This is a genomic window from Aestuariivirga litoralis (assembly GCF_003234965.1).
Classification (GTDB): domain Bacteria; phylum Pseudomonadota; class Alphaproteobacteria; order Rhizobiales; family Aestuariivirgaceae; genus Aestuariivirga; species Aestuariivirga litoralis.
Genome location: NZ_QKVK01000009.1, coordinates 113195 through 216143, shown reverse-complemented (window position 1 = coordinate 216143; position 102949 = coordinate 113195). Strand labels below are relative to the sequence as shown.

113 protein-coding genes and 1 pseudogene are annotated in these 102949 nt (G+C 66.7%); 52 read left to right on the top strand and 62 right to left on the bottom strand.

Annotation, left to right across the window (positions count from 1 at the left end):
• Window positions 1-594: nucleotide sugar dehydrogenase (locus tag DK847_RS17885; RefSeq protein WP_146256181.1), on the bottom strand; the 594-nt coding region annotated here is incomplete at its 3' end.
• A 298-nt stretch (window positions 595-892) separates the two neighbouring features.
• Here DK847_RS17885 and DK847_RS20460 point away from each other — a divergent pair.
• The 4 genes from DK847_RS20460 to DK847_RS17870 are packed head-to-tail and all read left to right on the top strand — an operon-like array spanning window position 893 to window position 3007.
• Window positions 893-1120, top strand: a complete 228-nt coding sequence (locus DK847_RS20460; protein WP_146256180.1) for a NepR family anti-sigma factor — start codon at window positions 893-895, stop codon at window positions 1118-1120.
• A gap of 1 nt (window position 1121) precedes the next feature.
• On the top strand, window positions 1122-1712 hold the full coding sequence (locus DK847_RS17880; protein ID WP_111199904.1) for a sigma-70 family RNA polymerase sigma factor: 591 nt from the start codon (window positions 1122-1124) through the stop codon (window positions 1710-1712).
• Window positions 1713-1757: 45 nt separating this feature from the next.
• On the top strand, window positions 1758-1916 hold the full coding sequence (locus DK847_RS17875) for a DUF3309 domain-containing protein (protein ID WP_111199903.1): 159 nt from the start codon (window positions 1758-1760) through the stop codon (window positions 1914-1916).
• Window positions 1913-3007, top strand: coding sequence for an AI-2E family transporter (locus DK847_RS17870; protein ID WP_161957364.1), 1095 nt, complete (start codon window positions 1913-1915; stop codon window positions 3005-3007). The genes DK847_RS17875 and DK847_RS17870 overlap by 4 nt, the downstream gene beginning before the upstream one ends.
• Here the strand turns inward: DK847_RS17870 and DK847_RS17865 are convergent.
• From DK847_RS17865 to DK847_RS17835, 8 genes are all read right to left on the bottom strand, one after another.
• Entirely contained in the window at window positions 3004-5124 is a 2121-nt protein-coding gene (locus DK847_RS17865) for a PAS domain S-box protein (RefSeq protein ID WP_161957363.1), read from the bottom strand. The genes DK847_RS17870 and DK847_RS17865 overlap by 4 nt on opposite strands.
• 229 nt (window positions 5125-5353) lie before the next feature.
• The gene (locus DK847_RS20715; RefSeq protein ID WP_161957362.1) at window positions 5354-5521 is read right to left on the bottom strand and encodes a hypothetical protein; all 168 of its coding nucleotides are present in this window, start codon (window positions 5519-5521) and stop codon (window positions 5354-5356) included.
• Complete coding sequence (locus tag DK847_RS17860; RefSeq protein ID WP_111199900.1) at window positions 5521-5973, bottom strand: patatin-like phospholipase domain-containing protein; 453 nt, start codon at window positions 5971-5973, stop codon at window positions 5521-5523. The genes DK847_RS20715 and DK847_RS17860 overlap by 1 nt, the downstream gene beginning before the upstream one ends.
• Before the next feature lie 103 nt (window positions 5974-6076).
• Window positions 6077-7144 carry an ABC transporter ATP-binding protein gene (locus DK847_RS17855; protein ID WP_111199899.1) on the bottom strand — a complete coding sequence of 356 codons (1068 nt, stop codon included), beginning with the start codon at window positions 7142-7144 and terminating at the stop codon, window positions 6077-6079.
• Between the two features lie 7 nt (window positions 7145-7151).
• Window positions 7152-7979 carry a carbohydrate ABC transporter permease gene (locus DK847_RS17850; protein ID WP_111199898.1) on the bottom strand — a complete coding sequence of 276 codons (828 nt, stop codon included), beginning with the start codon at window positions 7977-7979 and terminating at the stop codon, window positions 7152-7154.
• Complete coding sequence (locus tag DK847_RS17845) at window positions 7979-8929, bottom strand: carbohydrate ABC transporter permease (protein WP_111199897.1); 951 nt, start codon at window positions 8927-8929, stop codon at window positions 7979-7981. Before DK847_RS17845 ends, DK847_RS17850 begins: the two co-directional genes overlap by 1 nt.
• Window positions 8930-8981: 52 nt before the next feature.
• Window positions 8982-10238 (bottom strand): ABC transporter substrate-binding protein, encoded by a 1257-nt coding sequence (locus DK847_RS17840; protein ID WP_111199896.1) that lies wholly within the window; start codon window positions 10236-10238, stop codon window positions 8982-8984.
• A 32-nt stretch (window positions 10239-10270) separates the two neighbouring features.
• Window positions 10271-11161 (bottom strand): N-acetylmuramic acid 6-phosphate etherase, encoded by an 891-nt coding sequence (locus DK847_RS17835; RefSeq protein WP_111199895.1) that lies wholly within the window; start codon window positions 11159-11161, stop codon window positions 10271-10273.
• Window positions 11162-11237: 76 nt separating this feature from the next.
• Here DK847_RS17835 and DK847_RS17830 point away from each other — a divergent pair, with 76 nt between their 5' ends.
• Genes DK847_RS17830 through DK847_RS17810 form a run of 5 tightly spaced genes read left to right on the top strand, consistent with a single transcriptional unit; the run spans window position 11238 to window position 16150 of the window.
• The gene (locus DK847_RS17830) at window positions 11238-12119 is read left to right on the top strand and encodes a glucosamine kinase nucleotide-binding domain-containing protein (RefSeq protein WP_161957361.1); all 882 of its coding nucleotides are present in this window, start codon (window positions 11238-11240) and stop codon (window positions 12117-12119) included.
• Window positions 12116-13117 (top strand): SIS domain-containing protein, encoded by a 1002-nt coding sequence (locus DK847_RS17825; protein WP_111199893.1) that lies wholly within the window; start codon window positions 12116-12118, stop codon window positions 13115-13117. The genes DK847_RS17830 and DK847_RS17825 overlap by 4 nt, the downstream gene beginning before the upstream one ends.
• A complete protein-coding gene (nagA, locus tag DK847_RS17820) occupies window positions 13117-14247 on the top strand; it encodes an N-acetylglucosamine-6-phosphate deacetylase (RefSeq protein WP_111199892.1) in 1131 nt (376 codons plus the stop codon). The genes DK847_RS17825 and nagA overlap by 1 nt, the downstream gene beginning before the upstream one ends.
• Entirely contained in the window at window positions 14244-15308 is a 1065-nt protein-coding gene (locus DK847_RS17815) for a Gfo/Idh/MocA family protein (protein ID WP_111199891.1), read from the top strand. The genes nagA and DK847_RS17815 overlap by 4 nt, the downstream gene beginning before the upstream one ends.
• A complete protein-coding gene (locus DK847_RS17810) occupies window positions 15305-16150 on the top strand; it encodes a protein phosphatase 2C domain-containing protein (protein ID WP_111199890.1) in 846 nt (281 codons plus the stop codon). Before DK847_RS17815 ends, DK847_RS17810 begins: the two co-directional genes overlap by 4 nt.
• Before the next feature lie 13 nt (window positions 16151-16163).
• Here the strand turns inward: DK847_RS17810 and DK847_RS17805 are convergent, their stop codons facing one another.
• Entirely contained in the window at window positions 16164-18485 is a 2322-nt protein-coding gene (locus tag DK847_RS17805) for a Tex family protein (RefSeq protein ID WP_111199889.1), read from the bottom strand.
• 186 nt (window positions 18486-18671) lie between these two features.
• Between DK847_RS17805 and DK847_RS17800 the strand changes: the two genes are divergently transcribed.
• A complete protein-coding gene (locus DK847_RS17800) occupies window positions 18672-19259 on the top strand; it encodes a prepilin peptidase (RefSeq protein ID WP_161957360.1) in 588 nt (195 codons plus the stop codon).
• A 117-nt stretch (window positions 19260-19376) separates the two neighbouring features.
• On the top strand, window positions 19377-21575 hold the full coding sequence (gene gspD, locus DK847_RS17795; protein WP_111199887.1) for a type II secretion system secretin GspD: 2199 nt from the start codon (window positions 19377-19379) through the stop codon (window positions 21573-21575).
• Window positions 21576-21584: 9 nt separating this feature from the next.
• Here the strand turns inward: gspD and DK847_RS17790 are convergent, their stop codons facing one another.
• A complete protein-coding gene (locus DK847_RS17790; protein WP_146256179.1) occupies window positions 21585-22256 on the bottom strand; it encodes a hypothetical protein in 672 nt (223 codons plus the stop codon).
• Entirely contained in the window at window positions 22253-22831 is a 579-nt protein-coding gene (gene gspM / locus DK847_RS17785) for a type II secretion system protein GspM (RefSeq protein ID WP_111199885.1), read from the bottom strand. Before gspM ends, DK847_RS17790 begins: the two co-directional genes overlap by 4 nt.
• A 66-nt stretch (window positions 22832-22897) precedes the next feature.
• On the opposite strand from gspM, the gene DK847_RS17780 reads away from it, so the two are divergent.
• Window positions 22898-23308 (top strand): hypothetical protein, encoded by a 411-nt coding sequence (locus DK847_RS17780; RefSeq protein WP_111199884.1) that lies wholly within the window; start codon window positions 22898-22900, stop codon window positions 23306-23308.
• 11 nt (window positions 23309-23319) lie between these two features.
• Here DK847_RS17780 and DK847_RS17775 read toward each other — a convergent pair whose 3' ends face one another.
• The 9 genes from DK847_RS17775 to DK847_RS17735 all read right to left on the bottom strand — a co-directional run bounded on the left by DK847_RS17775 (window position 23320) and on the right by DK847_RS17735 (window position 31146).
• Window positions 23320-24411, bottom strand: coding sequence for a PilN domain-containing protein (locus tag DK847_RS17775; protein WP_111199883.1), 1092 nt, complete (start codon window positions 24409-24411; stop codon window positions 23320-23322).
• Between the two features lie 2 nt (window positions 24412-24413).
• Window positions 24414-25343 carry a general secretion pathway protein GspK gene (locus tag DK847_RS17770; RefSeq protein ID WP_111199882.1) on the bottom strand — a complete coding sequence of 310 codons (930 nt, stop codon included), beginning with the start codon at window positions 25341-25343 and terminating at the stop codon, window positions 24414-24416.
• The gene (locus tag DK847_RS17765) at window positions 25340-26032 is read right to left on the bottom strand and encodes a PulJ/GspJ family protein (RefSeq protein WP_111199881.1); all 693 of its coding nucleotides are present in this window, start codon (window positions 26030-26032) and stop codon (window positions 25340-25342) included. The genes DK847_RS17770 and DK847_RS17765 overlap by 4 nt, the downstream gene beginning before the upstream one ends.
• A complete protein-coding gene (locus DK847_RS17760) occupies window positions 26029-26403 on the bottom strand; it encodes a prepilin-type N-terminal cleavage/methylation domain-containing protein (protein ID WP_111199880.1) in 375 nt (124 codons plus the stop codon). Before DK847_RS17760 ends, DK847_RS17765 begins: the two co-directional genes overlap by 4 nt.
• Window positions 26387-26836, bottom strand: coding sequence for a type II secretion system protein (locus tag DK847_RS17755; protein ID WP_111199879.1), 450 nt, complete (start codon window positions 26834-26836; stop codon window positions 26387-26389). The genes DK847_RS17760 and DK847_RS17755 overlap by 17 nt, the downstream gene beginning before the upstream one ends.
• Window positions 26817-27272, bottom strand: a complete 456-nt coding sequence (gene gspG, locus DK847_RS17750) for a type II secretion system major pseudopilin GspG (protein WP_111199878.1) — start codon at window positions 27270-27272, stop codon at window positions 26817-26819. The genes DK847_RS17755 and gspG overlap by 20 nt, the downstream gene beginning before the upstream one ends.
• A 17-nt stretch (window positions 27273-27289) precedes the next feature.
• Window positions 27290-28501, bottom strand: coding sequence for a type II secretion system F family protein (locus tag DK847_RS17745; RefSeq protein ID WP_111199877.1), 1212 nt, complete (start codon window positions 28499-28501; stop codon window positions 27290-27292).
• Window positions 28501-30156, bottom strand: coding sequence for a GspE/PulE family protein (locus DK847_RS17740; protein WP_161957359.1), 1656 nt, complete (start codon window positions 30154-30156; stop codon window positions 28501-28503). Before DK847_RS17740 ends, DK847_RS17745 begins: the two co-directional genes overlap by 1 nt.
• Before the next feature lie 66 nt (window positions 30157-30222).
• Window positions 30223-31146 carry a hydrogen peroxide-inducible genes activator gene (locus tag DK847_RS17735; protein ID WP_111199875.1) on the bottom strand — a complete coding sequence of 308 codons (924 nt, stop codon included), beginning with the start codon at window positions 31144-31146 and terminating at the stop codon, window positions 30223-30225.
• 144 nt (window positions 31147-31290) lie between these two features.
• Between DK847_RS17735 and katG the strand changes: the two genes are divergently transcribed.
• Complete coding sequence (gene katG, locus DK847_RS17730) at window positions 31291-33462, top strand: catalase/peroxidase HPI (protein ID WP_111199874.1); 2172 nt, start codon at window positions 31291-31293, stop codon at window positions 33460-33462.
• Between the two features lie 67 nt (window positions 33463-33529).
• Here katG and DK847_RS17725 read toward each other — a convergent pair whose 3' ends face one another.
• From DK847_RS17725 to DK847_RS17710, 4 genes are read right to left on the bottom strand one after another with little or no spacing between them, the layout of a single operon-like run.
• Window positions 33530-34351, bottom strand: coding sequence for an LssY C-terminal domain-containing protein (locus DK847_RS17725; RefSeq protein WP_111199873.1), 822 nt, complete (start codon window positions 34349-34351; stop codon window positions 33530-33532).
• 5 nt (window positions 34352-34356) lie between these two features.
• Window positions 34357-35256: a PP2C family protein-serine/threonine phosphatase gene (locus DK847_RS17720; RefSeq protein WP_146256178.1), complete on the bottom strand. Its 900-nt coding sequence runs from the start codon at window positions 35254-35256 to the stop codon at window positions 34357-34359.
• The gene (locus DK847_RS17715) at window positions 35253-35591 is read right to left on the bottom strand and encodes an STAS domain-containing protein (RefSeq protein ID WP_161957358.1); all 339 of its coding nucleotides are present in this window, start codon (window positions 35589-35591) and stop codon (window positions 35253-35255) included. Before DK847_RS17715 ends, DK847_RS17720 begins: the two co-directional genes overlap by 4 nt.
• Window positions 35592-35616: 25 nt before the next feature.
• Window positions 35617-36039, bottom strand: a complete 423-nt coding sequence (locus tag DK847_RS17710; protein ID WP_146256177.1) for an ATP-binding protein — start codon at window positions 36037-36039, stop codon at window positions 35617-35619.
• A 192-nt stretch (window positions 36040-36231) separates the two neighbouring features.
• Here DK847_RS17710 and DK847_RS17705 point away from each other — a divergent pair, with 192 nt between their 5' ends.
• Window positions 36232-36882 carry a GOLPH3/VPS74 family protein gene (locus tag DK847_RS17705; protein WP_161957357.1) on the top strand — a complete coding sequence of 217 codons (651 nt, stop codon included), beginning with the start codon at window positions 36232-36234 and terminating at the stop codon, window positions 36880-36882.
• Window positions 36883-36937: 55 nt separating this feature from the next.
• Here DK847_RS17705 and budA read toward each other — a convergent pair whose 3' ends face one another.
• Window positions 36938-37663 carry an acetolactate decarboxylase gene (gene budA, locus DK847_RS17700; RefSeq protein WP_204508376.1) on the bottom strand — a complete coding sequence of 242 codons (726 nt, stop codon included), beginning with the start codon at window positions 37661-37663 and terminating at the stop codon, window positions 36938-36940.
• Between the two features lie 204 nt (window positions 37664-37867).
• Between budA and DK847_RS17695 the strand changes: the two genes are divergently transcribed.
• The 5 genes from DK847_RS17695 to DK847_RS17675 are packed head-to-tail and all read left to right on the top strand — an operon-like array spanning window position 37868 to window position 42802.
• Window positions 37868-38359: a ubiquinone biosynthesis methyltransferase UbiE gene (locus DK847_RS17695; protein WP_146256176.1), complete on the top strand. Its 492-nt coding sequence runs from the start codon at window positions 37868-37870 to the stop codon at window positions 38357-38359.
• Complete coding sequence (locus DK847_RS17690) at window positions 38356-39525, top strand: class I SAM-dependent methyltransferase (protein WP_111199867.1); 1170 nt, start codon at window positions 38356-38358, stop codon at window positions 39523-39525. The genes DK847_RS17695 and DK847_RS17690 overlap by 4 nt, the downstream gene beginning before the upstream one ends.
• A 14-nt stretch (window positions 39526-39539) precedes the next feature.
• Window positions 39540-41894 carry a SpoIIE family protein phosphatase gene (locus tag DK847_RS17685; protein WP_111199914.1) on the top strand — a complete coding sequence of 785 codons (2355 nt, stop codon included), beginning with the start codon at window positions 39540-39542 and terminating at the stop codon, window positions 41892-41894.
• Between the two features lie 3 nt (window positions 41895-41897).
• Window positions 41898-42443, top strand: a complete 546-nt coding sequence (locus DK847_RS17680) for a slr1658 superfamily regulator (RefSeq protein ID WP_245414662.1) — start codon at window positions 41898-41900, stop codon at window positions 42441-42443.
• Window positions 42444-42463: 20 nt separating this feature from the next.
• Complete coding sequence (locus DK847_RS17675) at window positions 42464-42802, top strand: slr1659 superfamily regulator (protein WP_111199866.1); 339 nt, start codon at window positions 42464-42466, stop codon at window positions 42800-42802.
• On the opposite strand, the gene DK847_RS17670 is transcribed toward DK847_RS17675, so the two are convergent.
• The gene (locus DK847_RS17670; RefSeq protein ID WP_111199865.1) at window positions 42803-43783 is read right to left on the bottom strand and encodes an NAD(P)H-binding protein; all 981 of its coding nucleotides are present in this window, start codon (window positions 43781-43783) and stop codon (window positions 42803-42805) included.
• Window positions 43784-43825: 42 nt separating this feature from the next.
• Window positions 43826-44383, bottom strand: a complete 558-nt coding sequence (locus tag DK847_RS17665) for a UPF0149 family protein (RefSeq protein ID WP_111199864.1) — start codon at window positions 44381-44383, stop codon at window positions 43826-43828.
• Window positions 44384-44514: 131 nt separating this feature from the next.
• Between DK847_RS17665 and DK847_RS17660 the strand changes: the two genes are divergently transcribed.
• The 4 genes from DK847_RS17660 (at window position 44515) to DK847_RS17640 (ending at window position 49816) form a co-directional block, all read left to right on the top strand.
• Complete coding sequence (locus tag DK847_RS17660) at window positions 44515-44973, top strand: hypothetical protein (protein WP_111199863.1); 459 nt, start codon at window positions 44515-44517, stop codon at window positions 44971-44973.
• Between the two features lie 93 nt (window positions 44974-45066).
• The gene (locus tag DK847_RS17655) at window positions 45067-46461 is read left to right on the top strand and encodes a cytochrome ubiquinol oxidase subunit I (RefSeq protein ID WP_111199862.1); all 1395 of its coding nucleotides are present in this window, start codon (window positions 45067-45069) and stop codon (window positions 46459-46461) included.
• Window positions 46462-46464: 3 nt separating this feature from the next.
• A complete protein-coding gene (gene cydB / locus DK847_RS17650) occupies window positions 46465-47469 on the top strand; it encodes a cytochrome d ubiquinol oxidase subunit II (RefSeq protein WP_111199861.1) in 1005 nt (334 codons plus the stop codon).
• Window positions 47470-47809: 340 nt separating this feature from the next.
• Complete coding sequence (locus tag DK847_RS17640; RefSeq protein WP_111199859.1) at window positions 47810-49816, top strand: hypothetical protein; 2007 nt, start codon at window positions 47810-47812, stop codon at window positions 49814-49816.
• Between the two features lie 7 nt (window positions 49817-49823).
• Here the strand turns inward: DK847_RS17640 and DK847_RS17635 are convergent, their stop codons facing one another.
• A complete protein-coding gene (locus DK847_RS17635; protein WP_146256175.1) occupies window positions 49824-50096 on the bottom strand; it encodes a hypothetical protein in 273 nt (90 codons plus the stop codon).
• A 287-nt stretch (window positions 50097-50383) separates the two neighbouring features.
• Between DK847_RS17635 and DK847_RS17630 the strand changes: the two genes are divergently transcribed.
• Window positions 50384-50734 carry a hypothetical protein gene (locus tag DK847_RS17630; protein WP_111199857.1) on the top strand — a complete coding sequence of 117 codons (351 nt, stop codon included), beginning with the start codon at window positions 50384-50386 and terminating at the stop codon, window positions 50732-50734.
• A 19-nt stretch (window positions 50735-50753) separates the two neighbouring features.
• On the opposite strand, the gene DK847_RS17625 is transcribed toward DK847_RS17630, so the two are convergent.
• A complete protein-coding gene (locus DK847_RS17625; RefSeq protein ID WP_161957356.1) occupies window positions 50754-51170 on the bottom strand; it encodes a cupin domain-containing protein in 417 nt (138 codons plus the stop codon).
• Window positions 51171-51360: 190 nt separating this feature from the next.
• On the opposite strand from DK847_RS17625, the gene DK847_RS17620 reads away from it, so the two are divergent.
• Window positions 51361-52059: a cyclic nucleotide-binding domain-containing protein gene (locus DK847_RS17620; protein ID WP_161957355.1), complete on the top strand. Its 699-nt coding sequence runs from the start codon at window positions 51361-51363 to the stop codon at window positions 52057-52059.
• On the opposite strand, the gene DK847_RS17615 is transcribed toward DK847_RS17620, so the two are convergent.
• The 4 genes from DK847_RS17615 to DK847_RS17605 form a co-directional block, all read right to left on the bottom strand.
• Window positions 52053-53147: an AI-2E family transporter gene (locus DK847_RS17615; protein ID WP_161957354.1), complete on the bottom strand. Its 1095-nt coding sequence runs from the start codon at window positions 53145-53147 to the stop codon at window positions 52053-52055. The two genes, DK847_RS17620 and DK847_RS17615, sit on opposite strands and share 7 nt — an antisense overlap.
• Window positions 53148-53214: 67 nt before the next feature.
• Window positions 53215-53382, bottom strand: a complete 168-nt coding sequence (locus tag DK847_RS20710) for a hypothetical protein (protein WP_161957353.1) — start codon at window positions 53380-53382, stop codon at window positions 53215-53217.
• A gap of 128 nt (window positions 53383-53510) precedes the next feature.
• Window positions 53511-54683: a patatin-like phospholipase family protein gene (locus DK847_RS17610; RefSeq protein ID WP_146256174.1), complete on the bottom strand. Its 1173-nt coding sequence runs from the start codon at window positions 54681-54683 to the stop codon at window positions 53511-53513.
• 41 nt (window positions 54684-54724) lie between these two features.
• Entirely contained in the window at window positions 54725-55504 is a 780-nt protein-coding gene (locus DK847_RS17605; RefSeq protein ID WP_245414661.1) for a hypothetical protein, read from the bottom strand.
• A 212-nt stretch (window positions 55505-55716) separates the two neighbouring features.
• On the opposite strand from DK847_RS17605, the gene DK847_RS20815 reads away from it, so the two are divergent.
• The gene (locus tag DK847_RS20815; RefSeq protein ID WP_193548210.1) at window positions 55717-56043 is read left to right on the top strand and encodes a hypothetical protein; all 327 of its coding nucleotides are present in this window, start codon (window positions 55717-55719) and stop codon (window positions 56041-56043) included.
• A 91-nt stretch (window positions 56044-56134) separates the two neighbouring features.
• On the opposite strand, the pseudogene DK847_RS17595 reads toward DK847_RS20815, so the two are convergent.
• A pseudogene (locus DK847_RS17595) lies at window positions 56135-56617 on the bottom strand (YciE/YciF ferroxidase family protein); the annotation flags it as partial.
• Window positions 56618-56708: 91 nt separating this feature from the next.
• Window positions 56709-56864 carry a hypothetical protein gene (locus tag DK847_RS20700; RefSeq protein WP_161957352.1) on the bottom strand — a complete coding sequence of 52 codons (156 nt, stop codon included), beginning with the start codon at window positions 56862-56864 and terminating at the stop codon, window positions 56709-56711.
• Window positions 56865-57009: 145 nt separating this feature from the next.
• Here DK847_RS20700 and DK847_RS17590 point away from each other — a divergent pair, with 145 nt between their 5' ends.
• From DK847_RS17590 to DK847_RS17580, 3 genes are all read left to right on the top strand, one after another.
• Window positions 57010-58302, top strand: coding sequence for a family 1 glycosylhydrolase (locus tag DK847_RS17590; protein ID WP_111199851.1), 1293 nt, complete (start codon window positions 57010-57012; stop codon window positions 58300-58302).
• A 69-nt stretch (window positions 58303-58371) separates the two neighbouring features.
• Window positions 58372-59259 carry an NAD-dependent epimerase/dehydratase family protein gene (locus DK847_RS17585; RefSeq protein WP_111199850.1) on the top strand — a complete coding sequence of 296 codons (888 nt, stop codon included), beginning with the start codon at window positions 58372-58374 and terminating at the stop codon, window positions 59257-59259.
• Entirely contained in the window at window positions 59259-60359 is a 1101-nt protein-coding gene (locus tag DK847_RS17580) for a pyridoxal phosphate-dependent aminotransferase (RefSeq protein ID WP_111199849.1), read from the top strand. The genes DK847_RS17585 and DK847_RS17580 overlap by 1 nt, the downstream gene beginning before the upstream one ends.
• 56 nt (window positions 60360-60415) lie before the next feature.
• Here DK847_RS17580 and wrbA read toward each other — a convergent pair whose 3' ends face one another.
• A complete protein-coding gene (gene wrbA, locus DK847_RS17575) occupies window positions 60416-61018 on the bottom strand; it encodes an NAD(P)H:quinone oxidoreductase (protein WP_111199848.1) in 603 nt (200 codons plus the stop codon).
• Window positions 61015-61521, bottom strand: a complete 507-nt coding sequence (locus DK847_RS17570) for a VOC family protein (protein WP_111199847.1) — start codon at window positions 61519-61521, stop codon at window positions 61015-61017. The genes wrbA and DK847_RS17570 overlap by 4 nt, the downstream gene beginning before the upstream one ends.
• Window positions 61522-61689: 168 nt before the next feature.
• Here DK847_RS17570 and upp point away from each other — a divergent pair, with 168 nt between their 5' ends.
• Together upp and DK847_RS17560 are read left to right on the top strand one after the other, a co-directional pair.
• Window positions 61690-62337 (top strand): uracil phosphoribosyltransferase, encoded by a 648-nt coding sequence (upp, locus tag DK847_RS17565; RefSeq protein ID WP_111199846.1) that lies wholly within the window; start codon window positions 61690-61692, stop codon window positions 62335-62337.
• A gap of 92 nt (window positions 62338-62429) precedes the next feature.
• Window positions 62430-62888, top strand: coding sequence for a response regulator (locus tag DK847_RS17560; RefSeq protein WP_146256173.1), 459 nt, complete (start codon window positions 62430-62432; stop codon window positions 62886-62888).
• Between the two features lie 53 nt (window positions 62889-62941).
• On the opposite strand, the gene DK847_RS20695 is transcribed toward DK847_RS17560, so the two are convergent.
• Complete coding sequence (locus DK847_RS20695) at window positions 62942-63103, bottom strand: hypothetical protein (RefSeq protein ID WP_161957351.1); 162 nt, start codon at window positions 63101-63103, stop codon at window positions 62942-62944.
• A 215-nt stretch (window positions 63104-63318) separates the two neighbouring features.
• Here DK847_RS20695 and DK847_RS17555 point away from each other — a divergent pair, with 215 nt between their 5' ends.
• Complete coding sequence (locus DK847_RS17555; RefSeq protein ID WP_111199844.1) at window positions 63319-63777, top strand: c-type cytochrome; 459 nt, start codon at window positions 63319-63321, stop codon at window positions 63775-63777.
• A 5-nt stretch (window positions 63778-63782) separates the two neighbouring features.
• Window positions 63783-64694 carry a c-type cytochrome gene (locus tag DK847_RS17550; protein ID WP_161957350.1) on the top strand — a complete coding sequence of 304 codons (912 nt, stop codon included), beginning with the start codon at window positions 63783-63785 and terminating at the stop codon, window positions 64692-64694.
• Window positions 64695-64701: 7 nt separating this feature from the next.
• On the opposite strand, the gene DK847_RS17545 is transcribed toward DK847_RS17550, so the two are convergent.
• The gene (locus tag DK847_RS17545; protein WP_161957349.1) at window positions 64702-65406 is read right to left on the bottom strand and encodes an alpha/beta fold hydrolase; all 705 of its coding nucleotides are present in this window, start codon (window positions 65404-65406) and stop codon (window positions 64702-64704) included.
• Between the two features lie 112 nt (window positions 65407-65518).
• On the opposite strand from DK847_RS17545, the gene DK847_RS17540 reads away from it, so the two are divergent.
• The 5 genes from DK847_RS17540 (at window position 65519) to hemN (ending at window position 71122) form a co-directional block, all read left to right on the top strand.
• Window positions 65519-66508: a hypothetical protein gene (locus tag DK847_RS17540; protein ID WP_111199841.1), complete on the top strand. Its 990-nt coding sequence runs from the start codon at window positions 65519-65521 to the stop codon at window positions 66506-66508.
• Window positions 66505-67506: a carbohydrate kinase family protein gene (locus DK847_RS17535; protein ID WP_111199840.1), complete on the top strand. Its 1002-nt coding sequence runs from the start codon at window positions 66505-66507 to the stop codon at window positions 67504-67506. The genes DK847_RS17540 and DK847_RS17535 overlap by 4 nt, the downstream gene beginning before the upstream one ends.
• A 196-nt stretch (window positions 67507-67702) precedes the next feature.
• Window positions 67703-69082, top strand: a complete 1380-nt coding sequence (locus DK847_RS17530; protein WP_111199839.1) for an aminotransferase — start codon at window positions 67703-67705, stop codon at window positions 69080-69082.
• Window positions 69082-69699, top strand: coding sequence for a pyridoxamine 5'-phosphate oxidase family protein (locus DK847_RS17525; RefSeq protein ID WP_111199838.1), 618 nt, complete (start codon window positions 69082-69084; stop codon window positions 69697-69699). The genes DK847_RS17530 and DK847_RS17525 overlap by 1 nt, the downstream gene beginning before the upstream one ends.
• 70 nt (window positions 69700-69769) lie before the next feature.
• Window positions 69770-71122: an oxygen-independent coproporphyrinogen III oxidase gene (gene hemN, locus DK847_RS17520; RefSeq protein WP_111199837.1), complete on the top strand. Its 1353-nt coding sequence runs from the start codon at window positions 69770-69772 to the stop codon at window positions 71120-71122.
• Window positions 71123-71253: 131 nt separating this feature from the next.
• Here hemN and DK847_RS17515 read toward each other — a convergent pair whose 3' ends face one another.
• Genes DK847_RS17515 through pdxH form a run of 3 tightly spaced genes read right to left on the bottom strand, consistent with a single transcriptional unit; the run spans window position 71254 to window position 73776 of the window.
• A complete protein-coding gene (locus DK847_RS17515) occupies window positions 71254-72399 on the bottom strand; it encodes a trans-sulfuration enzyme family protein (protein WP_111199836.1) in 1146 nt (381 codons plus the stop codon).
• A complete protein-coding gene (locus DK847_RS17510; protein WP_425358699.1) occupies window positions 72392-73147 on the bottom strand; it encodes an SDR family NAD(P)-dependent oxidoreductase in 756 nt (251 codons plus the stop codon). The genes DK847_RS17515 and DK847_RS17510 overlap by 8 nt, the downstream gene beginning before the upstream one ends.
• On the bottom strand, window positions 73144-73776 hold the full coding sequence (gene pdxH, locus DK847_RS17505; protein ID WP_111199834.1) for a pyridoxamine 5'-phosphate oxidase: 633 nt from the start codon (window positions 73774-73776) through the stop codon (window positions 73144-73146). Before pdxH ends, DK847_RS17510 begins: the two co-directional genes overlap by 4 nt.
• 212 nt (window positions 73777-73988) lie before the next feature.
• On the opposite strand from pdxH, the gene fabI reads away from it, so the two are divergent.
• From fabI to aroC, 3 genes are read left to right on the top strand one after another with little or no spacing between them, the layout of a single operon-like run.
• A complete protein-coding gene (gene fabI, locus DK847_RS17500) occupies window positions 73989-74813 on the top strand; it encodes an enoyl-ACP reductase FabI (RefSeq protein ID WP_111199833.1) in 825 nt (274 codons plus the stop codon).
• Window positions 74806-75411 carry a histidine phosphatase family protein gene (locus tag DK847_RS17495; protein ID WP_111199832.1) on the top strand — a complete coding sequence of 202 codons (606 nt, stop codon included), beginning with the start codon at window positions 74806-74808 and terminating at the stop codon, window positions 75409-75411. Before fabI ends, DK847_RS17495 begins: the two co-directional genes overlap by 8 nt.
• A 9-nt stretch (window positions 75412-75420) precedes the next feature.
• Window positions 75421-76506: a chorismate synthase gene (gene aroC / locus DK847_RS17490; RefSeq protein WP_111199831.1), complete on the top strand. Its 1086-nt coding sequence runs from the start codon at window positions 75421-75423 to the stop codon at window positions 76504-76506.
• A 225-nt stretch (window positions 76507-76731) separates the two neighbouring features.
• Here the strand turns inward: aroC and DK847_RS17485 are convergent, their stop codons facing one another.
• The 3 genes from DK847_RS17485 to DK847_RS17475 are packed head-to-tail and all read right to left on the bottom strand — an operon-like array spanning window position 76732 to window position 78675.
• Window positions 76732-77460 (bottom strand): TlyA family RNA methyltransferase, encoded by a 729-nt coding sequence (locus DK847_RS17485; protein WP_111199830.1) that lies wholly within the window; start codon window positions 77458-77460, stop codon window positions 76732-76734.
• Window positions 77450-77695 carry an exodeoxyribonuclease VII small subunit gene (locus DK847_RS17480; RefSeq protein ID WP_111199829.1) on the bottom strand — a complete coding sequence of 82 codons (246 nt, stop codon included), beginning with the start codon at window positions 77693-77695 and terminating at the stop codon, window positions 77450-77452. Before DK847_RS17480 ends, DK847_RS17485 begins: the two co-directional genes overlap by 11 nt.
• A complete protein-coding gene (locus DK847_RS17475) occupies window positions 77695-78675 on the bottom strand; it encodes a histone deacetylase family protein (RefSeq protein ID WP_111199828.1) in 981 nt (326 codons plus the stop codon). Before DK847_RS17475 ends, DK847_RS17480 begins: the two co-directional genes overlap by 1 nt.
• Before the next feature lie 46 nt (window positions 78676-78721).
• Here DK847_RS17475 and DK847_RS17470 point away from each other — a divergent pair, with 46 nt between their 5' ends.
• The 3 genes from DK847_RS17470 to DK847_RS17460 are packed head-to-tail and all read left to right on the top strand — an operon-like array spanning window position 78722 to window position 81455.
• Entirely contained in the window at window positions 78722-79657 is a 936-nt protein-coding gene (locus tag DK847_RS17470; protein WP_111199827.1) for an L-threonylcarbamoyladenylate synthase, read from the top strand.
• Window positions 79654-81048, top strand: coding sequence for an FAD-binding oxidoreductase (locus tag DK847_RS17465; RefSeq protein WP_111199826.1), 1395 nt, complete (start codon window positions 79654-79656; stop codon window positions 81046-81048). Before DK847_RS17470 ends, DK847_RS17465 begins: the two co-directional genes overlap by 4 nt.
• Entirely contained in the window at window positions 81045-81455 is a 411-nt protein-coding gene (locus DK847_RS17460) for a GNAT family acetyltransferase (RefSeq protein WP_111199825.1), read from the top strand. The genes DK847_RS17465 and DK847_RS17460 overlap by 4 nt, the downstream gene beginning before the upstream one ends.
• Window positions 81456-81534: 79 nt before the next feature.
• On the opposite strand, the gene DK847_RS17455 is transcribed toward DK847_RS17460, so the two are convergent.
• The gene (locus tag DK847_RS17455) at window positions 81535-82197 is read right to left on the bottom strand and encodes an SOS response-associated peptidase (RefSeq protein WP_111199824.1); all 663 of its coding nucleotides are present in this window, start codon (window positions 82195-82197) and stop codon (window positions 81535-81537) included.
• 19 nt (window positions 82198-82216) lie between these two features.
• Between DK847_RS17455 and DK847_RS17450 the strand changes: the two genes are divergently transcribed.
• Window positions 82217-82645 carry an NUDIX hydrolase gene (locus DK847_RS17450; RefSeq protein ID WP_111199823.1) on the top strand — a complete coding sequence of 143 codons (429 nt, stop codon included), beginning with the start codon at window positions 82217-82219 and terminating at the stop codon, window positions 82643-82645.
• 109 nt (window positions 82646-82754) lie between these two features.
• Window positions 82755-83012, top strand: a complete 258-nt coding sequence (locus DK847_RS17445) for a hypothetical protein (RefSeq protein WP_111199822.1) — start codon at window positions 82755-82757, stop codon at window positions 83010-83012.
• 2 nt (window positions 83013-83014) lie between these two features.
• On the opposite strand, the gene DK847_RS17440 is transcribed toward DK847_RS17445, so the two are convergent.
• The 3 genes from DK847_RS17440 to DK847_RS17430 are packed head-to-tail and all read right to left on the bottom strand — an operon-like array spanning window position 83015 to window position 85969.
• Complete coding sequence (locus tag DK847_RS17440; RefSeq protein ID WP_111199821.1) at window positions 83015-83644, bottom strand: LysE family translocator; 630 nt, start codon at window positions 83642-83644, stop codon at window positions 83015-83017.
• A 3-nt stretch (window positions 83645-83647) separates the two neighbouring features.
• Window positions 83648-84631, bottom strand: a complete 984-nt coding sequence (gene acuI / locus DK847_RS17435) for an acrylyl-CoA reductase (NADPH) (protein WP_111199820.1) — start codon at window positions 84629-84631, stop codon at window positions 83648-83650.
• Between the two features lie 12 nt (window positions 84632-84643).
• Window positions 84644-85969 carry a dihydroorotase gene (locus tag DK847_RS17430; protein ID WP_111199819.1) on the bottom strand — a complete coding sequence of 442 codons (1326 nt, stop codon included), beginning with the start codon at window positions 85967-85969 and terminating at the stop codon, window positions 84644-84646.
• 72 nt (window positions 85970-86041) lie between these two features.
• On the opposite strand from DK847_RS17430, the gene ygfZ reads away from it, so the two are divergent.
• From ygfZ to DK847_RS17405, 5 genes are read left to right on the top strand one after another with little or no spacing between them, the layout of a single operon-like run.
• Window positions 86042-86857, top strand: coding sequence for a CAF17-like 4Fe-4S cluster assembly/insertion protein YgfZ (ygfZ, locus tag DK847_RS17425; RefSeq protein ID WP_111199910.1), 816 nt, complete (start codon window positions 86042-86044; stop codon window positions 86855-86857).
• Window positions 86854-87447: a DNA-3-methyladenine glycosylase I gene (locus DK847_RS17420; RefSeq protein ID WP_111199818.1), complete on the top strand. Its 594-nt coding sequence runs from the start codon at window positions 86854-86856 to the stop codon at window positions 87445-87447. The genes ygfZ and DK847_RS17420 overlap by 4 nt, the downstream gene beginning before the upstream one ends.
• Entirely contained in the window at window positions 87444-87998 is a 555-nt protein-coding gene (locus DK847_RS17415; protein WP_111199817.1) for a CHAT domain-containing protein, read from the top strand. Before DK847_RS17420 ends, DK847_RS17415 begins: the two co-directional genes overlap by 4 nt.
• Window positions 87988-88593 (top strand): HD domain-containing protein, encoded by a 606-nt coding sequence (locus tag DK847_RS17410; RefSeq protein WP_111199816.1) that lies wholly within the window; start codon window positions 87988-87990, stop codon window positions 88591-88593. The genes DK847_RS17415 and DK847_RS17410 overlap by 11 nt, the downstream gene beginning before the upstream one ends.
• On the top strand, window positions 88590-89093 hold the full coding sequence (locus DK847_RS17405) for a tyrosine phosphatase family protein (RefSeq protein ID WP_111199815.1): 504 nt from the start codon (window positions 88590-88592) through the stop codon (window positions 89091-89093). The genes DK847_RS17410 and DK847_RS17405 overlap by 4 nt, the downstream gene beginning before the upstream one ends.
• 111 nt (window positions 89094-89204) lie before the next feature.
• On the opposite strand, the gene DK847_RS17400 is transcribed toward DK847_RS17405, so the two are convergent.
• The 12 genes from DK847_RS17400 to DK847_RS17345 form a co-directional block, all read right to left on the bottom strand.
• On the bottom strand, window positions 89205-90062 hold the full coding sequence (locus DK847_RS17400) for a branched-chain amino acid aminotransferase (protein ID WP_111199814.1): 858 nt from the start codon (window positions 90060-90062) through the stop codon (window positions 89205-89207).
• Window positions 90063-90159: 97 nt separating this feature from the next.
• The gene (locus DK847_RS17395; protein WP_161957348.1) at window positions 90160-91125 is read right to left on the bottom strand and encodes a cell wall hydrolase; all 966 of its coding nucleotides are present in this window, start codon (window positions 91123-91125) and stop codon (window positions 90160-90162) included.
• A 174-nt stretch (window positions 91126-91299) separates the two neighbouring features.
• Window positions 91300-93975, bottom strand: coding sequence for a pyruvate, phosphate dikinase (gene ppdK, locus DK847_RS17390; RefSeq protein ID WP_111199812.1), 2676 nt, complete (start codon window positions 93973-93975; stop codon window positions 91300-91302).
• A 136-nt stretch (window positions 93976-94111) separates the two neighbouring features.
• On the bottom strand, window positions 94112-95347 hold the full coding sequence (locus DK847_RS17385) for an MFS transporter (protein ID WP_111199811.1): 1236 nt from the start codon (window positions 95345-95347) through the stop codon (window positions 94112-94114).
• A gap of 203 nt (window positions 95348-95550) precedes the next feature.
• On the bottom strand, window positions 95551-96168 hold the full coding sequence (locus tag DK847_RS17380; protein WP_111199810.1) for a hypothetical protein: 618 nt from the start codon (window positions 96166-96168) through the stop codon (window positions 95551-95553).
• Between the two features lie 77 nt (window positions 96169-96245).
• A complete protein-coding gene (gene glyS / locus DK847_RS17375) occupies window positions 96246-98258 on the bottom strand; it encodes a glycine--tRNA ligase subunit beta (protein ID WP_111199809.1) in 2013 nt (670 codons plus the stop codon).
• 66 nt (window positions 98259-98324) lie between these two features.
• Window positions 98325-98564 carry a CDGSH iron-sulfur domain-containing protein gene (locus DK847_RS17370; protein WP_111199808.1) on the bottom strand — a complete coding sequence of 80 codons (240 nt, stop codon included), beginning with the start codon at window positions 98562-98564 and terminating at the stop codon, window positions 98325-98327.
• A 73-nt stretch (window positions 98565-98637) separates the two neighbouring features.
• Window positions 98638-99549, bottom strand: a complete 912-nt coding sequence (locus DK847_RS17365; RefSeq protein ID WP_161957347.1) for a glycine--tRNA ligase subunit alpha — start codon at window positions 99547-99549, stop codon at window positions 98638-98640.
• Between the two features lie 52 nt (window positions 99550-99601).
• Window positions 99602-99787: a hypothetical protein gene (locus tag DK847_RS17360; RefSeq protein WP_111199807.1), complete on the bottom strand. Its 186-nt coding sequence runs from the start codon at window positions 99785-99787 to the stop codon at window positions 99602-99604.
• A 31-nt stretch (window positions 99788-99818) separates the two neighbouring features.
• The gene (locus DK847_RS17355) at window positions 99819-100697 is read right to left on the bottom strand and encodes a S49 family peptidase (RefSeq protein WP_111199806.1); all 879 of its coding nucleotides are present in this window, start codon (window positions 100695-100697) and stop codon (window positions 99819-99821) included.
• Window positions 100698-100710: 13 nt separating this feature from the next.
• Window positions 100711-101496: a tRNA1(Val) (adenine(37)-N6)-methyltransferase gene (locus DK847_RS17350; RefSeq protein ID WP_111199805.1), complete on the bottom strand. Its 786-nt coding sequence runs from the start codon at window positions 101494-101496 to the stop codon at window positions 100711-100713.
• 13 nt (window positions 101497-101509) lie between these two features.
• Window positions 101510-101746, bottom strand: coding sequence for a putative signal transducing protein (locus DK847_RS17345; protein ID WP_342634765.1), 237 nt, complete (start codon window positions 101744-101746; stop codon window positions 101510-101512).
• A 95-nt stretch (window positions 101747-101841) separates the two neighbouring features.
• Between DK847_RS17345 and DK847_RS17340 the strand changes: the two genes are divergently transcribed.
• Entirely contained in the window at window positions 101842-102861 is a 1020-nt protein-coding gene (locus tag DK847_RS17340) for a polyprenyl synthetase family protein (protein ID WP_111199803.1), read from the top strand.
• Window positions 102862-102949: the final 88 nt, after the last annotated feature.

Sequence of the window (102949 nt, the reverse complement as noted above, 5' to 3'; positions counted from 1 at the left end):
GGTGACGAGGAGCGGCACGTTCTTGGCCGTGAGCGGGCGGTAGAGCTGGCTCAGCACCTTCTCCGCGCGCTCGGAGGACACGCCGACGACCACGCGGTCCGGCCTGAGGAAGTCCTCGACCGCCGAGCCCTCGCGCATGAATTCGGGGTTGGAGGCGACCTCGAAATCGCCATCGGGCCTGGCCTTCGAGATGATCTCGCGCAGCTTCGCGGCCGTGCCCACCGGCACGGTCGACTTGGTGACGATGACGGTGAAGCCGGACATCGCCTTCGCGATCTCCTCGGCGGCGGCATAGACGAAGGAGAGATCGGCCGAATCCTCGCCCTCGCGGGTGGGCGTTCCCACCGCGATCAGCACCACGTCGGCCTGGGCCACGGCGTCCTTCAGCTTGTCGGTGAAGATCAGGCGGCCGGCGGCGCGGTTGGCGCTGACGATGGGCTCGAGGCCCTGCTCGTAGATCGGGATCTTGCCGCCTTCCAGCATGGCGAGCTTGCGCGGGTCACGGTCCACGCAGGTCACCTCGTAGCCGAAGTCCGAGAAGCAGGCCGCCGAGACCAGCCCCACATAGCCCGCGCCGATGACCGTGATCTTCATGATGTTTCCTATCCACACGCTCCGCACGAGGCGGACCAGACTGGAAAGGGTCATTAGACGGTTCCCCGGAACGAGGGAATAGCGTTCGCGCCTTAGGGTTTATGCGTAGGGCGAAGGTTTCATTTGGTGCAGAGCCCTAAACCACAGGGCGAGGCGAGGTGCACCGGGGCATGCATGCGCGCCACACCCCCCGAAAAACCGGCACATGCCGGAACCATCTGACGGAAAGTCCCCTTTCCCTCGACACATACACAACATGGACGGGGATGCGCGGGCGCACCGTGACCCGGCGAGAAGAATGGACAGATCCGGAGAATTCGACATGACCCCCAACCGGCGGGAGGGACACGGTTTCCAGAGGCAGCCGCTACCCCGGCTGCGCCCTGCCGTACACGAGATGATCGGGCGCCGGCTGCGCCTGCACTATGAGGAGCTGCAGCAGCAGCCCCTGCCCGGCCGCCTCGCCGCACTGATGCGCGAACTCGAGGCGGCGGCGGAAGAGCCCGCGGAGCCGCGGCGCGGCTGAGATGAGCGAACCCCTTCCCGCCGCCGCACAAGCCGAGGCAAGCGACAGCCGGGTGGCCGAGGACGAGCGGCGCAGCGCCTTCCGCCAGGGGCTTCTGGCCGCCATCCCCAAGCTCAGGGCCTTTGCGCTGTCGCTCGCCGCGCATGCCGACCATGCCGACGACCTGGTGCAGGAAACGCTGATGAAGGCGTGGAACCACCAGCACGGCTTCCAGGAGGGCACCAACCTCAAGGCCTGGCTGTTCACCATCCTGCGCAACGAGTATTTCAGCCAGCTGAGGAAGCGCAAGCGCGAGGTGGAGGATGCCGACGGCGGCTATGCCGCGGGGGTGATGACGCCCGCCGGCCAGGAAAGCCAGCTCGACATGTCCGACCTGCGGCTGGCGCTGCAGCAGCTGCCCGACGACCAGCGCGAGGCGGTGGTGCTGGTGGGGGCATCCGGCTTTTCCTACCAGGAGGTGGCTGAGATCTGCCATGTGCCGGTGGGCACGGTGAAGAGCCGCGTGAACCGCGCGCGCCACAAGCTTGCCGTGCTGCTGGGCCACGCCCCCACGCTCCGCGCCGGAGATGAAGACCCATCGGAACACAAGTGAACTCTGCGGCGTTTGGGGCTGCCTTACCAGAACAGGAGCCGTTCCATGACGCTTGGCACCATTCTCATCATCATCCTGATCCTCATCCTCATCGGCGCGCTGCCGAGCTGGGGCTATAGCCGCAGCTGGGGTTATGGTCCCTCCGGCATCCTCGGCCTCATCGTGGTCGTGGTCATCATACTGATGCTGATGGGACGGATTTGACGGCGGAGCAGCAACGCCTGCTGCTCCACATCCGGCGCATCGCGGCGGGCCTGCTGGCCATCGCAGCCGTCGCGGGCGCCGCCTTCGCGCGCGACTTCCTGCTGCCCGCGGTCTTCGCCTTCTTCATCGCCACCACGATGAGGCCGCTGGTGCGCGCCATGTCGCGCCGCGGCATCCCCGCCTGGGCGACCACCGCCGGCATCGTGCTGGTCGCCGCGGCCATTCTCGGCATCGCCACAAGCGCCTTTGCCGGCGCCATCTCGCAGTGGATTGCCGATGCCCCACGGCTGCAGCAGGAGCTGATGCACAAGCTGGCGGCGCTGCGCAGTTCCTTCGACGGCCTGATCCATATTTCAGATGCCCTGCAGCAGGCCGCCGCACCGGCGAACAGCGACGCCCAGGAGGTGGTGGTGAAGCAGCCGATGCTGCCCACCGTCTTCACCGTTCTCGCAGGCTATCCGCTGAACGTGATCTTCGTGGCGAGCGGCGCCATCGTCATCGCGGTGTTCCTGATGGCCTCGGGCGACCTGTTCTATGAAAAGCTGATCCGGGTGATGCCGACGCTGTCGGACAAGAAGGCGGCGCTGGCCATCGCACTCGACGTCGAGCGCGAGGTTTCGGCCTATCTCCTGTCGATCACGCTGATCAACGCGGGACTCGCCGTCGCGGTCGGCCTCGCCTTCTGGCTCATCGGGCTGCCGACGCCGCATCTGTGGGCGCTGTTCGCCTTCGTGCTCAACTTCATTCCCTATCTCGGGCCGATCACCGGGCTCGCCGTCTCCGCGCTGATCGGCTTCGTGGTGTTCGACACGCTGGGCCATGCGCTGCTGGCGCCGCTGGCCTATGGCATCCTCATCGGGCTCGAGACACAGATCATCACCCCCGCGGTGCTGAGCCGGCGCATGGAAATCAACGCCGTGATGATCCTGCTGGCGCTGGCCTTCTGGGCCTGGTGCTGGGGCATTGCCGGGATCGTCGTCGCGGTGCCCATCCTCGTCAGTTTCCGCGTGCTGTGCGCCCATGTCGAGGCGCTGGCGCCGTTCGGGGAATTCCTGGCACAACGGCACAGCGCGGAGACGACAACAGCCTAGCGGGCGAATTCGAGCTTGCAGACGAGGCCGTCCCTGAGGAAGCGCTGGGTGACCTTCTGCGCGCTCGAGGTGATGAGGAGCGTGCCGAAGCCGGTGAACTCCGGCTTCTTCGCGATCTTCGGGCCGCCATGCTCGCGCCACATCAGGCAGAGGCGGGTGCGGGTGGCGGTCCAGACGATGTCGACATGGCCCTCGGGCACCGAGAGGGACCCGTATTTCGCGGCATTGGTGGCGAGTTCGTGCAGGACGAGGCCGATCTGGGTGGCGACCTCGGCACTCAGCACCACGTCCGGCCCCTTGAGGCGGAAGCGGCCGTCATGATCCTGCACCATGGCGGCGACCTGGTGGTGGATGATGGTGTCGAGCCGCGCCCCGCCCCAGTCCGCCTCGGTCAACAGGCTGTGCGAGGCGGCGAGGCTGCGGATGCGGCCCTCGAAGGCATCGACGAAGCTCCGCGGGCTGGGGCTGGAGCGCAGGGTCTGGCGGGCCACCGACTGCACCACGGCCAGCGTGTTCTTCACCCGGTGCGAGAGCTCGCGCAGCAGCATGGCCTGGCGCTTCTCCCAGTTCTTGCGCTCGGTGATGTCCTGGTCGATGCCGCGCGCCGCGACGGGCTTGCCGTTCTCGTCCTTGATCACGTCGCCGGCCAGTGCCGTCCAGATTTCGGTGCCGTCGGGGCGGTTGATCGGGAATTCCAGCGTGAAGGAACCGCCCTGCAGCATGGCGCGGGCGAATTCCTTGCGGGCGCGCCGGCGGTGGGCGGGCGAGATGCGCTGCGCCAGCATCTCGCGCGAGGGCTGGCCCTTGGCGGGATCGAGGCCATAGAGCGCAAACATCTCCGGCGACCAGTGCAGCTCGCGGCGCTTCAGGTCGAACGTCCAGGCGCCGGCGCGGGCCGACTTGAGGGCGAGGCGCATGCGCGCCTCGTTCTCGGTGAGGAGCTCGGTCTGGCGGCGGCGCTCGGTGACGTCACGCGCGATGGTGGAGGCGCCGACCACCATGCCCTGGGCATTGAGAATGGGCGAGACCGAGACGGCGACGTGAATGCGCCGCCCGGTGCGGTGCAGGCGCACCGTCTCGTGCGAGGGCACCGACTGGCTGGTGCGCACGGTGTTGAGGATGTTGATTTCCTCGTGTTCGCCATCCTCCGGGATGAGCTTCCAGACCGACTCGCCGATCATCTCTTCCGCGGTGTAGCCGAACAGGCGCTCGGCACCCTTGTTCCAGCTGGTGATGACGCCGCGCAGCGTCTTGGCGATGATCGCCTCCTCGGAGGATTCGACGATGGCGGCGAGGCGCGCCGCAGCCTCCTCCGCTGCCTTGCGCTCTGTGATGTCGATCATCACGCCATAGGATTCGAGCGGCACGCCGTCGATGCGGCGCACCACCTCGCCGCGCGACAGGATCCAGCGCGTGCGCGGGCCGGGCACCAGCAGGCGGAATTCGATCTCCATGCGGTTGCCGGGCGTGCGGGCCTGGTCATGCGCCTGGCGCCAGGCCTCGCGGTCATCCGGATGAATGGCGTTCTCGAGGGCGGCAGGCGTGCCATCGAAATGGCGGCGGTCGATTTCGAGGAGCGCCAGCAACTCGTCCGTGAAGGTGAAGCGGTCGGCCGCCACGTCGAAGTGCCAGGCGGCCATGCGCGCCGCCTCGAAGACCACGCTGCGCAGGCGCGCGGCCTTGCGCAACTCGCGCTCCACGCTGATCCGCGCCGAGACATCGATGATGGCGCCGCGGATGCCGGTGAGGCGGCCTTCCGCGTCGAATTCGCCGGCCCCCCGGTCGAGCACCCAGAACTGCTTGCCGGTCTTGCTGTTCTCGACCCGGTACTCGATCTCGAAGTTTGGCTGCTGGGGCGACAGCGAGCGCCGCGCCAGCTCGTAATGGGCACGATCCTCCGGGAAGATGACGAGCGGCCACGAGGCCGCCGGACCCGCCGGCGGCATGCCGAGTATCTCCATGCAATTGTCGGAGCGGAGCATGAAGCCCGTTGCGCAGTCGATGGAATAGAACACGATGCGCGCCACACTGAGGGCCCGCAGGGCCCAGCTCGCCTCGCCCTGCATCCAGGCACCGTCCTTGGGGCTCGCTGCCCGGTTTCTCTGTCGATCAAACATGATTGTTGCCGAAGGCCAACGTAACTCACGCATACGCACCACACGCGAACCACCCACAAGGGCGGCCCCTTCTCACACGGCAGGCCGCCCGCCCGGCGGGCGCAGCTGCCACCTCGAAACTGCTGACGGGGAAGACATCCCTGCAGATGCGGCCCGTTGGGGGCCCGCACGTCCATTTCAGCGGACGGTCAACGCCGGAAGGGGCGGGATTGTTCCCGCCCCTGCCCGCTCAATCCAGCCGGGCATAGGCGAGGAGGATCACCAGGAAGGCGATGATCACCCCGCCCAACCCGAAGATGAGCACGTGGATGTTGTAACCCCTGCCCGCGGCGCGGGCCTCGGTCCTGGTCAGCTCGACCTGCTTGTGCTCCTCGTCGATACCGGGCCTGATGCGCATCAGCGCGCCGGTGCCAGAGCTTCACCCGCCCCACGCGCATGCTCGTCGTGGCGGCGCTGCGGATCGCCGACGGCCGGCAGCTGCAGCACGCGGGCGCGCTGGCCCTCATGCAGCAGGGACAGCTTGATCACGCGGCCATCGGCCAGTTCGATCGCATCATGGTGGGTGTGCGGATTGTCGAGATCGACCTGGCGGAAGCGCGCCAGCATGGCATCGGCCATGTCACGCCCGAGGCGCGCCTTCACATAATTGACGAGCGAACCCCACAGGCCGTTGTAGCGGACAGGTTCGGCAAAGGCGAGCTCGGTGCCGGGCAGCAGGCACACCGCGACACCCGCCTCGTTCTCGGCGCAGAAGCCGCGGGTGGGGGTCATGGGAAAGCTGCTGGTGACGAGCTTGTCGCCCACCTCAGCGGCACGGCTGATCTGATTTTCCAGGCTGTAGTCGCACATCGAAACACCTCTGAGCGTTGTGAGCCGTCCGGTTCCCGAACCCTTCGTTCGTTCCGGATGAACGCCACCCGCGGGTGTTGGTTCCTGTTTCGATCCCCGGTCTTCAGCCGAGGCGCCGGCCATCCGCCCCGAAGAGGTGGAGGTGCGCGGCATCGAGCGCCACATGGGTGCGGTCGCCCGTCTTCAGGCCCGTGTCGCCGCGGATTTCAGCAATGGCGACGGTGCCGGAGGCGAGGCGGAGGTGAGCGAAGCCGGTCTCGCCCAGGCGTTCCACCAGCTCGACCGTGGCGGCGAGGTGGAGCGCGCCCTCGCCCGCCGCAATCCTCATATGCTCTGGACGAATTCCCAGCGTGACCGGTGTGCCTGCCGCCATGCCCTGCGGCAACGGCACGGCGAGCCTTCCATCGACGCCGAGATCGACGCCGGCCGCCACGACCTGACCCTTGAGGAAGTTCATGGCGGGCGAGCCGATGAAGCCGGCAACGAAGAGATTGGCCGGGCGGTAATAGAGGTCCAGCGGCTTGCCCTGCTGCTCGATGCGGCCCTGGTTCATGACCACGATCTTGTCGGCCAGCGTCATGGCCTCGACCTGGTCGTGCGTGACATAGACGATGGTGGCGGCGAGCAGCTTGTGGAGCCTGGCGATCTCGACGCGGGTGTTGATGCGCAGTGCGGCATCGAGGTTCGACAGCGGCTCATCGAAGAGGAAGACCTGGGGTTTCCGCACGATGGCGCGGCCGATGGCGACGCGCTGGCGCTGCCCGCCGGAGAGCTCGCGCGGGCGGCGCTTCAGGAGCGGCTCAAGCTGCAGGATGCGGGCGGCCTCGGCGACGCGGGCTTCGATCTCTGCCTTCGGCGTGCCGGCGAATTTGAGGCCGAAGCCCATGTTGGCCGCGACGTCCATGTGCGGATAGAGCGCATAGGACTGGAACACCATGGCGATCTCGCGTTGCGCGGGAGCAAGGTCATTCACCTTGCGGCCGCCGATGGTGATGGTGCCGCCGGACACGGGTTCGAGGCCGGCGATGGCGCGCAGCAGGGTCGACTTGCCGCAGCCCGAAGGGCCGACGAGCACGACGAAGCCGCCGTCCTCCACGGTGAGGTCGATATCCTTCAGCACCTCGACGGAGCCGAAGCTCTTCTTCAGGTTTTCGATCAGGACTTCGGCCATGGGCGCCTCACTTCACCGCGCCCGAGGTGAGACCCCGGATCAGCTGGCGGGAGAAAATGACGTAAAGGAGAAGGACCGGCACGATGGCCGTGGAGAGTGCGGCGAGCACCGCGTTCCAGTCGGTGATGTATTGCCCGAGGAACTGCTGGACGCCGAGGGTGATGGTCTGCTTGCCGCCGGCGGGGGCGAGGAGCAGCGGGAACCACAGGTCGTTCCACACCGGGATCATGGTGAAGACGGCGACCGTTGCCATGGCGGGGCGGATCAAGGGCAGGATGATGTGGAAGAAGATGTTGTACTCGGAGAGCCCGTCGCAGCGTGCCGCCTCGCGCAGGTCCTTCGGGATCTGGGCGATGAATTCGGAGAGGATGAAGATGGCGAGCGGCAGGTTCTGCGCCGTGTAGACGAGGATCAGCGCGGTCAAGGTGTTGATGAGGTTCAGCTCCGCGACGAGCTGGATGATCGAGACGGAGCCCAGCCGGATCGGCACCATGATGCCGATGGAGAGGAAGAGGGCGAGCAGCGTGTTGAAGCGGAACTTGTATTCGGTGAGCGCCCAGGCCGCCATGGCGCCGAAGAGCAGCGTGAAGAAGATGGTGCCGACGGTGACGGTGATCGAGTTCAGGTAATAGAGGGGCAGCGAGCTGTCGTCGAAGACGCGGGTGTAGCCGACAGGATCGAAAGTCGAGGGACCGGGCGGCTGCAGCGGCGTGTTGAAGATCGCCCGCTTGGCCTTGAAGGAATTCATCACCACCAGCACGATGGGGAAGAGTGCGAGCAGCGTGTAGAGCCCCAGGATGGCGTGGACGGCGAAGGCTGAGAGGGGCTTGCGCATCAGAAGCTGTACCTCTGGATGCGCCGCTGCACGAGGAAGAGATAGGCCATGACACCGATGAGGATGACGAGCAGCATCATGGTGGCGATGGCCGAGCCCATGGAGGGATCTCCCAGCTGCAGCTGGTTGCCGAAGAAGGTGCGGTAGAACAGCGTGCCCATGATGTCGGTCGAGAAATTGGGCCCCGCGAGCGCGCCCTTCATCGCGTAGATCAAGTCAAACGCGTTGAAGTTGTTGACGAAGGTGAGGATCGAGACGAGGCCGATGGTGGGCCAGATCAGCGGCAGCTTGACCCAGACGAAGGCCTGGAACTGGTTGAGGCCATCGACCGTGGCGGCATCGATGAGTTCGTCGGGGATCGCCAGCAGGGCCGTGTAGATCAGGATCATCGGGATGCCGACGAACTGCCACACGGAAATGAGCGAAACGGTGACGAGGGCCGAGGATTCGACGCCGAGCCAGGGGGCGAACAGGAAGCCGAGGCCGAAGAAGCCGAGAAACATCTTGGCGATGCCCCAGAGCGGCGAGAGGATCAGCTGCCACACGAAGCCGATGACCACCACCGAGAGCATGGTGGGCATGAAGATGAGGGTGCGGTAGGTCGCGCGGAAGCGCAGCCGCGGCAGGCTGAGGAGTGCGGCGAGCAGCAGGCCGATCGGGTTCTGCACGCACATGTGGATGAGGAAGAAGATGAAGTTGTTCTTCAGCGCGTTCCAGAACGGATGCGACCAGGTGTGGTCGAACAGCAGGGTGTGGAAGTTGCCGAGGCCGTTCCAGACGTAGCTGCCGTCCTTCTGGTGGCTGTAGAGCGAGTTGAGGATGGTGGCGAGCAGCGGGTAGATCGAGAACAGCGTGTAGACGATGACGGCCGGCCCGAGGAAGAACAGCAGAAGCCGCAGGTATGCGCCCTGCGGCAGGCCGACCAGTCCGCTGTGCTGCTGCTGTGCCATCCGTGAAGACGGAGGGGCCGCAGGCTTCTCACCCGCGGCCCCTCGCGTCAGCTTACTTCTGCTGCGGGGCGTACCACTTGGCGAGGCCGTCCTGCAGCTGCTTGGCTGCGGCGTCCGGCGTCATGGTGCCGTTGATCACCTGGGCGGAGACGTTCCACATCTCGTTCTCGAGGTTCGGCGTGCCGCGCGACAGGATCTGGTAGGAGTTGCGGATCGTCGACTTGCACTCGCCCCGCCAGTTGACGAAGCTCTGGGCCACGTCGTCCGACAGCGTCACCTTGGCATTGGAGAGCGGGAAGAAGCCCGGCAGCTCGTTGCCGAGGATGTTGGCGAACTCCTCCGAGCCGATCCAGTCAAGGAACACCTTGGCATCCGCCGGGTTCTTGGTCTTGGCGTTCATGCCGATGCCGATGTCGGTGTGGTCCGAGATGAAGCACTCGGTGGCACCCTTGGGCAGCGGCGGCTTGAAGGCACCCATGTTGACCTTCTGGGCGCGGAAGGTGGAGATGTCCCACGAGCCCGCCGCATAGATCGCACCCTTGCCGAGGCCGAAGAGGTTCTGGCTGTCAGGGTAGGTCTGGGCCTTGTAGCCGTCACCCAGGTAGGGCGCCCACTTGGCGAGCGTCGCGAAGGTGTCGACATAGGCCGGGTCGGTGAGCTTGCCCGTGCCGTCGATCAGCGCCTTGCGGCCTGCCTCGCCCTTCCAGTAGTTGGGACCGATGTTCTGGAAGCCCATCGTGGCGGCCTCCCACTGGTCGTTGGTGCCGAGCACGAGGGGCACATAGGTGCCGTTCGACTTGATCTTCTCGAGCACGGCGAAGAACTCGTCCTCGGTCTTGGGTTCCTCGAGGCCCAGTTCCTTGAAGATGTCCTTGTTGTAGATGAAGCCGTGGATGACCGAGGCCATGGGCACGCAGAAGGTGGTCTTGCCGTCATCCGTCGTCCAGGCGCTCTTCGCCACGTCGGAGAAGTTGCCCATGGTCGAGAGCTCGTTCAGCGAGACGAGATAGCCCTTGTTGTAGAGTTCCAGCGAGGCATCGAAGGGGCGGCAGGTGATGATGTCGCCCGCCGTGCCGCCCTCGAGCTTGGCGTTGAGCGCGGCGTTGTATTCCTTCGGCGCCGTCGGCGTGAACTCGACCTTGATGTCGGGATGCGCCTTCTCGAAGGCGGGGATGATCTTGTCCTTCCAGATCTGGGCATCGTCGTTGCGCCAGCTCTCGATCGTCAGCGTGCCGGCCGAGGCAGCGCCCGAAAGCGCGACGGCGGCGGCGGCGCCGAGCAGCAGTGTCTTCAGTGTCCTGGTGAGCATGAAAGTCCTCCCGTTGAAATCTTCTTGACCCATTATGTAACGGCAAGCCGTGACATGGCCAGACGTAAGTTGCCGTTCGCGGCAGCCAAAAGCCGTTGCGCTGCAGCAATGTCCTTAGCACCCGCACACAGGAGCACGGCCGGCTTGACGTGGCCGCCAGCCTGCGCGAGCGCCGCGGCGGCGCGGGACTCGTCGACCCCGGCGATGGTGGCGATGATCCCCGCCGCTCGCTTGCGGAGCTTGATGTTGCCGGCCTCCACATTGACCATCAGCCCGTCATGCACCGCGCCCAGCTTGATGTGGGTGAGGGTGGAGAGAAGGTTGAGCGCCGCCTTCTGCGCCGTGCCTGCGCCCATGCGGGTGGAGCCGGCGATGACTTCCGGCCCTGAGGGGAGCAAGATTTCGAGATCGGCGGCGGCGGCCAGTTTCGAGCCCGGATTGTTGACCACGGCGATGACGAAGGCGCCTTTCTCGCGCGCCCGCTTCGCCGCGGCCACGGTGAAGGGCGTGGAGCCCGAGGCGGCCACCGCGATCATGGTGTCGGCAGCGGTGAGAACGCCAGCCTGCGCCGCGCCGTCGGCCGCGTCATCCTCGGCGTCGGCGAGCGTGTCGAACATGGCGGCGCGGCCCCCGGCGATGAGATAGAGCAGCTGCTGCTCCGGCATGCCGAAGGTGGCGGGAAGCTCGGAACCGTCCTGCACCGCGACGCGGATCGAGGTGCCGGCACCGGCATAGGCCAGGCGGCCCCCGCCGGCGAGACGCTCGGAGAGAATGGTGGCGGCATGGCAAATCGCGGGCGCGGCCTGCCGCACCGCATCGAGCGCGCGCTGCTGGCCTGCGAGCAGCGCATCGAGGATGCGCAGGTCGGGCCAGGTGTCGAGGCCCGCATAGCTGCCGGACTGCTCGGTCTGACGGTCTGCCATGCGGCCAGTAGAGCGGCGGAAGTGCCGGCAGGTCAAGGTGCTTTCCCTCAGCCCGTGATTTGCTAGCATGCGCGCCATGAGCACAGGTCCCTTCTTCCTTGGCATCGATGGCGGCGGCAGCCGCTGCCGTGCGCGCATCCGTTCCGCCGATGGCACATTGCTGGGCGAGGCGATGGGCGGGGCCTCCAACATCTACCAGGACTTCAAGGGTGCGCTCGGCACCATCATGGACACCTCGCGCGAGGCGGCGAAGCAGGCTGGCTTGCGAACCGAGGACATCCATGCCGGGATGGGGATCGCGGGCATCGTGACGTCGGTTGGCGCGGAGAAGATCGTGGAGGCCGCCCTGCCCTTCGCCAGCGTGACCGCCGACAATGACGCCTATGCGGCCTGTGTCGGTGCCTTCGGCGGTGGGGATGGCGGCATCGTGATCGCCGGAACGGGCTCGATCGGCTTCGCGCTGGTGGGGGCCGAGCGGCACATGGTGGGGGGCTGGGGCTTCCAGCTCGGCGACCATGGCTCGGGCGCCTGGGTGGGCCACCACGCGGTGCGGCGCGCCGCCTTGGCGCTCGATGGCTTGCTGCAGCCGACGCGGCTCGTGGCCGAGGTCTTGTCGCGCACGGGGGCCAACCGGCTCGACCTGTCGCGCTGGTCGGAACAGGCGAAGCCGAAGGACTATGCGCAGTTCGCGCCGCTGGTCTTCGAATGCGCGGCGCAGGGCGACGTGCAGGGCATGATGATCGTGATCGAGGGGGCGGCGGCAATCTCCAATCTCGGGCGCGCATTGCTGGCGCGGGGGGCGCGGCACATCTGCCTGCTGGGCGGCCTTGCCAAGGTCTATCCGCCCTACCTCGATGCCGACGTGAAGCTGGCGCTTTCGAACCCGCAGGCCGATGCCATCGACGGCGCCATCATGATGGCACGGCGCGCGCAGGGATTGCCGGAGCGCTGGTCATGAGCCTGATGGCGGCGGAGGCATCGGAAGCTCCGCAGGCCGTGGCGCGCTTCCTCGCGCATAACGCAAAGGCGCTGGCAGAGCTCGGCCTGCGCCTGAGGCAAGCGCCGCCGCCCGTGGTGCTGACCTGCGCGCGCGGCAGCTCCGACAATGCGGCGGCCTATTTCAAGTATCTCTGCGAAATCGTGACGGGGGTGCCCTGCGCCTCGGTGGGCGCATCGGTCGTCTCGGTCTATGGCGGCAGGCTGAAGGCGCAGGGCGCGCTCTGCCTCACCATCTCGCAATCCGGCCAGAGCCCGGACATCGTGGCGCTGCAGCAGGCGGCGAAGGAGGCGGGCGCGGTGACGGTGGCACTGGTGAACGTCGCGGACTCGCCTGCCGCCCGCAATGCCGACATCTGCCTTGCCCTTCACGCGGGCGAAGAGAAGAGCGTGGCGGCGACCAAGAGTTTCATCGTGTCCTGCGCGGCGGCCGCGGCGATCGTGGCGCAGTGGTCGGGCGATGCGGCACTGCTGGCGGCGGTGGACAGGCTGCCGCAGAGCCTGTCGCAGGCGGTGCGCATCAACTGGCCGGGCTTCACCGATTTTGCGCGCGATGCCGCCTCGCTCTTCGTGCTCGGACGCGGGCCTGCCTACCCGATCGCGCAGGAGACGGCGCTGAAGCTGAAGGAGACCTGCGCCATTCACGCCGAAGCCTATTCGGTGGCCGAGGTGATGCATGGGCCGTGGGAGCTGATGGGCGAGGATTTCCCGGTGCTGATCTATGCGCCCGATGACGCGGCGCGCAGCAACACCGCCGAGGCCGCCGCCCGGATGCGCGGCACGGGGGCGGACGTGCGGGTGGTGGGCGAGGCCCTGCCCTCCGCCGCCACGGGCCACATGCTGCTCGACCCCATCAGCATGATCGCCACCGCCTACCTGCAGATCGAGCGGGTGGCCGTGGCGCTGGGGCGCGACCCGGACCGGCCGCGCCTGCTCAAGAAGGTGACGGAGACGCTGTGATGGGTTTTGCATTGACCGGTGCCCGCATCTTCACCGGCGAGACGTTTCTCGATGATCACGCGGTGGTCGTCGAAGGCAAGCATGTTGCGCGCGTGGTGCCCGAGGCGGAGATCGGTGCTGCCGAGCGCCGCGCGCTTGGCGGCGGGCTGCTGGCGCCCGGCTTCATCGACGTGCAGGTGAATGGCGGCGGGGGCGCGCTGCTGAACGACAATCCGAGCGTCGAGACGGTGCGCACCATTGCCACCGCGCACCGGCGCTTCGGCACGGTGGGGATGCTGCCCACCGTCATTACCGATGCGCCGCAGGTGATCGCCAGGGCGGTGGTGAGCGTTGCCCGCGCCATGGCCGAGGGCGTTCCCGGCGTGCTGGGCATCCACATCGAGGGGCCCTTCCTCGACGTGGCGCGAAAAGGAGCGCACGCGGCGCGCTTCATCCGCGAGATGGAGGAGGCGGATGCCGATGCCATCGCGGGCTTCGCCATGTATTGCCCGGTGATGCTGACACTGGCGCCCAACCGCGTGCGGCCGGAGCTGGTGCAGCGCCTCACCCAGGCGGGCGTGCTGGTGAGCCTTGGCCATTCGGACGCGACCTATGCCGAGGCGCGGGCAGCACTGGATGCCGGCGCACGCTCCATCACGCACCTCTTCAATGCCATGAGCCAGATGACGGGCCGCGAGCCGGGGCTGGCGGGGGCGGCACTGGAAGATGCGGAAGCCTATGCCGGCATCATCGCCGACGGGCATCACGTGCATGATGCCGCCCTAAAGGCGGCCTTCGCGGCCAGGCCTGCCGCGCGCATGATGCTGATCACCGATGCCATGCCGACGGCGGCGGGCGGGCCTGACCAGTTCGAATTGCAGGGGCGGACGGTGACGCGCCACAACGGGCGGCTGTCGCTTGCCGATGGCACGCTGGCGGGTTCCGACCTGACCATGGAAGCGGCGGTGCGCTATTGCGTGGGGCATTTGGGGATGGAGCTTGCGACAGTGCTGCGCATGGCCTCGCTCAACCCCGCGTCCTTCCTGCGCTGCGAGAGCGAGCTGGGCCGCATCGCGCCGGGCCACCTTGCCAGCATGGTGCTGCTCGGCGACGACCTGGCAGTGAAGCAAACATGGATCAACGGACAATGAAGACCATCAGGGTGCTCGTCGTGGGACTCGGCAACATGGGGCTGAGCCATGCGCGGGCCTATCAGTCGATCGACGGCTTCGAGATCGCGGGTCTGTGCAGCCGCGGCATCGCCGAACGCAGCGACCTCCGGGCCGAATTCCCCGGCGTGGCGCAATTCAACGACTATGCGGAGGCGCTGGCCGCGCTGAAGCCCGATGCCGTGTCGATCAACACCTGGCCGGACACGCACGCCGCCTATGCGCGCATGGCACTCGAAGCGGGCGCGCATGTGTTCATCGAGAAGCCGCTGGCGGACACGGTGGCGGAGGCCGAGGAGATCGCGGCGTTGGCCAGGGCCAAGGGGTTGAAGCTGGTGATCGGCTATATCCTGCGGGTGCATCCGTCCTGGGTGAAGTTCGTGGAGGTGGGCCGCACGCTGGGCAAGCCGCTCGTGATGCGCATGAACCTCAACCAGCAGTCCTCCGGGGCGCAGTGGCAGGTGCACCGGCACCTGATGAACTCGATCAGCCCCATCGTCGATTGCGGCGTGCATTACGTCGACGTGATGTGCCAGGTGACGGGGGCGAAGCCGGTGAGCGTCCACGCCGTCGGCGCCAGGCTTACCTCCGAGATCGATGCGAGGATGTATAATTACGGCCACCTGCATGTGACCTTCGATGACGGTTCGGTGGGCTGGTACGAGGCGGGCTGGGGACCGATGATGAGCGAGACGGCCTTCTTCGTGAAGGATATGATCGGTCCCAAGGGCTCCGTCTCCATCGCCATGGAGGAATCGAAGACACAGTCGGCGGATGTCGACAGCCATACGCGGACGTCGGCGCTTCGGCTGCATCACGGCCTGCTGGACCCGGACGGGCAGTTCGTGACGCCGGACGAGATCATCCGCATGGATGACGAGCCGGGGCACCAGGACCTGTGCAACCGCGAGCAACTCCTCTTCCTCGACGCGATCCGCAATGACCGCAACATGGATAGCCACGTCCAGGATGCCATCAACTCGCTGCGCATCGTGCTGGCGGCCGACCACAGTGTCAGGACCGGCGAGGTGGTGAGGCTGTGAGGCTTCTCGGCGCCGTGAGCGAGGGGAGCGGGGCCGTCAACGAGGATGGCCTGGGCTGGCTCGGGGCAGCGGACAACGTGACCGCGGCGTGGATCTTCGATGGCGTCACCGGCATCAACAGGGCGAATGCGCTGGGTGACGGCACCGATGCGCGCTGGCTGGTGACCCGCGCCCAGGCGCGGATCAGCACGCTGGCTGCCAGCGACATGCCGCTGCCGGCGTTGCTTGCGGAACTGGTGGCGGGGCTGATCGCCGACTTCGACGTGGCGACGGCGAGCGTGGAACTGCCGCGCGACTATGACCCGCCGGCGGCCTGCCTGATCCTGGTGAAGCGCTACGCGACGGGCTGGCAGGCGCTGCGGCTTGGTGACTCCTGCCTGCTGGCGCGCGATGGCGGCGGCAACCACCGCATCCATGCCGCCTCGCCCAACAACGCCTTCGACCACTGGCTGACGCGCGAGGCGCGCAAGCGCCGCGATGCGGGCGTTCTCGACATCAAGGCGCTGCTCGCCGAATTCGCGCCGCAGCTGAAGGAGGGCCGGGCGAAGCGCAACCGGCCGGACGGCTATTCCATCCTCGAGGCGAACCGCGATGCGCTGGCGATGCCGGAGATCATGGACCTCGGCACGCCGGACCAGATCCTGCTGTGCACCGACGGCTATTACCGCGCCGTCGACCACTATGGGCTGCACGATGATGCAGGGCTGATGCGGGCCAGCGCCAAGGACGTTGGCGCCGTGCTGGCGGCACTGCGCGCGGCCGAAGCGGTCGACCCCGACTGCCTGCGCTTCCCGCGCTTCAAGCCGGCGGATGACGCGACGGCGGTGATGCTGGCGCGATAGCCGGTGCGGCCGCTCAGCGGCCCTTGCGCTGCATGGCCTCGAGCAGGGCGGCGCCGAGGCCGCCCTGGGCCGGGGCCTGCGGCTTCGAGCTGCCATATTTCGCGGCCTGCCGCGAACCCTTCGGGTCCGGCTGGGTGCCGCGCGCCAGGCGCTGCTCGCGCGCCGACTCGCCACCGTCCTTCTTCATGGTGAGGCCGATGCGGTTCCGCGCCACGTCCACCTCGACGACGCGGACGCGCACGATGTCACCCGCCTTCACCACCTCATGGGGGTCCTTGACGAAGCGATCGGCGAGCTGGCTCACATGCACGAGGCCGTCCTGGTGGACGCCGATGTCGACGAAGGCGCCGAAGGCCGCGACATTGGTGACCGTGCCCTCGAGCTGCATGCCGGGCTTCAGGTCCTTGATGGTCTCGACGCCGTCGGTGAAGGTTGCCGTCTTGAAGCTGGGGCGCGGATCGCGTCCGGGTTTTTCGAGCTCGGCCAGGATGTCCTTCACCGTGGGCAGGCCGAACGCCTCGCTGACGAAATCCTGCGGCTTCAGGGCACGAAGCTTCGCCGTGTCGCCCATCAGCGAACGGATGTCGCGGCCGCAGGACTCGACGATCCGGCGGGCGACGCCATAGGCCTCCGGGTGGACGGCGGAGGCATCGAGCGGCTCCTCGCCGTCGCGGATCCTGAGGAAGCCAGCCGACTGCTGGAAGGCCTTGGGACCGAGCCGCGAGACCTTGAGCAGTTCCTGGCGCGACCTGAAGGCGCCATTGGCGTGGCGGTGCTCGACAATGGCTTCGGCGAGGCTCGTCCCCAGTCCAGAGACATAGGCCAGCAAGGGGGCGGATGCGGTGTTGAGGTCGACGCCCACGGCATTCACCGCGTCTTCCACCACCGCACCCAGCGAGCGGCCGAGCTGGTACTGGTCGACGTCGTGCTGGTACTGGCCGACGCCGATGGACTTGGGCTCGATCTTGACGAGTTCGGCCAGGGGGTCCTGCAGGCGCCGCGCGATCGAGACGGCCCCGCGCAGCGACACGTCAAGCTCCGGGAACTCCTTCGCGGCGAGTTCGGAGGCGGAATAGACCGAGGCGCCGGCCTCCGAGACGATGACCTTGGTGGGGGCCTTCGCCTCCTTCGGGAGAAGCGACAGCGCATCGGCCACGAAACGCTCCGTCTCGCGGCTTGCGGTGCCATTGCCGATGGCGATGAGCTCGACATTGTGCTGGGTGACGAGGCGCAGGAGGCTCGCCTGCGCGCCACGCACATCGTTCTTCGGCTGGAAGGGATAGAGCGTGTCGGTGGCCAGCAGCTTGCCGGTCGAATCCACCACCGCCGCCTTGACGCCGGTGCGGATGCCCGGGTCGAGGCCGAGGATGGGGCGGGAGCCCGCGGGGGCCGCGAGCAGCAGGTCCCTGAGGTTGCGGGCGAAGACGGCGATGGCCTCGTCCTGGGCGCGGGCGCGCAGATCGCCGAGGAGATCGATCATCATGGTGATCGACAGCTTCACGCGCCAGGTCCAGTCGGCAACGGCGCGCAGCCACTTGTCGCCCGGTGCGGCACCGCTGATGCCGATGGTGTTGGCGATGATCTGGCCCGCACGCGCAGGGCCGGTTTCCGGATCGGGGGCGATGTCGAGCGAGACCACCTCTTCCTTGGACGCGCGCAGCATGGCGAGTGCGCGGTGCGAGGGCACCGAAGCCCAAGGCTCCCTGTGGTCGAAATAGTCGGAGAACTTGGCGCCCTTCTCTTCCTGCCCCGCCACGACCTTCGACGTGAGGAAGGCCTCGGCCTTCATGAAGGCGCGGAGTTCACCGAGGAGTGCGGCGTTCTCAGCCAGGCGCTCCATGAGGATGTCGCGGGCGCCGTCGAGGGCTTCCTTCACCGTCTTCACGGTGTCGGTGATGTAGCCGGCGGCGAGGGCCTCAGGCACCGCGGCACGATCCGCGAGGATGCCGTCGATCAGCGGCTCGAGGCCGTTCTCGCGGGCGATCATCGCCTTGGTGCGGCGCTTGGGCTTGTAGGGGAGATAGATGTCCTCGAGCTCGGCCTTGGTCTTCGCCAGCGCCAGCGACCGGGCGAGCTCGTCGGTGAGCTTGCCCTGGGACTTGATCGAGTCGACGATCGCCTTGCGGCGGTCTTCCATCTCGCGGAGATAGACCAGGCGTTCGGAGAGCTTGCGCAGCTGCGTGTCGTCCAGCCCGCCGGTCACTTCCTTGCGGTAGCGCGCCACGAAGGGCACGGTTGCCCCTTCGTCGAGAAGGCCCACGGCGGCGGCAACCTGCTTCGGCTGGGCGCCGATTTCACCGGCAATGGTTTCGAAGATCTGTGCTGATGTATCCAAAATCGTCTCTCGTCACGCGACCGGGATTCGGCCTGAGCCAACTGTCCTGCCGACGGCGTGCGCGAGGGTCAAGAGACGAAGATTTCTGTGGATGGTATCGTTGCAAAGGTTATCAGCGACGGGACGTGGCGGGCCGGCATTCCTTTTTTTACCCGGCTCGTCCAAGCTGGTGCGATGGACGAAGAGGTGACAGAAGAGGCCCCCCTGCTGAGCCGCTGGGCGCTGGCCGCGGCGGTGGCCTTCGCCTGCGCGGCGGGCGGCGCGAGCCTGGCGGTGATGCCGCCCGGTGTGGCGCTGGTGACGGGCCTTCTCGCGCTGCTCATGGCGCTGATCACGCTGATCGACTTTCGCCACTTCATTATCCCCGATGTGCTGTCGCTGCCGGCGGTGCCGCTGGGCATCATCGCCAACATCGTGGTGTTCCACCCCGATGACTGGATGGCCGGCTTTAGCGAAAGCGTGCTGGGTGCCGTGCTGGCGGGGGGTGCCTTCTTCCTGCTGCGCGCCCTGTGGTTCCGGCTGCGCGGCATCGAGGGGCTGGGGCTGGGCGACGTGAAGCTCGCTGCCGTGGCGGGGGCCTGGCTCGGACCCGAGATGCTGCCCGCCGCCTGCCTGGCGGCGGCGCTCGGAGGGCTGGCCGCGGCGGTGGTGCTGCTGGTGCTGCCTGGGCGGCAGGTGAGGATGAGCGACCACATGCCCTTCGGCAGCTTCATGGCGCCGGTGATCCTGCTGTTCTGGGCCTGGCGGGTCCTGGACGCCGTCCCATTCTGGTGATCACCGCAACCCTGAATTAAGGGTTTGATTACCGAATCGACGCATAAGTTTCATCGATCATTAGGTTTTTCGTCACCGGCCGGGGCCCCTGGGGCCTGGGCCGCAGGGAGTAGCGCTTTGCCCCGGGCCGGCTTTTTCCACGGCATCAGGATCTGTACCTCCGGCGTCCGCAGCATCGCCCTGCTGGGCTGTGCCGGGGTGTTGCTGGCCTCCTGCCAGGCCCCTTCCGCCGGCCTCGAGAGCACCAACCAGCTGGACCTCAACGCCCGGTCGCCGGCCAAGGTGACCACCCGCGGTGCCGGGCCGGTGATGAAGCCTGCGAGCCAGGCGGCCCGCTATGAGGTGTTTCCCGGCGCCAGCCCGGCGGCGGAGGGTGATGGCGCAGAGCCGCCCGCCGGCGTGGGCGAGCAGGCGGACGGCAAGTTCACCGTCAACCTCGACGGCGCCACCATTGCCGAGGCGAGCAAGCTGATCCTGGGCGAGACGCTGGGCTACAACTACACCATCGACCAGAACCTGCCGCCCTCCTCCATCACCATGGTCAGCAACCGCGCGGTGAGTGCGCGCCAGCTGCTCGACGCCTTCGAAGCCTCGCTGCGCACGGCCAATGCGGCGCTCGTCAAGTCCGACGGCAATTTCCGCGTGGTGATGCAGCAGGCGATGGAGAATGACGCCAGCAACCTCGACACCGGCAGGGACGTGTCGCCCGGCTATGGCGTGAGCGCCATTCCGCTGCGCCATGTCGGCCCCGGCACGATGGTGAACCTGCTCGACGGCTTCATGCAGCAGCTGGGCTCCGCCAAGGCGTGGAACGCGGGCAACATGATCCTGATCCGCGGCCCCGCCTCGCAGCGCCGCGCGCTGGTCGAGGTGGTGACGAACTTCGACGTCGACACCATGCGCAACCAGACCTTCGGCATGGCGGCGCTGGAGAACGGCCGCGCCGAGGAGGTGGCCACGCAGGTGATGAAAGTGTTCGCGCAGGACAATGCCAGCGCCGGATCGAACGGCCTGAAGGTCATTCCGGTGCCCAACATCAACAGCCTGATCATCATCGCCAATGACCAGGCCAAGGTGCGCCGCGCCATCACCTGGGTGCGGAGGCTCGACCGCGAGAACCTCGATGCGCCGAAATCCTATGTCTATGCGGTGCAGAACGGCAATGCGGTGGAACTGGCGAAGATCCTCTCCGCCACCTATGGCGGCTCCGCCGGGGCCGGCGCCACGGCGGAGGTGGCGCCCGACTCGCCGCAGATGGACGTTTCCCTCGACAGCGGCAGCGCGGACCAGCAGGGACAGGACCCCTCGCAGGGCGACATGGGCGGCGTGCCGCAGCCGCCGCAGGTGCAGCCCGAGCAGCAGGGCAGCGACCCGACATCGACGTCGTCAACGTCGCAAACGGCGGCCGCAGGCGGCGGTGGCGGTGGTGGCGGCGGCGATGCAAAGGGCATCCGCATCACCCCGATCCCGGCCAACAACACCCTGCTGATCCGCGCTTCGCCGCGCGACTATCGCGAGATCCTCTCCACCCTCGCCCAGATCGACCAGCCTTCGACGCAGGTGCTGATCAGCACCACGATCGCCGAGGTGCAGCTGAACGACACGCTGAAATACGGCGTGCAGGCCTATTTCGAGAGCGGCAACTTCAGTTTCGTGCTGACCGAGAAGACATCGACCGCCGGATCGGTGATCAGCCCCAAGCTGCCGGGCATGAACCTGGTGATGGGCGGCATCTCCAACCCGCAGCTGGTGGTGGACGCGTTGTCGAAGGTGACCAATGTGCGCATCGTCTCCTCGCCGTCGCTGCTGGTGATGGAGAACGAGACCGCCACCATCAAGGTGGGCGACCAGGTGCCGATCCAGACCCAGACCGAAACGACGCAGGGCGGCCAGACGGTGAATTCCTACGAGTACCGCGACACCGGCGTGGTGCTGAAGGTGAAGCCGCGGGTCAATGCCAATGGCGTGGTGATGATCGACCTCGGCCAGGAACTGTCCGCCGTGCAGCAGGACACCGGCATCGGCGGCCAGCCGAAATTCACCCAGCGCACCATCAGCAGCAAGGTTTCGGTGAACGACCAGCAGACGGTGCTGCTGGGCGGCCTGATCAATGGCACGGAGGACCGCAGCCGGGTGACGGTGCCGGGCGCCAGCCAGCTGCCGCTGCTCGGACGCCTCGTCGGCACCACCGGCGGCATCGCCACGCGCAACGAGATGATCGTGTTCATCACCCCCACCATCGTGCGCAACGGCGAGGAGGCCTCGCAGATGTCGCAGGACCTGCGCGCCAAGATGAAGAACCTGAACTTCGACTGAGGCGCGGCCTCAGCCGCCGGTGTCGGGCACGGTGTGCTGCTCGGGCAGCCCGTCGGGCTGCGGTGGCGGCTGCGGCACCGGCATGGGCAGGGGCAGCGGCAGGGGCTGGTTCTGCGCCGGCATGTCCGGCTGGGGCTGGCCGCCTGCCCCGGCGTCGGGCGTGGCGAAGAGGCTGTAGGTCACCGGCGCGCCCTCGCTGCCGATGGCGATCGACCGGTCGGCCACCTCGACCACCACCCAATTGTCCACGCTTTCGCCCTGGCGCAGGTAGACGACGTCGCCCGTTGCCGCGACACGCACCGCAGCGATGCGGCCATCGGGCCCGGAGGCGACGCCGAGCAGCTTGTAGTCCTCCGGCCCAGGCCCCTGGGGCGGGGGTGGCGGCGGCGGCTCGGGCGGCGGCTGGCTGTCGACCGGTGGCGGGGGCGTCTCCACCACGGGTTCCGGCGGGCGCGGCAGGCGCGAGGGGTTGAACAGCGGCCGCTCGACAATGGCCGCGTAGGACGCGGTGTCGAGGTCCTGCCAGGGATTGAGGGCCGCGGGTGCGGCGCGCGTTGCCCCGGCCTCGGGCACCGCGACGCCCGACCCGCCGCTGAACCATCCCGTTCCCAGCCCGTCGAAGGCAAGGTAGCCGCCGAGAAGGGCGGCCACCGCGGCGAGGCCTGCAAGACGGCGGTTCACGGCTCGGCCCTCCATCCATAGGCCTCGATGCGGATCGTGGCGCGCAGCGCTTCGGACGGATACTGGCTGCCCTCCTCCGCCTTGGCCTCCGGCTGGATCTCGAGCCCGGTGACGAACATGACCGGCAGCCGCGACTCGACATCGACGAGGAAATCCCGCAGCTGTTCGATGCTGCCCTCGACATCCATGCTCACCCGGTACGGGGAGGTGGCCTCGCCGTCGCCGGTGTCGACCGGCTGCATGCGCTTCACCTCGAGGCCGGCTGCGGTGGCGGCATCGCCGGCGATGGACTGGAACCTGGCGAAGGCGAGGCCCGGCGTCGCACCGTCGAGGAACATCGGTGCCACGTCGTCGGCGGCGGTGAGACGCGTCGCCCCGGCACGCGCCGCCTTGGCGGTGCGGGCTTCCACCAGAACATAGTCGGACTCCGCCTGGCGCAGCCGTTCCGCCTCCTGCGCCTGCCATGACAGGACGAGATAGGCCAGCACGGCGACGGCAAACACCGCAACGGCCAGCACCGCAACGCCCTTGCGGGCCTCGGCCGAGAGGCCCCCCGCGACGCCAAGGGCCTTCATGCGCACCCCCGGGGGAAGGCCGCGGGCGCGTCGACAAGGCGCGGCACTCCCGCTATGACATTGTTCATGGTGCCCGTGTACATTCGCTCACTCATGCTGCCCGCCGTGCTGCTGACCTGCGGGCTTGCCGCCGCCCCGGAGAGGGCGCAGGCGGAAAGCCTGGACTGCCTGATCAGCCGTGGCAATCTCTGCTTCTCCACCGGTTGCAACAACGCCGGCAAGGCGCAGCGCATGGTGCTCGACCTCGAGGCGGGAACATACCGGCTGTGCCCCAACCGCTACAGCGACCAGGGCTGCACCGAGGCGCCCATGCAGTTCGACGTTCTCGACAACGCCATCGTCGGCATCAGCAAGGACGCGCCGGAGATTTCGGCCCGCGCGGTGTTCATGAACCGCGTGACGGGCGCGCTCAGCACCTCGCTGCTGGCGGCCGGCATGTCTGCCGTCGACTTCGGCAGCTGCGAAATTCCGCGCTAGCAGGAAAGCGCTCATTGGGCGGCCTCCGGCGCGGGCCCGGCACCGGGCTGCGGCGCCATTTCCAGCGTGGCGATGAGGGAGAACACCTCGGCATTGCTGTTCTGGTCGAGCTCGGTCGCCGCGGCGAAGTTGACGGCCTGGAAGTCCGGCGATGCCTCGAGGATCTGGATCAGGTCCGGCACCCCGCTGCCCTGGCCCTTGATGGTGACCTGGTCACCCTCGAGGTCGAGCGACAGGAGATGCACGGTGTCGGGCAGCAGCTTCGACAGCTCCTCCAGCACGGCGACGGCAGGAATCCTTTCGCGGCGCGCCTGCATGAGGCGATTGGCGGCGGAGACCAGCGGCGTTTCGCCCGCCGGAACGCCGCCCGGCCTGAGCGAGGCCATGAGCGTGGCCGACCGGGCCTCGAGCCGCGAGGCCTCGGCGGAGGTCTGGTAGACCCAGAACAGTCCCAGCCCGGTGAGCAGCACAAGCAGCACCGCCGCGGCCCTGGCGATGTGCGCTGCGCGCAGCCGCGCGGCGCGGCGCACGTCGTCGCCGCCCAGTTCGATCGACACCGCCTCGCCATCGGGCAGCAGGACGGAAACCGCCTTCACCTCCACGCCCTTCTGGCGCAGCGTGGCGGCGAGATCATCGAGCAGCGCGCGGCTCACCACCGCGACATCGACGCAGACGTGCTGCGGGTCCCCGGCAATGAGCGACACCCGCATGCCGTGGAGGCATTGTGCCAGCGGCCAGGGCGCCAGGCCCTCGACCTTGTTGCGCACGATGGCGCGCAGCACGTCCACCGGCTGCTGTGGCAGCACGATCTGCTGGCTGATCGACTGGTCGGCGGCGAAGCAGATCTCGACGGCGGTTCCCGGCGCCACGGCGAGCTGCCGGGTGATTTCCTGCAAGGCCTGCTGCGGCCGGCCGGTGACCAGCACAGGTTCGGCGCTGCCGGCGCGCCGCACCTCGATGCCGGCGGCGGCGACGCGCAGCTGAATGGCCGGATGCTCACCCGCGGCACGGCGCAGCGCCAGCTCCTCGGCGAGCGCCAGCACCGGCAGGCGCAGGCCGTTCCAGATGCTGGAGGCGGAGAAGGTCATGTTGCCGTCGTCCATGCTCACTCCTCCTCCAGCGCCAGCGTGCCGAAGGGCGCGGCGCCATCCGGCGTCAGGCGCAGCACGGCGCGGGCCGCGCTGCCGGGCAGGATGCCGGGGCCGCCCGCCAGCGTGACATCGACCATGAAGACCCGCGGGGCCTTGACGCTGAGCAGGCCCGGCAGGCGCTGGATGATTTGCTGCAGCCTTGCGTCCGATGCGCCGGTGCCTGAGTTCCGTGTCATGGCGATGTCCGAAATGTCCCTGGCCGTGAGGCCCGGTATGGACTGCAGCACCTGATCGGGCGCTGCAAGCGGATTTATCTGCCCGGTGGGATTATACACCGTCAGCCCGGCGCCCAGTGCCGCTGCATCATCAGCGGGAATGTCGAGGAGGTCCGGCAATTGCTCCACCGAGAGGAAGATGATGGGCACGGGCGGCTGCTTCTGCTTGCCGCCGGAATTGGCGTCGGGGGCGTTGGTGCCACCCTGCACCGCGGGCTGCTGGGCCTGCGCCGGCTGCTCCGGTGTCGCGTCCTTGCGGAGCTTGGCGATGCGGTCGGCGAGGCCGTCGGCCGCGGGGCCGAGGCCGCTGAAGCGGGCCACCGCCTCGATCAGCTTGGGGTCGGAGCGGTTGAGATCGGCATAGCCGCCGGCATCGCGCAGGCTGACCGTGGCCGAGACGCCGTTGCCGAGGTCGACCGCTGTCTCCTCGCCGGCAAGCGACAGGCGCTGCTCCTCGGGCGTTGCCAGGATGAGCGCCTTGGCGGCCTCAATGCCGGAGCGCAGCGCCAGGTGGGAGGCGAGGCGGCGCTGCTCCAGCTGCTCGTTGCCGATGCCGGCACGGGTGAGTGCCGTGGCGGCGACCACCATGACCGCCATGATCGCCACGGCGAGCAGCACCGCGATCAGGATGACGCCGCGCTGCCCGGCGCGGCCGCGAGACCTGCTCATTGCGTGGCCTCCTTCTCGGCGGTGCCGCAGCGCGATTCGCGGTTGCCCGCGCAATCGACCTCGGAATCGATGGCCAGAGACTGCACGAAGCCCGGTACGCGCAGGCGGTCGGTCGCGGTGTTGGTGACGGTGAGGCGGATCTGTTCCGGCATCGCCTCCGACGCCTTCCAGCCATTGCTCCATTCGCGCTGGCCGCTGCGCTGGGCGCGATAGGCGAAGGCAATGTCGTAGGGACCCTGGAGCAGCACCACCGGATCGCGCCAGGCCGGCAGCGAATCATCGTCCCGCGCCGGCAGCGGTGCGCGCTCGCGCAGCAGCGTTGCCACGCCATCCTTGTGCTGCACGCTCAGCCGCACCAGGAACAGCCCGGGCGCGCTGAGTGCTTCCTGCTCGCGCAGGGGATAGACCATGGCCTCGCGCCCGCCGTCGAAGACGTAGCCCGCGAACTCGCCGGGCGCGGCAGGCCGGCGGATCTTGGCGATGCGCGCCACGTCGCGCCCGAAGATGTCGACCGCGGCGCCGATCTCGGCCTGTTCGCCCAGCCGCTGGCGGGTGCGGTCGGCGCCCTTGCCGACGGCCGACATGGCCATGTTGAGCGACACGAGGATGAGCGAGGCCAGAACGAGGCCCGCCAGGACCTCGACCAGCGTGAAGCCCCTTTCACCCTGCGATGTGCGGCAGCGCTTCATCGGCTGAGCTTCAGAGCCGTGCCGGTGACTTCGCCGCCCCGGCCCCAGCCCACGGCGGCGGTGAGGCGGTACATGCGGTAGGCCTCCTCGAGCTTGGCGGGCGGCGCCACCGGCTCGATCACCAGCTGCCAGCGATATGGGCCGGAGTTGCCTTCGCGCGTGGCGGGCGCGGTCTGGGCTGCCGCCAGTTCGTCCTCGAGGATCGACTGCAGGATCAGCCTTGCGCCCAGGTGCTGCTCCAGCGTGCTGGTGCCCTGCAGCGAGCCGCCGATGCCGCTGGTCAGCACCGCGATGGCACTGGCCGCGACCGCGAGGGCGCAGAGCACTTCGACCAGCGAGAAGCCCGCCTGCCCGTCACAGCGCGCGCGCATCGGCCCGCCCCGTCAGCCAGTTGACATTCAGGCCATAGCTGCGGCCCCGGAAGCCGAAGGCCAGTTCACCGCCGCTCGAGGCGCCGGAGGGATAGAAGCGGATCGCCGGAAGGCCGCCGCCCTTCGGCACCGCCACCCTGGCATCAAGCGACAGGCCCTTCGGAAGCTCGAGCACGCGGCCGCCTTCGAGGCTGAGGCGGCGCCCCCTGACGTCGATGGTGACCGCGGTCTGGGCATGGTTCTCGATGGCCTGGGTACGGGCATCGCGCAGCAGCGCCTCGGCCTCGATGATGAAGGAACGGGCACGCGCCGATTCGAGGCTGTTGCGGCCGACCGACATGACGGCGGTGGCCGACAGCGCCAGGATCACCAGCACCACCATCAGTTCGAGCAGGGTGAAGCCTGCCTGTGCCTCAGTTCGAGACGTCGGCATTCTCGTCTGCACCGCCTTCCTTGCCGTCAGCGCCCAGGCTCCTGATCTGGAACGAGCCGCCGTTCTGGCCGGCCTGGTAGAGATAGGGGCGGCCCCAGGGATCCTTCGGCACATCGCCCTTGGCGAGGTAGGGGCCGTTCCAGCCCGCGATGTTGCCGGGCGACTTGACGAGGGCCGAGAGCCCCTCGGTGGAGGTGGGATAGCGGCCGACATCGATGTGGAACAGCTCCATCGCCGTCACCAGGCTCTCGATCTGGATATGCGCGGTCTTGGCGCGCGAGGAGCCGAGATAGCCGATGACGCGCGGGCCGATGATGGAGGCGAGCAGCACGAGGATGACCAGCACGACGAGCAGCTCGACGAGGGTGAAGCCCCGTTCGCCGCGGCGGCGCCGGGACTGGGAGCGAAGCTGCTTGCGGATGGCGGAGGAAATCATGACTGCGAACCCCGTTGTCAAAGTGCCAGATCGTTGATGGAGATCACCGCGCTCATGAGCGAGGTGATGATGAAGCCGACGAAGACGCTGAGCACCAGGATGATGATCGGCCCCAGCAGCGATACGGTGCGGTCGGTGAGCCGGTCCAGTTCGTCGTCGAGAATGTCGGTGACGCGCAGCAGGCTGGGCGTGAGGTTGCCGGTCTCGGCACCGACCTTGATCATGCGCGCGAGCAGCGGCGGGAGGATCTTCGAACGCTCGAGCGGTGCCACGAAATCCTCGCCGCGGCGCAGCGCCACTTCCATGTCTTCCGCCGCCTTGAGGATGCGGCGGTCGGGGCTGGTCGAGGCGATGAGCTTGAGGCTGGCGGGAAGGTTCATTCCGGCCGCCGACAGCGTGCCGAGCAGGCGGCAGAACTGCGCCACCTCCGACTTCATCAGGAGCTTGCCGAGAAGCGGCAGGCGCAGCGCCGCCTCGCGCACCAGCCGCGGCAGCGCGGTCCTGGTCCACATCAAAGCCATGGCGATGGCGGCCAGCGCCACGGCGACCGCCAGCGTGATGCCATTGGCGATGAGCCAGTCGGAGGCGTTGAGCACCATCCTGGCGGTTTCCGGCACCGGCGCGCCGCTGCTCGAGATCATGTCCTTGATGCCGGGCACCACGGACACCATCAGGAATATCACCACGCCGATCGACAGCACCACGAGCATGACCGGATAGACCAGTGCGGAGACGACCTTGCCGCGCACCTTCTGTTCGCGCTCGCGCGCCGTGGCCAGCCGGTCGAGAACCGAGGCCAGCGTGCCGGTGGCCTCGCCCACCTCGACCATGGAGAGGTAGAAGGGCGGGAAGGCGCCGGTCTCCTCCAGCGCGTCGTGGAAGCTGCGGCCCTTGCGGATGGCGCCGCGCACCTCGCCCACCGCCACGGCCAGGGGCTTCGAGAAGGTTTCGCCCGAGAGGATTTCGAGCGACCGGTTGAGCGTGGTTCCGGCCTGCAGCAGCCAGGCCAGCTGGCGGGTGAAGCCCGTCAGCTCCTGGCGCGGGATGCGGCCGGTGGTGAGGCTCATGAAGGCGCCGGCGCCGCCGCCCTGCCCGTCCTCGCGGATGTCGATGGGGTGGAGGCCCTGTTCCGACAGGCGGCTGATGGCGAGCGAGCGGTCGGCGCCCTCGATGGTGCCGATCACCTTCTCGCCCGAGTCCCTGATCGCCTGGTAGCGGAAGCTTGCCATCAATCCTCCGACGTCACGCGCCCGAGTTCCTCGATGGTGGTGAGCCCCTCGCGGCACTTGGCGAAGCCGTCCGACATCATGCTGGCGGTACCGGATTTTCGTGCGGCATGGGCGATGACGTCAGCCGAGACGCCCGGCTTGATCAGGCGGCGGATGTGGTCGTCGATCACCATCACCTCGAAGATCGCGGCGCGGCCGGCGAAGCCCGTGTTGCCGCAATAGGTGCAGCCGCAGGCCTTGTAGAGCGTGACGTTGCCGTAGCCCGCCGCACCGGCACTGTCGGGCAGCTGCGCCAGCAGGTCGGGCGTTGCCTCATAGGGCTCGCGGCAATGGATGCACAGCTTGCGCACCAGGCGTTGCGCCACCACGCAGCGCAGCGTGGAGGCGATGAGATAGGCCTGCACACCCAGGTCGAGCAGGCGCACCACCGCGCCGGCGGCGGAGTTGGTGTGCAGCGTCGTCAGCACGAGGTGGCCGGTGAGCGCGGCATTGACGCCGATGCTGGCGGTTTCCGCATCGCGCATTTCGCCGACCATGATGATGTCGGGGTCGAAGCGCAGCAGCGAGCGGAGCGTGCGGGCGAAGGTCAGCCCGATTTCGCTGTGGATCTGGATCTGGTTGACGCCCTCGACCTGGTATTCGACCGGGTCCTCGATGGTCACGATCTTGCGGCGCGGATCGTTGAGCACGCCCAGCACCGCGGCGAGCGTCGTGGTCTTGCCGCTGCCGGTGGGGCCGGTCACCACGATCATGCCATGGGCATGCTGGATCTGCTGGCGCAGCTTGGCGAGATCGGGCTGCGACAGGCCGAGGCGGTTGATGTCGGGGGCCTGGGTGTTGGAGCTGAGGAAGCGGATGGCGATCGATTCGCCGTGGATCGTCGGCATCGTGGCGACGCGGATGTCGTGCTCGCGTTCGGCGATGCGCAGCCGCGCGCGGCCATCCTGCGGCAGGCGCTTCTCGGCGATGTTGAGGTTGGTGAGGATCTTGAGGCGGGAGACAGCGGCGCGGCCCAGCTCGTTGCCCAGCCTCTCGCGCTCTTCCAGCAGGCCGTCAACACGGTGGCGGACGATGACGTAGCCGCGCGCCGGCTCGATGTGGAGGTCGGTGGCGCGCGCCGCGGAGGCCTCGCGGAACAGGCGGTTGACGAGGTCGATGACCGGTGCGTCGAGGGCGAGGTCCTTCAGCGTGTCGTCGTCCTCGCCGCCGGAGTCGGCGCCCGCCTGCCCGGCGGCGCCGCGATCATCATCGAGGCGCTCGATGGCGGAGAGGATCTGGTTGTCGGTGGCGAGCGACAGCGTGAGGTCCATGCCCGAGGCGAGGCGGAGGGCATTGAGCGTCGCCTCGTCGGAGGGATCGCTGACGATGACCGAGAGCTTGCCGCCATCCACCGCCTTCGGCAGCACGTGGCGCTCGCGCATGAAGCGCAGCGAGATGGACTCGGGCAGCACCCGCGCGGTGGGCCAGTCGCTGGTGACGGGCAGGCCGCAGACCCGGCCGAGCTCGGTGGCCAGCACCTGCTGGTCGACGAGGCCCTGGCGCAGCAGCAGCCGGACAGCGGTGTCCCGCCCGTCGGCCGCCTGGCCGAGGATCAGTGCGGCCTGCTCATCCGAGATGAGGGCCCGCCGGGAGAGATCGCTGAGAAGGTGTTTCACGCTGCCCATCCTATCAGGCCGAGGCTTAACCGCACAATAAATGGTGGCTGCCCCGGAACGGCCCGCTCACGCCGGCGGCAGGGCGGGGGAAGGCTCGCGCAGGGCCTCCGCCGTCTGCCGGACGACGTCGGCGATGTGCTGGAGCTGCCCGGCGAGCGGGCTGGTGCGCCGCCAGATCATGCCGATGGTGCGGCGCGGCGGCGGCGGGCCGAAGCGCGCCAGCGCCACGTTGGCCGAACGGGTTTCAACGGTCACCGCCATTTCCGGAATGAGGGTGACGCCGATGCCGGAGCCCACCATCTGCACGAGCGTCGACAGCGAGCTGCCTTCCAGCACCTCGCGCGGCAGCGCCGTCGTCATGTTGCAGAAGGCCAGGGCCTGGTCGCGGAAACAGTGCCCCTCCTCCAGCAGCAGCAGGCGCATTTCCTTCAGCATGTCGATGTTGGGGACCGGTTTCGCGGCCTCCTCCGCCGGCCGCACCAGCAGGAATTCCTCTGCGAACAGCGGGGCTTCGGTGAAGGACGGCTCGGAGACGGGAAGCGCCACGATGGCCGTGTCGAGGCGGCCTTCGGCCAGCTCCCGCAGCAGCTTGGCGGTCAGCGTCTCGCGCACATGGATGTCGAGGCCGGGATGGAGGCGGTTGAGGCTGCCGACGATGCCGGGCAGCAGATAGGGCGCCACGGTGGGGATGACGCCGATCCGGAGCCGCCCGGAGAGCCAGCTCTGCGAGGCGCGGGCGAGGTCGCCCAGCTCGTCCACTGCCCGCAGGATGTCGCGCACGCGGGGCGCGAACTCCTCGCCGAAGCGGGTGAGGCGCACCTGGCGGGCGCTGCGCTCGACCAGGGCGCCGCCGACGATGTCCTCGAGATCCCGGATCTGGGTGGAGAGGGCCGGCTGCGAAATGCCGCAGGCCTCGGCCGCGCGGCCGAAATGGCCATGCTGGGCCAGCGCCTCGAAATAGCGGAAATGGCGGAGCGTGAGGTTGTTCATAGCTTTTTCTTATCGCATCGATAAAAAAAGGAAACTTCTCTTTATGCCGCTTCTGGACTATCTCAACCCCATACCGGCGACCGTTGTGGGGAACGGACGTGCAGGCCGGTTGCAAACAGAATTCCGCGTTTTTCAGAGGGTGATATGGACAAGTCAAACAAGGGCTCGGGCGGCAAGTGCCCGGTCATGCATGGTGCCAACACGGTGAGCGAAAGCTCGGTGGTGGCGTGGTGGCCGAAGTCGCTGAACCTCGACATCCTGCATCAGCACGATTCCAAGACCAATCCGCTGAAGGGCTTCAACTACCGCGAGGAAGTGAAGAAGCTGGACGTGAAGGCGCTGAAGGCCGACCTCGCCAAGCTGATGACCGACAGCCAGGACTGGTGGCCGGCCGACTGGGGCCATTACGGCGGGTTGATGATCCGCATGGCCTGGCACTCCGCCGGCACCTACCGCATCGCCGACGGCCGCGGCGGCGGCGGCACTGGCGCCCAGCGCTTCGCGCCGCTGAACAGCTGGCCGGACAATGCCAACCTCGACAAGGCCCGCCGCCTGCTCTGGCCGATCAAGAAGAAGTACGGCAACCGGCTGAGCTGGGCCGACCTGATGATCCTGGCCGGCAACGTGGCCTATGAGACCATGGGCCTCAAGACCTATGGCTACTCCTTTGGCCGCGAGGACATCTGGGCGCCCGAGAAGGACATCTACTGGGGTGCGGAGAAGGAGTGGCTCGCCCCCAGCGACAGCCGCTATGGCGACCTGAACAATCCCTCGACCATGGAAAACCCGCTGGCCGCCGTGCAGATGGGCCTCATCTACGTGAACCCGGAAGGCGTCAACGGCAAGTCCGACCCGCTGAAGACCGCCGCCCAGGTGCGCGAGACCTTCGCCCGCATGGCGATGAACGACGAGGAAACCGTGGCGCTGGCCGCCGGCGGCCACACCGTGGGCAAGACCCACGGCAATGGCAACCCCGCCAACCTGGGCCCGAGCCCGGAGGGTGCCGACATCTCCGAGCAGGGCCTTGGCTGGATGAACCACAAGACCCGCGGCATCGGACGTGACACCGTCACCTCCGGCATCGAGGGCGCCTGGACCACCCACCCGACGCGCTGGGACAACGGCTATTTCGACCTGCTGCTCGGCTATGAGTGGGAGCTGAAGAAGTCGCCTGCCGGCGCCAACCAGTGGGAGCCCATCAACATCCGCGAGGAAGACAAGCCCGTGGACGTGGAGGATCCCTCGATCCGCCTCAACCCGATCATGACCGACGCCGACATGGCGATGAAGATGGACCCGGAGTACCGCAAGATCTCCGAGCGCTTCCACAAGGACCATGCCTATTTCTCGGAGGTCTTCGCGCGCGCCTGGTTCAAGCTCACGCACCGCGACATGGGCCCGAAGACGCGCTACATCGGCCCCGAGGTGCCCGCCGAGGACCTGATCTGGCAGGACCCCGTTCCCGCCGGCAGGACGGGCTACGACGTGGCCGCCGTGAAGGCCAGGATCGCGGCCACCGGCCTTTCGGTGGCCGACCTCGTGTCGACCGCCTGGGACAGCGCGCGCACCTTCCGCCAGTCGGACATGCGCGGCGGCGCCAATGGCGCGCGCATCCGCCTTGCGCCCCAGAAGGACTGGGAGGGCAATGAGCCCGCCCGGCTGGCCCGCGTGCTGGCCAAGCTGGAGCCGATCGCCGCCGAGACCGGCGCCTCGATCGCCGACGTGATCGTGCTGGGCGGCAATCTCGGCGTCGAGCAGGCGGCCAAGGCCGCGGGCTTCGCCGTCGAGGTGCCCTTCACGCCCGGCCGCGGCGACGCCACGCAGGAGCAGACCGACGTCCACTCCTTCGCGGTGCTGGAACCGGTGGCCGACGGCTTCCGCAACTGGCTCAAGAAGGACTATGCGGTGACGCCGGAAGAGCTGCTGCTCGACCGTGCCCAGCTGATGGGCCTCACCGCGCCCGAGATGACCGCCCTCATCGGCGGCATGCGGGTGATGGGCGCCAACCATGGCGGCTACAAGCACGGCGTGTTCACCGACCGCCCCGGCGCGCTGACCACGGACTTCTTCGTCAACCTCACCGACATGGGGTACAAGTGGGAGCCGAAGGGCAGCAATCTCTATGAGATCGTCGAGCGCAAGACCAACACCACCAAGTGGGTCGCCACGCGCGTCGACCTGGTGTTCGGCTCCAACTCGGTGCTGCGCGCCTATGCCGAGGTCTATGCCCAGGACGACAACAAGGAGAAGTTCGTGAAGGACTTCGTCGCCGCCTGGACCAAGGTGATGAACGCCGACCGCTTCGACGTCGCGTAACCACCGGCACCATCGAAACCAGCGGGAGGGCGGCGAAAGCCGCCCTTACTGCATTCAGGCCCGAGCTTCAGTTCACCAGGCTGGCGACGCCGACGTCGCCGTCGAAGACGTAGCGGTTGACGCGCTTCGCGGGCAGTTCGGCGCGTTCGTTGTAGTTCGTCACCGGGCCGATGAGCTGCTTCTGCTGCAGCTGCGCGAAGATGAGATCACGCTCGGCATTGGTGTCCTTCGCCGTGCGGTGGGTGATTTGGAAGGACAGCCAGGTGAGCGAGAAGCCGGTATCCCGGGTCGCTGCCCCCACCCAGATCGCCGCCGCATCGGCCGGGGGCCGGTCGGTGTTGAGCCAGAAGGCGGGAGTGCCGAGGGAATCCTGCGCCGTCGACTGGCTGATGCTCCAGAAGCGCACGTGGTGGCGCTTGCGCGGGCTGTCGTCGATGGCCTTCTGGAAGCCGATGTCCTGGCCGCGGCCGAACAGGAAGAGCGTGCTGAACGGAGCGGAGGGATAGGGCTTGTTGAAGACGAAGGCCTTCACCATGCGCCACGAGCTTCCGATTCCCAGCGCATCGGCCTCGGTCCAGCCGATGGCGGCAAAGGCGGCGCGCAGCTGCGGCAGGGTGCCGATGAGCGCCAGGTTGACGGGATCGCCCGGCAGGCCATCACCCGTCGTCGTGTATTCCGGCACATGCTGGCGGTGGAGAACCTTCAGGCTCATCCGGATGACCCATGGCAGGATCACATAGGCGGCGAGGCCATAGGTGACGGCCAGCGCCAGGATCCACGGCAGGCGGTTGTCGGTGATGCGGAAGACGACGTCGACGATCAGCCAGACGGTGAGCACGCCGAGGCCGAAGACCACCACATGCCGCCAGATCCGCCGCAGCAGCCCCATGGCGGTCAGAACCGGATATTGAGCAGCGAGAAATCGTCCGGCAGCGGGCCGGGGCCGTTGAGGCCGCGCACCCAGTCCAGAACCTCGCCCGGCGTTTCGCTGCGCGCCAGCCGGTCGACGAAGTCCTGGAAGGCCAGCATCTGGCCCGGCGAGGTCTCGACCTCGAAGGTGCCGTCGCTGACGAGGTGCAGGCGGTCGCCCGCACCGACCGTGCATTCAGCCGCGCGATAGCTCATGGCCTCCATCATGCCGATGGCGATGCCCGGCGTCGACAGCGTCAGCACGCTGCCGTCGGCCCGGCGCAGCACCGAGGGCGGGTGGCCGCCGCTGGCATAGCGCAGCACGCCGGTGCTGCGCGTCAGCACGCCATACCAGATGGTGAAATACATGTTGTGCTGCCGTTCCATCGGGAAGGCGTCGTTGAGTGCCGAGAGCACCGCGCCGGGATCGCGGAAATCGGTGTTGGGAAGGGCCGCCGAGCGCAGCACGTTGATGGCCGTCACCGACAGCAAGGCCGCGCCCACGCCGTGGCCGCAGACGTCGAGCAGGTAGAAGGCCATGTGGTCGGCATCGATGTCGTGGTAGCCGAAGCTGTCGCCGCCGAGCTCGGTCGAGGGCAGCAGCAGCCACTCGGTGACGGGGGACGCCGTGCGCGGTTCGGGCAGGATCGAGAAGATGTAGTTGGCTGCCTCGGTCAATTCCTCCGTCAGGCGCTTCTGCGTCGTCTGCAGCGCGAGATTGGCCTCGGCGAGCTGGTCTTCCACCGCCTCGCCGTGCTCGATCGTGGCCTGGTAGAGCAGATTGAGGTCGTCGAGCTCGGCCCGGACGCTGGCGAGTTCGGCCTCCAGCGCCGCCAGCCGGTCCCCGGGACCGGCTGCGGCCGCAACGCCTGACGTGGCGCTCACGCGAGTGCGGAAATCGCCTGGGCGACGCTGTCGTGCAGGCCGAAGATGTTGTCGAAGCCGGAGACGGCGAGGACTTCCTTCACATTGTTCTTCGCACACGCGATGGTCAGGCCGCCGCCGGCCGCCTTGGCCTTCTTGGCGGTGGTGAGGATGACACGCAGTCCGGCGGAGGAAATGTAGTCGAGGTCGGTGGCATCGATCACCACCTTCTTGGGGCCCTTGTCGAGAAGGGCGGCCGCGTCATCCTCGAAGGCCTTGGCGCTGCTCGAATCGATGCGGCGCGACGGCTTGAGGACGAGGGCGCCATTGACGGTTTCATGGTTGAGGCTGGTCACGTGCTTGTCTCCCTGCTGAGGCAGATTAGGCTGCCTTCACTTTCATTTCCATAGTCAGTCGGTTGAACCCATCGGCCCGCCTGTAGTCAAGACGGTCCATGAAGCTTTTCACGAGGGTGAGGCCGAGGCCGCCCACCTCGCGCGTCTCGATGTCGCCCACGGGCGGTGCCGCATCGGCGGCGAGCGGATCGAAGGGCGGGCCGTTGTCGGCCAGTTCGGCACGCAGCACGCCGCCGCCGTGCTCGATGGCCAGCGTGATGATGCCGTCGCTGCGGCCCGCCAGCCCATAGGAGATGATGTTGGTGATCAGCTCGTCGAGCGCCAGGCCGAAGCGCAGCGATTGCTCGGCCGGAATGCCGTTGGCGGCGCCGAACTCCTCCAGGCTGTCGATGACGCGCGCCACCTCCTGGACATCATTCGCCAGCGACATGTCGAGCCGACCCGTCACGCGCGCTTCCCCCGTGAATTTCGTTTCACCGGCGGGTATCGCACGTCAGCGCGGCAGGTCAAGCCCCGCGGGCGCGCAGCCGCCGGTCACCGGGCAAGGGCAAATGAGGATTTTGCTCGGCGGCAAAACTGGATATGGTGTGCGCCGCGGCGGCGAGCGCCGCCTGACATCTTGCTTTACGGGGCCATGACCATGCTGACAGTTCCGGAGGAATTCCTTCTCCTCACCCTCAAGGATGAAGAGGGCGGCTTCGTCGACATTCCGCTGGAATACCAGCGCGCCGGCTTCGTCGGCGCGGCGATCATGGAACTGGCGCTCGAGGGCCGGCTCGACAATGACCTCAGTCGCGTCTGGGTTGTGAACAAGGCCCCGACCGGCAATCCCGCCCTCGATCCCGTGCTGGCGCGGCTCTCCGCCCCGGACTTCGATTCGAGTGCCGACAACCTCATCAACCAGCTGATCGAACTCGGCGACACGGTGCGCGAACAGTCGCTGAAGCGGCTGTGCGACAAGAAGATCCTGGTCGAGACAGAAGGCCGCCTGCTGTGGTTCCTCAAGACGCGGCGCTACCCCGCCGTCGACGGCAAGGAAATGCGCGAGGTGAAGCTGCGCCTGCTGGAAGTGCTGCTGCGCGACGGCCTGCCCGACCCGCGCGACTGCTGCCTGATGTCGCTGGCCGAAACCTGCGGCATCATCCGCCAGATCGTGCCGCAGTCGGAACTGAAGCTGGCGCGCGAGCGCATTGCCAAGTTCTCCAAGATGGAGCTCATCGGCCAGAACGTGAACCACTACATCGAGATCTTCGAGCGCGCCATGGCGCTCGCCACGCCGGCCCACATGTAAGGGCCTCGCCGCAGCGCAATTGCGCGGGCGCCGGGATGACCGGCGCCCGTTTTCGTCAGCGCTCGACCTTGTCGAGGTCGGCCTGCATGTCGCGCACCCGCTCCATGGTGAGGAAGTCGAAGGTCATCGGCAGGCCGAGTTCGACCGAGGGGGCGTGCTGCAGCTTCACCGTGACGCTGCCCGGCGCCGCCGCGAGAAGATGGCCGCCACGCGTGCGGTCCTTCGTGATGAAGTGCAGGTGGAGGCCAGGCAGGTGCACGCCGGCCAGGAAGTTGGGCGTGTAGAAACCGATGATGGTGCCCTCGACATCCGTGAACTCGAAGACCGTCTGCAGCCTGGCGATCTCGGCCAGCGGCATGTAGTTCATCATCTTCGGCACGGAGCGGGCGCGGACATAGTCGAAATGCCCGTCGATGCGGATCGCATACATCAGGTTGGTGGACGGCACCAGATCGAGCAGCGCATGCTCGAAATCGGCCTCCGCCACCTTGCCGAATGCGTCTTCCGTGTCGCCCTTGAACTGGGACGTGAGCGCGAAGGGCGTGCGGACGTCGTCGGGGATGAGCTCGGCATCGCCCTGCGGGCGGAGGCAATAGACCTGGCCGTCGAGCAGCACCATCTCGCCGTCGAGATCGTTGAAGGTACCGATGCCGAGATTGCCCTTCTGGCGCAGCAGCCCGATCGTGGTGTCCGCCCGGTAAATGCCTTCGACGAGTGCGGCGATGGGGGCCGAGATGAAAACCGGCGGACGGGGCTTCCGGCCATTGCTGCTTGCGGTCACGCGTGCCTCCTTGCTGTGTGGTGGCGCGGAAACTGTGCCGCGCCCGGCTCCCGCGCAAGCTAAATCTTCTTGTTCGCACAGGGGCCTGCCGCTAGCATCCGGCGCGCGGCGGCAGCTGTCGTAAGTTTCTGATTTGCAACCTTCCTCAGTGGATTGCCGCGGGCCGTCCACCGTGCCGCCTGAGGACATGCCGGGACCAAGGGAATGAGTGGCACCAGACCGCTAGTCGAAATCTCCATGGGAATCGAGGCCTTCGCCTCGGAGTGGCTGCACTGCGACCGCATCTCCTCCTACCTCGCCCGCATGGTGAGCCACAACCGCACCGACTCCCTGCTCTACGCCAACCTGATGAGCTCCGCCCTCAACGAGCTGCTCGAGACCGCCTTCGCGCATCATGGCCCGGAGGGAGACTTTTCCTGCCGGGTGAGCCGTGCGGGCGATGCGGACGTGATCGAGCTCGACCTGCCCTGCGACGCCGCGGCCCTGTCCTTCTACAGCGAGGCAGCGCGGCGGCTGAGCCAGCCGGACCTGGCGGAGACCTATCACGCGGCCCTGTTTTCACCCGGGCGCGCCGACCCGCACCTGGGCCTGCTCGAAGTGGCGGTCGACTATCGCGCCCGCATCTCCATCCAGCCGGAACAGGGCAACCGGTTGAAGCTCGCGGCCGAGATGGCGCTGGAAGGAGCCGCGGCATGAGCCCCGACCGCGGCTACCAGGCCAGCTTCAACGAGAACAACCAGGAATTCGTCATCGCCGGCAAGCTGCGCCCGCGCAGCGAGGACGAGATCAGGCCACTGGCCCAGTCTCTGGGCGAAGCGCTGGGACAGGTGAAGGGCACCTTCTACCTCAATGTGAAACGCCTGGCGCGGCTCAACAACGTGGCCTTCCGCGTCATCGCGGGGCTGGTGTCGCAGGTGTGCGGCGGGCGGCCCGACCTCCGCGTCGAGGTGGTGACGTCGAGCGTCATGGGCTGGTCGACGCGCAAGTTCCTGCCGCTCGCCCGGCTGCTGCCAAACGTCTCCGTCAATGAATACGACAAGGACTTCTATCCCGGCCAGTCCTACCTCGAGGAAGGCGGCTTCATCCCCATCCTGCGCGCCCAGACCAAGCTGACCTGGCAGCACGAGAAGCACCTCCTGCCGCGCCACGGGCTCAGGCCCGGCATGGCGATGGCGGACGTGTGCTGCGGCATCGGCGACTTCGCCGTCCTGGTGCAGAAGGAGCTGAAGCCCGCCAGCATCCTGGCGCTCGACCATTCGCGCTCCAGCCTCGACTATGCCCGCAAGGTGGCGGCTGATTTCGGCGTCAGTGGAATCGAATACGTCTATGGCGACGCCTCCGAGATGGTGCTGGAGGACAACCAGTTCGACTTCGTCACCTGCCGCCATTCGCTGCAGGTGTTCGACCGGCCGGAGCTGATCCTCCGCGAGCTTTACCGCATCTGCAAGCCGGGCGGGCGCGTCTACATCACCAACGAGAAGAACTCGCATTGCCTGGGCGAGCCGCGCGCCGAGTCCATCCAGTGGACCTACAACGAGGTGGCGCGCCTGTGGGCCGACTACAAGATGGACATCGAACTGGGCCCCAAGAGCCGCCGCTACCTGATCGATGCGGGCTTCGAGGACATCCGCGTCGACAGCTTCATGGTCACCAACCTCGACGGCGACCCGCAGAGCTTCGCCGACATCATCCAGTCCTGGGAAAACGTCTATGCCGGCGAAATGGCGCGTGACCGGGGCGACTCGCCGGAGTTCATCGCCAGGTTCCGCCAGGGCTTCCAAGACCACATCTACGCGGCCCTTCACCCCAAGGGCTATGCCGGGTGGCCGATCTGGGCCGCCTCGGGAAGGAAACCTTCGTGAACGGCAGCGCCGCCATGCCGCCGGTGAAGGGAGGCGCCTTCACCAGCTTCCGCACCAAGTTCATCGCCCTCATCGGGGCCACGGTTCTGCTGTCGCTGCTGGTGGGCGGCGGCGTCGGGCTGTGGAACGTCGGCAAGCTGTCGCATGATGCCTCGGCCGAAATCGAGAGCGGCCTCACCAAGGCCAACGAGGAATATCTCACCCGCTACATCAACATGACGTCGCAGCGCGCGACGCTGATGTTCAACCGCACCTTCGACCAGGTGACGGGCCTCGCGAAGCTGAGCCAGAGCCTCATCGACAATCCGCAGCTGAACCAGGACCTCAACGCCTTCCTCGAGCAATATCCCGGTTTCAGCGACAAGATGACCTACAACAGCGCGGCCAACTGGATGCAGAACGCGCGCGGCGAGCCCTCGGTGATCAGCGTGTGGGGCTACCTGCTCGACGAAAACGGCCGCATGCGGCCGGACGTGCTCGAGGCGGTGCGCAACACCCAGTTCTTCGACCTCGTGGTGCCCTCGCTGATGACGTCGGGCCAGGACAAGCTGCAGATGTATTACGTCGGCCCCAAGGAACGGCCGATCATGCGCACCATGCCCTATTCCGACCAGGCGCAGACCTTCGACCAGCTCTATCCCGGCAACAACAGCCAGAACTGGTGGGACTTCTTCTTTCCCGGCGTCTACGAGGCGTGGGAGAGCTGGCTCAAGGACCCGTCCACCCGGCCGGTGCCGACCGACATCACCGTGCTGTCGCCCTATGTCGACGCCATCACCGGCAAGCTGATCGTCAGCTATTTCCACCCGCTCTACACCCGCTCGCGCGACGCGGTGGCCGGCATGGTGGCGATGGACGTGACGCTGGAGCAGCTCACCCAGCTGGTCGAGGACGTCAAGATCGCCGAAACCGGCTTTGCCTTCCTTTCGCAGCAGAACGGCAATGTGCTCACCATCACCCCCGAGGGTGAATCCCTGCTCGGCCTCACCGAGGTATCCGCCACGGGTGCCGGCGTGACCGGCCATGAGCGCAGCCTGCTGAAGAGCACGTTCAAGGATGTCGCCAGCCTGCGCATGCCGCGGCCCGGCGCCACCACCATCGATCACGTGACGGTGGAGAAGGACGGCAAGCCGATGGGCCTGCTCGTCGTCATGCACCCGATCGAGCCGATGAACATGTGGCAGCCCAACAAGGGCATCGCGGCGGAGAACCTGATGCTCGGCTTCGTGGTGCCGGACAGCGAGATCTATGCCTCGCTCTATGGTGCGCAGAAGCAGATCAGCAGCGCCACGAACAGCATCGTCAAGGGCATCCTCGCCTCGGTGCTCGGCTTCCTGGCGCTGGTGCTGGCGCTGTCGATCCCGCTGTCGCGGCGCTTCACGGCGGGGCTCGTCAACCTCGCCGATGCGGCCGGCCGGCTGACGCGCGGCGATTATGACGTGCAGGTTCCGGTGAAGGGCCGCGACGAGGTGGCGCTCGTCGGCAGCGCCTTCAACTCCATGGCGCGCGAGATCCGCGAGCACACGGAGATGCTGGAACACCGTGTCGCCGAGCGCACCAGCCAGCTGGCCTCCGCCAATGACGAGATCCAGCGCCTCTACGACAAGATGAAGGACGAGAACCTGCGGCTCGGTGCCGAGCTGGACGTGGCCCGCAAGATCCAGATGATGGTGATGCCGGCGCAGGGCGAGCTCGAACGCATTCCCGACCTCGACATCGCCAGCTATGCCGAGCCCGCCGACGAGGTGGGCGGCGACTATTACGACGTCCTCTACATTCCCGGCGGCGCCAAGATCGGCATCGGCGACGTGACCGGGCATGGCGTTGAAAGCGGCGTGCTGATGCTGATGGTGCAGTCGGTGAGCCGTGCCCTCTACGAACGCGGCGTCACCGATCCCCGCGAGTTCCTCGACGTGCTCAACCGCTCGATCTACAAGAACGTCGAGCGCACCCGCACCGACCGGCATTTGTCGCTGGCCTTCGTCGACTATGCTGATGATGCGGTGACGATCTCGGGCCAGCACGAGGAAGTGATCATCATCCGGGCCGATGGCGCGGTGGAGCGGCTGGACACCATGGACCTCGGCTTCCCCATCGGCCTCGAAGCCAACATCAACGACTTCCTGGCCAGCACCACCGTGCCCTTCGCAAGGGGCGACGTGATGGTGCTGTTCACCGACGGCATCACCGAGGCGGAGAGCGAGGACGGCCGGCTCTACGGCATCGACAATCTCGTCGCCTCCGCCAGGCGCTCGCACCACGAGCCCGCCGGCCTGATCGCCGCCACCATCATCGCCGACCTCAGGGCGCATATCGGCAAGCAGAAGGTTCACGACGACATCACCCTCGTCGTTCTGAAGCACAGGTGAAGCATGAAGCAATTCGGAGACATTGCGCGTCACAATCCCGCCGGGGCCTTTGCCATGCGGCTCGTCATCTCGGATGGGCCGCTGGGGGTGAGCTGGCAGCATGCCAGCGAGACCTGCGAATTCCTCGGCGATGCCTTCGCGCTCCACCATGCGAAGAGCGGCGCCGACTACAACGAGGCGCGCCACGCCATCGTCTACCTGGTCAACGAGCTCCTGGAGAACGCCATCAAGTTCCGGGTGCCCGGCGCCATCCGGGTTGACTGCTCGCTGGCTAGCGGCAACTTCGAGCTCACCGTCAGCAACGACACGGCGGAAGACGTGGCCCTGCGCTTCCAGTCGCTGATCGAGGAGATCACCTCGCGCGATCCCGGCGAGTTGCTGATCGAACGCATCGAGGCCAACGCGGCGGACGAGACGTCCTCGGCCTCGGGCCTCGGCCTGCTCACGCTGATGAATGATTACGGGGCGCGTCTCGGCTGGGACTTCCGCACCTCCACCTCCGGCGCGGCGGTGACGCTCAGCACCCACGCCGCCCTCACCCTCAACTGAACTCCAAAGGTTTGCCTCACATGGAAATCAAGACCGGCGAATACAATGTGTGGAACGAAGGCTCCACCATCCATTACGAAGGAACGCTCCGGCTGTCGGGAACCGATGCCTACCAGCCGATCCTCGAGCTGATGCAGGCGGTGCTGGCCGAGAAGCCGCAGAACATGGTGCTCGACCTCACGCAGCTCGAATTCCTCAACAGCTCCGGCATCAACCTCCTCGCCAAGTTCACCATCGAGCTGAGGAAGCACCCCGAGCTTCCGGTGAAGGTGCTGGGCTCCACCCGCATTCCGTGGCAGTCGAAATCGCTGCCCAACCTGCAGAAGCTGCACAAGGGCGTCGAGCTCGTCATCACCTGATCAGAACACGCGGTGCGCGCCGAGGTCCTGGCCGGGGGCGCCCGCGATGATCGCGGCGTGGTGCTCGCGCAGGGTTTCGCTGCCGAAGCTCGGCGTCGCCTCCGCGTCATAGCGGCCTAAGGCCGCGTCCCACACCAGCATCGACTCGGTGGCGTAGTAGCGGCCGATGCGGGCCAGTTCCGCCTTGGCCCGCAGCGCAGGCGACAGGACGCCCAGCGCCGACAGCAGCGCAATGATGCCGTCGAGCAGCGCCACGGGCACGTGGCGGAAGCGCGGCGTGGTGCCCATGAGTTCGAACAGCCATTCGCCCTGCTGGCGCGGGGTGAAGGCAGGACCCGGTCCGCCGATGGGCAGGATGCCGCGCAGCGACGGATCGCTGAGGCACAGCGCCAGATAGCGGCCGAGATCGGCGTCGCTGATGGGCTTGGTCGCCGTCAGTTCACCATTGCCGAAGAGCAGGAAGGGCTTGCCCTTGGCCAACCTGCCGATCTGGCCCGAGAGCGACTTGAAATAGGCGGTGGGCCGCACGATCGAATGGTCCAGCCCGCTCTCGATGAGCGCATTCTCGAAGGCGAGCTTGGCGTGCTGGAAGGCGAGCTTCGGCTTCTGCACGCAGATGGCCGAGAGCAGCACCACATGGCGCACGCCCGCCCGCTTCGCCTCGTCCAAGGCGGCGAGGTGGGCCGCGTGGTCGATGGCCCAGGCATCCGCCGGGGCGCCGCTGCGCGAGGCGAGGCAGGAAACGAGAACGTCGAAGCGCTCGCCGGCGAAGCCGTCACGGCGCAGGGAGGCGGGGTCGGTGACCTGGCCGAAGCGGACGACGCTGCCCTCGGGAAGACCAGACGCGCCGGGCCGCACGAAGCAGACCACGCGATGGCCGTCGGCGATGAGCGCCTGGGCCGCGGCGCGGCCGATGGTGCCGGTGGCGCCCAGCAGCATCACGCGTTGCGGTGCTTTGGGCGGCGTTTCGTGGTCGGTCATGGGACCGATCCTATGACGTCCCCGCGGCGGCGCTCAAGCCGCTCAGGCGGCGCGGGCGATGGCCTGCCCGGCGGCATTGCGCATCACCTTGTGCAGCTGCCGGATATGGTAGTTGATCTCGTCCAGCGCCTCGAGCCCGACATAGCCCTGATTGTCGTCATCATGGTTGTTGTAGCAGGTGCCGAGCACCACCGAGAGCGAGGTTTCGGCCTCGTCGAGGGCCACCTGCCAGGGCTGGGGATTGGCTTCGATCGCCTGCAGGAAGCCCTCCGCCCAGTCAGCGACGAAGTACCAGCCACCCCCGGCATGCGGCAGCGTGGTGACGCTCAGCGGCCGGAAGCTGCCCAGCCCGCGGCGCACCTGGTCCTCGAGCGCCAGAAGCTCGTCAAGCACGTTCTGCTCCTCGTCACCGGAGGCGAATTCCGGCACCTCGCCGGACCACACCCAGCTGGTCCAGTGTCCATCAGGCACCGGCCCTGCCATGGCAAGCGCGGTGAGGAAGCCGTGCAGGTCCGAAGGGCCCATGGTCCATGCCGGCGCCCGGCCCGATTCGATGTAGCTCCGGAACCACGGAAGCTGGGCGAGAAGTTGGTCTGACATGGCGCTGACCCATCGTTGCTATGGATAACAAACGATTGCGCGACATGGTTAAGATTGCCTTACGCGTGCCCCCCCGAAGCCCCGCCGGGCGTGGAATTGTTGTGGCCCGCGACTCGCGCTAGGCCAGGGCCATGAAAACCATGCTGCTTGGCCTGTTCCTGCTGCTCGCCGCCGCCCTGCCCGCCCGGGCGGACAATGCCTGGGTGGCCCTGTCGCCCATTCCCTATGGCTTCGTGGTGCCGGCGGAGATTGCCGCCCATCTGTCAACGGGTCCGCTCACCGGAAGCTGGGCGGGTGAGGTGCAGGCCGCCGGGGCGCGCTCCGCGGTGGTGGTCTATTTCCAGCCCCGGGACGGGGAGAAGACCATCCTGTTCAGCGCCTATTACTTCGATGCGGCCGCGTGGGATGCCGCGCAGAAGCCGGACGCGCCGCCACCCTTCGGGCAGCCGGTGCTGCGGGTCGATGGCCGGGTGCTGTCCGTCATGGGTCCGCATGACGTGATGTTCGATCCCGAGACGCCGGACGGCCGGATGGTGCTGCAGGCGGTCGGGCTGCTGCAGGACCCCGCCAGCTTCCAGCCAGTGGAATGAGGCGGCGCGCGGAAAATCATTAGTGGCCTGCCAGCGGGGAGGCTAGAGTTGTGAGCGGTCAATGAGGGAACGGCAGGATGACTGAGGGGCAGCATGTTCGGTGACATTTCGGCCCTTGACCTGGCGCGCATGCAGTTTGCCTTCACGGTGTCGGCCCACATCATCTTCCCGGCCTTCACCATCGGGCTCGCAAGCTATCTCGCGGTGCTGAACGCGATGTGGCTGTGGACGCGCGACGAGGCCTATCTCGCCGTGTTCGAGCAGTGGAAGACGATCTTCGCGGTGGTGTTCGGCATGGGGGTCGTCTCCGGCGTGGTCATGTCCTACCAGTTCGGCACCAACTGGCCGGTCTTCGCCGACAAGGTGGGGCCGGTGCTGGGGCCGCTGATCGGCTACGAGGTGCTAACCGCCTTCTTCCTCGAGGCCGGGTTCCTCGGCATCATGCTGTTCGGCCGCCGGCGGGTGGGCGATGGCCTGCACATGGCGGCCACCGCCGTGGTGGCGGGGGGCACGCTGCTCTCGGCCTTCTGGATCCTGAGCGTGAACAGCTGGATGCAGACCCCGCAGGGCCATTCGCTGAATGCCGACGGCCAGTTCGTGCCGGAGGACTGGCTGGCCATCATCTTCAACCCGTCATTCCCCTACCGCTTCGTGCACATGGTGCTGGCGGCCTATCTCACCACCGCCTTCGTGGTCGGTGCCACCGGCGCCTGGCACCTGCTGAAGACCCCCGGCAACCGCGGCGCCCGCATCATGTTCTCCATGGCCATGTGGATGGCGCTGGTCGTGACGCCGATCCAGCTCTTCGCCGGCGACGCGCATGGCCTGAACACGCTGCAATACCAGCCCGCCAAGATCGCCGGGATCGAAGGCCATTTCGAAACCTATCCGCAGGGCCGCGCGCCGCTCATCCTGTTCGGCATGCCGGACGAGGCGACCAGCACCACCAACTACGCGGTGGAAATTCCGCTCCTCGGCTCGCTCATCCTCACCCACAGCCTCGACAAGCCGCTGATCGGCCTCGACGGCTTCCCGAAGGAAGACCGGCCGCCGGCCGCCATCATCTTCTGGAGCTTCCGCATCATGGTGGGCGTGGGCATGCTCATGCTGCTGCTCGGCCTGTGGTCGGGCCTCGCCCGCCTCAAGGGGCGGCTTTACGAGTGGCCCTGGCTGCACCGCGCCGCAGTGGCCATGGGGCCTGCGGGCTTCCTTGCCGTGCTGTGCGGCTGGATCACCACCGAGGTGGGCCGCCAGCCCTTCACCGTCTATGGCCTGCTGCGCACCGCCGACAGTGCCTCGGCGCTGCGGGCGGATGCGGTGGGCTCCTCGCTCACCGCCTTCGTGATCATCTATTTCTTCGTCTTCGGCTCCGGCGCCTTCTATGCGCTGCGGCTGATGGCGCGCACGCCCGAGGACCGCGTCACCATCGACGAGATCGGGCCGACGCGCACGGCGGGAATCACACCGATTGCCCAGGTGGGAGAATAAGCCATGGTGATCGACTATGCCTTCATCTGGGCCGGGCTCATCGCCGTCGCCGTGCTGATGTATGTGCTGCTCGATGGTTTCGACCTCGGCATCGGCATTCTCTTCCCCTTCCTGAAGGACCGCGACGAGCGCATGCTGGCGATGAGCAGCGTGGCGCCGGTGTGGGACGGCAACGAAACCTGGCTGGTGCTGGGCGGCGGCGGCCTCTTCGCGGTGTTCCCGCTGGCCTATGCCATCGTCATGCCGGCGCTCTATCCGCTGATCATCGCCATGCTGCTGGGGCTGATCTTCCGCGGCGTCGCCTTCGAATTCGTGCACCGCACGGAGCGCATGAAGCTGTTCTGGGAGGTGGCCTTCTGGGGCGGGTCGCTGGTGGCGGCCATCGCCCAGGGCATGGCGCTCGGAACGCTGGTGCAGGGCATCACGGTGTCCGGCCGGGGCTATGGCGGCGGCAACTGGGACTGGCTGACGCCCTTCTCGCTGCTCACCGCCGTGGCGCTGGTCGTGGGCTATGCCACGCTGGGCGCCACCTGGCTGATCATGAAGACCGAGGGCGAGACGCTGGCCCGCGCCCGGCGCCTGGCGAAGCCCCTGGGCCTTGCCCTGCTCGCCCTGATCGGCGCCGTCAGCATGGCGACGCCGCTGCTGCGGCCGGAATATCTGGCGCGCTGGTTCGGCTGGCCATCGGGGCTTTACAGCGCCATCGTGCCCCTGCTGCTGGCAGGTGCCGCCTGGATGCTGTGGACGGGGTTGCGCGACGGGCTCACCCACCGGCCCTTCCTCGCCACCGTGGCGATCTTCATCCTGAGCTACGTGGGCCTCGGCATCAGCTTCTACCCGCACCTGATCCCGCCTTCCGTCACCATCTGGGAGGCGGCCGCGCCTGACACCTCGCTGCGCTTCCTGCTGGTGGGCGCGGTGGTGCTGGTGCCGATGATCCTCGCCTACACCGCCTATTCCTACTGGGTGTTCCGCGGCAAGGTGCGGCCGGACGAGACCTATCACTGATGCGACGCTGGCTGTGGTTCCTCGGCCTCTATCTGGCCGGGGTCGCCGTCGTGGGCGCCGTGGCCTATGTGATCCGAATCATGATCCTGTGACGGGCGCACCGGCCTGCGCCCGCCCCCGGCGCTGCGGCCATGACGCAATCTGCACGACACCAAGGCACAATTGGTGATTGGATATGCCGGGGCGTGCCGGCCAATTGCGAGGTACTTATCCACAGTTCGCCGGATTTCGGTTTGCTTGCCGCGGTGAAGGACTACAATCGTTTACATATATGAGGTCTCACAGCTTGTGGGGGCTCACACACATGAGGCCTCACACCGGGCCCGGGGGATTTGTGAACATGACGGCGTCCAGAAAGAAACCGGCCAATGGCTTGCAGCTGGATGAGATCTTCCTCGAGAATGCGCAGGAGCAGGCCGGCTTCTGGTCCGACGACGCGCCGGCCATGCGGCCGCTGTCTTCCCGCAAGGATCCGGCCGAGGCGCCGCCGGTGCATGCCCGCCCGGCCAATGATGACCGGCGCCGCGCCCGCACCATGCCTGCAGCCGCGCCGGAGTTTGCCGGCTCGCGCCACTTCTGGACGGCCGCTGCCGCCAGCCTGTTGTTCGGCCTGCTGTTCGCGGCCCTCATGGGCTTCGCCAACGGGCCGCAGCTCGCCGCGCTGATCCGCACGCCCGGGCAGTTTTCCGGCTTCTGGGCGGCGCTGGCGGTGATCGCGGCGCTGCCCTGGGTCTTCGCGCTTTCCGCCCACCGCCAGGCCGTCAACACCGAGATGATGCGCCGCATCGTGCTGGCCACACAGCGCATGTTCGAGCCCAGCGCGGTTGCCGAAAATGCCGGGCGCCGGATCAGCGCCTCCTTCGACCAGATGTTCGCCGAGATCGACAGCCGCATGGCCCTGCTCGATGCCAAGAGCACGCAGATGGCGAAGCAGATCGCCGCAGCCACGCATCACTCCACCGAAGCGGCCGATGCCAGCATCACCACCCTGCGCAGCATCGTGGAGGCCAACGAGACGCAGCGCGAGGCCCTGCAGCGCACCGGCCTGATGATCTCGACCGAGATCCTGCCGGTGATCGCCAGGCTCGAGACGTCGGTACTGTCGCTCGAGGCCGTGTCGCAGAACGCCGGCGCGATCCTCGACACGGTGGGCGGGCGCCTGCAGCAGAACACGCAGGACCTGAAGACCTGTCTCGAGGTGTTCAACAACGCCAACCACACGGTGGCGCCGGAGATCGAGAAGCGCATGCTGAAGTTCGAGGCCTCGCTCGGCCGGCTGCCCGAACAGCTCGAGGCCACCATCGGGCGGCTGAGCCCGCTGTCGGAGACCATCGCCGACGCGGCCATGCTGTCCACCGCCAATATCGAGGTCATCGACCAGCTGGCGAAGGACATCACCGTGGCGCTCGACCAGAGCCGCGGGCTGTTCAACAGCGTCGCGTCGACCACCACAGAGATCTTCCGGGAGGCGGTGGAGGCGCATGCCGGCCAGTTCCGTGACATGATCGGCATGGTCGTCGCCGACGAGACGGCGCGGGTTTCCAGCCTGTCGCACGAATTGAATCAGCTTGCCGGCACAGCGGCGGCCGCCGTCGACAGCCTGCAGCAGCCCGTGGCGCTGGTGTCGGCCGCCGCGGAGCAGGCGCTGGCGGGCGTCAGCGGATCGATGGCGGCACTCGACCAGCGCATCGAAGCGAACCTCCGCAGCTGCGTGGCGGAACTGCACGAAGCCGCGGCGCGGGTCGTCAGCACCGTCAGCCGCGACGTCGAGACATCCACCATGAGCCTGCAGACCAGGCTTGCCGCCGGGTCGACCGAGCTCATGCAGCGCGTGAGTTCCGACACGGCGCGCTTCGAGGCCCTCATCAACGAGACGGCGGAGCGCATCTCGGGCCGCATCAGCACGGCGCTGCACGACATGCCCATCGTCCTCGCGCAGCACGTCGAGGCCGAGATCGCCAGGGCCGACGGCTCGCTCAAGGGTTCGCTCAACGCCCTGTCCGAGCAGATGCGCGGCATCGTGGAGGCCGTGCCTGTACGCCTCGCGTCGATGAACCAGGACATGCTGCACTCGCTGCAGACCAGCATGGAGCAGTCATTCGCCGACATCGCAGAGCGCTCCGAGGGCCTCGACGAGCAGTTCCGCAAGACCGCGATGGAGACGACCGACGCGGTGCTCGAGAGCTATGTCGACTTCATCTATCTCGCGGTCGAGCGCTTCCGCAAGGAACTGGAAGAGGTCAATGGCAGCTTCAGCCGCGAACTGGCGGCGACTCTGGCGCAGGTGCCGAGCGAGCGGCAGGCAATGCAGGGACCTGCCGACGGGAACGGCCCGCCGGAAGCCTGACGCAGGCCTAGCTCTGCCACCACTTCCTGGCATCGGCCGCGGGGCGCGGCTGGGCCGGTGGCGGCGGCGGCGCGCGCCAGGCGCGGCCCTGCATCTGCTTCAGCAGGTCGTCGACGGAGTCGGCCCATTCGTCCATGTGCGCGATGCTGCGGGCGTGGCGGTCTGCCCGCCGGACCATCGCACGCAACTGCCAGGCCATGGCGCCGACGGCGGCCAGAAGGCAAAGGCTCACCCAAAGGGGTGTTGCGACGAAGAGCCACGAGAACACCTGTCCGAACACCACACCCACTCCATTCCATCACACCTGAACACCGGCGGCCGGCGCCTGTTCGCTTAGACTCTGCGCACTGATGATTTGTCAATCGCGGCGATGGAATCGATCGGTCACTCTCCTGCTGATTGCAGGCAGATACTTACATGTAAATAGCCGGCTGGATGCGCAGAATCCCGAGAGACAAGCCGCGGAGCATCTGTTACCGGTTGATTCAGCAAGGCTGCGGAAGGGCGCGCGCAGCAGTTGTGCCGCGGCAGGCCTTGCAAGCAGGAACAGGATCGACGGCGGCGCAGATGCGGTACTGGGTGTTGTTCTGGATAGCGGCAGGACTGGCGGTTCATGCCTTCGTGGTGGGCCGCCAGCTCGAAAGCAGCTTCTTCATGATGATGTTCTTCTGGGGCTTCGTCGCGATCTCCGCGCTGCGCGGATCCCTGCAGATTGCGCAATCGATGGCAGTCATCATGGTGATCGTTCTCTCGGGCGTGACGCTTGCGCCCTATGTCGCCGCCACGCAGCCGCACAGCCTCGCCTATGGGACTTTCGCGCTCTACCCCGCGCTGGTCAGCTGGGTGAGCGTGTTCTTCTACATCCGCTATCTGCGGCGCCGCGACGGCGACTTCAACCGCTCGCCGCTGCTCCGCTGACGAGGCGGGTCGGCCCCGGTCACTTGAGCTTGATCGTGTCGGTGGCGCCCTCGGCCCCCATGTAGACCGCAAGGATCTTCACCGGCACCGTGCCGGTGTTCAGCCCCGCATGCGCCACGCCCATCGCCTCGAGGAAGGATTCGCCCTGGCGGTAGGTGCGCTTGCCGTGACCGTCATAGTCGACCGTGACCTCGCCTTCGAGGATGTGGATGAAGGTCGGCACGCCATGCTTGTGCTCCACCGTCCGTTCGCCCGGCGCCAGCACCACGATCAGCGCGTTGACGTGGGCCGCACCGCCGGCGGGATAGGCGATTGCCTCATCCATCACCGTCCGGTTGCCCGAGAACAGCGGAATGGCGGGATAGCCATCGGCCATCGCGGGTGCGCCAGCCGCGGCCAGCGCCAGCGCGCCCAGTGCAAGTGAAGCAAGTTTCATGTCGGTTGATCCCGGCTGGTGTGTCATCGGCGTACTCAGCACGCGGCAGCGCCCGCTGCAAGCCATGCGCGCGCAACTGCAGGGGGGGCCGCCGTGATTCTGCCGCCCACCCGCAACGGGCCTACCCCATGACGGCCGGATTTGTGCTTATCTCGTGCGCGGCCCCGGCGGGCCACGAGGAGAACCTATCGTGCGTGCCGAAGAAGAACGGATTTCCCTTGCGCTGCCCTATTTCGACGGCTTGTCCGAGGCGGGCACAGGCCAGCTCATGGCGGGTGCGCTGCTGCAGCGCTTTCCCGCCCAGGCCGAGCTGATCCGGCAGGGGGACCGGCCGGCGTTCCTGCACGTCGTCGTCGAGGGCCGGGTGGAGGTGTTCACGCGTTACCGTGACCGCGAGACGACGGTCGACGTGCTCGATGCCGGCGAGAGCTTCATCCTCGCGGCGGTGTTTCTCGACAGCGCCTATCTGAAGTCGGCGCGGGCCCTCACCCCCGTGCGGCTGCTGCTGGTGCCGGCCGATGCCGTGCGCGCGGTGTTCCGGCAGGACCCCGCCTTCGCGGAGAAATGCGCCGCCGACCTGGCCCGCGGCTATCGCCGGCTGGTGAAGGAGGTGAGCAACCTGAAGCTCCGTTCCAGCATGGAGCGCCTCGCCAACTGGCTCCTGCACCAGGTGCGGCGTGACGCCGGGAGCCGCCACTTCACCATTCCCTTCGACAAGAAGACGCTGGCCGCCAAGCTCGGCATTGCGCCCGAGGTGCTGTCACGCAATTTCGCGGCGCTGGCGGAACATGGCGTCAAGGTGTCCGGCAAGCTGGTGGAGGTGACCGACCTGGCGCGGCTCGAGGCCTTCGCCCGGCCCGAGGCAGTGATCGACGATCCCGGCTACTGAGCCTGGCCTTCGGGCTTCCGCCGCCGCCACGCCGCCAGCAGCTCGAAGGCCACCGCCAGCAGCGTCGGGCCGATGAACAGGCCGAGAAAGCCGAAGGACAGGAAGCCGCCGAACACGCCGAGGATGACCAGCATCAGCGGCAGCTTGAGGCTGGAGCCGATGAGCAGCGGCTTCAGCAGATTGTCGCTGAATGTCACCATCACGCCCCAGGCCACCACGAACCAGAAGGCAGGCCCCATGCCGGAGGTCGAATAGAGCCACCACGCGGCACCGCCCCACACCAGGTTGATGAGCGCGCCGCCGAACTGGCTGATGGCGAAGATGAGCGTGACGAAGCCCAGCGGCGCCGCCCCCGGCACGCCGGCGAGAACGAGGCCGGCCCACATCAGCAGGCCCTGGATCACCGCGGTGCCCACGATGCCGTAGAACACGCCGCGCGTGGCGCTGGCCGCCACGTCGGTCAGGGCGGCAAGCTGCGGGCCGCCCAGCCTGGCAAGGCTGTCATGCAGCACCAGGGCCATCCTGTCGCCGCGCGACCAGAAGGTGGTGGCAACGATCAGGGCCACCGCCACGTCCATGATGCTGGCGGCAAGGCCGAGCGCGGCATTGGTGAGGAATTGCCGCACCGGCTGAGCGTAGGACATCAGCATGGCGTTCGATTCCGGCGTCTGGGCGAGAAGGCCGTCCCACGTCGCGGCCATCTTCGGCCCGACCAGCGGCAGGCCGGTGATCCAGCCGGGCAATGGCGGGGAGGAGGCAATCCAGCCCATGCCCTGCTCGGCCAGCTGCTTCACGCCTAGGGCCAGCCCGGGCGCAGCCAGCGCCATGGGAACCAGCACGAAGACCAGGAGTGCGGTGAGCATGATGCCGGCCGCCACCAGTCCGGACAGGCCCTTGCCCACCAGCCAGCTGCGCAGGGGCCAGGCCGCGACGGCGAGGATCGCCCCGAAGACCAGCCCGAGCATGAAGGGCCTGAGCACCAGATAGACGCCGATCAGCAGCAGGCTGAACAGCAGCAGCAGCGCGAATTTCTCCATCAGCGATGCCGTGCCGATGGTGAGGGGCCGCCAGTCCTGTTGGTCCTGCATCGCTCTTGCTCCCTGCCGCTGCTCCTGCGGCATAGCACGCATGGCGCGGCGGGGGTACTGCGGCCCGCTACGTGCCGGGGGCGCGGCTGTCCAGCGCGGCTTCGACGGCCTTCAGCCGCTCGCTCACGTCGCCCCAGCCACGCAGCTCCGCTTCGGCGAGAAGGAAGCGCACCAGCGCCCTGGAGAGCGTGATCATCGATGTGTCGGGCACGGCGGCCAGCCGGTTGTTGTGCATCTTGGTCCTGTGTTCTGCTGCATGCGGAGTGCGCTTGGGAGCATCGTCCTAGATGCTCCGCCGCTCCCCGGACAAGAGAGGAACTACGTAGTCACTTTCAGCAGGGACGGCGGGAACGCTGGATGATGTCAGGGCGGCTGCGTGGCCCAGGGAATGCCGGTGCGCCCCATCTCGAAGCCGACCTTGTAGAGCGCCTTCATGTAGGCCGGGTCGAAGGGCTCCGGCTCTTCCATGGTGAAGCTGTCCGGCACCCAGATGGCGCGGAAGGCAATGCCGTCGCGCATCGCATTGGTGTACATGCGGTAGAGGTCGCCGATGCCCTGGGTGGTGATGAGCGTGCTGATCGAGCGCCCGACGATCGCCGCCAGCCGCGGCTTCACCATCTGGTAGTCCTGCGACACCTTGCCGTTGCGGATCACGAACAGCGTGCGCTTGATGCCGCTGCGCTTCAGCTTGATGTCCTGCGCCTTGACCGAGAAGTTCGACGGGAACAGGAAGGCCTGGTTGGAGGTGCCGCCATCGACATGCATTTCGTCGAAGGTCTGGCCGTCGGCCACGACCTTGATCTTGACCGGCGGGAACACGCCGGGGATCGAGGACGATGCGACGAGAATGTCCTGGATCAGCTGCTTAGCGCCGGGCACGCCGCTCGCTGCGATGGCGCCGATGTCCCACACCACGGGGCGGCCCGCATCGAGATTGGTGGTGCCGACGAGAAGCTTGCGGCCACGGTTGTTCTGAACCGCGATGTCGGCCACCATCCGGTCGGTCACGTAGCGCGCCACCAGCTGGCGGAGCGGCGTGTTGTCGGCCGCCGAGGCGGAGCCGATGATGCGCAGCACATGCTTGCGGCGGAACACGTCCTGGCCCGAGATCTGGGTATAGGCCTCGGTCAGCAGCTCATCATAGGGTGGACCCAGATAGGCAAAGGGCGCGATGAGCGAGCCGGTCGAGACGCCGGTGACGATGGTGAATTCCGGCCGCGTGCCGGTCTTGGTCCAGCCCGAGAGCAGGCCCGCCCCGAAGGCGCCATTGCTGCCGCCCCCCGAAATCGACAGGAAGTTCCTGACCGTGGGCGACAGGCCGGCCGCCTTCTGCTGGGCAGCGATCTCCTCCAGCATGGCGGAGGTGATGCCCTCGCCGTCATCACCCCAGTAGCGGATGTGGCTGTAGCCCGGGACGGCGGTGCGGCTCACCAGCGGCTCGGGCACCGGATCGCGCAATGAGTCGACTGTCGGGCCGGTGCAGGCGGCAAGCACCAGCCCCAGCAGCGCCACGAGAAGAAGCCTGGCCCTATTCAAGATGAGTAATGTTCCTGCACTGCGCCGGGGAGAGGCCCTGATCAGAACTGGAAGACCGCCGCGACGACCGGCCCCTGTTCCACCACGTCATACACGAAGCCGTCATTGCTGTAATCGACGCTGGCGGCGCGATATCCGGCGAAGAGGGAGACGTGATCGGTGAAGTCGTAGCCGGCGCCGCCCATCAGGTCCCACATCAGGTCGGAGCCGACGCCGAAGCCGCCGATCATCGCCCAGCTGGCCATGTAGACGTGCGGCGCGAGGCCGACGCGCAGCTTGGCGCCGACCAGCGGGTCGACCCAGGTGGCGCCGTCGCTCTTGGACTTGCCGCCCAGCAGCCCGCCCTTGACGTCGAATTCATTGTCCACCGACCACAGCCGGCCGCCGGCGATGAGGTCAAGCCGGGCCATGTCGGTGTCATAGAGGGCGTAACCCGCAACACCCGTCAGCATCAGGCTGGTGTTGGTGACGTCGATCTTGTCGGCCAGAATGCCGAAGGGCGTCTTCACCGACTTGCTGACATTGGTGTAGGTCGCGTCGACGCCCATCATGAAGCGGCCCTTGCGCGCCTCGGCCAGGCCCATGATGGCGAAGTCGAGGTTCTGGATGACGTCGCTGAAGGGCAAGTCCACCTCCTGCGCGGGCAGGCCGAACACGCCGACATCGCCATTGAGGCCCGCTGCCCAGCCATAGGCGGCCACGGTGAACTTCCAGTCGCTGGTGTCGGGAACCGGGGCGATATCGGCGGCGCGGCTTGCGGCAGGAAGGGCAACCGCAAATAGCGCGGCGGCGGCAAGCATCTTCAACGGCTTCACGATCATGTTACGGTTCCCCTGTTGGGCAAATCCTATACACAACCGCCTGCGTTGGAAAAGTGCAACACGCGACAATTGACCGGGTTGCGGGTGGTTTCGCCACAGGTGACACATCGCTGCAACACCTTGGAATTGCGTCGTCGCCACCCTAAATCGAAATCATGCGGGACCTGCCACGGCGTGGCCGGCCACCGAAGGACAAGAGACAGGAGCAGAACATGACCAAGACGTTGATGCCGGTGGCCCTCGCCGTCGCCTTGCTCGCCAGCCTGCCGCTCGAGGCGGCTTTCGCCCGCGGTGGCGGGGGTGGCGGCGGCTTCGGCGGCGGCGGCGGGTTTGGCGGTGGCGGCGGCAACCGCGGCGTCAGTGATGGCGGGCGCGGCGGCGTGTCCTACAGCCGGCCACAGAACCCCTCCCAGCAGCGCCTGTTCGACCAGGCGCGCAAGGAATGCAGCGGCGCGCAATACCCCTCGGGCGCCACGCCGCGCATCGACTATGCGTCGAACAGCTTCAACTGCTTCGAGGGCGGAAGCTCGCGCCGCTAGACTTTCAGCCGTCGGCGCGGGCGGCTTCGTCCGCCGCCGACGGCCTGCCGCGACCCGCTGACGCCTTCCCGCTGCTGCGACGCCTGCCCTCCGCACTGCGGTTCGCCTGTTCGGCGATCTGGCTCAACTGCGCGTCGGTCAGGGATTCTTCCTTCAGCGTGCGTTCGAGGAGTGCCGCGGCATTGCGCTTTCCCAGCACCCCGGCCCAGCGGCGCAACGTGCCGTAACGGGTGATCTCGTAATGCTCCACCGCCTGGGCTGATGAAATGAGCCCGGCATCAAGGGCGGGCGTGCCCTTGAATTCCTTCATGATCGACTCGCCCTCGGCGATGATGCCCTCGATCGCCTCGCATTTCTTGCCGCGTGCCGGCTGGCCGAAGATCGCGAAGACCTGCTCCAGCCTCTCCACCTGGCCTTCGGTCTGCGCGAGGTGCTTTTCGAAGCCCTTCCTCAGCTTGGGGCTCCCGGCGGCCTTCGCCATCCTGGGCAGCGCCTTCAGGATGCGCTTCTCGGCGTAGTAGATGTCCTTCAGCGTATCGGTGAACAGGTCTTCGAGGGTCTTTTCCCTGGCCATGGACATTCTCCGGCGGTTCAGTTGACTGCTGCGGCAACGGGACTGCCGCCTAACTGTTCCACACCCACGCAAGACTCCGGGTCGAATTCCGCTACTGCCGCAGCGCGCCCGCCACCAGCGGACCCCAGATCATCAGCACGATCATCACCAGGGCCAGCACGTCGAGCGGCGTGTGGAAGGGCTCGCGCGGGCGGCGCAGGTCATCGCGCGTGGTGGCGGAAAGGGGGGCGGGATGAATGTCGCTCATGATGTCCTCCATCGATGGGAGGCCCAACGGGGGCCGGCGCGGCAAAGTTCCTGCGCAAGAGAGGTGGCTTCGAAACCTTGCGCTTCGCCGAGCGTTCCTTCCGGCTGAACCAGGCGCCTGGGAGGACTGCCCCATCACCACCTTCATGTTCTGCACCGGCATCGAGAATTCCAACCCCACCATCGACCATGGCCGCACCCGCGTGGACGAGATGGAAAGCTGCCAGTTCTATGCGCGCTGGCAGGAGGACCTCGCGCTGGTGCGCGACCTGGGCATCAATTTCCTGCGCTATGGCCCGCCCATCCACCGCACCTTGCTGGGCCCCGGCCGCCACGACTGGGACTTCGCTGACGCGACACTGGCGGAAATCCGCCGCCTGCGCATCGTGCCCATCATCGATCTCTGCCACTTCGGCGTCCCGGACTGGCTCGGCAACTTCCAGAACCCGGATTTCCCCGCACGGTTCGAGGCCTATGCGCTGGCCTTCGCCCGGCGCTACCCGTGGATCCAGCTCTACACGCCGGTGAACGAGATGTTCATCTGCGCCACCTTCTCGGCGCGCTATGGCTGGTGGAACGAGCAGGAAACCTCCGACCGCGCCTATGTCACCGCCATCAAGCACATCGTGAAGGCCAATGTCCTGGCGATGCAGGCGATCCTCACGGTCAGGCCGGACGCGATCTTCATCCAGTCCGAATCATCCGAGTATTTCCATGCCGAGAACCCGGCCGCCATCGGCCCCGCCGAGCACCTCAACTCGCTGCGCTTCCTGCCGCTCGACCTCAACTACGGGCGGCGCGTCGACAGCGAGGTCTATGACTTCCTGCTCGACAACGGCATGAGCCGCGAGGAATACCGCTTCTTCCTGCAGCACCGGCTGAAGCAGCACTGCATCATGGGCAACGACTATTACGTCACCAACGAGCATCGGGTCTGCGCCGACGGCATGGTGCGGCCGGCCGGCGAGGTGTTCGGCTATGACGAGATCACGCGGCAGTATTTCGACCGTTACCGCCTGCCCGTCATGCACACCGAGACCAACCACAATGAGGGACCTTCCGGCCAGGAGGCGGTGAACTGGCTGTGGAAGGAATGGGCCAACGTGCTGCGGGTGAGGAACAATGGCGTGCCCATCGTCGGCTTCACCTGGTATTCGCTGACCGACCAGGTGGACTGGGACACCGCGCTGCGCCAGCGCAACAACCGGGTGAACCCCTTGGGCCTCTATGATCTCGACCGCAACATCCGCAATGTGGGCCGCGCCTACCGGCAGCTGATCCAGGACTGGCGCAATGTTCTGCCCACCCAAAGCCTGTGCCTCACCGTGCCGGTGGTGATGCCCGGCGAAGGCGGCGACGTCCATGCCGAGGCGCAGCGCGACAAGGCGCGCGAGATCGTCCGCAGCGAAACCCCGCAGCCCTCCACCCAGGCCAGCTGACCGCCTCCCCTTGCCAGCCCGGGGCCGCTCTCCTAACAACATGGCTCGCGTGTTGGAGCAGAGGTCATCATGGCAAAGCGCATCATCTTCACCGGCGGGTCCGGCAAGGCCGGCAAGCATGTCGTGCCGTGGCTCAAGGCCAAGGGCTACGACATCCTCAACCTCGACCTGAAGCCGCTCGACTGCCCCGGTGTCAACACGCTGATCACCGACGTCACCGATTCCGGCCAGGTGTTCAATGCCATGACCATGCACCATGGCTTCGACGGCTATGACAGGGGCCGCGTGCCCTCGCCCCCCGATGCGGTCGTCCATTTCGCCGCCGTGCCGCGCGTGCTGATCCAGCCGGACAACACCACCTTCACCGTCAACACCGTCTCCACCTACAATGTCATCGAGGCGGCGATGAAGCTCGGCGTGCGCAAGGTGATCATCGCGTCGAGCGAGACGACCTACGGCGTCTGCTTCGCCGAGGGCGACAAGGACTATCACCATTTCCCGCTGGAAGAGGACTATGACATCGACCCGATGGACTCCTACGGCCTGTCCAAGGTGGTGAACGAGAAGACGGCGCGCGCCTTCGCCATGCGCTTTGGCGCCGACATCTATGCGCTGCGCATCGGCAACGTCATCGAGCCGCATGAATACCCGATGTTCCGCGGCTTCCTCGACAACCCGATGAGCCGCAAGCGCAATGCCTGGAGCTACATCGACGCGCGTGACCTGGGCCAGATCGTGCATCTCTGCATCGAGAAGGACGGGCTCGGCTTCCAGGTGTTCAATGCGGTGAACGACACCATCACCACGAGGGAGCCGACGGCCGAATTCCTTAACAAATACGTGCCGCAGATTCCGCTGAAGCGGCCGATGGCCGGCAACGAGGCGCCGCTCTCAAACGCAAAGATCCGCGACGTCCTGGGCTTCAGGGAAGAACACGACTGGCGGAAATACATCTGATGCCGTTTCCCTTCACGCCGCTCGTCGACAAGCTCCCCTCCTCGGTGCCCTTCGTCGGGCCGGAAGCGCTCGAACGCCGCACGGGAACGAAGTTCCGCGCCCGCATCGGCGCCAACGAGAGCGTCTTCGGCCCCTCACCCACGGTGATCGCCGCCATCGCGGCCGCGGCGGCGGAGAGCTGGCAGTATTGCGATCCCGAGAACCACGACATCAAGGCGGCGCTGGCGAAGCATCTCGGCGTTGCGCCGGAGAACGTGATGGTGGGCGAAGGCATCGACGGCCTCTTCGGCTATGCCGTGCGGCTGTTCGTCGAGCCGGGTGTCACGGTCGCAACCTCGCTCGGCGCCTACCCGACCTTCAACTTCCATGTCCAGGGCTTCGGTGGCCGGCTGGTGACCACGCCTTACGTGGACGACCGGGAAGACCCTGACTCGCTCATCGACCTCGCCACGCGCGAGACGGCCCGCCTCATCTACTTTGCCAATCCGGACAACCCGATGGGCAGCTGGTGGGATCATGGCAGCGTACAGCGCATGATCGACCGCATTCCCGACGGTGCGCTCCTCATGCTGGACGAGGCCTATGGCGAATTCGCGCCCGAAGGCACGCTGCCACCGCTCGACGTGACGAACCCGAGTCTGTTGCGCTTCCGCACCTTCTCCAAGGCCTATGGCCTTGCCGGCCTGCGGCTTGGCTACTGCATCGGCCACGCCGACCTCATCCGCGCCTTCGACAAGATCCGCAATCACTTCGGCGTCACCAAGCTGGGCCAGGTTGCAGGCATCGCCGCGCTGGGCGACCAGCCGCATTTGAACAGCGTGGTGGGCAAGGTCATTACCGCACGCGACCGGATCGCTGCCATCGCGCGCAGCAACGGCCTCACGCCGCTGCCGTCGGCCACCAATTTCGTGGCGATCGACTGCGGGCGTGATGGCGATCATGCCAGGCGCGTGCTCGATGCGCTGGTGGCGGCGGGCATCTTCGTGCGCATGCCCGGGGTGGCGCCGCTCAACCGCTGCATCCGCGTCACGGCGGGCACGGGAGAAGATCTCGCGCTCTTCGCCGAGGAACTTCCGAAGGCGCTGGCGAAGGCCGACTGATATCAAAAAAAATGCCCGGGGCATGCCCGGGCATTCTCGTCGCGCTGGTGCCGCGCTTACTTCCTGATGAGCTTCGCGGCGATTTCGGCCACGTGCTTGCCCTGGTAGCGGGCGCCGTCGAGCTCATGCTGGGCGGGCTGGCGGCTGCCGTCGGAATTGGTGATGGTGGAGGCACCATAGGGCGAGCCGCCGCGGATCTCGTCCACGCCCGACTGGCCAGCCCAGGTATAGGGCAGGCCGACGACGACCATGCCATGGTGCAGCATGGTGGGGATGAAGCCGAGCAGCGTCGATTCCTGGCCGCCGTGCTGGGTGGCCGACGAGGTCATGGCCGAGCCGACCTTGCCCATCAGCGCCTGCTTGGCCCACAGCGGGCCGGTCTGGTCGATGAAGTTGCGCATCTGCGACGCCATGGTGCCATAGCGCGTGCCGCAGGCGAAGATGATGGCGTCATAGTCGGCCAGCTCTTCCGGCTTGGCGATCGGCGCCTTCTGGTCGAGCTTGTACCAGGCGGCCTTGGCCACATCCTCCGGCACCAGCTCCGGCACGCGCTTCACGTCGACGTGGGCGCCTGCTTCCTTGGCACCTTCGGCGGCGGCATAGGCCATCTGCTCCATGTGGCCCCAGGCGGAGTAGTAGAGCACGAGAACTTTCGTCATGTGTTTTCCTTTTTTTGCTTGGTGTTGATGAGGTCGTTGAGATCGAGCCGCTGCGTGGTCATGGCGATGCTGCCATCGCCGTTACGCGGCCAGTCGGATTCCGGTTTGTCCCAGTAAAGCTCGATGCCGTTCATGTCGGGGTCATGAAGATAGAGCGCCTCCGACACGCCATGGTCGGCTGCCCCGTCAAGTTGCACCTTGTTGACCACGAGGCGCTTCAGCGCGTCTGCAAGGTCGGCGCGGGTGGGATAGAGGATGGCGACATGATAGAGCCCCGTGGTGCCCGGGGGCGGCGGCTGGCCGCCGGCACTCTCCCAGGTGTTGAGGCCGATGTGATGGTGATAGCCGCCGGCCGAGACGAAGGCGGCCTGGCTGCCATACATCTGCTGCAGCTCGAAGCCGAGCACGCCGCAATAGAAGTCCAGCGCCCGCTGGATGTCGGACACCTTGAGGTGAACATGGCCGATGCGCGTGCCGGCCGGGATCGGGGCAGAGGCGGACATGGACGTCCCTTTCTGTAACGATAGGCGTTACGGATATAGGCAACCCCCGGTTCGCACGCAAGCCCCAAGCGAAACACAATCGCGCAAAACCGTGGATGAGTTCCGCCTGCGCTTGAAAACGTGGGGCGCATTCCGCAAAACGAAGGCGATTTCGACAGGAGAGACGCCATGGCCGCGAGCAGCACCCCCAAAACACTCGTCGTGGTCGATCACCCGCTGGTGCTCCACAAGCTCTCGCTGATGCGCGACAAGAACACGCCCTCCGCCGTGTTCCGCCAGCTCCTGCGCGAGATCAGCCTGCTGCTGGCCTATGAGGTCACCCGCGACCTCCCCATGACCACCCAGAAGATCGAGACGCCCTTGACCGAGATGGATGCCCCCATCCTCAAGGGCAAGAAGCTGGTCATCGTATCGATCCTGCGCGCCGGCAACGGGCTGCTCGAGGGCATGCTGGACCTGCTGCCCTCGGCCCGCATCGGCCATATCGGCCTCTACCGCGACCCGGTGACGCTGAAGCCGGTGGAATACTACTTCAAGGTGCCTTCCGACATCGGCGAACGGCCGGTGATCGTTGTGGACCCGATGCTGGCCACCGGCAATTCCACCGCCTATGCCATCCAGAAGCTGAAGGACGCCGGCGCCAGGGACGTGCGCCTCGTCTGCCTGCTGGCCGCGCCCGAGGGCGTGAAGCGCGTGACCGCGGACCACCCCGACGTGCCGATCTACACCGCGGCGGTGGACAGCCATCTCAATGACCACGGCTACATCGTGCCGGGGCTGGGCGATGCGGGCGACCGCATGTTCGGCACCAAGTAAAAGTTTACCATAGCCACCGACGGCGCCACCGCCTCACCAATTGAAAACCATTGGCCGCTAGCGTCCCCGGACGTGGGAAAAGGTCAGTGGGAATGATGGCAGAGCCGGCGGCACTCTTGGCAGCGCCCGAAAAGAAGTCGCTGAAGCTCGAAGCGCCGCATGGCGGGCGCCCGCGCCTGCTGCTGGCCGAGGATTGCGATCCCGTGCGCATCGTCACCGCCGCCATGCTGAAGGGCATGGGCTGCGACGTGGAGGCCGTGATCCACGGCGAGGAGGCGGTGAAAAGCGCCTCGGAGAACGAATTCGACGTGATCGTGCTCGATATCGAGATGCCGATCATGGACGGCATCACCGCCGCCCGCTCGATCCGCCAGATGGGTGGACAGGTTGCCGCCACGCCGCTGATGGCGCTGTCGGCCTTCCTCGCGGATTCCGTCCGCACCGGCGAATGGCGCGACACCTTCGACATCGCGCTCCCCAAGCCTGCCAACCGCAACGAGCTGCATGAGGCCGTGAAGGCCGCCCTCGGCCGCCTGCGGGACGAGGCCTGAAAACACGAAAGGGCGGGATTGACCCCGCCCTCTTTCGCAAGCTCGCCGAAATCTCAGCCCTGGGCGGGCTTCGTTTCCAGCGACTTCAGCATGTGAAGCACCTCGCGCAGTTCCGGGCTCAGCACCGGCTTGCGCTTGCGGACCGCGGGTTGTGCGGCCTGTTGGGTATCGTCCGTCTGCATTCTGCCCACCTTCTCGTCCTTGCTGCGAGCCATTGTCGTTGCCTGACCTTAAGGACATCCTAAGGATGTCGTGCAGTGCAGCATGATCCTTGCTCGTGGCGGCTGCGAGGCCCGATCCGGGCGGTTTTGCGGCATTGTTAACAAGGCGTTAGAGCCGTCTGGAAGCGTACACCGAATTGTGATGGAATAAGTTGCAGTAACTCCGCGTAGAGTTCACGCCAACCACAGCCTCAGGAGGAGCAGCGTTCATGGTGTCGAAGATTGCGATGGGACTTTTCACGGCGGGCGTTCTGGCGCTTGGCCTTTCCTCGGCGGCCATGGCGGATGCCAAGGCGTCGATCGAGGCGCGCGAGGCCTGCATGAAGGCCAATGGCGCGATGATGAAGGTGATGGTTCCCGTCATCAAGGGCCAGAAGCCCTATGACAAGGCGGCAAACGATGCCGCCATCGCCGCCGCCGAGGCCGCCTGTGCCGGATGGGCCGGGTGGTGGGGTGAGGACACCAAGCCGGGCGGCGACCTGAAGACCGAGGCCAAGGCCGAGATCTGGACCGACCCGGCCGGCTTCGAAGCCGCCGGCGGCGCCTACATGAAGGCCGTCGCCGCAGTGAAGGCCTCGGCCGACGAGGCTTCCTTCAAGGCGGCCTTCCCCGACCTCGGCAAGTCCTGCCAGGGTTGCCACGAGAAGTTCCGCCAGGCCGACCAGTAAGGCCCGTGAGGCTTTTCACCAGAAGGACCGGGCTGGCCCTGGCGCTCATCGCAGCGCTGGGGCTCGCCGCCTTCTGGCTCCTCAGCGCGCCGCGCCCGCTCACCGCGGCGGATGTGCCGGGGCACACGCCCGACCTCGCCAATGGCAAGATCCTCTATCACGCCGGCGGCTGCATTTCCTGCCACCAGCCTTCGCCCGAACTGGCGGGAGTGGAGAATACCGTTCCGGCGGGCGGCGCCCCGCTCCACACACCCGTCGGTACGCTCTATCCGATGAACCTGACACCCGACGCCGCAACCGGCATCGGCCAGTGGACCGACCTGCAGTTCCTCAACGCCGTGATGCGCGGCATCTCGCCAGAGGGCGAGAACCTGATCCCCGCCCTTCCCTATACGTCCTACGCCCACATGAAACCGGAAGACGTGCTGGACATCCGCGCCTATCTCGCGTCGCTGCCGCCGGTGACATCGCCCGAGCAGGAGGCGGACATCACCGCCCTGCCGCTCATCCGCCGCGGCGTGGGCCTGTGGAAGTGGGTGGGCCTCGACACCACGCCATGGAAGCCCGATCCCGCGCAGTCCGAAAGCTGGAACCGCGGCTCCTACCTCGTCAACGGCCCCGGCCACTGCCAGGAGTGCCACACGCCACGCAACGTCTTCATGGCCCTTGATGAGTCACGTGCCTTCGCCGGCGGCCCGCATCCCGAAGGCAAGGGCAAGGTGCCGAGCCTGCGCGGCCTCATCGAACGCGGCCGCTACACCGACGCCGCCGACCTCGCCTCCGCCCTGAAGGACGGCGAAGCGATGGGCTATGACGGCCTCGCCTCCGGCGGCATGGGCCAGGTCCAGCGCAACATCTCGCAACTGCCCGAGAGCGACATCCAGGCCATTGCGGATTACATCGCCAGCCTGAAATAGGCCGTGCTCACAGCCTCGGCGACAGCCCCACGTCTTCCATCCAGTGGTCGATCGCCGCCGCCGTCTCGTCGGGATATTCGAGCGTGGGGAAATGGCCGCAGTCGGCGAGTTCCACATAGCGGCCGCGGGCAATCGCCGATGACATCCGCAGCCCTTCCGCGGCAGGAGAAAACTTGTCGTTCACCCCCCACAGCATCAGGGCCGGGCAGGTGATCTCGCCAAGCCGGGGATAGAGATCGATGCGCCGGGCCAAGGCGTCGGACTGGCGGGTCATGGCGTCCGGCCCCAGCGTGGCGCACATGTCGATGAAGGCCTGGCGTGCCGCCGCGCCGTTGGGGCCTTCCATGTGGGCGATCATGTCGCCCATTTCCTGCGCCACCTGCTCCGCCTCGCCTGCCCGCAGCCGCTCGGAGCGGCGAAGGCCGGCCCGCTGGTCTGCCACGGGGCCGGCGGTGGAGCCGATGACGATCAGCCCCTGCACCCGATCCGGCGCGGCGAGCGTCGTTTCCAGCGCCACCCGGCCACCGAAGGAGGTGCCGAGCACCACGAACTGCTCTGGCGCCTGGGCCAGCACCTGCTCGATGCAGGTGGCAAAGTCGGCGCCATCGGCAATGACCGTGGAGCTCAGCACGTTGGACGGAAGCAGCGGCGCGATTTCGGCATAGAGGCGCTCGTCGCAACCGAAGGCGGGGATCATCACGAGATTTGTCATGGCCGCCATCCTGCAACGGCAGGGCAGACAAGAAAAGCCCCACATTGCCATTGTCCGTCATGGCAAGGCTGATAGAAGGGACAGCCTCGAACAACCTGCAGGATGAGACGCCGTGAAGTCCCTCGACAAGAAGCTGAAGACCATCGCCGCCGGCAAGTACAGGCCGAAGGATTTCATTTTGGCCGACGCCAAGGACCCGGACTATGCCTTCGGCGTCAAGGGCACGGGTGCGCACGACTATCTCGACCAGTCAGGCAAGCACCGCTCGATCCCCGAGTTCCGCCAGACGATCCGCGACATCGTCAGGCAGAAGCAGATGGACGTGATGCTGGGCGCCGTCTGCAACATGGAAGTGCTGATCGCGGAGGGCCTGTTCGACAAGTCGGGCGTCACCCCCGCCATCCGCGCCAACGACACGACCGACATCTGGCACCCGCGCGCCGGCAACTTCGCCAAGGAACCGTCGCGCCCGTGGCGCACCGCGAACCTTTCCTACGTGTCGAAGTTCTGCGACCTCGGCCTCTATTCCGTCACCTTCAACAACATCCTCGAGCGCGACCTTGACTCGGTGACGCAATACCGCGCCTTCAGGGAGGACGCGGTGAAGCACAAGTTCCGCCACTTCCTCGAGATCTTCAATCCCAACGCGCCGCAGAACCTCTCGGCCGAGGCCATGCCCTTCTTCGTCAACGACATGATCATGCGCGTGCTGGCCGGCATGGCGAAGGTGGAGCGGCCGCTGTTCCTCAAGATGCCGTTCAATGGCCGCAAGGCGATGGAGGAGCTGGCCAGCCATGATCCGGGCCTCGTCATCGGCATTCTCGGCGGCTCGTCGGGCACCACGCGCGACTGCTTCGAGCTGCTCGCCCAAGGCGAGAAGGCGGGGGCCAGGGTCGCGCTCTTCGGCCGCAAGATCAACCTCGCCGAAAGCCCGCTCGACCTCGTGGCGCTGTTCCGCCCGGTGATCGAATCCGAGGTGACGCCCGAGCAGGCGGTGAAGCATTATCACGCCATGCTGTCGAAGAAGGGGCTGCGACCCAAGCGGTCGCTCGCCGACGACCTCAGGATCACCGAACCGGTGCTCGAAGGCTACAAGAAGTGACGAGGCGCGGCGTCGTCCTCGCCGGCATCGTGGTGCTCGACGTCGTGCACCTGATCGACCGCTGGCCCGAGGAGGAGACGCTGTCCTTCATCGACCGCACCGAGATGGCGGCCGGCGGCCCCCCGCACAATGCGGGCGCCGGTCTCCTGAAACTCGGCGCGGATTTCCCCGTGACACTGCTCGCCACTGCGGGCGACGATGCCTACGGCGAGATCATGCTGGCGAGTGCGCGCGGCTATGGCCTCGACACGTCGCGTGTCACCATCATTCCCGGCGTGGTGACGAGCCACACCCATGTCATGTCCTGCACCGACACGGGGCGGCGCACCTTCTTCGCGCAGCTCGGCTGCAACAACGTGATGACGGTCGATCACCTCATGCCGCCCGAGGGCAGCAACGCCAAGCTCTACTATCTCGGCAGCCCCGGCACCGCCCGCCACCTCGACGAGACCGATGGCTGGCGCACCCTGCTCATGGCGGCGAAGGCCCGCGGCATGAAGACCTGCCTCGAACTCTGCCCTGCACCATCGGCCACACTGGCAAGGCTCGTTCCGCCCTGCCTGCCGCTGACCGATGTCTTCGTGGTGAACGACTACGAGGCCGCCAGCATCACCGGCCTCGACGTGGCGCCGGGTGGGCGGCTGTCGTGGACCACGGCCGAGCGAGCCTGCCGCCAACTGCTCGCCATGGGTGTTGCCGAGCTCGCCGGCATCCACCACCCCGATGGCGCGGTGGCCGTATTGCGCACCGGCGAGGTCTGCAAGCGCCCCTCGGTGAAGGTCGAGCAGTCGGAAATCGCCGGTTCAACCGGCGCGGGCGATGCTTTCTATGCGGGCGTGCTGTTCGGCCTCCACGAGGACTGGCCGCTGGAGCGCTGCCTCGACCTCGGCAACGCAGCGGCCGCCACCTCGCTCCATTCCCCAACCACGAGTGCAAGCATTCGTCCGTGGGCGGAGTGCCTTGACTATGCGAGGGCGAAGGGTTTGCGGTCCCTTTGATTGGCGTCACCCCGGCGAAAGCCGGGGCCCAGCTTTGGGCGCCCAAAGCGGGGTTCCGGCTTTCGCCGGAATGACGGCTTTGAGGGTCTTGCAGGCCGCGGGCCAGCCATGTGCTGGTAGCCCCCGCAGAGGTGGCGCGAGGGGTTTTCACCCGCCACCGCCCTGATATAGTCCCCCGACCATCGGAGGAAACAGAATGCCCTTGTCGAACATGGCCGTCCGCGACATCGAGACGGTGATCCACCCCTACACCAACCTCGCCCGCCACCGCGAGGTGGGTCCGCTCATCCTCAACGAGGGCCGCGGCATCTATCTCTATGACGACACGGGAAAGCGCTACATCGAGGGCATGGCCGGTCTATGGTGCACGGCACTGGGCTATGGCAACCAGGAGATCGCGGAAGCCGGTGCCGAGGCGCTGCGCAAGGTGTCCTTCACCCATGCCTTCGGCGGCAAGTCGCATGACGGCGTGATCGAGCTTTCGGAGAAGCTGAAGGAGATCGCCCCCTGCCCCGCCTCCAAGGTGCTGTTCGGCACCTCGGGCTCCGAGGCCAACGACATGCAGATCAAGCTGTCGTGGTACTACAACAATGCCCGCGGCAAGGTGAGCAAGAAGAAGATCATCAGCCGCATCCGGGCCTATCATGGCGTCACCATCGCGTCGGCCTCGCTCACCGGGCTGCCCTGGGTGCACAACGACTTCGACCTGCCGATCGCCAACATCCTCCACACCTCCTGCCCGCATTACTATCGCTATGGCCAGGACGGCGAGACGGAGGAGCAGTTCGCCGCGCGCATGGCGCAGGATCTCGAGGACATGATCCTGCGCGAGGGCCCCGACACCATCGCCGCCTTCATCGGCGAGCCGCTGATGGGTGCGGGCGGCGTGCTGCTGCCGCCCAAGGGTTACTGGGAGAAGGTCAATGCCATCCTCGCGAAGTATGACATCCGCTTCATCGCGGACGAGGTGATCTGCGGCTTCGGCCGCACCGGCAACTGGTTCGGCACCACGACCTTCGGCATGAAGCCGGACTCGATCTCCATGGCCAAGGCCATCACCTCGGCCTATTTCCCGCTGTCCGCCTTGACGGTCGAGGAAGACCTCTACCAGGCCATGCTGGACGAGAGCCGCAAGCTCGGCACCTTCGGCCACGGCTATACCTACACCGCCCACCCGGTGGGCTGCGCCATCTCGCTCAAGACGATCGAGATCTACCAGCGCGACAAGATCATGGAGCATGCGGCCAAGATGAGCCCGGTGTTCCAGATGCGCCTCAACAAGCTGGCGGACCATCCGATGGTAGGCGAAGCCCGCGGCGTGGGCCTCATCGGCGCGGTGGAGCTCGTGGCCGACAAGGCGACCAAGCGGCCTTTCGACCCGAAGAAGATGGTGGGTGCCGCAACCGTCAATGCGCTGCAGGAGATGGGCCTCATCGTCCGCAACATCCAGGACTCGGTGGCGCTCTGCCCGCCGCTCGTCATCACCACCGACGAGATCCACGAGATGTTCGACATCTTCGAAAAGGGCCTGGACCAGATGGAGGCCTGGGCGCGGAAGGAGAACGCGAGGGCGTGATGATCGGGAATGAGGAAGAGCTCCGCGCGAAATTCGGCGAGGTGAGCCATCTCGCCTCGGCCAAGAGCCGGCCGGCGCTGGACAAGTATTCGCGCCAGTTCATCGCGCTGTCGCCCTTCCTCGTGATCTCGACAGCAGACGCCAAAGGCCGCGCGGATCTCTCACCGCGCGGCGATCCGCCGGGCTTCGTCCACGTGATCGACGACAACACGATCCTCATCCCCGACCGGCCGGGCAACAACCGGCTGGACACCATGGCCAATATCGTGGCCAACCCGAATGTCGGGCTCCTGTTCTTCGTGCCCGGCTTCGAGGACACGCTCCGGCTCAACGGCAAGGCGCGCATCACCGATGACAAGGCGTTGCTGTCCGCCTGCACCGTCAACGGCAAGCAGCCGGTCGTGGGCATCCTCGTGACCGTGGAGGAGGTCTTCCTGCACTGCGCCAAGGCGCTCAAGCGCTCGAAGCTGTGGGAGCCCGACTACCGCCAGGACCGGGCCCAGCTGCCCTCGATCGCCCGTATCATCCTGGAGCAGACCTGCACGCCCGTGGCGGAGCCGGAAGCGGCCAAGATCGACGCCGAGGTGGAAGAGGAATACCGCAGCGCCCTCTACTGACCGGGGAAAATCGCCGGGGCTTGATCGAGGTCAATGAGCGCTGACACTACAACCGCTAGTGTCAACTTCCATGGACAGTCAGCTTCTCCCCTTCGCCACCCAGGACGTTCCCCGCTACACGAGCTATCCGACAGCCGTGCAGTTCCAGTCGCCATTCCCCGGGCAGCAGGCGGATGACTGGCTCACGGCGCTGGACCCCGAAGCCACCCTCTCGGTCTATGTCCACATCCCCTTCTGCCGCCAGCTCTGCTGGTACTGCGGCTGCCACACCTCGGTGCCCAATTCCTATGACCGCGCGGCGCGCTATGTCGACTATCTGGTGAAGGACATCAAGCGCTCGGCCTCCCTGTTCCAGGGCCGCAAGGGCAAGGTCACGCATCTCCATTTCGGCGGCGGCACGCCCACCTATCTCGATGACCTGCACATCGGCGAGATCGTCGAGGCCATCGACAAGGGCTTTGGCTTGAGCACCGGCGGCGAGATGGCACTCGAATCCGACCCCCGCACGCTGACGCGCGAACGCGCCAGGGTGCTGGCCGCCATGGGTTTCAACCGCATCAGCTTCGGCGTCCAGGATTTCGCGACACCCGTGCAGATGAAGATCAACCGCCTGCAGACCTTCGGCCTCGTCAAGGCCGCGACGGAATTCCTGCGCGAGGCGGGCTTCCAGTCGGTGAACTTCGACCTGATGTACGGCCTTCCCGCCCAGACGGTGGAGAGTGTGACCATGACCGCCCAGCAGGCGGCGTCGCTGAAGCCCGACCGCATCTCGGTCTTCGGCTATGCCCATGTGCCGTGGTTCAAGAAGCACCAGAAGATGATCAGCGACGCCGACCTTCCCGGCGTCAACGCCCGCTATGACCAGGCCACCACCATCGAGCGCGAGCTCAACGCCCATGGCTATGCCTCGATCGGGCTGGACCATTTCGCGCTGGAGCATGACGAACTCACAGCGGCGGCGAAGAACGGCACCATGCGCCGCAATTTCCAGGGCTACACGACGGATGTCTCCGACGCCCTCCTCGCCTTCGGCGCCTCGGCCATCGGCGAATTCCCCGGTGGCTTCGTCCAGTCGGCCCGCGACACGCTGGAATGGTCGCAGAAGATCGACCGCAACGAGAGCCCGGTGACGCGCGGCCTCGCCACCACCGCGGAAGACCGCATGCGGTCAGAGGTCATCGAACGCCTGATGTGCGACCTGTCCGTCGACGCAGCGGACATCGCGCAGCGCCACGGCTTCGATCCCGCCATCTTCGACGACGTGCCGGAAAAGCTCGAACCCGCCATCCACGCCGGCATCGCCGAGGTGAAGGGCACGCGCGTCAGTGTTCCGCCGAAGCACCGCCTCTTCCTCCGCACCGTCGCGGCAGCTTACGACGCGCATTTCGTGGCCGCACCGAACCGGCACGCAAAGGCGGTCTGACCGCATCACGTTTCGTCTTTTCCCCTACCTCCACCTCATCATGGCCGGGCTCGTCCCGGCCATCCTTTTCGCGGCCACCAAAAAGGATCGCCGGGACAAGCCCGGCGAGGATGACTATCAGCACGTGGAATTCAAAGCGAGGCCAGCGCCTGCTCCAGGTCGGCGATCAGGTCATCCACATGTTCGATGCCGATGGAAAGCCGCACGAGATTGTCCGGCACCGGACTCGTCGGCCCCTCCACCGTCTTGCGGTGCTCGGCGAGACTCTCGACACCGCCCAGTGACGTCGCCGGCACGATCACCTTGAGCCTGGTGCACAGCTTCTGCGCATCATCGAAGCCGCCCCTCACCAGGAGCGACATCATCCCCCCGAAGCCATCACGCATCTGGCGCGCCGCGATGGCGTGGCCCGCATGCGAGGCGAGCCCCGGATAGAGCACGCGCTCCACCTTCGGGTGACCTTCGAAATGCTTCGCGATCGCCAGCGCATTGGCCGAGCACTGGCGGTAGCGCACGAAGACCGTGCGGAGCCCGCGCATCAGCAGGAAGCAGTCGAGCGGCGGCAGTGGTGCCCCGATCTTGGTGCGCAGCATGCGCACATCCGTCCAGCGCTGGTTCTCCTCGCGCGTCACCAGCACACCGGCCAGCACGTCGGAATGACCATTGAGATACTTGGTCGCCGAGTGGAACACGACATCGGCACCCAGCTTCAGCGGCCGCGTCGTCACCGCAGCCGTCGCCGTCGCATCGACGGCGAGGATCGCACCCACAGCATGCGTAGCCTTCGAGGCGGCTTCGATGTCGATCACGTCCCAGGTCGGGTTCAGCGGCGTCTCGATCCACACGAGATCGGTCTTGCCCTTCTGCAGCGCGGCGTCGAGTGCGCCGTCCTTCCTCGGGTCGAACAGCGTGAGCGTGATGCGCCCCAGTCCTTCCAGCCGCTTCATCCAGTCGCGCGTGCCGTAATACATCACGTCCGGCGCCACCACATGCGCACCCGCCGGCACCGTCTCCAGCAGCGTGGTGATCGCCGCCATGCCCGATGCGAAAAGCAAGGCGGAAGTCCCGCCCTCCAGCGCCGCGATGGCTTCCTCCGTCTGCCACAGCGTGGGATTGCCGTTGCGGACGTAGTTCTCCTTGAGCAGCGGCTTGTAGTTCTCATCGCGGGCATAGGTGGAGGACAGATAGATCGGCGGCACCACCGCACCCGTTGCCTCGTCAACGCCACGCAGCGCATGCGCCGCGATGGTCTCCGGCCGCAGGGCCTCGTTAGACATGCTGCCCGCCGTTGATGTGAAGCTCGGCACCCGTCACGTAGGACGACTGGTCGGTGCAGAGGAAATAGATGGCCTTGGCCACCTCCTCCGGCTGGCCGAGGCGACGCTGCGGAATCTGCGCCACCAGCTTCTCCGTTCCCGGAGACAGGATCGACGTCTCGATCTCGCCGGGCGAGATCGCGTTGACGCGGACGCCGAAGGGCCCGAAGTCCCCCGCCATCTCGCGCGTCAGCGCCGCGAGTGCGGCCTTGGAGGTGGAATAGGCGGCCCCGGCAAAGGGATGCACCCGCGAGCCGGCGATCGAGGTGACGTTCACCACGGCACCCTTGGCAGCGACCAGTTCGTCCATCAGCCCGCGCGCCAGCATGACGGGCGCAAAGAAGTTGATCTGGAACACCGTCTTCCAGTCCTCTTCCGAGGTCTCGAGCGTGTTGAGCCGCGCCCCGCCCGGTTTCTTGGGGCTGATCGCGGCATTGTTGACGAGGGCATGCAGCCTCGAGCCCTGGGCCTTCAGCTTTTCCTTCATCTGCGCGATGGCCTTGTGGGTGTCTTCCGACGAGGCGAGGTCGACCACGATGTGGTCTTCCGGCCCCGCGTCCCACGGGCAATCCTCGGAGAAGGGTTGGCGCGAGCAGGTGATGACGCGCCAGCCTGCGGTCGAGAAGCGCTTCACCGTCGCATGCCCGATGCCGCGCGATGCGCCGGTGAGGATGAGGGTCTTGCGCTCGCCATCAGCTGTCGTGTTCACGGGTAAAGCCTCGCCTTGGACCATGCCGCAGTCTCGTCCGGCCGCCGGAACACCACCCGGTCATGCAGCCTGAAGGGCCGGTCGTGCCAGAACTCGATCGACAGCGGCTTGATGCGGAAGCCGGACCAGTGGGGCGGGCGCGGCACCTCGCCGATTGCGTATTTTGCGGTGTTCATCGCCACCGCGGTTTCGAGCGCGAAGCGGCTCTCCAGCGGGCGGGACTGCTGGGACGCCCAGGCGCCGATGCGGCTGTCGCGCGGGCGGGAGGCAAAGTAATCATCCGCCTCGGCCTTGGAGACCTCCTCCACGATGCCCCTCACCCGCACCTGGCGGCGCAGCGACTTCCAGTGGAACACGCAGGCCGCCTTCATGGTGCCGAGGATCTCCTGGCCCTTCTGGCTCTCGAAGTTGGTGTAGAAGACGAAGCCGCGCTCGTCGAAGCCCTTGAGCAGCACCATGCGGACATTGGGCAGCCCCTCCTCGTCCACGGTGGCCAGCGCCATGGCATTGGCGTCGTTGGGTTCGGAGGCTTCCGCCTCCTTCAGCCACTCGCCGAAGAGGTTGAAGGGGTCGTTGCGCTCGGTGAAGCCGGCAGACGCCGTCAGCTTGGAAATGTCGCTCAATGCCATCGTGCAAGTCCTGATATGTCAGATGCTTATGCGCTCGGCGTGGTTACGGATCAACCGCTCCGGCAGACCAGCAGCCATGCCCGCCAGCAAGCCCGCCTGAGGTCCGCCCCTCGCCATCTGCGTGTTTTCTTTCCAGTGGACCTCCCTCTGGACTTGTGTCAATTAACCCGCCGCCGGGAAGCATCCGGCTTCCTCTGTGCGGACGGTTGATAATGAGCGATTTCAAGGGTTTGATGGCTGGCAAGCGCGGCCTCATCATGGGCGTTGCCAACAACCGGTCCATTGCCTGGGGCATCGCCAAGTCCTGCGCCGCCCACGGAGCGGAACTGGCCTTCACCTATCAGGGTGACGCCCTGAAGAAGCGGGTCGAACCGCTCGCAGCCGAGCTCGGCTCGAAGATCGTCGTCCCCTGCGACGTCACCGACGCGGCCTCCATGGATGCGACCTTCGACACCATCGCGAAGCAATGGGGCACGCTCGACTTCGTCGTCCACGCCATCGCCTTCTCCGACAAGGACGAGCTCACCGGCCGCTACGTCGACACGACGGCGGACAATTTCACCAAGACGATGTTCATCTCGGTCTATTCCTTCACCGCCGTCGCCCAGCGCGCCGAGAAGCTGATGACCAATGGCGGCTCGCTCGTCACCCTCACCTATTACGGGGCCGAGAAGTGGATGCCGCATTACAACGTCATGGGTGTGGCCAAGGCCGGCCTCGAGGCTTCCGTGCGCTATCTCGCTGCCGACCTGGGCCCCAAGGCGATCCGCGTCAACGCCATTTCCGCAGGCCCGATCAAGACGCTTGCGGCATCGGGCATCGGCGACTTCCGCTACATCCTGCGCTGGAACGAATATAATTCGCCGCTGCGCCGCACCGTCACCATCGACGAGGTGGGTGACTCCGGCCTCTATCTCCTGTCCGACCTCGGCCGCGGCGTCACCGGCGAGATCCTGCATGTCGATGCGGGCTACCACATCGTCGGCATGAAGAACCCGGATGCGCCGGACATCACGGTGAACGGCGGCGGTGAATAAGCAGCGCCCGCCAATCTATTTCGTCCGCCACGGCGAGACGGACTGGAACGTCCAGGGCCTGATCCAGGGCTGGACCGACATCGAGCTGAACCAGAAGGGCCATGCCCAGGCCCGCGCCGTCGGCGAGGCCCTGCGCAAGGTGCGCGAGTTCCATCCGGACTTCAACTTCGTCGTCTCGCCCTTGAAGCGCGCCCGCCAGACCATGGGCTACATCGCCGAGGCGCTGGCGCTCGAACCCGAACAGATTGCCATCGAGCCAGCCGTCACGGAGCTCGGCTTCGGCGTCTGGGAAGGCAGGCCCTTCTGGGAGCTGAAAGCCTCGCCCGTCTATCCGCCGCACCCGGAGGACCGCTATTTCTGGCGTCCCGACGAGGGGGAAAGCTATGAGGACGGCCACGCCCGCATCAACCGCTGGCTCGACACGCTGGACCGCCCGACCGTGGTCGTGGCCCATGGCGCCATCGGCCGCTGCCTCATTGCCGAGATCGCCGGCCTGCCGCGGCGCGACCTCGTGGAACTGGCCATGCGCCAGGGCTTCTATTGCAAGCTCGGCAATGGCAAGGCCGAGTGGTTTGACGCGACCGCCGATGCGGCCTAGGTAAAGCCTATGTCGCACAATTCCTTCGGCCATCTCTTCCGCGTCACCACCTTCGGCGAAAGCCATGGGCCCGCCCTTGGCTGCATCGTCGATGGCTGCCCGCCGAATATCCCGCTGACGGCCGACGACATCCAGGTATTCCTCGACAAGCGCCGCCCCGGCCAGTCGCGCTTCACCACCCAGCGCCAGGAGCCGGACCAGGTGAAGATCCTTTCCGGCGTCTTCGAGGATGACCGCACCGGCGGCCCCGTCACCACCGGCACGCCGATCATGCTGATGATCGAGAACGTCGACCAGCGCTCCAAGGACTATGCCGAGATCCGCGACAAGTTCCGCCCCGGCCATGCCGACTTCACCTACCAGGCGAAATACGGCATCCGCGACTACAAGGGCGGCGGCCGCTCCTCGGCGCGCGAGACGGCGGCCCGCGTGGCGGCCGGTGCGGTTGCGCGCAAGATCATCCCCGGCGTGACCATCAGGGGCGCGCTGGTACAGATGGGCCCGCACAAGATCGACCGGACGAACTGGGACTGGGCGGAGGTCGACCGCAATCCCTTCTTCACGCCCGATGCCAGGGCAGCGAAGTTCTTCGAGGATTATCTCGACGGCGTCCGCAAGTCCGGCTCCTCGATCGGAGCCGTGATCGAGGTGACGGCAAGCGGCGTCCCGGCGGGCTGGGGAGCACCGCTCTACGGCAAGCTCGACCAGGACCTCGCCTCGGCCATGATGAGCATCAATGCCGTGAAGGGCGTGGAGATCGGGGCGGGCTTCGAATCCGCGGCGCTGTCGGGCGAGGAGAACGCCGACGAAATCCGCATGCGGCGGGGAAAGCCTGAATTCCTCTCCAACAATGCGGGCGGCATATTGGGCGGCATCTCCACCGGCCAGGACGTGGTGGTGCGCTTCGCCATCAAGCCCACCTCCTCGATCCTCACCTCGAAGCGCAGCATCTCGGCGCAAGGCGAAGACGTCGACGTGATGACCAAGGGCCGCCACGACCCCTGCGTCGGAATCCGCGCCGTGCCGGTGGGGGAAGCAATGATGGCCATCGTGCTGGCCGATCACTTCCTGCGCCACAGGGGCCAGGTCGGGTAGTTCTTCACAATGTCAATCAGCAGGAAGCACGTTCAGTGCTCCTGCATGTAGCACATATAGGAATTAAAGTCAAGGATTAAATTCTTTCTTGACTTCGACGCTCTCTGAGACACCCTCATATTCATCATGCCCGGGCCTGTCCCGGGCATCCTCTCCGCGGCCACCCAGAAAGGACACCCGGGACGAGCCCGGGTGTGATGAGACCTGGTCGTGGAGGACGAAAAATCACCCCTTCCCCGCCGCCACCAGGAACTCGCGGTTCCCATCCCCGCCCTCGACCGGTGATGCCGTCAACCCCAGCACCCGCCAGCCCTGCGCCCGCAGGAACGCAATCACCTCATAGCACACCCGGTCATGCACCGCGGGGTCGGCCACGATCCCGCCCTTGCCGATCGCATCCCGCCCTGCCTCGAACTGCGGCTTGATCAGCGCCACCAGCAACGCGCCCTCCTCCGCCAGTTCCAGCGCCGCGGGCAGCGCCAGCTTCAGCGAGATGAAACTCACATCGCAGACGACCAGCTGAATGGGCCGGTCAAGATGCTCCGTGGACAGATCACGCGCGTTGAGCCCCTCGATCAGCGTCACGCGGCGGTCATGGACCTTCATCTGCCCATGCCCCACGTCGATCGCCGTTACATGCGTGGCGCCCTCCTCGAGCAGCACCTGCGTGAAGCCGCCGGTCGAGGCACCGATATCGAGGGCGTTCTTGCCCACAGCCGAAATCCCGAATTGCGCCAGCCCGTGCTTCAGCTTCAGCGCTGCGCGGGAGACATAGCCTTGTGCCTCATCCGCGATGGTCAGGACGTTATTGGCACCGACGATCTGCGAGGGCTTGGATGCCGCCTCACCATCGATCCTCACCGTGCCGCGCAGCACCGCATCCCGCGCACGGGACCGCGAGGGATAGAGCCCGCGGGCGACGAGGGCCTCGTCGAGCCGCTGCCTAGTCGACATCCAGGGGTTCGCTGCCGGACGGCGTGCCGTCGGGCTTCAGCGTGATCTTCTCGATGCGGGCCTCGGCATCCTTCAGCAGCTTCTCGCAGTGCTTCTTCAGCGCCTCGCCGCGCTCATAGATGGCGATCGACTGTTCGAGGTCCACCTTGCCGGATTCGAGCCTGGTCACGATCTGCTCCAGTTCCGCAAGCGCCTTCTCGAAGGGCAGGCTGGCGATGTCGGCGTGTTCGGTCATCAGATATCGTCCTCGTCGTCGTCCTCGAATTCGGGTTCCTCGATCATCCCCGCGCTGCCGCGCATCAGCGCCTGCACGTGGATGCCGACGGAAGCGCTCAGCCCCTGCAGGTCGTAGCCGCCTTCGAGCACCGAGACGAGGCGGCCGCCGCAATGGACCTCCGCCGCCTCCATCAGCTTCAGCGTGGCCCAGGCGAAATCCTCTTCCGTCAGCTTCAGGCTGCCGAGCGGATCACGGTGATGCGCATCGAAACCGGCGGAGACGATGACGAGGTCGGGCGCGAAGGTGTCGAGGGCCGGCAGGATCACCGAGCCCATCGCCTCACGGAACTGCTCGCCGCCATCACCGGCACGCAGCGGCGCGTTGAAGATGTTGCCCACACCTGTCTCCTGCACGTCGCCCGTGCCGGGGTAGAGCGGCATCTGGTGGGTCGAGCCATAGAACAGGTTGGCGTCCGACCAGAAAATGTCCTGCGTGCCATTGCCGTGGTGGACGTCGAAGTCGACCACCGCCACGCGCTCGGCGCCATACTTGTTCCGCGCATAATGCGCGGCGATGGCGGCCTGGTTGAACAGGCAGAAGCCCATGGCGCGTCGCGTCTCGGCATGGTGGCCGGGGGGCCGCGTCGCGCAGAACACGTTGTCGGCCTCGCCCTGGAACACCGCGTCCACCCCGGCGGTGGCCGCCCCCACGCCGCGCAGGGCCGCTTCCAGCGATCCAACCGACATCACGGTGTCGGGGTCGAGATATTCCATGCCCTCGCTGGGCGCCATGGCGCGGATGCGCTCCAGGTGCTCATAGGCATGGGCGTGCAGGATGTCCTCGTCGCGGCCCCGCGGCGCCTCGCGGCGGAGGAGGTCCTTGAAGTGGTCGTTGGCGAGGATCTGGTTCACCGCCTTGATGCGGTCCACCCGTTCCGGGTGGCCATTGGGCGTCACGTGGCGGAGGGAAGACGGATGCGTGAAAAGCAGGGTGGTCATGGCCCCCGTTCTAGCCGCTTGCGCGGCGGACTGCTATAGAGCCCGCATGGTCTCCCACACCGACATCGAAGCCGCCGCACAGGCCCTGCGCGAGGGGAGGCTCGTGGCCTTCCCGACCGAGACCGTCTATGGGCTGGGGGCCGATGCCACCAATGGCGAGGCGGTGGCGCGGGTCTATGCCGCCAAGGGGCGGCCGTCCTTCAACCCGCTCATCGCGCATGTGCCGGATGCCGAGGCGGCTTTCGCGCTGGGCGATTTCAGCGCGGAGGCCCGGGCGCTGGCCCGGGCCTTCTGGCCGGGGCCCTTGAGCCTCGTGGTGCCGCGCGCGCCCGATTGCCCGGTCTCGCTGCTGGCCAGTTCCGGCCTCGACTCGATCGCCATCCGCGTGCCCTCCCACCCGGTGGCGCTGGAGCTGCTGAAGGCTGCGGGCCGCCCGGTGGTGGCCCCCAGCGCCAATCCCTCCGGCAAGATCAGCCCGACCACCGCCGACCATGTCCGCCGCCACCTGAAGGACAAGGTCGCTGCCGTGCTGGACGGCGGCCGCTGCAAGGTGGGAGTCGAGTCGACGGTCGTCAGCGTCCTCGCGGACGGCCCCAAGCTGCTCCGCCACGGCGGCATTCCGCGTGCCGAGATCGAGAAGGTGCTGGGCCACGCCATTGCTGTCGAGTCCCACTCCGAACGTCCCCACGCGCCGGGCCAGCTGCTGAGCCACTACGCGCCCCATGCCGAACTCCGCCTCAATGCCGATGCGCCCCGCGCGGGCGAGGCCTATCTGGGCTTCGGCCCGTTGCACGCCCACGGGACCTGGACCCTCTCCGCGACGGGCGACCTGGTGGAGGCCGCCGCCAGCCTGTTCCGCCTGCTCCATGAAATCGACGCCACGGGCGTCGCGCGCATCGCGGTCGCCCCCATCCCTCATCACGGGCTGGGCGAAGCGATCAACGACCGCCTGTTGCGTGCCGCCGCCCCGAGGAATGCATGAGCGATGCGCTGAACCGCCTCGCCGCCGTGGTGGGCGAGAAGCACGCCATCCGCGATGCCGCCGGGATGGACGGCTACATGCGCGAGTGGCGGCAGATCTGGACCGGCCGGTCGCCCCTCGTGCTGCGGCCGGGCTCGACCGAGGACGTCTCCCGAATCCTGGCGATCGCCAACGAGACGCGCACCCCCATCGTGCCGCAGGCCGGCAATACCGGGCTCTGCGGCGGGCAGATTCCCACCGATGCCGGGAACGAGGTCGTGCTCTCGCTCGAGCGCATGACGCGCATCCTCGATGTCGACGCGGCGGACAATACGATCACCGTCGAGGCCGGCGCGGTTCTCAAATCCGTGCAGGAGGCAGCCGATGCGGTGGACCGGTTCTTCCCGCTGAGCCTCGCCTCCGAGGGTTCCTGCCGCATCGGCGGCAATCTCTCGACCAATGCCGGCGGCCTCAACGTCATCGCCTATGGCAACACCCGCGACCTGTGCCTGGGGCTCGAGGTGGTGCTGGCCGATGGCCGCGTGTGGAACGGGCTGAAGCGCCTGCGCAAGGACAATACCGGCTATGACCTGCGCGACCTGTTCATCGGCGCGGAGGGCACGCTGGGCGTCATCACCGCCGCTGTGCTGAAGTTGTTCCCGAAGCCCCGGACCGTGGAGACGGCCTTCATCGCCGTGCCCTCGCCGCAGGCCGCGGTGGACCTGCTCTCGCTCGCCAGGGAATTGAGCGGCAACCGCGTTGTGGGCTTCGAGCTGATCGCCGACATCGCGCTGCAGTTCGCGATCCGGCATGCCGGCGTGCGCCACCCGCTGGCGGAGGCCTCGCCCTGGTATGTGCTGGCCGAACTCGCCGACCCCGTGCCGGGTGCCATGATGGCGATCTTCGAATCGGCCATGGCGCGCGGCCTCGTGACCGACGCGGCCCTCGCGCAGTCCGATGCGCAGCGCTCTGCCTTCTGGGCGGCGCGCGAGCTGATCTCCGAATCGCAGAAGTCGGAGGGCGGCTCGATCAAGCATGACGTCTCGGTGCCGGTGTCGAAGGTGCCGCAGTTCCTCGCCGCGGCGGATGAGGCGGTGTCGCGCTTCCTTCCAGGCAGCCGCTTCGTCTCCTTCGGGCACCTCGGCGACGGCAACATCCACTACAACATCTCGCAGCCTGTCGGCATGGACAAGGAGGCCTTCCTCGGCATGTGGAACGAGGTGAACGACGTGGTCTTCGAGGTGGTGGGCCGCTTCAACGGCTCGATCAGCGCCGAACATGGCATCGGGCGGCTCAAGGCCTATCGCATGCCTGAGATCAAGTCGGCGGTCGAACTCGACATGATGCGGGGCCTCAAGCGCTTGCTGGACCCCAACAACATCCTGAATCCCGGCCGCGTGCTGCCGGAATGACGGGGTTTCGCGAGATCGCCGACGCCGATGTCGAGTCCGTCGTCGCCCTGTGGCAGGCCTGCGGGCTGACGCGGGCCTGGAATGATCCGTACAAGGACATTGCCTTTGCCCGGGAGTCGGCAACCTCCACGGTGCTCGTTCAGGAACACCACGGGCGCATCGCCGCCAGCGTGATGGCCGGGCATGATGGGCACCGCGGCATGCTCTACTACGTCGCCGTCGACCCCGCGCTGCAACGCCAGGGCCATGGGAAGGCCGCCGTGCGTGCGGCCGAGGAATGGCTGGGGCAACGCGGCGTGTGGAAGGTGAACCTGCTGGTGCGCGCCGAGAATGCCGCGGTGAAGGGCTTCTACGAGGCGCTGGGCTATGAGGTGAACCCGGTGCTCTGCATGGCAAGGAAGATCTGAGGAGGTTCACATCGGACTCGCGGCCCCCACCCCCCCCTTGTGGGGAGGGGCAGGAGTGAGTGGGCCCCGGGCTCAGACGTCAGAACAAGCTCATCTGGTCCGGCCTCTTCGGCGGCGGCTTCGCAGCAGGCGCGCGGCCGATTGCCGTGGGCTCCATGGTGAAGCTGCCATTGGGTGCAGGACGGATCAGCTTCGCGGCATCCTCCGCCTCGCCGGTCAGCCAGCCTTCGTAATCCTCGGGCGCGATGATGACCGGCATGCGGTCATGGATGGTGGCGAGTTCGGCATTTGGCGCGATGGTCATCAGCGTCGCGGTTTCGAGTTCGGAGCCGTCGGCCCCCATCCAGTGCTCCCACAGCCCCGCCAGCGCGAAGAGGCCCTTGTCCGGGCGCTGCACGTAAAACGGCACCTTGCGGCCCTCGGGCCCCGACCATTCGTAATAGCCGTCGGCCGGCACGAGGCAGCGGCGGCGGCGCATGGCGTTCCGGAAGGAGGGCTTCTCCATCACCGTTTCGCCGCGCGCGTTGATCAGCGGCTTGCCGGGCTTCACCTCCTTCACCCAGGAGGGGATGAAGCCCCAGCGCACAAGCGCGAAGTGGCGGGCGCCCCTGTCCATCCGCACCACGCCGATGGGCTGGCCGGGCGCAACATGGGCCCGCGGCGGGAAATCCTCGTCTTCGTGGTAGTTGAACCAGGCTTTGGTTTCCCGGGGGCTCTTCGCCAGGCTATACAATCCGCACATGCGGCGGAGATAATCACGAATGGCGGGTGAGCAACAGTGGCCGAAGCTCGGCGTCTCGGCCGCGGTCTGGCGCGATGGCAGGGTGCTGCTGGTCGAGCGCGCCAAGCCGCCGAGGGGCATGTGGGCTTTTCCCGGTGGCCATGTGGAGCCGGGAGAGACCCTGCAGGAAGCCGCCGCGCGCGAACTCATGGAAGAGACCGGCATGACGGCGACGTTCAACGGCCTTCTCGGCCTCTATGACGTGATCCGCCACGACGCAAGCGGCCTTCTCACCGTGCATTACGTGATCGCCTCCTATCTCGGAGTGGCGGGGCCCGGCGAGCCGGTGGCGATGAGTGACGCGGCTACCGTGGCCTGGGCCGAGCCCGACCGGCTGGACGGTTTCACGCTCGCCCCCAACATCGCCGCCGCCATTGCCGCCGCACGCAAAATCCTTAACGGCGATTAAGGTTTACGTCCGCGGGGTTAACCCTCGTTTAAGGAACGGGTGGCCCTCGGCGGTGCGCTTGCTATGGTCCGGACACACAGCGGCATGACACCGCAAGATGATGGACAGAATGTTGAAGAACGCCCTCCGCCCACGCGACACCGGTGCTGCCACCGAGAAGCAGCTGGCCCTGCAGTTCCTGCTCGATGCCTGGGAGGAAGCTGCCTATGAGGGGGTCGACCGCGACTGCATTGCCACCGCCGCGATCTTCGCTGCCCTGTCCGAACTGATCTCCACCTATGGCGAGGAGCCGGTGGCCGTGATGTGCCAGCGCCTGCCGGAGCGCGTGCGCGGCGGCGAATTCTCGCTGATCAGCACAAGGCAATAGGCTCAGGCGAGGGATTCCAGCAGCAGCGCGAAGCCGAAGGCCGCAATCAGCACACCGGTCCAGCGGTTGACGCGCTCCAGCGCCCTGCCGCTGATGCGCGACTTGAGCCGCGACACGAGATAGCTCAGCAACAGCCACCACAGAATGCCGCCAATGGCGACGCCGGCGATGACCGTGGGCGGGCGGGCCCAGCCTTCATGCAGGCGCAGCACGCCGCTCATGGTGCCGAAGATGGCGATGAAGCCGAAGAATTCGCCCGGGTTCGAGATGGTGAGCCCGAAGGCTGCCAGCATCTTGCCAATGTGTTTCGCGGCCTGCGGTTCCTCCGCCTCCACCGCCGAAATCTCAAGCCGCTTGCGCGCCAGCCACACGCCGGTGACAACCAGCAACAGGCCGCCGATGACGAGGAGCGGCCGCGCATAGGCCTCGATCAGGTGTGACACCCAGCTGATGCCATAGGCCGTCGCCGTCGCGTAGATGACGTCCGCCACCACCGCACCAAGCCCGACGAGGAAGGCCGCGCCAAAGCCGCGCCGGATGGCGTTGCGGATGACGAGGATGTTGACCGGCCCGAGTGGTGCCGTCACCGCCAGGCCGATGGCCATGCCGGCGAGGAGGAGCGAGAGATCCATCGATCAGGCGATGTCGACGACGACGCGGCCCTTCACCTTGCCGGCCACGATGTCGGCGGCGACCTGGGGCACGTCCTCGAGCTTCACGTGGCTCGTCAGCGCATGAAGCTTCGAGAGGTCGAGGTCCTTGACCAGCCGCTCCCATACCTTGAGGCGGCGCGGCATGGGGGTCGAGACCGAATTGACGCCGACGAGCTTCACGCCGCGCAGGATGAAGGGTGCGACGTTGGTCGGCAGGTCCATGCCCTGTGCATTGCCGCAGGCGGCGACCGTCGCGTCCGGGTTCATCTGCGAGATGACGTTGGCGAGAGTGACGGAGCCGACCGAGTCCACGCAGCCCGCCCAGCGCGACTTGGCCAGCGCCTTGACCGGGCCGTTGAACTCGTTGCGGTCGACGATGCCGGCAGCGCCGAGGCTCTTGAGGAAGGCCTCCTCCGAGACGCGGCCCGTCGATGCGATGACGCGGTAGCCGAGCTTGGCGAGGATGACGATGGCGGTCGTACCCACGCCGCCCGCCGCGCCGGTGACGAGGATGTCGCCGTCCGACGGCTTCACGCCCTGCTCCTCCAGCGCCATGACGCAGAGCATGGCGGTGTAGCCCGCCACACCCACCGACATGCAGTCGGCCGCCGTCCAGCCCTTGGGCACCGGCACCAGCCAGTCGCCGCTGAGGCGGGCGACCTCGGAGAACCCGCCATGGTGGCCCTCGCCCACGCCATAGCCGTTCAGCACCACGTGGTCGCCCGCCTTCCAGCGCGGATTGGTGGAAGAGCGCACGGTGCCGGCGAAGTCGATGCCGGGGATCAGCGGGAAGCGCCGCGCGATGGGCGCCTTGCCGGTGATGTTGAGGCCGTCCTTGTAGTTCACCGATGAATGCGTGACGTCGACGGTGACGTCGCCTTCCATCAGATCGGACTCCTCGAGGCGGGTCAGTTCGGCCTTCTGGCCGGCGTCGGTCTTGGTGATGAGAATGGCACGGAAGGACATGTCGTTTCCTCTTTAAAGCGCTTCCACGAAGCGGATGGGCTGGCCGTGGGCCGTCCCGATGATCTCGTCGTTCCACATGACGCGGCGGCCGCGGATCACGGTGCCGACGGGCCAGCCGGTGACGTGGCGGCCATCATGCGGGGTCCACTTGCAGCGGCTCTCGATCCAGGCGTTGGTGATGGTGCGCTTCACCTTCATGTCGACGATGGTGAAGTCGGCGTCATAGCCCTCCGCGATGCGGCCCTTGCCCGCGAGGCCGAAGATGCGGTTGGGGCCGTGCGAGGTGAGGTCGACGAAGCGCTCGATCGTGAGCAGCCCCCTGTTCACGCAATCGAGCATGACGGGCACCAGCGTCTGCACGCCGGGCATGCCCGAGGGCGAGGCGGGATAGGGCTTGGCCTTCTCCTCCAGCGTATGCGGCGCATGGTCGGAGCCCAGCACGTCGACGAGGCCGGATTTCAGCGCTGCCCAGATGCCCTCCTTGTGATGCGGCTCGCGCATCGGCGGGTTCATCTGCAGCAGGTTGCCGAGGCGGGCGTAATCCTCGGAGGTGAAGACCAGATGGTTCGGCGTCACCTCGACGGTCGCGACGTCCCGTGCCGCCGCAAGAATGGGGAATTCATCGGCGGTCGAGACATGCAGCACGTGGATGCGCTTGTGGGCCTCGCGGGCGAGGCGCACCAGGCGCTCGGTACAGAGCCGCGCGGCCTCGGCATCGCGCCAGACATAATGGCTCGACGGATCGCCCTCGATGCGGAGGTCCTTGCGCGCATTGAGGCGGTCCTCGTCCTCCGAGTGGAAGGCGGCGCGGCGGCGGATATTGGCCAGCACGCGGGCCACGCCCTTGTCGTCATCGACCAGCAGCGAGCCGGTCGAGGAGCCCATGAAGACCTTGATGCCGGCACAGCCGGGAAGGAGTTCGAGTTCGCCCAGCTGGTGGGCATTCTCGCGCGTGCCGCCCATGTAGAAGGCGAAGTCGCAATACATGCGGTTGGTGGCACGGGCCACCTTGTCGGCCAGTGCTTCGGCCGAGGTGGTGAGCGGGCTGGTGTTGGGCATTTCGAAGACGCCGGTGACGCCGCCCATCACGGCGGCGCGGCCGCCCGTTTCCAGGTCTTCCTTGTGCTCGGCCCCGGGCTCGCGCAGGTGCACCTGGCTGTCGATGACGCCCGGCAGGATGTGGAGGCCGGTGCAGTCGATGGTTTCGCCCCCCTGCCCCTTGCCGAATGAGCCGATTGCGACGATGCGGCCCCCGGACACGGCAATGTCGCGCTGGCCCACGCCGTCATGGTTGACGACGGTACCGCCCTTCAGGATCAATTCGGCGTGGAATGGCATGGACAGGACCCGGCTTTCCTTGAAGGTTGTTCTGGGTCTTCGTAAATGTGGATCGGGAACGAAGCAACAGCCATGCGTGACATTGATTTTCAGGCGGGAAGCCTCCCCGGCCGGGCGGTGATGACGGTCACCGGGCCGGAGGCGGCCCATTTCCTGCACAACCTGCTGACGGCCGACATCGACCACCTGGCCGAAGGTGCCGCCGCCTATGCCGCCTTGCTCACCCCGCAGGGCAAGATCCTGTTCGACATGTTCGTGCTGAGGGCGGGGGATGGCTTCCTGATCGACTGCGCGGCGGGCCAGCGGGCGGACCTGCTGAAGCGGCTTTCCATGTACAAGCTCCGCGCCAGGGTGGAACTGGCGGCGCGGGATGACCTTGCGGTTGGGGTTTCGCCGGTTGAGATCGCCGGCAGCTTCCAAGACCCGCGCTGCCCGGAGATCGGCTGGCGCATCATCGGTGCGGCCCATGGCGAGGCGCAGGGCTATGACGCGGCGCGCATCGCGGCGGGACTGGCCGATTCGGCCGCCGATCTCGGCTCGGGCGACGTCTTCCCGCATGAGGCCAATCTCGACCAGCTGGGCGGCGTGAGCTTCAGGAAGGGCTGCTATGTGGGCCAGGAAGTGGTCTCGCGCATGGAGCACCGCGGCACGGCGCGCAGCCGCATCCTGCCGGTGGCGGTGGAGGGGCCGATGCCGCCAAGGGGCACGGACATCCGCGCCGGCGACAAGCAGGTCGGCACCCTGCTCTCTTCGTCGGGCCGAATGGCCCTTGCGCTCATCCGGCTCGACCGGCTGGCGGAGGCCACTGCGCCGCTCGTGGCCGATGGTGCTACAGTCACGGTCGAGAAGCCCGCATGGGCGAGATACGAGGTTCCGGGGGCGGCATGAGTGCCACGAGACACGAAGACGGAGTATGCCGCTGCGGCTGGTGCGGCACGGACCCGCTCTACATGGCCTATCACGACACCGAATGGGGTGTCCCTGAATATGATTCGCGCGCGCTGTTCGAGAAGCTGCTGCTCGACGGCTTCCAGGCCGGACTGTCGTGGATCACCATCCTCCGGAAGCGCGACAATTTCCGCCGTGCCTTCGACGGCTTCGATCCGGAGAAGATGGCGCGCTACAAGCCCGCGAAGCTCGAGAAATTGATGCAGGATGCAGGCATCGTGAGGAACCGCCTGAAAATCGAGGCCAGCGTGACGAATGCCCAGGCCTATCTCGCGATCCCCGATTTCTCCGCCTATCTGTGGGACTTCCTCGATGGCGCGCCGCTGGACAACAGGCTGCGCAGCATGAAGGACATTCCGGCCAAGACGCCGCTCGCCGAGAAAATGTCGAAGGACCTCCAGAAACGCGGCTTCCGCTTCGTCGGCCCCACCATCGTCTATGCCTTCATGCAGGCCTGCGGGCTGGTGAACGACCACCTCGTCGACTGCCACCGGCATGAAGCGGTGAAGGCGCTAGGGCGCGGGCGGTGACCGGATCCCCCACCACGGTGATGATTGCGGCACTGCCGGATAGCGGCCTCGAGGCAGTTGCGCTGAGGTCCGTGCTCGAAGCATCGGGGCACCGCGTCGACTTGCGTTTCATCGCGACCCCAAAGCAGTTCCGGCAGGTCATTGCGGCGGTCCCGGCTCCGGAACTGCTGACGATCTGTGGTCACGGTGCGGCTGGCGGGCTCCATTTCGGCTCGCTGGTGGCCAGTGCAGGCGGACATGAGCTGGTCGATGGCTTCCTGATGCCTGAGCGCTTCGCCGGGGACGTCACGTTGCCGGACTGCACCGTCTTGTGCACGGCCTGCGACTCGGGCTCGGCTGCCCTCGCGCGGACGTTCCTGGAGGGCGGTGCCAAGGCCTACATAGCGCCAGCAGGCGAACCGGAGGGTGGTGACGTTCTGGTCGCGGCGCATCTCGTGCTGCATGGCCTCCTGCGTGGGCGTGATCCTGAGACAGCGATGGCGGCTGCGAATGCCGCCGTTGCCGGCGCCGTGTCCCTTACCCTTCATCCACGAGAGGCCCATGCCGCGTGATGCCACGCCGCGCGCATGGCAGCGCATGCTGTCGGGGCGGCGGCTCGACCTGCTCAATCCCTCGCCACTCGACATCGAGGTGGAGGACATCGCGCATGGACTGGCGCGCGTGGCGCGGTGGAATGGCCAGACCAAGGGCGACCATGCCTTCTCGGTGGCGCAGCATTGCGTGCTGGTCGAGGAGCTGGCGGTGCAGCTCGAGCCGGCGCTGGACCGCAAGGGGCGCCTCGCGGCGCTGCTTCACGATGCGCCGGAATATGTGGTGGGCGACATGATCTCGCCCTTCAAGGCCGCACTCGGCCTCGACTACAAGGCCTTCGAGAACCGGCTGCTGGCGGCCATTCACATCCGTTTCGGGTTGTCCGCACAGAGGGCGCAGAAGCTCGAGGTGTTCATCAAGAAATGCGACCATCTTGCCGCCTATCTCGAAGCCACGCAGCTGGCCGGCTTTGCCGTCGACGAGGCGGAGAAATTCTTCGGCAAGCCGAAGGGGCTTGACGGTGAGGCGGCGAAGCGCTTCTTCCGGCTCAAGCCGCTGGCGCCCACCGATGCTGCCGCACTTTATCTCAGGACATTCAGGAAGCTTGCACCATGATCATCGTGTGCCCCCTCAACAAGGTGCAGCCCCTTATCGACCGGCATGGCGCGAAGCATGTGGTGACACTGCTCGCCCCCGACACGCCGCATGATGCGCCGCAGGGCATCACGCCCGGGCGGCATCTCAAGCTCTACTTCCACGACATCGTGCAGCCGATGGAGGGCCACGTGCCGCCGGGTGCGGGCGATGCCGAGAAGATGATCGCCTTTTTCCAGGACTGGGACCGCAAGGACCCCATGCTGGTGCATTGCTGGGCCGGCATCAGCCGCTCGACGGCCGCGGCCTATACCGCGCTCTGCATGTTCCGACCGGGTGCGGATGAAGAGGAACTGGCCTTCGAACTGCGCCAGGCCTCGCCATCCGCCACGCCGAACCGGCTGATCGTGTCGCTGGCCGACGAGGTCCTCGGGCGCAACGGACGCATGGTGAGGGCGATCGAGAAGATCGGACGGGGTGCGGATGCGTTTGAGGGCACACCGTTTGTGCTGCGGCCCTAGCACCATGCACTCATCATGCGCGGGCGTGACCCGCGCATCCTTTTCGGCGGCCACAAAGAAGATGGCCGGGACGAGCCCGGCCATGATGATGGTTTGGCGTGGAAGAGTGACTCACCGCCCCTTCAGCGCATAGTCCCAATAAAGCTCCCGCGCCTTCTGCATGATGGGGCCGGGCTGGAGGTTCTTCTGTTCGACCCGCGTGATGGGCGCCACCTTGGCCCAGTTGCCGGTGGAGAAGACTTCGTCGGCCTCCAGGAATTCGCTCCACCTGATCGAGCGTTCATGCACCTTGATGCCGGCATCGCGCAGGAGCTTCACCACGCGCTGGCGGGTGACTCCGTTGAGGAAGGTGCCGTTGGGAATGGGCGTATGGGCCTCGCCGTCCTTGGCGAACCAGATGTTGGCGGTGGACAGTTCCGCCACGTGGCCGAGGGCGTCCAGCATCACCGCATTGTCGAAGCCGCGCGATTTGGCTTCGCGGATGGCGCGGGCGGAATTGGGGTAGTGGCAGGCGGCCTTGGCATCGGTCGGTGCATATTCATAGGACGGCCGGCGGAAGGGCGAACAGGTGACCGAGAAGCCGGTGGGCTTGGGCAGCGGCGCATCATAGACCGAGACCGAAAACTGGGTCGACTCGGGGTCGACGTCGACGAAGCCGTCCTCGGCCCAGAACATGGGGCGAAGGTAGAGTTCCGCGCCCTTCGGGAACTTGGCGATGCCTTCGCGGATCAGCTCCTCGATCTCACCCGCGTTCTTCAGCACCTTGAGGCCGAAGCTTTCCGCCGAGCGGACGATGCGCTGGCAGTGGAGATCGAGGTCCGGCGCCACGCCGGCAAAGGCGCGCGCCCCGTCGAACACGCAGGAACCGAGCCACGGCGCATGTGTCATGGGGCCCATCAGCTGCGGGTTGCCCATGTGCCACTCGCCCTTGAACCAGGTCCAGGCGGTGCCGGTGGTTTCCTTCGCCATCTTCGACTCTCCTTCAGCCCGCGCATCCTAGACTGGCGACGGCGGAAACAGAAAGGGCGCCCGGAGGCGCCCTGCAAAACCCTGCCATGCGAGGAGGTCAGCCCTCTTCGTAGAACACGTGCCGCCCGATCTTGATCAGGCGCTTCATGCTCTTGGCCCATTTGGGGTTCACGTAGTCGGCGTGATAGTTGGTGGCGGAGCCGATGGCAGCGACCTTGGCGTCGCCCGAAATGGCCATCTTCGCGATGCGCTTGGAGTTGGCCCAGGCAGCGGCGCTGCGCACATCGTCCGGCAGGCCATCACAGGCGAAGGAGAACTGGCAGGAATTGCGGCGGCCCGAACCCTGGTAAACCACGCCGCAGATCGACTTCGGATATTCCGGATCCTTGACGCGGTTGAGAATGACCTTGGCCACGGCGAGCTGGCCCAGCTCCGATTCCGAGCGGGCCTCGAAATAGACGGCGCGGGCGAGGCAGTTTTCCTCCGCCATCTGCACGCGGCGGCGGGCAATGGCCTGCTGGGTGGCCTTGTCGACCGGCTTCCGCGAGGCGGTGACGGTGCGCTTCAGCTTCACGCCCTGCATCACCTTCTGCGGCGACGGGCCCTTGATGATGACGCCCCCCGACGCACCATCGTCGTCCTTGAGGTTCACCGAGGCCGGGACGATCTGCACCTGCTGCTTTTCGATGATGGAGGCCTGGAGGACGACCGGGCGGTCGCCCTTTCCGTCCATCGAAACGGTCTGCTCCTGATAGGCAACCTGGGAGGTGAAGGAGGTCTTGCTGATCACTTCGAGGCTGGTGGATTCAGGGACCAGCGAGCCCTTGGCAAGAATGTTGGTGGACGGGCCGGAGAGGCTTTCGATGACGTCATCGGGCTCGGCGTTGTGGGCGACGGCGTTCTGGCCCATGTAGTGGCCCGCGAAGGCAAAGGCCAGGACGAGCATCACGCCGCCGGCGACCATGGGACCGTACTCGGCGAGGAAGCTGCGCTTCTCGCGGGTCGTGAAGTCCTCGAATTCCCAGGCCCCTGCAGGCCTTGTCTTACGCGTTCTTTTCTTCACTTCCCCTCGACACACCGTGGGCCGCATGTCTTACGGCGCTGTTAATACGCGGTAGTCTATAGGGGTCCCGTTTAACATAGGTTAACCATCCCGGCAACCCGGAAGGGCCACTTTTGAGCCTGAATCGTGACAGGGTGAAGACGTGGTTAACCCCTTGCCACAATTCGGAAAAACCTAGCGTTTCGAGAGACTTGCCTGAGCTGCCGCCAGGCGTGCAATGGGCACGCGGAAGGGCGAGCAGGAGACATAGTCCAGGTTGACGGTTTCGCAGAAAGCGATCGACGCCGGATCGCCGCCATGCTCGCCGCAGATTCCCGATTTCAATCCGTGCTTTACGCTCCGTCCCCGCTCGGTGCCGATGCGGATGAGCTCGCCCACCCCCTCGACGTCGAGCGAAATGAAGGGGTCGGTCTTGAACACCCCCTTGGAGGTGTATTCGCCGATGAAGCGGGCGGCGTCGTCGCGGCTGATGCCGAAGGTGGTCTGCGTCAGGTCATTGGTGCCGAAGGAGAAGAAGTCGGCGGACTCGGCGATCTCGGCTGCCCGAAGTGCTGCCCGCGGCAGCTCGATCATGGTGCCGACCGAATACTCGATGGCCACGCCCGTCTCCTTCGCGACCTGTTCTGCCACCGCCACGATGCGCTCCTTCACCCGGTCCAGCTCGGCGCGTGAGGCGACGAGCGGCACCATGACCTCCGGAATGGGGGCCTTGCCGGTGCGGCGGTGGATCTCGGTCGCCGCTTCGAAGATGGCGCGGGACTGCATCTCGGCCACTTCCGGGTAGGAAATGAGAAGCCGCACGCCGCGGTGGCCCAGCATGGGGTTGAACTCCTTGAGTTCGGCGACGCGGGCACGGAGCTGGTCGGGGTTCGCCCCCATCTGCTCCGCCACCTCCTCGATCTCATGGTCGGCATGGGGCAGGAATTCATGGAGCGGCGGATCGAGCAGGCGGATCGTCACGGGAAGGCCCGCCATGATCTCGAACAGCTCGATGAAGTCGTTCCGCTGCATCGGCAGCAGCTTGGCCAGCGCCGCGCGGCGCTGCTCCACCTTGTCGGCGATGATCATCTCGCGCACCGCGACGATGCGCTCGGCATCGAAGAACATGTGCTCGGTGCGGCAGAGGCCGATCCCCTCCGCGCCGAAGTCGCGCGCGGTGCGGGCGTCGAGCGGGGTTTCGGCATTGGCGCGGACACCCATGCGGCGGAAGCTGTCCGCCCAGGACATCAGCGTGGCGAAGTCACCGGAGAGCTCGGGCTTGATGGTGGCCACCTCGCCCTTCATCACCTGGCCCGATGAGCCATCGACCGTGATGGTGTCGCCCTTCTTCAGTGTCACACCCATGACGGTGAGGGTGCCCGCCGCATAATCGATGCGGAGCGCGCCGGCACCCGACACGCAGGGCTTGCCCATGCCGCGCGCCACGACGGCGGCGTGGGAGGTCATGCCGCCACGCGTGGTGAGGATGCCTTCCGCGGCATGCATGCCGTGAATGTCCTCCGGGCTCGTCTCGATGCGGACCAGGATGACGCGGCGGTTAAGTGACTTCAGCCGCTCCGCCTCATCGGCGTCGAACACGATTTCACCCGACGCCGCGCCGGGCGATGCGGGAAGCCCCGTGGCAATCACGTCACGCTTGGCCTTGGGGTCGAGCGTGGGGTGCAGCAGCTGGTCAAGCGAGGCGGGGTCGATGCGCTGCACTGCCTCCTGCCTGGTGATGAGGCCTTCCGCCGCCATGTCGACCGCGATCCTGAGTGCGGCCTTGGCGGTGCGCTTGCCGGTGCGGGTCTGCAGCATCCAGAGCTTGCCGTCCTGGATGGTGAATTCCATGTCCTGCATGTCGCGGTAATGGCGCTCGAGCAGGTCGAAATTGGCCTTCAGCTCCTTGAAGGTCTCCGGCATGATGTGTTCGAGCGAGGGCGCATCGGAATGGGCCTCGATGCGGGCCTTTTCGGTGATGTTCTGCGGGGTGCGGATGCCAGCCACCACGTCCTCGCCCTGGGCATTGACGAGGAACTCGCCATAGAGCTCCTTCGCCCCCGTGGCCGGATTGCGGGTGAAGGCAACACCGGTCGCCGAGGTCTCACCCATGTTGCCGAAGACCATGGCCTGCACGTTGACCGCCGTGCCCCAGTCTTCCGGGATGCTGTTGAGCTTCCTGTAGGTGATGGCGCGGGCCCCCATCCAGGACTTGAACACGGCGCCGATCGCCCCCCAAAGCTGCTCATGCGGGTCCTGCGGGAAGGGCTTGCCCGTCGCCTCCTCCACCAGCGCCTCGTAGCGCGCGATGAGGCCCTGCCATTCCTCGGCGGTCACTTCGGTGTCGAGCGTGTAGTTGCGCTGTTCCTTGAAGCCGCCGAGAATGTCCTCGAACTCGGCGTGATCGACGCCGAGCACCACGTCGGAATACATCGAGATGAAGCGGCGGTAGCTGTCGAAGGCGAAGCGACGGTCACCGGAGCGCGTGGCGAGGCCTTCGACGGTGACGTCATTGAGGCCGAGGTTCAGCACCGTGTCCATCATGCCGGGCATCGAGGCGCGCGCACCGGAGCGGACGGAGACGAGCAGCGGGTTGGCGGCATTGCCGAACTCGGCCGCGGCGATCTTCTCGACACTCGACAGTGCGGCGCGGATCTGCGCGTCGAGGCCGTCCGGATAGGCCCGGTTGTTCTTGTAGAAGGCGGTGCAGACCTCGGTCGAGATGGTGAAGCCCGGCGGCACCGGCAGGCCAAGATTGGCCATTTCGGCGAGGTTGGCGCCCTTGCCACCCAGCAGCGCCTTCATTTCGGCCCGGCCTTCCGCCGAACCACCACCGAAGGAATAAACGAACTTCGCGCTTTCAGCCGCCATGACAGATTCTTCCCATTGCTCGACGTTGCTTGTGAAGGCTTGGTAGCGGGCGGCGGCCCGCACACCAGACAATCACAGGAACGTGATGCGTGCAATGCAATATCGCAGATGCGGCATTGCACCTTTAGCCAAGCTCTCAGGCCATTGCCGGGCGCAGCGGTGGCCCGTGCGGGCGGCGGACATAGAGAATCCACAAGGCGATCGACAGGTTCAGCACGTTCCACGCCACGCCGTTGAGGAAGGCCATGGTGTAGGAACCGGTCCAGTCATAGATTTCGCCCGACATCCAGCCACCCAGTGCCATGCCGAAGACGGTGGCCGTGAGCACGGTGGAAATGCGGCTCCCCGCCTCGCGCGCCGGGAAATGGTCGCGGATGATCAGCGCATAGCTCGGCACGATGCCGCCCTGGCTGAGGCCGAAGATGGCGGAGACGACATAGAGCGAGGCCAGCCCGTCGAACGGGATATAGGCGATGAGCGCCAGCATCTGCATGGCGGAACCGGCAATCAGCGTCGGCAGCCCGCCCACCTTGTCGGCGACGAGGCCCGAGACGAGACGGCTCAGCACGCCAAAGCCCAGCATGATGGACAGCATCTCGGCCCCGCGCGCCGGGCCGTAGCCCAGGTCGGCGCAATAGGCGACGATATGGACCTGCGGCATCGACATGGCGACACAGCAAGAGAGGCCCGCCAGCACGAGGGCGGGGAACAGGAAGCGGTGGCTGGGCAGCAGGCCCTTCTGGCCCGCCATGCGGCTGGCGGGGCTTGCCGTGTCGTGGAAATGCGGGCGCTTCCGCAGGAACTGGGCGAGCGGGGTCATCACCACCACGCAGAGCACGCCGATCGCCATGTAGGTCCAGCGCCAGCCATAGGTCTGGATCGCGGCCTGCATGAAGGGCGGCCAGATGGTGCCGGCGATGTAGTTGCCGCTCGCCACGATGGCAATCGCGATGCCGCGGCGCTTGAGGAACCACTGCGAGGCATCGGCCACCAGCGGCCCGAAGGTGGCCGCCGAGCCGAGGAAGCCGATGAACACCGCCTGCACGACGACGAACTGCCAGTAGCTCGTGGACCACGCGGCGAGGAAGAAACCGATGCCCAGAGCTGCACCCGCGATGGTGACGGGCACGGTGATGCCGAACTTGTCCGCCATCTTGCCCATCACGAAGCCGCCCGCCGCGAAGCCGAGGAAGGTGGCGGTATAGGGGAAGGAGGCGCCGGCACGGTCGACACCGAACTCCGCCTGGATCGTGGGCAGCACCACGACCGCCAGCCACAGCCCGATGCCGCCGACGACGGCGAGCAGCAGCGAGACGAACAGCCTGATCCAGGCATAGCGGCTGTCGGGGGTATAGGCGGAGGCGGCGGTCATGGACGTTCCTTACGCAGAAGGAACGACAAGGTCAAAATGGCACCTATGCAGAATCGCTGGGTCCAACCGGCGTAAGGGCCCATCCATCTCACCGTCCTCTCATCATGGCCGGGACAAGCCCGGCCATCATGAGGAAAGCACAGGACCCGATATCTCACCCGTTCACCCCGGCATCCGGGGGTCACGATGGGTCCACGGGCCCCTCACTCGAAGGCGTTGATCATCCGGACGTTCTCGTTGCAGCCCTGCATGAATTCGGGGATCGAGACATCGGCGAAGGGCAGCTTGTAGAAGCTGGCACTGCCGGGCTTCGACTGCACCATGTAGGCCCAGTGGCTGAGCGTGCCGCCCTGGGCGAGGCTGGTCATCTGGTTGACCATGGTCCAGTTCCTGCCACGCTTCACCATCTGGCCCACCGGATAGTTGACGACCGTGCCGGGGTCGGGCGCAGTGCCGGCAGCATACATGGTCATGAAGACGCGGCCCTCGGGCGTGACCTGGCCCAGCACATACTGGCAGCTGGCGATCTGGTTCACCGTGAGCTTCACCACCACGGTGCCGGTGAAATAGCCGTTGAAGTAATCCGTGATGTGGAAGACGGTCTGGCCGCGGTCGACCACGAACTTGTTCTCGGCCTCGACGTGGAACACCGAATAGATGCCCTCCGGCGGCACGATCCAGTAGCTGTCCTCGAACCACGCCCACTTCTTGTAGAAGCCGACGCTCTCGGAGGCCGCTGCGGGCGCGGCAAGGAGCGACGCCGAAGCGGCAAGGGCGAGCACGGCCGCGGCGGCGCGGCGAAGTGACATCAGAAGGCGCATGCGAAATCTCCCGTCAGACGGCTGCGCAAGCTACACGCTGTGCACAGCGCGCAGAATGCGCAGAACTACCGAAGCTGTCAGCCCTCGATCCGGGAGAAGTCCGCAACCTCCGCCGTCGCCGCGCGGATGTGATTGAGGAGTCGCAGGCGGTTTTCGCGGAAGGTGGCGTCCTTGTCGTTCACGGTGACGCCTTCGAAGAAGGCATCGACGGGGACACGCAGCTTGGCGATTGCCGTCATTGCAGCCTCGAAATCCTCCTCGCGCAACGCGCGGCGCACCTGGCCCACGGCCTGGGTGATGGCGGTGTGCAGCGCCTTCTCCTCGCCCTTGATCAGCTGCGAGATGTTGACGTCGCCGTCGTAGGAGCGGCCGTCCTTCTTCTCCTCGATCTTGAGGATGTTGGAGGCGCGCTTGACGCCGGCGAGCAGGTTCTTGCCGTCGTCCGTCTCGAGGAACTTCGACAGCGCCTCGACGCGCTTCGTCACCATCAGAAGGTCGTTCTGGTTGCCGAGTGCAAACACCGCATCGATCAGGTCATGGCGCTTGCCCTGTTCCTTCAGGTGCACCTTCAGGCGGTCGGCAAAGAAGGCAATGAGGTCGTCACCACAGAAGGTGAGCGGCAGGCGCAGGTTCTTGTCGAGGATGATGCGGATGACGCCGAGCGCAGATCTGCGCAGTGCATAGGGGTCCTTGGAGCCCGTGGGCTTCTCGTCGATCGACCAGAAGCCGTTGAGCGTGTCGAGCTTGTCGGCCAGCGCCACTGCCTGACCGACCGCTGAAACGGGGATCGTGTCGGTGGGGCCGACGGGCTTGTAGTGATCGCGGATCGCATCGGCGACCTCCGGATCGACGCCCTGGTCCAGCGCATAGTAGCGGCCCATGAGGCCCTGCAGCTCGGGGAATTCGCCGACCATGCCGGTGACGAGATCGGCCTTGGCGAGGCGCGCGGCGAGCCTGGCCTTCTCGACGTCCGCACCGATGGTCTTGGCGATCTCGGCGGCCAGCGTCTCGATCCGCATGACGCGCTCGCCCTGGCTTCCGAGCCTGGCGTGGAAGGTAATGGCGTCGAGCTTCTTCGCCCACACCTCAAGCTTCACCTTGCGGTCCTGGTCCCAGAAGAACTTGGCGTCCGACAGGCGCGCGGCGATGACCTTGTTGTTGCCGGCGATGATGGTCCTGCCGCCATCCTTGGCGACGAGGTTCGACACCAGCAAATAGCGGTTGGCGAGCTTGCCCGTTGCCGCATGGCGCAGCGCGAAGCACTTCTGGTGGTTCTTGATCGAGGTGGCGATCACCTCCGGCGGCACGGTGAGGAAGCTTTCATCGAAGCTGCCCATCAGCACCACGGGCCATTCGACGAGGCCCGCCGTCTCCTTCAGCAACCCCTCGTCCTCGATCAGTTCGAGGCCCTGGGCGAAGGCGAGATTGCGGGCTTCCGTGCGGATCGTCTCGATGCGGGCACTGGCATCGACGATGACGAAGGCGTGGTGCAGCTTCTGGGCATAATCCTCGAAGCGGCGCACCTCGATATGCTGCGACCCCATGAAGCGGTGGCCGCGGGTGACGTTGCCGCTGCGGATGCCCTCGATCTCGAAGTGCACCACCTCGCCATCGAAGGTGCAGACGATGGAATGGAGCGGACGCACCCAGCGAAGCGAACCCGAACCCCAGCGCATGGACTTGGGCCAGGGAAACTTGCGGATCGTGTCGGGCACGACTTCTGCGATGATCTCGGTCGCCGTGCGGCCGGGCCGGCGGATGACGGCGAGATAGAACTGGCCCTTCTTGTCGTCCTGCACCTTGAGCTGGCCGAGGCTCAGGCCCGTGGACTTGAGGAAGCCTTCGATGGCGGGCTGGGGCGCGTCGACGCGCGGGCCCTTGCGCTCCTCGTTCACGTCCGCCGCCTTGGCGTCGAGGCCCTCGACCGAGAGCACGAGGCGGCGCGCCCCGCCATGGGCCTGGGCGCCCTCATAGGTGAGGCCCGCCTCGACCAGGGCATTGGTCACCATCTGGCGCAGGTTCTCCGCCGCCTTGGCCTGCATGCCGGCGGGGATTTCCTCGGAAAACAGTTCGATCAGAAGTTCAGGCATCGGGCACTCCGGGCGGGGCCCGCGAATTAGCAGCCCCGTCCCGGCTTGTCACCCCTCAGGGGGGCGTCAGAGCGCCTTGTGGGTGCCGTCGCAGAACACCGGGTTCTTGGTGTGCTTGCAGGCGCAGAAGAATTTGCGGCCGCTGGCCTCGGCCGTCCACTTCACGGGGGTGAAGGACGAGCCCTTGTGGCTGCCGTCGCAGAAGGGCTGGTTCTTGGACTGGCCGCAGGAACACCACCAGTAATCCTTGCCGGCCTCGACCTCGACGGGGATCGGCGACTTCTGGGGAACATTGGGTTCGGACATGGCCTGCTCCTGATTTGGTAATTGATCAGGTTACAGTATCGGGACTTCAGGTGACCGAGTCAACCGCGAGGAACTACGCGGTTGCGCCGCCGCCCGCCGTCTTGCTCCAGGCCTCGCAGCAGCCCTTGGCGAGTTCGCGCACGCGCAGGATATAGGCCTGGCGTTCGGTCACCGAGATGACGCCGCGCGCATCGAGCAGGTTGAAGGTGTGCGAGGCCTTGATGCACTGGTCATAGGCGGGGAGCGCCATCTCGTGGCGATTGTCGCGGTCGCCCGCGGCGAGCAGCGCCTTGCACTCGGCCTCGGCATCGATGAAGTGCTGCAGCAGCACCTCGGTGTTGGCATGCTCGAAATTGTAGCGCGAATATTCCTGCTCGGCCTGCAGGAAGACGTCGCCATAGGAGATGCGCTTGGCACCCTCCTGGCCGTTGAAGTTCAGGTCATAGACATTGTCGACGCCCTGCACATACATCGCCAGGCGCTCGAGGCCGTAGGTCAACTCGCCCGAGACGGGCGCGCAGTCGAGGCCGCCAACCTGCTGGAAGTAAGTGAACTGCGAGACTTCCATGCCGTCGCACCAGACTTCCCAGCCGAGGCCCCAGGCGCCCAGCGTCGGGCTTTCCCAGTCGTCCTCGACGAAGCGGATGTCATGCAGCGAGCGGTCGATGCCGATGGCCTCCAGCGAACCGAGATAGAGGTCCTGCAGGTTGGCCGGCGAGGGCTTCATGATCACCTGGTACTGGTAATAGTGCTGCAGGCGATTGGGGTTCTCGCCATAGCGGCCATCCTTGGGGCGGCGCGAGGGCTGGACATAGGCCGCGGCCCAGGGCTTCGGCCCGACCGAACGCAGCGTGGTGGCGGGGTGGAAGGTGCCCGCACCCACTTCCATGTCATAGGGTTGCAGGATGACGCAGCCTTTTTCGCCCCAGTACTGGTGGAGCGTGAGGATCAAGTCCTGGAAGGATCTGGTGGGATTCAATGCCATGCGGTCCGCCTCGGAAAAGCGCGGCGGACCCTAGGGGCGAGGAGTCGGGAGGTCAAGCCTCGGGGTAGTAGACGCCGGTGCGCGGGTCCTGGCGGAGGCGGCGGACCTGCTGCGGATGACGCTGCTGGCGATTGGCTTTGACGCGCACGGGCTGCATCTCGCGCATCATCAGCATCTTGATGACGAAGAACGACAGCACGGCTGCGGCGAGCAGCGACAAGAGCTTCAAGACAACCATCGGGACCTCCAACGAGCCTCCAGTGATACGATCATAAGCCGAAACGCGACCACAATGCACGCGTTTCGAGCGCGTCCATTGAATTTCCTGCAATATCAGATACTTCAATGCCAAAGCCGAGCTTTTTGAGGCCCCAGCCCTGGGACGGTGGGATGGTCTTGATGACCAGTTTGTCGCCAAAGCGGGCCCTCAGCACCTGGTGCATGTGGCCGATGCCGTCGACCAGGCCGCGGGCCAGCGCCTGGCGCCCCGCCCAGAAGGCGCCGGAGAAGATCTCGGGGTCGTCCGCCTTCAGCCTGCTGCCGCGGCGCGATGTGACCAGCGCCTTGAAGGCAGCGTGGATATCACCCTGCAGCGACTTCAGATGTTCGACGTCCTCGGCGCGTTCGGGCTTGAAGGGGTCGAGGATCGACTTGTTTTCGCCCGCCGTGTGGACGCGGCGCTCCACGCCCAGCTTGCGGATCGCCTCGACAAAGCCGAAACCGGCATAGATGACGCCGATCGAGCCCACGACCGAGCTTTCATCGGCATAGATCTCGTCGCCCGCACAGGCGAGCCAGTAGCCGCCCGACGCGGCCACGTCCTCGCAGAACACGATGACGGGAAGATTCTTTTCCTCGGCCAAATCGCGGATGCGCGCGTGGATCAGCGCCGACTGCACGGCCGAGCCGCCCGGCGAATTGACCGAGACGGCAACGGCCGCGATGCCCTTGCGGCCGAAGGCGCGCTCCAGCATGCCGTTCACCGCCTTCAGCGTCAGCGCTGGCCGCAGCGGCGTGCCGATGCCGATGGCGCCCTCGAGCCTGACATGCGTGACGACCGGCACCGACTTGCGGAAGCGAAGCGGGATGATGCTGTTGAGGAAACCGTTGCTGCCCATGCGCTTCAGATAGGTGCTGGCAGCAACCATCGCAAGGTGCCGCTCACCGCAGAGGAAAGCCGGCGCCGTTCCGCAACACGGCGTCCGCCTCGGGCGTGAAATCGTTTCCTTCGCCGTGCAGGATGAGGCCCGGCAAAATCTGCAGCGGTGCCTTCGAGCCCTTGGTGCCCTGCACCAGGATGCGCGAGGCGGCTGCCCCGCGGCGCGGGAAGAGCGGGGCTAGCCTGATGTCGCCGAAGCGGTTGTCCATGGCGCCTAGCAGCTGTCCCAGCGTCTCGCTGCGGTGGACCACGGTGACGGTGCCGCGCGGGGCCAGCATGGCGTGGAGCAGCTTGGCCCAGAGCTCGAGATCATCCGGTCCGAAGGCATGGGCCTGGGACTTGAGGAGATTGGGCGAGGCGGTGGACCGGGTCTCGTCGAAAAACGGCGGGTTGCACATGGCATGGGCGAAGCTGCCGGGAGCAGGCATGCCGATCTGGTCGCGCCGCAGCGCCTCGCGCACATCGGCGTGGATCACGCGCAGCCGGTCCTGCATGCCGTTCCGCCTGGCATTTTCCTCGCAGATCATGGCGTAGCGGGTGGCGACCTCGATGCCCGTCACCTGCACCTCGGGGTTGCGGGCCAGCAGGCAGAGGGCGGCGACTCCCGGGCCGATCCCCGCCTCGAACACGCTGTCGCCCGGCTGGCAGGGAATGGCGGCGGCGAGAAAGACCGAATCAATCCCGGCGCGGAAGCCCTTCTCGGGCTGCAGGATGCGCAGGCGCCCGCCGAGGAAGCCGTCCTCGGTGAGGCTGGGGGGAATCGGGGCTGGTTGACTGGCTGGCTGCATCTGGTGAAGTCTGCTACTTCCGGGTTAGCGCCGCGTTACCGAGGCTGTGGCGGGCCCGGGCAAGATCCTCGGCGAGAACCAGGATGCGGCGCGGTATGGCGCCGACCGAGCCCTCGAGTGCCGCCATGTGCTCGTCGAGTTGCAGGAAGGCGATGCCCTCCTCGTCGAGGACGTGGCGCACATAGGACAGCCAGACCGGGTCGTTGCTGCGCAGCAGTTCCTCCATGGCCCCGAGATTGGCGTTTCGCAAGCCTGCGGGCAAGGGCGGCGGCACAGCGTCATATTGGCCTCGGGGCGCGCCTGTGCTTAAACGGCGCAAAGAATTAACCAGGGCAGGCAGTCTCCATGGGAGTCGTCATTCCGCTCGACGGAGCGGGCAACAAGAAGCGGGCGAGCATCGAGCCGCTGGTCAAGCTCACCCAGGCCGACATGGAACGGGTGAACGAATCGATCCTGTCACATGCCCGCAGCCACGTGGAGCTGATCCCCGAGATCGCCAGCCACCTGATCAATTCCGGCGGCAAGCGCATCCGCCCGATGCTCACCCTCGCCGCCGCCCGCATGGTGGGTTACGAGGGCGACCATCACCTGAAGCTCGCCACCGCGGTCGAGTTCATGCACACCGCGACCCTGCTCCACGACGATGTGGTGGACGAGAGCGACCTGCGCCGCGGCAAGCAGGCCGCCCGCGTGATCTGGGGCAACCAGGCCAGCGTGCTGGTCGGCGACTACCTGCTCGGCCAGGCCTTCCGCATGATGGTGGAAACGGGCTCGCTCGAGTCGCTGCGCATCCTGTCCAACGCCGCCTGCGTCATCGCCGAGGGCGAGGTGCTGCAACTCTCGGTCTCGCAGGACACCTCGACCACCGAGGACGCCTACATGGCTGTGATCGTGGCCAAGACGGCGGCACTCTTCGCCGCCGCCGCGGAGGTTGGCGCCGTGGTGGCGAAGCGGCCGCCGAGCGAACAGGCAGCGCTTGAATCCTATGGCCGCAACCTGGGTGTCGCCTTCCAGCTGATCGACGACGCGCTCGACTATTCGGGCTCGACCGAGAAGCTGGGCAAGGGCGTTGGCGATGATTTCCGCGAACGCAAGATCACGCTGCCCGTGGTGCTGTCCTACCGCCGCGGCACGGCGGAGGAGCGGAGCTTCTGGAAGCGCACGCTGGAAGACGGCAACCAGACGGCGGATGATTTCATCTATGCCAAGAAACTGATGGAACGCCACGGTGCACTGAAGGACACCATCGACCGCGCCAACCACTATGGCGACATCGCCCGCGACGCACTGGCGATCTTCCCCGATTCAGGCCTGAAGGACGCGCTGCTCGAAGCGGTGGAGTTCTGCGTGGCGCGGGCCTACTGAGGGCCAAGCACAGTCTTCCAAGTCATCATGCCCGGGCTCGTCCCGGGCATCTTCTTTGGTGGCAGCAAAAGGGTCGCCGGGACGAGTC

Coding starts and splice junctions, on each gene's coding strand:
- DK847_RS20460 (WP_146256180.1), top strand. CDS start 893: ATGGACAGATCCGGAGAATTCGACATGACCCCCAACCGGCGGGAGGGA.
- DK847_RS17880 (WP_111199904.1), top strand. CDS start 1,122: ATGAGCGAACCCCTTCCCGCCGCCGCACAAGCCGAGGCAAGCGACAGC.
- DK847_RS17875 (WP_111199903.1), top strand. CDS start 1,758: ATGACGCTTGGCACCATTCTCATCATCATCCTGATCCTCATCCTCATC.
- DK847_RS17865 (WP_161957363.1), bottom strand. CDS start 5,124: ATGTTTGATCGACAGAGAAACCGGGCAGCGAGCCCCAAGGACGGTGCC.
- DK847_RS20715 (WP_161957362.1), bottom strand. CDS start 5,521: ATGCGCATCAGGCCCGGTATCGACGAGGAGCACAAGCAGGTCGAGCTG.
- DK847_RS17860 (WP_111199900.1), bottom strand. CDS start 5,973: ATGTGCGACTACAGCCTGGAAAATCAGATCAGCCGTGCCGCTGAGGTG.
- DK847_RS17855 (WP_111199899.1), bottom strand. CDS start 7,144: ATGGCCGAAGTCCTGATCGAAAACCTGAAGAAGAGCTTCGGCTCCGTC.
- DK847_RS17850 (WP_111199898.1), bottom strand. CDS start 7,979: ATGCGCAAGCCCCTCTCAGCCTTCGCCGTCCACGCCATCCTGGGGCTC.
- DK847_RS17845 (WP_111199897.1), bottom strand. CDS start 8,929: ATGGCACAGCAGCAGCACAGCGGACTGGTCGGCCTGCCGCAGGGCGCA.
- DK847_RS17840 (WP_111199896.1), bottom strand. CDS start 10,238: ATGCTCACCAGGACACTGAAGACACTGCTGCTCGGCGCCGCCGCCGCC.
- DK847_RS17835 (WP_111199895.1), bottom strand. CDS start 11,161: ATGGCAGACCGTCAGACCGAGCAGTCCGGCAGCTATGCGGGCCTCGAC.
- DK847_RS17830 (WP_161957361.1), top strand. CDS start 11,238: ATGAGCACAGGTCCCTTCTTCCTTGGCATCGATGGCGGCGGCAGCCGC.
- DK847_RS17825 (WP_111199893.1), top strand. CDS start 12,116: ATGAGCCTGATGGCGGCGGAGGCATCGGAAGCTCCGCAGGCCGTGGCG.
- nagA (WP_111199892.1), top strand. CDS start 13,117: ATGGGTTTTGCATTGACCGGTGCCCGCATCTTCACCGGCGAGACGTTT.
- DK847_RS17815 (WP_111199891.1), top strand. CDS start 14,244: ATGAAGACCATCAGGGTGCTCGTCGTGGGACTCGGCAACATGGGGCTG.
- gspM (WP_111199885.1), bottom strand. CDS start 22,831: ATGAAGGCCCTTGGCGTCGCGGGGGGCCTCTCGGCCGAGGCCCGCAAG.
- DK847_RS17780 (WP_111199884.1), top strand. CDS start 22,898: ATGGTGCCCGTGTACATTCGCTCACTCATGCTGCCCGCCGTGCTGCTG.
- DK847_RS17775 (WP_111199883.1), bottom strand. CDS start 24,411: ATGGACGACGGCAACATGACCTTCTCCGCCTCCAGCATCTGGAACGGC.
- DK847_RS17770 (WP_111199882.1), bottom strand. CDS start 25,343: ATGAGCAGGTCTCGCGGCCGCGCCGGGCAGCGCGGCGTCATCCTGATC.
- DK847_RS17765 (WP_111199881.1), bottom strand. CDS start 26,032: ATGAAGCGCTGCCGCACATCGCAGGGTGAAAGGGGCTTCACGCTGGTC.
- DK847_RS17760 (WP_111199880.1), bottom strand. CDS start 26,403: ATGCGCGCGCGCTGTGACGGGCAGGCGGGCTTCTCGCTGGTCGAAGTG.
- DK847_RS17755 (WP_111199879.1), bottom strand. CDS start 26,836: ATGCCGACGTCTCGAACTGAGGCACAGGCAGGCTTCACCCTGCTCGAA.
- gspG (WP_111199878.1), bottom strand. CDS start 27,272: ATGATTTCCTCCGCCATCCGCAAGCAGCTTCGCTCCCAGTCCCGGCGC.
- DK847_RS17745 (WP_111199877.1), bottom strand. CDS start 28,501: ATGGCAAGCTTCCGCTACCAGGCGATCAGGGACTCGGGCGAGAAGGTG.
- DK847_RS17735 (WP_111199875.1), bottom strand. CDS start 31,146: ATGAACAACCTCACGCTCCGCCATTTCCGCTATTTCGAGGCGCTGGCC.
- katG (WP_111199874.1), top strand. CDS start 31,291: ATGGACAAGTCAAACAAGGGCTCGGGCGGCAAGTGCCCGGTCATGCAT.
- DK847_RS17725 (WP_111199873.1), bottom strand. CDS start 34,351: ATGGGGCTGCTGCGGCGGATCTGGCGGCATGTGGTGGTCTTCGGCCTC.
- DK847_RS17705 (WP_161957357.1), top strand. CDS start 36,232: ATGCTGACAGTTCCGGAGGAATTCCTTCTCCTCACCCTCAAGGATGAA.
- DK847_RS17695 (WP_146256176.1), top strand. CDS start 37,868: ATGAGTGGCACCAGACCGCTAGTCGAAATCTCCATGGGAATCGAGGCC.
- DK847_RS17690 (WP_111199867.1), top strand. CDS start 38,356: ATGAGCCCCGACCGCGGCTACCAGGCCAGCTTCAACGAGAACAACCAG.
- DK847_RS17685 (WP_111199914.1), top strand. CDS start 39,540: ATGCCGCCGGTGAAGGGAGGCGCCTTCACCAGCTTCCGCACCAAGTTC.
- DK847_RS17680 (WP_245414662.1), top strand. CDS start 41,898: ATGAAGCAATTCGGAGACATTGCGCGTCACAATCCCGCCGGGGCCTTT.
- DK847_RS17675 (WP_111199866.1), top strand. CDS start 42,464: ATGGAAATCAAGACCGGCGAATACAATGTGTGGAACGAAGGCTCCACC.
- DK847_RS17670 (WP_111199865.1), bottom strand. CDS start 43,783: ATGACCGACCACGAAACGCCGCCCAAAGCACCGCAACGCGTGATGCTG.
- DK847_RS17665 (WP_111199864.1), bottom strand. CDS start 44,383: ATGTCAGACCAACTTCTCGCCCAGCTTCCGTGGTTCCGGAGCTACATC.
- DK847_RS17660 (WP_111199863.1), top strand. CDS start 44,515: ATGAAAACCATGCTGCTTGGCCTGTTCCTGCTGCTCGCCGCCGCCCTG.
- DK847_RS17655 (WP_111199862.1), top strand. CDS start 45,067: ATGTTCGGTGACATTTCGGCCCTTGACCTGGCGCGCATGCAGTTTGCC.
- cydB (WP_111199861.1), top strand. CDS start 46,465: ATGGTGATCGACTATGCCTTCATCTGGGCCGGGCTCATCGCCGTCGCC.
- DK847_RS17640 (WP_111199859.1), top strand. CDS start 47,810: ATGACGGCGTCCAGAAAGAAACCGGCCAATGGCTTGCAGCTGGATGAG.
- DK847_RS17630 (WP_111199857.1), top strand. CDS start 50,384: ATGCGGTACTGGGTGTTGTTCTGGATAGCGGCAGGACTGGCGGTTCAT.
- DK847_RS17625 (WP_161957356.1), bottom strand. CDS start 51,170: ATGAAACTTGCTTCACTTGCACTGGGCGCGCTGGCGCTGGCCGCGGCT.
- DK847_RS17615 (WP_161957354.1), bottom strand. CDS start 53,147: ATGCAGGACCAACAGGACTGGCGGCCCCTCACCATCGGCACGGCATCG.
- DK847_RS20710 (WP_161957353.1), bottom strand. CDS start 53,382: ATGCACAACAACCGGCTGGCCGCCGTGCCCGACACATCGATGATCACG.
- DK847_RS17605 (WP_245414661.1), bottom strand. CDS start 55,504: ATGATCGTGAAGCCGTTGAAGATGCTTGCCGCCGCCGCGCTATTTGCG.
- DK847_RS20815 (WP_193548210.1), top strand. CDS start 55,717: ATGACCAAGACGTTGATGCCGGTGGCCCTCGCCGTCGCCTTGCTCGCC.
- DK847_RS20700 (WP_161957352.1), bottom strand. CDS start 56,864: ATGAGCGACATTCATCCCGCCCCCCTTTCCGCCACCACGCGCGATGAC.
- DK847_RS17590 (WP_111199851.1), top strand. CDS start 57,010: ATGTTCTGCACCGGCATCGAGAATTCCAACCCCACCATCGACCATGGC.
- DK847_RS17585 (WP_111199850.1), top strand. CDS start 58,372: ATGGCAAAGCGCATCATCTTCACCGGCGGGTCCGGCAAGGCCGGCAAG.
- DK847_RS17580 (WP_111199849.1), top strand. CDS start 59,259: ATGCCGTTTCCCTTCACGCCGCTCGTCGACAAGCTCCCCTCCTCGGTG.
- wrbA (WP_111199848.1), bottom strand. CDS start 61,018: ATGACGAAAGTTCTCGTGCTCTACTACTCCGCCTGGGGCCACATGGAG.
- DK847_RS17570 (WP_111199847.1), bottom strand. CDS start 61,521: ATGTCCGCCTCTGCCCCGATCCCGGCCGGCACGCGCATCGGCCATGTT.
- upp (WP_111199846.1), top strand. CDS start 61,690: ATGGCCGCGAGCAGCACCCCCAAAACACTCGTCGTGGTCGATCACCCG.
- DK847_RS17560 (WP_146256173.1), top strand. CDS start 62,430: ATGATGGCAGAGCCGGCGGCACTCTTGGCAGCGCCCGAAAAGAAGTCG.
- DK847_RS20695 (WP_161957351.1), bottom strand. CDS start 63,103: ATGGCTCGCAGCAAGGACGAGAAGGTGGGCAGAATGCAGACGGACGAT.
- DK847_RS17555 (WP_111199844.1), top strand. CDS start 63,319: ATGGTGTCGAAGATTGCGATGGGACTTTTCACGGCGGGCGTTCTGGCG.
- DK847_RS17545 (WP_161957349.1), bottom strand. CDS start 65,406: ATGACAAATCTCGTGATGATCCCCGCCTTCGGTTGCGACGAGCGCCTC.
- DK847_RS17530 (WP_111199839.1), top strand. CDS start 67,703: ATGCCCTTGTCGAACATGGCCGTCCGCGACATCGAGACGGTGATCCAC.
- DK847_RS17525 (WP_111199838.1), top strand. CDS start 69,082: ATGATCGGGAATGAGGAAGAGCTCCGCGCGAAATTCGGCGAGGTGAGC.
- hemN (WP_111199837.1), top strand. CDS start 69,770: ATGGACAGTCAGCTTCTCCCCTTCGCCACCCAGGACGTTCCCCGCTAC.
- DK847_RS17515 (WP_111199836.1), bottom strand. CDS start 72,399: ATGTCTAACGAGGCCCTGCGGCCGGAGACCATCGCGGCGCATGCGCTG.
- pdxH (WP_111199834.1), bottom strand. CDS start 73,776: ATGGCATTGAGCGACATTTCCAAGCTGACGGCGTCTGCCGGCTTCACC.
- fabI (WP_111199833.1), top strand. CDS start 73,989: ATGAGCGATTTCAAGGGTTTGATGGCTGGCAAGCGCGGCCTCATCATG.
- aroC (WP_111199831.1), top strand. CDS start 75,421: ATGTCGCACAATTCCTTCGGCCATCTCTTCCGCGTCACCACCTTCGGC.
- DK847_RS17485 (WP_111199830.1), bottom strand. CDS start 77,460: ATGTCGACTAGGCAGCGGCTCGACGAGGCCCTCGTCGCCCGCGGGCTC.
- DK847_RS17480 (WP_111199829.1), bottom strand. CDS start 77,695: ATGACCGAACACGCCGACATCGCCAGCCTGCCCTTCGAGAAGGCGCTT.
- DK847_RS17475 (WP_111199828.1), bottom strand. CDS start 78,675: ATGACCACCCTGCTTTTCACGCATCCGTCTTCCCTCCGCCACGTGACG.
- DK847_RS17470 (WP_111199827.1), top strand. CDS start 78,722: ATGGTCTCCCACACCGACATCGAAGCCGCCGCACAGGCCCTGCGCGAG.
- DK847_RS17465 (WP_111199826.1), top strand. CDS start 79,654: ATGAGCGATGCGCTGAACCGCCTCGCCGCCGTGGTGGGCGAGAAGCAC.
- DK847_RS17460 (WP_111199825.1), top strand. CDS start 81,045: ATGACGGGGTTTCGCGAGATCGCCGACGCCGATGTCGAGTCCGTCGTC.
- DK847_RS17455 (WP_111199824.1), bottom strand. CDS start 82,197: ATGTGCGGATTGTATAGCCTGGCGAAGAGCCCCCGGGAAACCAAAGCC.
- DK847_RS17450 (WP_111199823.1), top strand. CDS start 82,217: ATGGCGGGTGAGCAACAGTGGCCGAAGCTCGGCGTCTCGGCCGCGGTC.
- DK847_RS17445 (WP_111199822.1), top strand. CDS start 82,755: ATGTTGAAGAACGCCCTCCGCCCACGCGACACCGGTGCTGCCACCGAG.
- DK847_RS17440 (WP_111199821.1), bottom strand. CDS start 83,644: ATGGATCTCTCGCTCCTCCTCGCCGGCATGGCCATCGGCCTGGCGGTG.
- acuI (WP_111199820.1), bottom strand. CDS start 84,631: ATGTCCTTCCGTGCCATTCTCATCACCAAGACCGACGCCGGCCAGAAG.
- DK847_RS17430 (WP_111199819.1), bottom strand. CDS start 85,969: ATGCCATTCCACGCCGAATTGATCCTGAAGGGCGGTACCGTCGTCAAC.
- ygfZ (WP_111199910.1), top strand. CDS start 86,042: ATGCGTGACATTGATTTTCAGGCGGGAAGCCTCCCCGGCCGGGCGGTG.
- DK847_RS17420 (WP_111199818.1), top strand. CDS start 86,854: ATGAGTGCCACGAGACACGAAGACGGAGTATGCCGCTGCGGCTGGTGC.
- DK847_RS17410 (WP_111199816.1), top strand. CDS start 87,988: ATGCCGCGTGATGCCACGCCGCGCGCATGGCAGCGCATGCTGTCGGGG.
- DK847_RS17405 (WP_111199815.1), top strand. CDS start 88,590: ATGATCATCGTGTGCCCCCTCAACAAGGTGCAGCCCCTTATCGACCGG.
- DK847_RS17400 (WP_111199814.1), bottom strand. CDS start 90,062: ATGGCGAAGGAAACCACCGGCACCGCCTGGACCTGGTTCAAGGGCGAG.
- ppdK (WP_111199812.1), bottom strand. CDS start 93,975: ATGGCGGCTGAAAGCGCGAAGTTCGTTTATTCCTTCGGTGGTGGTTCG.
- DK847_RS17385 (WP_111199811.1), bottom strand. CDS start 95,347: ATGACCGCCGCCTCCGCCTATACCCCCGACAGCCGCTATGCCTGGATC.
- DK847_RS17380 (WP_111199810.1), bottom strand. CDS start 96,168: ATGCGCCTTCTGATGTCACTTCGCCGCGCCGCCGCGGCCGTGCTCGCC.
- glyS (WP_111199809.1), bottom strand. CDS start 98,258: ATGCCTGAACTTCTGATCGAACTGTTTTCCGAGGAAATCCCCGCCGGC.
- DK847_RS17370 (WP_111199808.1), bottom strand. CDS start 98,564: ATGTCCGAACCCAATGTTCCCCAGAAGTCGCCGATCCCCGTCGAGGTC.
- DK847_RS17365 (WP_161957347.1), bottom strand. CDS start 99,549: ATGGCATTGAATCCCACCAGATCCTTCCAGGACTTGATCCTCACGCTC.
- DK847_RS17360 (WP_111199807.1), bottom strand. CDS start 99,787: ATGGTTGTCTTGAAGCTCTTGTCGCTGCTCGCCGCAGCCGTGCTGTCG.
- DK847_RS17355 (WP_111199806.1), bottom strand. CDS start 100,697: ATGGTTGCTGCCAGCACCTATCTGAAGCGCATGGGCAGCAACGGTTTC.
- DK847_RS17350 (WP_111199805.1), bottom strand. CDS start 101,496: ATGCAGCCAGCCAGTCAACCAGCCCCGATTCCCCCCAGCCTCACCGAG.
- DK847_RS17340 (WP_111199803.1), top strand. CDS start 101,842: ATGGGAGTCGTCATTCCGCTCGACGGAGCGGGCAACAAGAAGCGGGCG.